The sequence below is a fragment of the Burkholderia sp. b14 genome (assembly GCF_900156195.1).
Classification (GTDB): domain Bacteria; phylum Pseudomonadota; class Gammaproteobacteria; order Burkholderiales; family Burkholderiaceae; genus Mycetohabitans.
In genome coordinates this window covers 461372-576714 of the sequence record NZ_FTPJ01000002.1, presented here as the reverse complement: position 1 = coordinate 576714, position 115343 = coordinate 461372, and the positions used below count along the sequence as shown (strand labels likewise).

General features: G+C 60.8%; 89 protein-coding genes, 9 pseudogenes and 1 riboswitch (2 of these 99 running past the window's edge). Of the genes and pseudogenes, 60 read left to right on the top strand and 38 right to left on the bottom strand.

Translation table 11 applies throughout. The annotated features are described in order from the left end of the window. Positions 1–338 carry the 3' portion of an MIP/aquaporin family protein gene (locus B0B13_RS03735; RefSeq protein ID WP_076794610.1) on the top strand. The gene continues 373 nt to the left of window position 1, outside the view, so only the last 338 of its 711 coding nucleotides appear in the window; the start codon falls outside the window, past its left edge; its stop codon occupies positions 336–338. Positions 339–553: 215 nt separating this feature from the next. Here B0B13_RS03735 and B0B13_RS03730 read toward each other — a convergent pair whose 3' ends face one another. The 4 genes from B0B13_RS03730 to B0B13_RS03715 form a co-directional block, all read right to left on the bottom strand. Continuing rightward, the gene (locus B0B13_RS03730) at positions 554–754 is read right to left on the bottom strand and encodes a hypothetical protein (protein ID WP_076788266.1); all 201 of its coding nucleotides are present in this window, start codon (positions 752–754) and stop codon (positions 554–556) included. Between the two features lie 397 nt (positions 755–1151). Then, positions 1152–1562 (bottom strand): DUF779 domain-containing protein, encoded by a 411-nt coding sequence (locus tag B0B13_RS03725; RefSeq protein ID WP_076794387.1) that lies wholly within the window; start codon positions 1560–1562, stop codon positions 1152–1154. Positions 1563–1564: 2 nt separating this feature from the next. Next, positions 1565–3085, bottom strand: a complete 1521-nt coding sequence (adh, locus tag B0B13_RS03720) for an aldehyde dehydrogenase (protein WP_076794386.1) — start codon at positions 3083–3085, stop codon at positions 1565–1567. A 424-nt stretch (positions 3086–3509) separates the two neighbouring features. Then, a complete protein-coding gene (locus B0B13_RS03715; RefSeq protein ID WP_076794385.1) occupies positions 3510–4730 on the bottom strand; it encodes a metallophosphoesterase in 1221 nt (406 codons plus the stop codon). A gap of 250 nt (positions 4731–4980) precedes the next feature. On the opposite strand from B0B13_RS03715, the pseudogene B0B13_RS03710 reads away from it, so the two are divergent. The 3 genes and pseudogenes from B0B13_RS03710 to B0B13_RS03695 form a co-directional block, all read left to right on the top strand. Then, positions 4981–5297: pseudogene (locus tag B0B13_RS03710) on the top strand (GNAT family N-acetyltransferase); the annotation flags it as partial. An 85-nt stretch (positions 5298–5382) separates the two neighbouring features. Further along, positions 5383–6444, top strand: a complete 1062-nt coding sequence (gene waaC / locus B0B13_RS03705) for a lipopolysaccharide heptosyltransferase I (protein WP_076794384.1) — start codon at positions 5383–5385, stop codon at positions 6442–6444. Between the two features lie 1004 nt (positions 6445–7448). Further along, a complete protein-coding gene (locus B0B13_RS03695) occupies positions 7449–8678 on the top strand; it encodes an F-box domain-containing protein (protein ID WP_212667345.1) in 1230 nt (409 codons plus the stop codon). 105 nt (positions 8679–8783) lie between these two features. On the opposite strand, the gene B0B13_RS18230 is transcribed toward B0B13_RS03695, so the two are convergent. After that, positions 8784–8948, bottom strand: a complete 165-nt coding sequence (locus B0B13_RS18230; protein WP_170872350.1) for a hypothetical protein — start codon at positions 8946–8948, stop codon at positions 8784–8786. 195 nt (positions 8949–9143) lie between these two features. Continuing rightward, positions 9144–9449, bottom strand: a pseudogene (locus B0B13_RS03685) (integrase core domain-containing protein); the annotation flags it as partial. A 425-nt stretch (positions 9450–9874) separates the two neighbouring features. Between B0B13_RS03685 and vapB the strand changes: the two are divergent. The 7 genes from vapB to B0B13_RS03650 all read left to right on the top strand — a co-directional run bounded on the left by vapB (position 9875) and on the right by B0B13_RS03650 (position 16333). Continuing rightward, positions 9875–10111, top strand: coding sequence for a type II toxin-antitoxin system VapB family antitoxin (gene vapB, locus B0B13_RS03680; protein WP_076788259.1), 237 nt, complete (start codon positions 9875–9877; stop codon positions 10109–10111). After that, on the top strand, positions 10111–10512 hold the full coding sequence (locus B0B13_RS03675) for a type II toxin-antitoxin system VapC family toxin (protein ID WP_076794381.1): 402 nt from the start codon (positions 10111–10113) through the stop codon (positions 10510–10512). The genes vapB and B0B13_RS03675 overlap by 1 nt, the downstream gene beginning before the upstream one ends. Positions 10513–10740: 228 nt before the next feature. Beyond that, complete coding sequence (locus tag B0B13_RS19945; RefSeq protein WP_502686586.1) at positions 10741–11520, top strand: hypothetical protein; 780 nt, start codon at positions 10741–10743, stop codon at positions 11518–11520. A 170-nt stretch (positions 11521–11690) separates the two neighbouring features. Further along, positions 11691–12917 carry a bacteriohopanetetrol glucosamine biosynthesis glycosyltransferase HpnI gene (hpnI, locus tag B0B13_RS03665; RefSeq protein ID WP_076788244.1) on the top strand — a complete coding sequence of 409 codons (1227 nt, stop codon included), beginning with the start codon at positions 11691–11693 and terminating at the stop codon, positions 12915–12917. 82 nt (positions 12918–12999) lie between these two features. Beyond that, positions 13000–14421 (top strand): hopanoid biosynthesis associated radical SAM protein HpnJ, encoded by a 1422-nt coding sequence (hpnJ, locus tag B0B13_RS03660; RefSeq protein WP_076794380.1) that lies wholly within the window; start codon positions 13000–13002, stop codon positions 14419–14421. Further along, positions 14418–15275: a hopanoid biosynthesis-associated protein HpnK gene (gene hpnK / locus B0B13_RS03655; RefSeq protein ID WP_076794379.1), complete on the top strand. Its 858-nt coding sequence runs from the start codon at positions 14418–14420 to the stop codon at positions 15273–15275. The genes hpnJ and hpnK overlap by 4 nt, the downstream gene beginning before the upstream one ends. Then, a complete protein-coding gene (locus tag B0B13_RS03650; protein ID WP_076794378.1) occupies positions 15272–16333 on the top strand; it encodes a lysylphosphatidylglycerol synthase domain-containing protein in 1062 nt (353 codons plus the stop codon). Before hpnK ends, B0B13_RS03650 begins: the two co-directional genes overlap by 4 nt. A 10-nt stretch (positions 16334–16343) precedes the next feature. Here the strand turns inward: B0B13_RS03650 and B0B13_RS03645 are convergent, their stop codons facing one another. From B0B13_RS03645 to B0B13_RS03635, 3 genes and pseudogenes are all read right to left on the bottom strand, one after another. Continuing rightward, positions 16344–16703, bottom strand: a complete 360-nt coding sequence (locus B0B13_RS03645) for a DUF3564 family protein (protein ID WP_076794608.1) — start codon at positions 16701–16703, stop codon at positions 16344–16346. Between the two features lie 89 nt (positions 16704–16792). After that, positions 16793–17101 (bottom strand): DUF1488 family protein, encoded by a 309-nt coding sequence (locus B0B13_RS03640; protein WP_076794377.1) that lies wholly within the window; start codon positions 17099–17101, stop codon positions 16793–16795. A gap of 129 nt (positions 17102–17230) precedes the next feature. Further along, positions 17231–17465, bottom strand: a pseudogene (locus tag B0B13_RS03635) (YXWGXW repeat-containing protein). A 314-nt stretch (positions 17466–17779) separates the two neighbouring features. Here B0B13_RS03635 and B0B13_RS03630 point away from each other — a divergent pair. Then, positions 17780–18331, top strand: a complete 552-nt coding sequence (locus B0B13_RS03630) for an NADPH-dependent FMN reductase (RefSeq protein WP_076794376.1) — start codon at positions 17780–17782, stop codon at positions 18329–18331. Between the two features lie 1028 nt (positions 18332–19359). Then, complete coding sequence (locus B0B13_RS03625) at positions 19360–19965, top strand: hypothetical protein (RefSeq protein WP_237574049.1); 606 nt, start codon at positions 19360–19362, stop codon at positions 19963–19965. A 206-nt stretch (positions 19966–20171) separates the two neighbouring features. On the opposite strand, the gene ahpF is transcribed toward B0B13_RS03625, so the two are convergent. From ahpF to B0B13_RS19725, 4 genes are all read right to left on the bottom strand, one after another. Continuing rightward, positions 20172–21767: an alkyl hydroperoxide reductase subunit F gene (gene ahpF / locus B0B13_RS03620; protein WP_076794375.1), complete on the bottom strand. Its 1596-nt coding sequence runs from the start codon at positions 21765–21767 to the stop codon at positions 20172–20174. 77 nt (positions 21768–21844) lie between these two features. Continuing rightward, positions 21845–22408: an alkyl hydroperoxide reductase subunit C gene (ahpC, locus tag B0B13_RS03615; RefSeq protein WP_076794374.1), complete on the bottom strand. Its 564-nt coding sequence runs from the start codon at positions 22406–22408 to the stop codon at positions 21845–21847. A 638-nt stretch (positions 22409–23046) separates the two neighbouring features. Then, a complete protein-coding gene (locus B0B13_RS03610; protein ID WP_076794373.1) occupies positions 23047–23829 on the bottom strand; it encodes a putative hydro-lyase in 783 nt (260 codons plus the stop codon). Between the two features lie 128 nt (positions 23830–23957). Next, positions 23958–24143 carry a carbonic anhydrase gene (locus B0B13_RS19725; RefSeq protein ID WP_353615409.1) on the bottom strand — a complete coding sequence of 62 codons (186 nt, stop codon included), beginning with the start codon at positions 24141–24143 and terminating at the stop codon, positions 23958–23960. A gap of 228 nt (positions 24144–24371) precedes the next feature. Between B0B13_RS19725 and B0B13_RS17045 the strand changes: the two genes are divergently transcribed. After that, positions 24372–24938, top strand: coding sequence for a class I SAM-dependent methyltransferase (locus B0B13_RS17045; RefSeq protein ID WP_083703633.1), 567 nt, complete (start codon positions 24372–24374; stop codon positions 24936–24938). Positions 24939–24949: 11 nt separating this feature from the next. On the opposite strand, the pseudogene B0B13_RS19720 reads toward B0B13_RS17045, so the two are convergent. Both B0B13_RS19720 and B0B13_RS17675 read right to left on the bottom strand, forming a co-directional pair. Continuing rightward, positions 24950–25300 (bottom strand): annotated as a pseudogene (locus B0B13_RS19720) (alpha/beta fold hydrolase); the annotation flags it as partial. 331 nt (positions 25301–25631) lie between these two features. Beyond that, entirely contained in the window at positions 25632–25991 is a 360-nt protein-coding gene (locus B0B13_RS17675) for a hypothetical protein (RefSeq protein ID WP_139337293.1), read from the bottom strand. Between the two features lie 46 nt (positions 25992–26037). On the opposite strand from B0B13_RS17675, the gene B0B13_RS03600 reads away from it, so the two are divergent. After that, entirely contained in the window at positions 26038–26661 is a 624-nt protein-coding gene (locus B0B13_RS03600; RefSeq protein ID WP_076794371.1) for a GNAT family N-acetyltransferase, read from the top strand. 54 nt (positions 26662–26715) lie between these two features. On the opposite strand, the gene B0B13_RS03595 is transcribed toward B0B13_RS03600, so the two are convergent. Beyond that, the gene (locus B0B13_RS03595; protein ID WP_076788657.1) at positions 26716–26940 is read right to left on the bottom strand and encodes a hypothetical protein; all 225 of its coding nucleotides are present in this window, start codon (positions 26938–26940) and stop codon (positions 26716–26718) included. 542 nt (positions 26941–27482) lie between these two features. On the opposite strand from B0B13_RS03595, the gene uvrA reads away from it, so the two are divergent. The 9 genes from uvrA (at position 27483) to B0B13_RS17670 (ending at position 43758) form a co-directional block, all read left to right on the top strand. Beyond that, positions 27483–33410 (top strand): excinuclease ABC subunit UvrA, encoded by a 5928-nt coding sequence (uvrA, locus tag B0B13_RS03590; RefSeq protein ID WP_076794370.1) that lies wholly within the window; start codon positions 27483–27485, stop codon positions 33408–33410. Positions 33411–34096: 686 nt separating this feature from the next. Then, positions 34097–34873, top strand: coding sequence for an SDR family NAD(P)-dependent oxidoreductase (locus B0B13_RS03580; RefSeq protein WP_076788225.1), 777 nt, complete (start codon positions 34097–34099; stop codon positions 34871–34873). A 301-nt stretch (positions 34874–35174) separates the two neighbouring features. Then, positions 35175–36074 carry a LysR family transcriptional regulator gene (locus B0B13_RS03575; protein WP_076794368.1) on the top strand — a complete coding sequence of 300 codons (900 nt, stop codon included), beginning with the start codon at positions 35175–35177 and terminating at the stop codon, positions 36072–36074. A 271-nt stretch (positions 36075–36345) separates the two neighbouring features. Next, positions 36346–36618, top strand: a complete 273-nt coding sequence (locus tag B0B13_RS03570; RefSeq protein WP_076794606.1) for a hypothetical protein — start codon at positions 36346–36348, stop codon at positions 36616–36618. Positions 36619–36964: 346 nt separating this feature from the next. Beyond that, entirely contained in the window at positions 36965–38425 is a 1461-nt protein-coding gene (locus B0B13_RS03565; protein ID WP_076794367.1) for a DegQ family serine endoprotease, read from the top strand. A 279-nt stretch (positions 38426–38704) separates the two neighbouring features. Then, positions 38705–39304, top strand: coding sequence for a TetR/AcrR family transcriptional regulator (locus B0B13_RS03560; RefSeq protein WP_076788220.1), 600 nt, complete (start codon positions 38705–38707; stop codon positions 39302–39304). Between the two features lie 131 nt (positions 39305–39435). Then, positions 39436–40545, top strand: a complete 1110-nt coding sequence (locus tag B0B13_RS03555) for an NADH:flavin oxidoreductase/NADH oxidase (protein WP_076794366.1) — start codon at positions 39436–39438, stop codon at positions 40543–40545. A 179-nt stretch (positions 40546–40724) separates the two neighbouring features. Further along, a complete protein-coding gene (locus B0B13_RS03550; RefSeq protein WP_076794365.1) occupies positions 40725–41459 on the top strand; it encodes a ProQ/FinO family protein in 735 nt (244 codons plus the stop codon). A gap of 715 nt (positions 41460–42174) precedes the next feature. Next, positions 42175–43758 carry a hypothetical protein gene (locus tag B0B13_RS17670; protein ID WP_139337292.1) on the top strand — a complete coding sequence of 528 codons (1584 nt, stop codon included), beginning with the start codon at positions 42175–42177 and terminating at the stop codon, positions 43756–43758. Between the two features lie 151 nt (positions 43759–43909). Here the strand turns inward: B0B13_RS17670 and B0B13_RS18670 are convergent, their stop codons facing one another. Continuing rightward, positions 43910–45343 (bottom strand): hypothetical protein, encoded by a 1434-nt coding sequence (locus B0B13_RS18670; RefSeq protein WP_076794363.1) that lies wholly within the window; start codon positions 45341–45343, stop codon positions 43910–43912. A gap of 509 nt (positions 45344–45852) precedes the next feature. Between B0B13_RS18670 and argG the strand changes: the two genes are divergently transcribed. Both argG and B0B13_RS03530 read left to right on the top strand, forming a co-directional pair. After that, the gene (gene argG / locus B0B13_RS03535) at positions 45853–47211 is read left to right on the top strand and encodes an argininosuccinate synthase (RefSeq protein WP_076794362.1); all 1359 of its coding nucleotides are present in this window, start codon (positions 45853–45855) and stop codon (positions 47209–47211) included. Between the two features lie 67 nt (positions 47212–47278). Continuing rightward, on the top strand, positions 47279–48724 hold the full coding sequence (locus B0B13_RS03530) for an NAD-dependent succinate-semialdehyde dehydrogenase (protein WP_076794361.1): 1446 nt from the start codon (positions 47279–47281) through the stop codon (positions 48722–48724). Positions 48725–48810: 86 nt separating this feature from the next. Here the strand turns inward: B0B13_RS03530 and B0B13_RS19040 are convergent. Further along, positions 48811–48924: pseudogene (locus B0B13_RS19040) on the bottom strand (aspartyl/asparaginyl beta-hydroxylase domain-containing protein); the annotation flags it as partial. A gap of 30 nt (positions 48925–48954) precedes the next feature. Here B0B13_RS19040 and B0B13_RS19035 point away from each other — a divergent pair. From B0B13_RS19035 to B0B13_RS03490, 8 genes and pseudogenes are all read left to right on the top strand, one after another. Further along, positions 48955–49299, top strand: a pseudogene (locus tag B0B13_RS19035) (transposase family protein); the annotation flags it as partial. Between the two features lie 435 nt (positions 49300–49734). Then, entirely contained in the window at positions 49735–50976 is a 1242-nt protein-coding gene (locus B0B13_RS03515) for an F-box domain-containing protein (protein WP_170872348.1), read from the top strand. Next, on the top strand, positions 50939–51064 hold the full coding sequence (locus B0B13_RS19030; protein ID WP_255785503.1) for a hypothetical protein: 126 nt from the start codon (positions 50939–50941) through the stop codon (positions 51062–51064). Before B0B13_RS03515 ends, B0B13_RS19030 begins: the two co-directional genes overlap by 38 nt. Positions 51065–51169: 105 nt before the next feature. Next, entirely contained in the window at positions 51170–52030 is an 861-nt protein-coding gene (locus B0B13_RS03510) for an IS5 family transposase (RefSeq protein WP_076794359.1), read from the top strand. A 113-nt stretch (positions 52031–52143) separates the two neighbouring features. Further along, positions 52144–52350, top strand: coding sequence for a helix-turn-helix domain-containing protein (locus tag B0B13_RS03505; RefSeq protein ID WP_076794358.1), 207 nt, complete (start codon positions 52144–52146; stop codon positions 52348–52350). 125 nt (positions 52351–52475) lie between these two features. Beyond that, complete coding sequence (locus tag B0B13_RS03500) at positions 52476–55127, top strand: hybrid sensor histidine kinase/response regulator (RefSeq protein ID WP_076794357.1); 2652 nt, start codon at positions 52476–52478, stop codon at positions 55125–55127. A gap of 122 nt (positions 55128–55249) precedes the next feature. Continuing rightward, positions 55250–56494 carry a phosphatidylserine decarboxylase family protein gene (locus B0B13_RS03495; protein WP_076794356.1) on the top strand — a complete coding sequence of 415 codons (1245 nt, stop codon included), beginning with the start codon at positions 55250–55252 and terminating at the stop codon, positions 56492–56494. Between the two features lie 321 nt (positions 56495–56815). Further along, a complete protein-coding gene (locus B0B13_RS03490; protein ID WP_076794355.1) occupies positions 56816–57736 on the top strand; it encodes a LysR family transcriptional regulator in 921 nt (306 codons plus the stop codon). A 361-nt stretch (positions 57737–58097) separates the two neighbouring features. On the opposite strand, the gene B0B13_RS03485 is transcribed toward B0B13_RS03490, so the two are convergent. Beyond that, the gene (locus B0B13_RS03485) at positions 58098–59027 is read right to left on the bottom strand and encodes a DMT family transporter (RefSeq protein WP_076794354.1); all 930 of its coding nucleotides are present in this window, start codon (positions 59025–59027) and stop codon (positions 58098–58100) included. A gap of 637 nt (positions 59028–59664) precedes the next feature. Further along, on the bottom strand, positions 59665–60018 hold the full coding sequence (locus B0B13_RS17025; protein WP_083703602.1) for a hypothetical protein: 354 nt from the start codon (positions 60016–60018) through the stop codon (positions 59665–59667). A 419-nt stretch (positions 60019–60437) separates the two neighbouring features. On the opposite strand from B0B13_RS17025, the gene B0B13_RS03470 reads away from it, so the two are divergent. From B0B13_RS03470 to B0B13_RS03455, 5 genes are all read left to right on the top strand, one after another. Beyond that, positions 60438–61271 (top strand): sulfite exporter TauE/SafE family protein, encoded by an 834-nt coding sequence (locus tag B0B13_RS03470; protein WP_076794351.1) that lies wholly within the window; start codon positions 60438–60440, stop codon positions 61269–61271. Between the two features lie 240 nt (positions 61272–61511). Next, a complete protein-coding gene (locus B0B13_RS03465) occupies positions 61512–62483 on the top strand; it encodes a Rieske 2Fe-2S domain-containing protein (RefSeq protein WP_076794350.1) in 972 nt (323 codons plus the stop codon). Between the two features lie 759 nt (positions 62484–63242). Then, on the top strand, positions 63243–63389 hold the full coding sequence (locus tag B0B13_RS18220; protein WP_170872321.1) for a hypothetical protein: 147 nt from the start codon (positions 63243–63245) through the stop codon (positions 63387–63389). A gap of 422 nt (positions 63390–63811) precedes the next feature. Continuing rightward, positions 63812–64294 carry a glycoside hydrolase family 108 protein gene (locus B0B13_RS03460; RefSeq protein ID WP_076794349.1) on the top strand — a complete coding sequence of 161 codons (483 nt, stop codon included), beginning with the start codon at positions 63812–63814 and terminating at the stop codon, positions 64292–64294. A gap of 2 nt (positions 64295–64296) precedes the next feature. Next, a complete protein-coding gene (locus B0B13_RS03455; RefSeq protein ID WP_076794348.1) occupies positions 64297–64947 on the top strand; it encodes a hypothetical protein in 651 nt (216 codons plus the stop codon). A gap of 623 nt (positions 64948–65570) precedes the next feature. Here B0B13_RS03455 and aceB read toward each other — a convergent pair. From aceB to B0B13_RS03435, 4 genes are all read right to left on the bottom strand, one after another. Continuing rightward, the gene (gene aceB, locus B0B13_RS03450) at positions 65571–67166 is read right to left on the bottom strand and encodes a malate synthase A (protein WP_076794347.1); all 1596 of its coding nucleotides are present in this window, start codon (positions 67164–67166) and stop codon (positions 65571–65573) included. A gap of 215 nt (positions 67167–67381) precedes the next feature. Then, positions 67382–68689, bottom strand: a complete 1308-nt coding sequence (aceA, locus tag B0B13_RS03445; RefSeq protein WP_076794346.1) for an isocitrate lyase — start codon at positions 68687–68689, stop codon at positions 67382–67384. A gap of 398 nt (positions 68690–69087) precedes the next feature. Next, complete coding sequence (locus tag B0B13_RS03440) at positions 69088–70695, bottom strand: DEAD/DEAH box helicase (RefSeq protein ID WP_083703631.1); 1608 nt, start codon at positions 70693–70695, stop codon at positions 69088–69090. 583 nt (positions 70696–71278) lie between these two features. Then, positions 71279–71548 (bottom strand): acyl-CoA-binding protein, encoded by a 270-nt coding sequence (locus tag B0B13_RS03435; RefSeq protein ID WP_076788187.1) that lies wholly within the window; start codon positions 71546–71548, stop codon positions 71279–71281. Between the two features lie 125 nt (positions 71549–71673). Here B0B13_RS03435 and tsaB point away from each other — a divergent pair, with 125 nt between their 5' ends. From tsaB to B0B13_RS03415, 4 genes are read left to right on the top strand one after another with little or no spacing between them, the layout of a single operon-like run. After that, on the top strand, positions 71674–72426 hold the full coding sequence (tsaB, locus tag B0B13_RS03430; protein WP_076794345.1) for a tRNA (adenosine(37)-N6)-threonylcarbamoyltransferase complex dimerization subunit type 1 TsaB: 753 nt from the start codon (positions 71674–71676) through the stop codon (positions 72424–72426). Next, the gene (rimI, locus tag B0B13_RS03425) at positions 72423–72968 is read left to right on the top strand and encodes a ribosomal protein S18-alanine N-acetyltransferase (RefSeq protein ID WP_076788183.1); all 546 of its coding nucleotides are present in this window, start codon (positions 72423–72425) and stop codon (positions 72966–72968) included. Before tsaB ends, rimI begins: the two co-directional genes overlap by 4 nt. Continuing rightward, a complete protein-coding gene (locus B0B13_RS03420; RefSeq protein WP_076794344.1) occupies positions 72955–73932 on the top strand; it encodes a uracil-DNA glycosylase in 978 nt (325 codons plus the stop codon). Before rimI ends, B0B13_RS03420 begins: the two co-directional genes overlap by 14 nt. Beyond that, the gene (locus B0B13_RS03415) at positions 73887–75074 is read left to right on the top strand and encodes a DUF1853 family protein (protein WP_237574087.1); all 1188 of its coding nucleotides are present in this window, start codon (positions 73887–73889) and stop codon (positions 75072–75074) included. The genes B0B13_RS03420 and B0B13_RS03415 overlap by 46 nt, the downstream gene beginning before the upstream one ends. 141 nt (positions 75075–75215) lie before the next feature. On the opposite strand, the gene thiD is transcribed toward B0B13_RS03415, so the two are convergent. Together thiD and lplT are read right to left on the bottom strand one after the other, a co-directional pair. Then, positions 75216–76022, bottom strand: a complete 807-nt coding sequence (thiD, locus tag B0B13_RS03410) for a bifunctional hydroxymethylpyrimidine kinase/phosphomethylpyrimidine kinase (RefSeq protein WP_076794597.1) — start codon at positions 76020–76022, stop codon at positions 75216–75218. A gap of 66 nt (positions 76023–76088) precedes the next feature. Beyond that, entirely contained in the window at positions 76089–77393 is a 1305-nt protein-coding gene (gene lplT / locus B0B13_RS03405) for a lysophospholipid transporter LplT (RefSeq protein ID WP_076794343.1), read from the bottom strand. Positions 77394–77594: 201 nt separating this feature from the next. On the opposite strand from lplT, the gene alr reads away from it, so the two are divergent. The 4 genes and pseudogenes from alr to B0B13_RS03385 all read left to right on the top strand — a co-directional run. Beyond that, on the top strand, positions 77595–78665 hold the full coding sequence (gene alr, locus B0B13_RS03400) for an alanine racemase (RefSeq protein WP_076794342.1): 1071 nt from the start codon (positions 77595–77597) through the stop codon (positions 78663–78665). Between the two features lie 15 nt (positions 78666–78680). Continuing rightward, on the top strand, positions 78681–80066 hold the full coding sequence (gene radA / locus B0B13_RS03395; protein ID WP_076794341.1) for a DNA repair protein RadA: 1386 nt from the start codon (positions 78681–78683) through the stop codon (positions 80064–80066). Between the two features lie 189 nt (positions 80067–80255). Then, positions 80256–81635, top strand: a complete 1380-nt coding sequence (locus tag B0B13_RS03390) for a hypothetical protein (protein ID WP_076794340.1) — start codon at positions 80256–80258, stop codon at positions 81633–81635. Positions 81636–81724: 89 nt separating this feature from the next. Next, positions 81725–81975, top strand: a pseudogene (locus B0B13_RS03385) (IS481 family transposase); the annotation flags it as partial. Positions 81976–82006: 31 nt separating this feature from the next. Here B0B13_RS03385 and B0B13_RS03380 read toward each other — a convergent pair. From B0B13_RS03380 to argA, 3 genes are all read right to left on the bottom strand, one after another. Beyond that, entirely contained in the window at positions 82007–83173 is a 1167-nt protein-coding gene (locus B0B13_RS03380) for a hypothetical protein (protein ID WP_139337291.1), read from the bottom strand. A gap of 336 nt (positions 83174–83509) precedes the next feature. Beyond that, the gene (locus B0B13_RS03375) at positions 83510–83785 is read right to left on the bottom strand and encodes an oxidative damage protection protein (protein WP_013428666.1); all 276 of its coding nucleotides are present in this window, start codon (positions 83783–83785) and stop codon (positions 83510–83512) included. Between the two features lie 62 nt (positions 83786–83847). Further along, a complete protein-coding gene (gene argA, locus B0B13_RS03370; RefSeq protein WP_235090864.1) occupies positions 83848–85257 on the bottom strand; it encodes an amino-acid N-acetyltransferase in 1410 nt (469 codons plus the stop codon). Between the two features lie 22 nt (positions 85258–85279). Here argA and hrpA point away from each other — a divergent pair, with 22 nt between their 5' ends. The 7 genes and pseudogenes from hrpA to B0B13_RS03335 all read left to right on the top strand — a co-directional run bounded on the left by hrpA (position 85280) and on the right by B0B13_RS03335 (position 96084). Next, positions 85280–89461, top strand: a complete 4182-nt coding sequence (gene hrpA / locus B0B13_RS03365; protein ID WP_076794337.1) for an ATP-dependent RNA helicase HrpA — start codon at positions 85280–85282, stop codon at positions 89459–89461. A gap of 96 nt (positions 89462–89557) precedes the next feature. Beyond that, positions 89558–89992 (top strand): annotated as a pseudogene (locus B0B13_RS03360) (YncE family protein); the annotation flags it as partial. A gap of 62 nt (positions 89993–90054) precedes the next feature. Further along, on the top strand, positions 90055–90900 hold the full coding sequence (locus B0B13_RS03355; protein ID WP_076788166.1) for an EI24 domain-containing protein: 846 nt from the start codon (positions 90055–90057) through the stop codon (positions 90898–90900). Positions 90901–90934: 34 nt separating this feature from the next. Then, positions 90935–91735: a competence/damage-inducible protein A gene (locus tag B0B13_RS03350; protein WP_076794336.1), complete on the top strand. Its 801-nt coding sequence runs from the start codon at positions 90935–90937 to the stop codon at positions 91733–91735. Positions 91736–91968: 233 nt separating this feature from the next. Next, entirely contained in the window at positions 91969–93720 is a 1752-nt protein-coding gene (locus B0B13_RS03345; RefSeq protein ID WP_076788163.1) for a sensor histidine kinase, read from the top strand. Continuing rightward, positions 93717–95774: a hybrid sensor histidine kinase/response regulator gene (locus tag B0B13_RS03340; protein ID WP_076788161.1), complete on the top strand. Its 2058-nt coding sequence runs from the start codon at positions 93717–93719 to the stop codon at positions 95772–95774. The genes B0B13_RS03345 and B0B13_RS03340 overlap by 4 nt, the downstream gene beginning before the upstream one ends. A 76-nt stretch (positions 95775–95850) precedes the next feature. Further along, the gene (locus B0B13_RS03335) at positions 95851–96084 is read left to right on the top strand and encodes a hypothetical protein (RefSeq protein ID WP_139337196.1); all 234 of its coding nucleotides are present in this window, start codon (positions 95851–95853) and stop codon (positions 96082–96084) included. Positions 96085–96096: 12 nt separating this feature from the next. Here B0B13_RS03335 and B0B13_RS03330 read toward each other — a convergent pair whose 3' ends face one another. Next, positions 96097–98517, bottom strand: a complete 2421-nt coding sequence (locus B0B13_RS03330) for an FUSC family protein (RefSeq protein ID WP_076794335.1) — start codon at positions 98515–98517, stop codon at positions 96097–96099. A 274-nt stretch (positions 98518–98791) separates the two neighbouring features. Here B0B13_RS03330 and recC point away from each other — a divergent pair, with 274 nt between their 5' ends. Genes recC through B0B13_RS03315 form a run of 3 tightly spaced genes read left to right on the top strand, consistent with a single transcriptional unit; the run spans position 98792 to position 108083 of the window. After that, complete coding sequence (gene recC, locus B0B13_RS03325) at positions 98792–102190, top strand: exodeoxyribonuclease V subunit gamma (protein WP_076794594.1); 3399 nt, start codon at positions 98792–98794, stop codon at positions 102188–102190. Continuing rightward, positions 102190–105930, top strand: coding sequence for an exodeoxyribonuclease V subunit beta (recB, locus tag B0B13_RS03320; protein WP_076794334.1), 3741 nt, complete (start codon positions 102190–102192; stop codon positions 105928–105930). Before recC ends, recB begins: the two co-directional genes overlap by 1 nt. 44 nt (positions 105931–105974) lie before the next feature. Further along, the gene (locus tag B0B13_RS03315; protein ID WP_237574088.1) at positions 105975–108083 is read left to right on the top strand and encodes an AAA family ATPase; all 2109 of its coding nucleotides are present in this window, start codon (positions 105975–105977) and stop codon (positions 108081–108083) included. A gap of 21 nt (positions 108084–108104) precedes the next feature. Here the strand turns inward: B0B13_RS03315 and arfB are convergent, their stop codons facing one another. Then, entirely contained in the window at positions 108105–108506 is a 402-nt protein-coding gene (arfB, locus tag B0B13_RS03310; RefSeq protein WP_076794332.1) for an alternative ribosome rescue aminoacyl-tRNA hydrolase ArfB, read from the bottom strand. Between the two features lie 280 nt (positions 108507–108786). On the opposite strand from arfB, the gene B0B13_RS03300 reads away from it, so the two are divergent. Beyond that, the gene (locus B0B13_RS03300; RefSeq protein ID WP_076794330.1) at positions 108787–109110 is read left to right on the top strand and encodes an AsnC family transcriptional regulator; all 324 of its coding nucleotides are present in this window, start codon (positions 108787–108789) and stop codon (positions 109108–109110) included. Here the strand turns inward: B0B13_RS03300 and B0B13_RS03295 are convergent. The 3 genes and pseudogenes from B0B13_RS03295 to thiC form a co-directional block, all read right to left on the bottom strand. Beyond that, positions 109082–109480 (bottom strand): annotated as a pseudogene (locus tag B0B13_RS03295) (DMT family transporter); the annotation flags it as partial. The gene B0B13_RS03300 and the pseudogene B0B13_RS03295 sit on opposite strands and share 29 nt — an antisense overlap. 170 nt (positions 109481–109650) lie before the next feature. Next, the gene (locus B0B13_RS03290) at positions 109651–109863 is read right to left on the bottom strand and encodes a YMGG-like glycine zipper-containing protein (RefSeq protein WP_076794329.1); all 213 of its coding nucleotides are present in this window, start codon (positions 109861–109863) and stop codon (positions 109651–109653) included. A gap of 115 nt (positions 109864–109978) precedes the next feature. Beyond that, on the bottom strand, positions 109979–111910 hold the full coding sequence (thiC, locus tag B0B13_RS03285) for a phosphomethylpyrimidine synthase ThiC (RefSeq protein ID WP_076794328.1): 1932 nt from the start codon (positions 111908–111910) through the stop codon (positions 109979–109981). A gap of 81 nt (positions 111911–111991) precedes the next feature. Further along, a riboswitch (TPP riboswitch) is annotated at positions 111992–112098 on the bottom strand. A 415-nt stretch (positions 112099–112513) separates the two neighbouring features. On the opposite strand from thiC, the gene B0B13_RS03280 reads away from it, so the two are divergent. Together B0B13_RS03280 and B0B13_RS03270 are read left to right on the top strand one after the other, a co-directional pair. Continuing rightward, entirely contained in the window at positions 112514–112687 is a 174-nt protein-coding gene (locus B0B13_RS03280; RefSeq protein WP_076794591.1) for a DUF1328 family protein, read from the top strand. 237 nt (positions 112688–112924) lie between these two features. Beyond that, positions 112925–113458, top strand: coding sequence for a ferritin-like domain-containing protein (locus B0B13_RS03270; protein ID WP_233203373.1), 534 nt, complete (start codon positions 112925–112927; stop codon positions 113456–113458). A gap of 366 nt (positions 113459–113824) precedes the next feature. On the opposite strand, the gene B0B13_RS18665 is transcribed toward B0B13_RS03270, so the two are convergent. The 4 genes from B0B13_RS18665 to B0B13_RS03250 form a co-directional block, all read right to left on the bottom strand. After that, a complete protein-coding gene (locus B0B13_RS18665; RefSeq protein ID WP_076794325.1) occupies positions 113825–114016 on the bottom strand; it encodes a hypothetical protein in 192 nt (63 codons plus the stop codon). A 154-nt stretch (positions 114017–114170) separates the two neighbouring features. Then, complete coding sequence (locus tag B0B13_RS03260) at positions 114171–114317, bottom strand: DUF2474 domain-containing protein (protein ID WP_076794323.1); 147 nt, start codon at positions 114315–114317, stop codon at positions 114171–114173. Beyond that, positions 114317–115324, bottom strand: coding sequence for a cytochrome d ubiquinol oxidase subunit II (cydB, locus tag B0B13_RS03255; RefSeq protein ID WP_076794321.1), 1008 nt, complete (start codon positions 115322–115324; stop codon positions 114317–114319). Before cydB ends, B0B13_RS03260 begins: the two co-directional genes overlap by 1 nt. Before the next feature lie 5 nt (positions 115325–115329). Continuing rightward, a protein-coding gene (locus tag B0B13_RS03250) for a cytochrome ubiquinol oxidase subunit I (protein ID WP_076794319.1) crosses the window boundary here: on the bottom strand, positions 115330–115343 show its end. The gene runs 1423 nt beyond the window's last position; the window shows 14 of its 1437 coding nt (coding positions 1424–1437); the start codon falls outside the window, past its right edge — the gene reads right to left on this strand; its stop codon occupies positions 115330–115332.

Sequence of the window (115343 nt, the reverse complement as noted above, 5' to 3'; positions counted from 1 at the left end):
GCCCGGCGATTCGCAATACGCTGGGCAACCTCACGTCAGAGATCGTCGCCACCTTCGTGCTCGTGTACGCGGTGCTGCACATGGCCGCGCCGTCTGTGGGCCTGGGCGCGATCAATGCGCTGCCGGTCGCATTGGTGGTGCTGGGCATCGGTGTGTCGCTTGGCGGCACAACCGGCTATGCGATGAACCCGGCGCGGGACCTGAGTCCGCGGATTATGCATGCACTGCTGCCCATACCGGGCAAACGCGATAGCGACTGGGGCTACGCGTGGGTGCCGGTCGCTGGCTCGTTGATCGGCGGGGTACTGGCGGCGGTGGTTTCTGTGCAACAGGGATAGAGGGGAGCCGCCTTTCGCGCGGCTGAGCACGCTGGAGTGCCAGCGCGCTATCAATATAAAGATAAAGGGAACCCTGCGCCGGTGCCCGCCGGCGCCGCCGTGCTTGATGACCCGACGCACACGTGTTGCGCGGTAGGCCAGGCCGCCCGCCCCGAGACATCTGTGCGTGCCGGTCTCCATGTTCCGTGCCCGCGCTCGGGCTGTCGCGCGCCGTGTCACCCGGTTTGGCGTGTCCCCCGTTGGGGCGTCGCCGCGCATTTTCCGTGCCGCTCATGATCCGCTTCAGTGCGCACCGCTTCCGCGAAGCGTTGTAGGGCGGTGACCGAGCCGTGCACGCTTTGATATTGCTCACGCCCAATCTTACCGTCTAGCGTCACGAAAAAGCCGGATTGCTTTGCCAGTTCGAGGATGTCCATCCTGCTACAAGCCTCCATCTAAATACTGCCGTTTTCGGTCGCTGTCACGCATGCGACCCGCGTGTGTCCACGCCACCCCATACTTCCATGCTACACGCTTACTGGCGCAGCGATGGAACGATCGGTGCGTTGCCTTGCCAGCAACGATCTAGATGTGCCGCGTGCCCGAGTGCGTCGAATGGCCTGCGGCAAAAATGGTTGTTGCGGGAATCGTGCCTGCTCGCCTAATAAATGCGACCGCGGTGACGGCAGGCGTGCTGCGGCGCGCGTGACCCGGGTCGGGTACCCGGCCGGGCGCAGCAGGGGACGGATCATCCGTCAGTCGTTTTGAGGGCGGCCCTGCGGGGCCGTTTTTCCATCTCGGGATGACGGCACGTCGGACCGCGGTTTGCCACCGCTACCAGGTACATGGCGCGCGCTGGACCGGATGCCGTTCCAACCACGCGTTCTCCTCGTCAGTATAGAGCCTGGAGCGCGTCAGAAAGCGCAGGCCGGTCGGTCTTTCGACGGAGAACATGCCGCCGTTGCCCGGCACTACGTCGATCGTGAGCTGCGTATGCTGCCAATACTCGAACTGTGCGGCGCTCATGTAGAACGGCGCGCCGCCGATCTCGCCGAGCCGCACGTCCGAGTCGCCGATCAGGAACTCGCCGGCAGGAAAGCACATGGGCGCGCTGCCGTCGCAGCAGCCCCCGGACTGATGGAAGATCAGCGCGCCGTGCTCCTGGCGCAGCGACTCAATCACTGCGAGTGCCGCCGGCGTCGCGACGACGCGCGGCACTGGCTCGCAGCGAGAATCGGATGTCATCGTCAGAACAAGCCCAGCGGCTTGTCGCTATAGCTGACGAGCAGGTTTTTTGTCTGCTGATAGTGATCAAGCATCATCTTATGCGTTTCGCGGCCGATGCCTGATTGCTTGTACCCGCCGAACGCCGCGTGTGCGGGGTACGCATGATAGCAATTGGTCCAGACGCGTCCGGCCTGGATCTGGCGGCCGAAGCGGTACGCGCGTGTGCCATCGCGAGTCCAAACGCCGGCGCCCAGTCCGTACAAAGTATCGTTGGCGATGTCCAGTGCCTCGTCTTCGGTCTTGAACGTCGTGACGGAGACGACCGGCCCGAAGATCTCCTCCTGGAAGATGCGCATCTTATTGTGGCCGCGGAACACGGTCGGCTTCACGTAGTAGCCGTTGGCAAGTTCGCCGGTTTGGGCATTGCGCTCGCCGCCAATCAGACATTGCGCGCCTTCCTGCTTGCCCAGGTCGATGTAGGATAGGATTTTCTCGAGTTGCTCGCGCGAGGCCTGCGCACCGACCATCGTTTTCGGATCCAGCGGATGCCCCTGCGTGATCGCAGCGACGCGCTTGAGCGCGCGTTCAATAAACCGGTCATAAATCTTCTCGTCGATTAGCACGCGCGACGGGCAAGTGCAGACCTCGCCCTGGTTGAGCGCAAACATGGTGAAGCCTTCGAGCGCCTTGTCGAAGTAGCTGTCGTCGCGATCCATCACGTCGGCAAAGAAGATGTTCGGACTTTTGCCGCCCAGTTCCAGCGTCACCGGGATGATGTTCTGGCTCGCATACTGCATGATCAGCCGGCCGGTGGTGGTCTCGCCGGTGAATGCGATCTTGGCGATTCGCTTATTCGACGCCAGGGGCTTGCCTGCTTCGAGACCGAAACCGTTGACAATGTTCAGCACGCCCGGCGGCAGCAGGTCTTGGATTAGCTCCATCACGACCAGGATGGACGCGGGTGTTTGCTCCGCCGGCTTGAGCACGACACAATTGCCGGCGGCCAGTGCCGGCGCGACCTTCCACACGGCCATCAGGATCGGGAAATTCCATGGAATGATCTGGCCGACCACGCCCAGGGGCTCATGAAAATGATACGCGACGGTATCGTGGTCAATTTCGCACACCGAGCCTTCCTGTGCGCGCAGACAGCCGGCGAAGTAGCGAAAGTGATCGATCGCCAGCGGGATGTCGGCAGCCATCGTCTCACGCAGCGGTTTGCCGTTGTCGATCGTCTCAGCGACGGCTATGCGCGTCAGGTTGGCTTCCAGGCGATCAGCGATGCGGTTCAGGATGTTCGCTCGCTCGGTTGGCGAAGTGTTGCCCCATGCGGTCTTGGCACGATGCGCGGCGTCCAGCGCGAGTTCGATATCGGCCTCGCGTGAGCGGGGCACCGCGGTGAACGGCTCGCCGGTCACCGGCGAAATGTTGTCGAAGTACTCGCCGCCGACTGGCGCCACCCATTCACCGCCGATGAAGTTGGCGTATTGCTTCTTGTACGGGAATTCCGTGGTTAGGAACTGCATTTCAGCGTGATTCATCTCGGGTGCGCTCCTCACATATCCATAGACTGGCTTTGGCTCGGTGCCGTGCTTCGACGCGCGCGGCACCGAGCCAAAGCCAGAAGCGTGCCAACGGTGCGCGTTGGCGGGAGGAGGTAGCGGTGGGTAGCGGTGGTTGACCCGGATCGCCGATGAGAGGAATGTCTCGCCATCGCGCTGATGCGCTAATTGCTCTGTTTTGCAACAATTGTCCCGAATTGGAGCAGTGCGCCGCATCGATTGCTGTCCGCTGACTGGCCCCCCAGGCATCATCGTTGCGACAGATCGCCGTGAACTGCTCGAGGCGACTGATCCACTGCCGAGGCGACTGATTCACTGCCGCTGAGCGTGTCGCCGCTTCGCCGTGGCACACGCGGTGATGCCGGCCAGCCAGCAAGTTGACGCGCAAGTCCCCGCGGTGGTGTCAGCAGCGTAGTGCGCACTGGCGAGCGACGCTTGAGCCGGGTGGGGCGGGAACGCGTAAGCCGGCGCGTGCCGGGACCAGCCGCACCAGCGTAATCTCTGACGGTGCGCCAATGCGCTTCGGTGGCCCCCAATACCCGGTGCCGCGACTCGTGTAGACCCATAGCTGCGACAGCCGGTGCAGGCCGGCGGTGAACGGCTGTTGCAGCCGCACAAAAAAATTCCATGGGAAGAATTGGCCGCCATGGGTGTGTCCGGACAACTGCAGCGTGTAGCCGGCTGGCACGGCTGCCGATGCGGTACGCGGCTGGTGGGCCAGCAGGATCCTCACGGCGGCGTGCGGCGGCGCACCGCGCAGTGCGCCGGCCGGATCGCTGGCATGCGTGGCGTCGAAGTGACCCGCCGAATAATCCGTGACGCCGGCCACCACGACGCACGCCGTACCGTGGTCAATCACCACGTGCCGGTTCATCAGCACGGTTAGGCCCAGCCGCTCGAACTCGTCGATCCACGCATGCACACCGGAGTAGTATTCGTGATTACCGGTGACCAGGAATACGCCGTGCCGCGCCTGTAGCCGCTCCAGCGGCCGGGTGTGGGGCGCCAGTTGCTCGACGCGGCCATCAACGATATCCCCGGTGATCGCGATCAAGTCCGGCCTCAGTGCATTGACCGCCTCGACGATCGTCTCGACATAGCCGCGCTTGATTGTCGGCCCGACATGAATGTCGCTGAGCTGCGCGATTGTGAAGCCGTCTAATGCGTCCGGCAGCCCGTCGATTGGGACTTCGACAGTGACCACGCCTGCGCGCCGGCGCGCATTGACGAAGCCCGCGAACGAGGCCAGCAGCGCAAGTGCGGGCACGGCGGGTGCCGAATCGCGCTGCCATTGCTCAAGCGGCCAGTGCGCCGCGAGCGCGGCATCGAGCCCATGCACGAAGAGCAGTGCCACGTCGCGCGCGAACGTGAGCACAAGCAATGACGAGAAGAATCCCATCGCCAGCATGCCTGCCCACGCAAGCCAGTCGGAAAGCGGTTGCCGTTCGACTGCCTGCGCCAGCATTCCGAACGGGATTAATATGACGGATAGGCCCAGGCATGCGACTGCCGCGTCGCGCACGGCGGGGCCGCCTGGCAGTGCCGGCACCAAGCGCACGCCGACGTAAAGATGCATCAAAATACCGATCGTGATGATCCGAATTAGAAAATTATAGCGTCGCATGACATCCTTTCGCGGTAGGCCGCCTGCGCGGTGGCTGGGCGGGGGCAGGGCCATTTTAGCGGTAGACTCACATACGGCGCTCGACCGCGGCTCAAGAGAATCGCAACGGAACCCTGGATTCAGCCCGTGACGTTAAGTGGACAGGCAATCGTGCCCGAGTTGTTCAGCCTCGACCATGTCGACGCATTGGAGGAGACCATCACCGACCGCCGGCTATGGGTGTTGTGGGCGTCGAGACGCTGCACTGTCGCTTGAAATCGGTGCAACGTGGTATGCGCCGTGGTATCAGCGTACCGCGGTGAATACGCAGGCGAAGCTGCTGTTGCTCGCCCATGCGCTCGAGCGGTTGATGCGATGGCGGTCGAATTCCGCACCCGTTATATGAACACCGCGGTGCGGTCGGCGATCCTACAATTGGGTGTAAAGCAGGACGGCAGCTTGTGCAATCACCTAGTCGCGGCTGACGGCAGCTATCGTGACACGGCGGTGCTCTCGATTTTGGAGTCCGAATGGCCGGTGGTGTGCAACAATTTGTGTTTTTGGCTGCAGCGCGATCCGGCATGGTGAGCCCGCGACGGGTCTGTCGCCGCTGTTTCCAGTCACGCAGTAAAATGCTTTGCAGCAACAACAAGGGCCTCGCTCGCAATAACCCATGAAACGTATTCTCGTGGTCAAAGTCACGTCGCTTGGCGACATTGTGCAGGCGCAGCCCGTTGTGTGGGACCTGCGGCGCGCTTTTCCTGACGCCCGGATCGATTGGGCGGCGGACGAGGCGTTTGCCGAGGTGGTTCAATGGAATCCGGGCGTCGACCGCGTGTTGTGCGCGCCGCTGCGACGCTTTAAGAAAGCGTGCAACCTGGACGACCTGCGCGCCATCATCGCGTCGATTCGCACATTGCGCAGCGAGCGCTATGATCTGGTGCTCGATATTCACGGCGTCTACAAAAGCGCAATCATTGCCTTCATCGCTCGGTCGCGACGACGTTATGGCTACTGCCGCGAGAACCTCGGCGAGGCAGGTGCGGCATTCGCGTATACCGACCGGTTTGATCGGCAGGGGTTGTCGAACGCGTGGTATGCCATGCGTCGCAGTGTCGGCGATGCGCTCGGCTATTCGGTCGAGGGACGCCCGCATTTCGGCCTGAAGCTGCCGCCAGCGTTGCCGCTGTCGGCGATCGGCGGCTCGGGGCGGCGTGCCATGCTGTTCCACGCGACATCGACCGATGTAAAGAAGTGGCCGGCTGGGCATTGGATCGATGTGGCTCGGGCCTTGACTGCGCGAGGCCTGCAGGTCCTATTGCCCTGGGGCTCGAAACGGGAGCACGACGAAGCATGCCGGATCGCCGCGGGTGTGCCACAGGCTCAGGTATTGCCCAAGCTCACGGTGACAGAGTGTGCGCAGTTCATCGACGCATCGGAACTCGTGGTCGGCGTGGACACCGGATTCGTGCATCTTGCCTATGCACTTGGCAAGCCGACCGTGATGATCTTTACCGCGACTTCGCGTTTGCATTTCGGTATCGACATACCGGGTCGCGCCACCTCAGTGGGGGACGAAGGGCGCCCGCCCGCCGCGCGCGATGTGCTGGCTGCAATTGACTCGGTGTACCCGTGTGGGGTTGCAAGCCCCGTTTCCGCTGGGCCCCGTGTCGAACCGGTCGTGGCCATGAAGTCGCGTCCGACGATAGTCCCATTCCGGCATGAGGCAGCTTGACTGCGCTGACGCCGCACGGTGGGTGCCCGTGCCGACGCGCGGCCCTCGTCGATACGCCGGGCAACAGAATTGTCACGGGTGAATTGATTTAGTATTTAGAAGCGCGGCCTCACGACGTAGTCCACGCGTTGAGTGCGCAGGCGCGTCATGCGTGGACGTAGTCCGTGGTGGCTGGGCTTGCACTGGCATAGCCTGCGATGACGTGGCAGGCGATGGTAATTGCCACAGCGGAGACGGCAGCGTGCGCCCGGGGCCGGTCATCGTCTGATCGATGACGTTTTCCACGCCGGCCGTCTCGCGTAGCCCCGATAGAAAGCGTGTACGCTCGAAGTCCGGTGCGACGCAGCCTTGAATGTAGATGAAGCGCCGTTGTAACACCTGCCACAATGCCGTGTGCGTTGGTCAAGCGGTGAATGGCGCCATGCTGGCTAAGCGCCGCTGCACGCTGAATGCGATTTCGGCGTCGTAGGCATAGCGGTTGGGCAACCGGCAGCGTTCTTCGGTCCAGCAGGTATTGCCTCTCTCATGCGAAAGTGCGTGTCTCCCAACCATTCCCGCTATCAAACGCACGATTGCGCCTCGCGTGGCTGATGCGCACCCAGTGAAAGAATATGAACTGGCGCAGCTGCTCGATAAACCGACGACTGTACGCCGTTATGGCTTGACCCGAGGCGCTAGCCGACAACGCATTATCCGCCAAAAATCCAGCGATTGCGGCGCATGATTATGTTTATTCGCCCGCTTTCATCTACCTTACGGCGCAGCATCGCTTTGCGCTGCGTATATCTGACTTCTTGCTGAGCTTGTGAATGGACTTTGATCTGAATACCAATTTAAACAACTATCCAGCCTACATCTGCACGGTTGAGGCATGCTCGCAACCCGCCGCGTTAACGCCGCCGCCATTGAAGCCGCCAAGCAGCGCTTTGGCTAACACGTTGGCCAGCCGGCCCACGACATACCAGGATCTGCCAGCCGAAATTCTCCAACAAGTGGCCGATTACATGCCGCCCGACGATATCGGTGATCTGTCAGCTGTGAACAGCCAGACCTATCATGCGCTGCAAGAAAGGCGATTGAGCTGGCTTTGTCGCCAACGCATTTCCCATGCCGGTGCGCTGGATCGCACGTCGGTACAACAGTTGTTGACCAAAATTGAGCGTATTGACACTGGCTCCCTGCGCGCTGAATTGCTTCAGACGCTGTGGCAACGAGCAAGAAGACAGTACATATTGAAACCCGAGGTATTCATAGCGATCTTCCAAGCTGCAGGCCGTGTGCCAAAGCAAGGCTTGCAGGTACAAAAAGACATGATCGGGACCATACGTGGGATTCCAATCCAGTATCAGCGCAATCTGTATAGGTTCGTGTATGCAGATGCCGAAAGACGTTCTCCTGAACAGGGCAGCACTTGGGGCGCCGTTGCATCGGTGCTGCCAATCTACGGCCGGATACCAATAGAAAACTTGTGGTTTGATGCACCACAGATTGAAAGCGAGTATCGGGCTCTTTTAAGCCGACTACCTGCGTTGGACACGTCTGGACAGGCCGAACTGATAACAGCATTAGCCGAAGTGCTAGGCGCATTCTCATTATCTTCCCCGTCCCCCAAATATTATGCTTATCGTTATGATGTTGCGAGCGCGACGATCATTGAATTGTATGAAACACTGTTTCAATGGATGCAACGCCTACCAGCGTCGCATCGGGGCGCGCCGATCGGCGCACTAGCCGATCGAGTATCGATGCTACCAGAGGCACAAAGGCCAATGTACCTCGCTCATCTGCGGCATTTGACGCTGTCACTACCGGATCATCAATTAGGCAGTGCGTTACGCTACCTGCCGGGCGCGTTAATAATGCTGCTACCGCCAGATCAACATGCGCATGAGCTTGCGCTGCTCGAACCCGCCCTTGAGCGCGTGCTGCCCGCGCAGCGCGGATTAGCAGCGCTCGGGCTGCTCGATGAAACATCGTGGTTGAACGATGCACTGTTAAAGCAGGTATGGCAGCGTGCAATGCGTTTGCTCGACGGCAGCAATGGACTCAGCATAGCGGAAGTATTCTACGATATCCACTTACGGATTGGACTGAAACTCAATAACCAGCAATGGGAGGCCGCAAGAACTGAAATTAAGGCCTTCTTCGGGCGCAACCAGTTCGATCAAGCCACTCGCAATGAGATGCTGAACTCCCTGAATTATTGTTGGTTCCGTATGTATCAAACACCGTAAACTAGGCCGTGGCCGCGATGCTTGGTAGCGGTTAAGGGCGCGTGATTTCGACCCGGCGTCGCTCGCGGCACAACATCCAAACATCGTCGCGCCGGCGTGCGGCGTCTACCACGGCGGCGCGGCGAGTACACGCGACTGACAATCACCGCTCGGATCGACTTGGTCGCGGTACACGATGCCGGCGATGGTGCGATGCAAGAACAGTGAACTGGCCACGTCACTGACTGCTGCCCGCGCCGTATGGGCCGCGTGGGACACGCCGGCCGACATGATCGCCAAATATCAAAACGCGCACCGTGATGAATAAGCCCGCAAGCCTGAGTTGGCGTTCGTGGCCATGCTGTCGAGTGTGCCACGGTTATCCTCGCATTCCCAGCGCTCCGGTTGCTGATCGCTTTCCTATGGAAGCCCCGATCACCTTTCCGTGGATAGATGGTGGTTTCATATGGTGAGGCCACCTCCCAATCAGGGTCGTTTTAAAGTGAAAATTTCCGGCTCTTCCGGATGGGTCGAATCGGCCTGGAACCTGCACTGGCGGGCGAATTCGGCGAGCGTTATCCACTTCAGCGCCCAGTGGGGACACGCCTCATTATAGTACTCGCGCCAGGCCTCGATTTTGTGCTTGGCGTCCTCCTCGAGTGATAAGAACCCATGCGCGTTGAGGCATTCCTCACTCAAGCGCCCGTTGAACGACTCGTTCTTTGCGTTATCAGTTGGCTTGCCGGGACGTGAGAAATCGATCTCTACGCCTCTCTCATACGCCCACTTGTCGGGCACCAGCAGTTCGGGAACGCCGCCTTAGAACTCCATCGCGAACCGTTCGCCGTAGCGGGTCTGTGGTAGCGCTACGAGACGTCCGACGGGTGCGTGATCGGCGTCACGATGCTGACCGTCACCGCCGACGGCCACGCCGTCATGGGCCGGATGCGTCGGCCAGGTGACGAGAAGCGCGGTCGTGATCCTGCGGCGCCGACTTTTCCGAGGAAAGCCGACAATTCCGGGCTCGCGGGACAGCTTTTGCGCTCGTGGAGGCAAACATCCTCGTAACAGTAGCCAAGGCGCGCTCGTTACGAGGCATGACTACGCACGATCCGCTCAAGGCATGGAGTGCAGTTGCCGCCCATGTACATACACGTATTTACATAGAGCGGTGGATAGTCTATAGTACATCCAAAGTACACACATCAGGAACCACTATGCATACCACCCGCGTTTTCAAGAATGGCAACTCGCAAGCCGTTCGCATTCCCGCCGACCTTGCTTACGACCGGAGCGATATCGAAATCGAAATTGAGCGCGTAGGCGATGAGATCCGTATCCGTCCGATGCGTCGTCCGCTGACTGGCGTGCTCAAGAAGTTTGCGAAATTCGGGCCGGATTTCATGGCTGAAGGCCGCGGCGAGCAGGAGCAGGCTGAGCGCGAGGGATTGTAATGCCGCGCTTTATGTTCGACACGAACATGTGCATCTACCTGATGAAGAATCAGCCTGAAGAAGTCGCGAAGCGATTTGCGCAGTGCTACGTTGGGGATGTGGTTATGTCCGCAGTCACCTACGCTGAACTTGAATACGGCGTCGTAGTGTCTGCGAACCGAACTCGCGAGCGCCGCAATCTCGCCGCCCTAATCGAAGATATTCCTGTGGCCCCGTTCGACGCTGCCGCAGCAACGGCCTACGGGCCTGTGCGCAAAGCGACGAGCGAGCGCAAGAAGGATGCTCTTGACAAGCTGATCGCCGCACACGCGATTGCCCTGGACGTTATTCTCGTTACCAACAACGAGCGCGACTTTGCCGACTATCCCGGTATCAGGCTCGAAAACTGGCTCAACAAGTAAAAAACTCCAATATGTTTATTAATCTCGAAATTTGGAAAGAAGAGCCTCGCCACGACAAAGGGAGTGAACAAGGTACGCGTAAATTCCTATCATAAGTTTTGAAGTTATGAAATTCGCTTAACTTATGTTCGAATTGCCATAAGCGTCTCGCCGCCTAAATGCCAGAGCACTGTTGCATGCCAGTGCTGCCTCATCAAGGGCCTGGCTCAAGGCAGGTGTTGACGTCCATTGACTGATTTGTACGGTAAAGCGGGTCGCGGCATCGACAACTTTCGCAGTGCCCTACCTGTTGTTGCGGCCCAGTTTGGAGGCCATGAAGACTTCAAACAGCGAGCTACCGCGCTGCTTGATTTGATTGACATTGAGACGGCCCTGCGCATCAAGATCGGATACTTGCCGCTGTCGGGGGACCAGGCTCTGCGCGCCCGACGTGAATGGTTCCAATATATGATAGGATACCTAAGGAACAAGCGCCTCGATCGCCATGTTCATCTTACGGCGCCGGCGTTTGCGAGGTTTTACGCAAGCGCTCGTTTGGCTGCGAGGCACATCCAGACGCGCTACAAAGGCGGCATAAGCTTCTGTGAAAGCCGTCATGATGGTTTGGTCAAGCCGCGCCTCTTGCGCCGCTGCCCGTGCCGCTTCCAACACAAAATCCGTGCGATTTTTCCCTCGAACCCTCGCAGCCTGGTCAATCAAGCTTCGCTCCTCGGATTTGATGCGCAGATTCAATGTCTCGCGCTTGGTAAATTAAGCGTCGACCCGTCGCAGGTGCCAACACCCGGCGCCTGCGCAGGCCCACAGGATGACGAAGGGCTCACCAGGATGACGAAGGGCCTTTGTGTGATTGGGTGCAAGGTTGTGATTTTCGTCAAGACGCGGTTGCTGCCATCACATCGAGTCGTTATCATCCTGGACTCGCTTTTGAGCCCGGCGCGCCAACGGACTTGCGTGGGGTGCAACGGGGGGCTGCGGCAGAGGCTGGAAAACGCGGCATCCGGTCGGTAGTATGGGTGAACGGGCACGTCATCAGAATACTGCGTACACTTGATGTAGCAGAAAATAGCCTTTCATGTTGCTTTGGTTGATTACTTTAACGTTGTCCCGGTCCGGCTTGGGCTGGCAAGAATGAATGAAAACGACGCATGTCGCCAAGGTGGCATGCGTCATACTGTGTGATGGCAGTCATCGCAAATCTCGCGTCCTGGTTAATCGTGACCGTCGCCGCCATGGCGGTGTTGTACGCCGTGATCGCCGCAGCGGCGTCGCTGCGCGGGCGTCGACCCTCGCATCAGGCACGGTTGAATGCGCTAGGCGCGCCGCTTGCGTCGGTCAGCGTGCTCAAGCCGCTATGTGGGCTAGAGCCGCGGCTGTTCGAGAATCTCGCGACGTTCTGCGAGCAGGATCATCCGTGCTTCGAATTGCTTTGTGGCGTTCACTCCTCGAACGATCCGGCAATCGCGGTCGTCGAACGGCTGCAAGCGGCTTATCCGGCATGCGACATCCGACTGTGTGTCGATCCGCACGTGCATGGCAGCAATCTGAAGGTCAGCAATTTGATCAACCTGGCTGCACACGCCCGCTACGATACGATTGTCCTTGCCGACAGCGATATCGCGGTGGAGCCGCATTATCTGGCCTCGGTGTGCGCGCCGCTGGCCGATCCGGCTGTGGGCGTGGTCACGTGCCTGTACCGGGCACACGGCGTCGGTCCGTGGTGGACGCGGCTCGGCGCGATGTTTGTCAACGACTGGTTCGCGCCATCGGTGCGGGTCGCGCATGCTGGCGGATCGACCCGCTTCGGTTTCGGCTCGACGCTGGCGCTGCGGCGGCAGACCCTTGATACAATTGGCGGTTTCCAGCGGTTGAAGAACTGCCTTGCGGACGATTATTGGTTGGCCGAGCACGCACGCGAAATTGGGCTCGCGACGGTGTTGTCCGACATCACCGTGTCCACCGACGTCGCGGAGTCGCATTTCAGTGCGCTGTGGCGGCGTGAAACGCGTTGGTTGCGCACGATCCGCTCGATCAATCCGCTCGGTTTCGGTTTCCTGTTCGTCACGTTCACATCGCCGTGGTTGACCGTGGCTGCCGCACTCGCGCTGGCCCGGCCCGCGTCCCAGACGCTGTTGAGCGGCGTTGCCGCGGTGCTGGCCGGCATCGGTTTGCTCGCGCGGCTAGTGCTGCACTGGCGTGGCATCTACATCACCGGCGAGGTGGTTCGGGACCACGGCGCGCGCACCGTGCGCGCCTTCCTGCGCGATGTGCCGCTGGTGCCGTTGCGCGACATGTTGTTGTTGGGCCAATGGTTGAGCGCTGCGGTCGGCTCGCACGTATACTGGCGCGGCTCGCGCGTGCCGCTGGTCGGCACGCCATTACCGTCGCGCAAACGTGAGTCGCTGTAGTGGCGCGCGGTCCGACGGATCAAGGTCATGGTTTTGGGGAACGGGTGCGGCGTTCATCGCACATTGCGGAGCATTTGACTAAATGAAGACGCTTTTCTTGCAGGCTCCGTCGTTTGACGGTTTTGACGGCGGCGCCGGATCACGCTATCAGGCCAAGCGCGAAATACGCTCGTTCTGGTACCCGACGTGGCTCGCGCAGCCCGCTGCGATGGTGCCGGGCAGCCGCGTGCTCGATGCGCCGGCTGACGGCCTATCGGTCGGGGCGACGCTTGATATCGCGCAAGGCTATGACCTGGTCGTTATCCACACGAGCACGCCGTCGTTCCCAACCGACGCGTTGTTTGCGCAGAAGCTCAAGGAGCGCAAGCCGTCGGTGATGATTGGCATGGTTGGCGCGAAAGTGGCGGTCGATCCGCATGGCTCGCTCAGCGCGAGTGCGGCGATCGACTGGGTCGGCCGCGAGGAGTTCGACTATACGTGCAAGGAAGTCGCCGAAGGCCGGCCGTTGAAGGACGTCACCGGCCTGTCGTACCGGCTGGCCGATGGCTCGATCGAGCACAATCCACCGCGACCGATGATCGAGAACATGGACGAGTTGCCGTTCGTGGCGCCTATCTACAAGCGCGACCTGAAGATCGACAACTATTTCATCGGCTACCTGAAGCATCCGTACGTGTCGATCTATACCGGCCGTGGCTGCCGCTCGCGCTGCACGTTCTGCCTGTGGCCACAAACGGTCGGTGGGCATCGCTATCGGGTACGCTTGGTCGAGAATGTGCTGGAGGAAGTGAAGTGGATTCGCGACAACATGCCTGAAGTCAAGGAGATCATGTTCGACGACGACACGTTCACCGACTTCAAGCCGCGCGTGGAGGCAATCGCGCGCGGGCTCGGCAAGCTCGGTGTCACGTGGTCGTGCAATGCCAAGGCGAACGTGCCGTATTCGACGCTGAAGATTATGAAGGAGAACGGTCTGCGGCTGTTGCTGGTCGGCTACGAGTCTGGCGACGATCAGATCTTGCTGAACATCAAGAAGGGATTGCGCACCGATATCGCACGCCGTTTCAGTGAGGACTGCCGCAAGCTGGGCATCAAGATTCACGGCACGTTCATCCTCGGTCTGCCCGGGGAAACGCGCGAGACGATTCAAAAAACCATTGCGTATGCGAAGGAGATCAACCCGCATACGATCCAGGTGTCGCTGGCTGCGCCGTACCCCGGAACGACACTGTACAAGCAGGCCGTCGAGAACGGTTGGCTGGAGGAAAACAAGGTTATCAACCTGGTCAGCCACGAGGGCGTGCAGTTGGCGGCGATCGGTTACCCGCATCTGTCGCGCGAGGACATCTATCACGGCCTCGAGGAGTTCTATAAGCGGTTCTATTTCCGGCCGTCAAAAATATGGGAGATCGTGCGGGAGATGCTAACGAGCTGGGAAATGATGAAGCGCCGGCTGCGCGAGGGGGTCGAGTTCTTCCGTTTCCTACGAGCACGCGAGGCGTGACACAGTCGCCGGCCCGCGCATTGATCGTTACCGCCGACGACTTCGGGCTGCATCCGCGCGTGAACGAGGCGGTCGAGCGCGCGCATCGCGATGGCATCTTGAATGCGGCAAGCCTAATGGTGGCCGCGCCAGCCGCGCGCGATGCGCTCGAGCGTGCGCGTCGGATGCCGTCGCTGCGTGTCGGCTTGCATCTGGTGCTGGCCGACGGCAATGCGATGCTGCCGCGTGAGCGCATCGCGTCCCTGGTCGACGCCCACGGCCGGTTTGGCAATACGATGGCGCGCGATGGGGCCCGGTTCTTTTTCCTGCCGCATGTGCGCCGGCAACTGGCCCGCGAGATCCGCGCGCAGTTCGACGCGTTCGCGGCGACTGGCTTGACGCTGGACCACGTCAATACGCACAAGCATTTCCACCTGCACCCGACCGTCTTGTCGCTGATTGTCAAAATCGGCCGCGATTACGGCATGCACGCGATGCGGCTGCCGCGAGAGGCTGACGCGCCGCTGCTGCTGCGGCCGTGGATCGCGCTGGTCCAGTCGCGGCTGCGGCGTGCCGGGATCGCGTACAACGACTACGTAGTGGGCATTGCCCGCAGTGGTCAGATGGACGAGGCCGCGCTGCTCGCGGCTATCGCGCATCTGCCGCCCGGGGTCGGCGAGATCTATCTGCATCCGGCCGTGCCGGGCGAGGAGGCCATCACGCCGTCGATGCGCGATTACCGCCATGCGGATGAACTCGACGCGCTGCTGTCGCCGCGTGTTGCCGCGGCGCTGGCAGCGGCGAACGTGCGGTGCGGCGGTTTCCGCGATGTGCTGCCAGCCCGGGCCGGCACGAATCGCGAGGCACTCGCATGAAGTTGCTGCGCGCACTGAGTTGGCCTCTGGGCATCGCGATCTTCGTCGCGTTGCTGTGGCATGAGGGCGTGCATGACGTGAGCCAGCCGCTGTCGCAGGCGGGCTTTGCGTTGTTATGGCTGGTGCCGTTTCACATCGTGCCGCTTGCATTCGATGCGCAAGCATGGCGAATCCTGCTAGAGCGGCGTGCGTCGCTGTTGTTCCTGACCTGGGCAGCGACCGTGCGCGAAGCCGTGTCTCGGATGCTGCCGTCCGCGGGCATCGGCGGTGAACTGGTCGGTATCCGGCTGGCCGCGTGGCGCGTCAACGATGCGAGCCTGGTGGCCGCGTCGGTGGTTGTCGAGGTGCTGACCACGATCGCGGTCCAGTACGTGTTCTCGGTGCTGGGCATCGTGCTGATCTTTTTGCAGGCTTCGCACCACGGTTCGCTGACCCCGATTGTCGTCGGCCTCGTATTGTCGTTGCCGATACCGATCGTGTGCGTGGTGTTGTTGCGACGCGGCGGCTTGTTCGATAAGCTCGACCGTTTCGCGAAACGATTGTTTGGGGCTGGTCACCGGTTGCTGGCCGGCGTCGATGGCGCCGCATTGGATTGCCGCATCGACGCGGTGCTTACGCGTGCGGCGACGTTGGCGTCAGCGTTCGCATGGCAATTGGCCGGCTACGTGATCGGCGCACTGGAAACGTATTGGGCATTGGCGCTGCTGGGTCATCCCGTATCGATCGGCGCGGCGCTGGCTATCGAGGCGCTGACCCAGGCGGTACGCCACGCCGCGTTCATCGTGCCGGCCGGTCTTGGGGTGCAAGAGGCGGCGGTGCTCGTGCTGGCGCAGATGCTGGGGATCGATGCGGCGACCGCGATGTCGCTGGCGGTGACCAAGCGCATGCGCGAGGTCGTGTTCAGCGGCCTGGCGCTCGCATCATGGCAGCTCGTGGAGTCCTGGCGTGCACATCGGACCATCGGTGAGCCATTGCGCCGTCGTTGGCGGGTGCAGCGACGGCTGCGACGGCGGGCGCGCCGTGCTGCCGCAGTTTCTGTGCCGTTGGTGCGTCGCTGACGCCACGCCGTTAGTGGCGCAATTCGCTGGGCTCGGTCGGTTCGACTTCGCAGTTGACCGTCTGCAGGTGCCAGCGGCCGTCCACGGGCTCACCGCTGCGGAGGCTGACCCAGGCGGCGGCGCCATGCTCGATCGCGGCGCGCACGCCACGCCCGAAGCGCAAGCCGTGCAGCGTGCACAGTGGGGCGTTTTCCTCGGGGCCGCACAGCAGCATCGTGTCGTCCTCATCGCGCAGCCGTCCCCATGACGGCAGATCGATGCCACTGTGCGATTCCCGTGACCAGACGCGTTCGTCAATATCGGGCCACAACACCGCGAGGTCGTCGCGAGTCTGCGGGTCGCTACCGTTAACTAGGATTGTCAAGCGCATCGTGTGCTCCTTCGCGGTTGCGCACAGACACCGTTTGACCTCGACCGTGACCGGTGATCCGGCGTAACCAACGTGATAGAGGCGCGGCGTCAGCCACACTGTGTCGCGCGTGCCGCTTCGCGGCATTGCTGGAAGCGCAGGTAGCCGCTACGCAACAAGATCTCGTTGAAACCCGAACCTTGAAGCACGTTAAATGCGGCATGCTCGATCGCCGCGCGGTGCCGGTCGAACGCCGCCAACAGGTCGCCCGGATCGGTTGACTCCGCGCCGAAATGGTCCTCGAGCGCTTCTGCCGAGATCGAGCAATCGACTTGTCGGTCATCGACCTTCGCGGTGAACCCCACGGCCAGATTCCAGTCGCGGAATTCCGGCGGTGTATTGACGAAAATGATCTCCATGATAGGCTCCCCGCGTGGCGCGGACGGGGGCGGTGCGCACGGCCGCGCCACGGCGCATCATCCAGGGCTGGGCGGGCTGCCAGCCCTAATTGAATGATCGTAGCCACTAACACGCGAAAAGCAAGAAGATTAATCATTGGGCGCCCAGTGTCCGCGCACCCATTTCCAGTGATCGTAGTCCCACACGATAGTGGCCCTTAGTCCAATGGTATCCCGGCATGGGACCGCCCGGTACCATCTCCACGACGGGGGCCGGTTGCGGCGGGCGTGCGGGCTCCACCACGCACGCGGCAAGCGCGGCGGGTACGGCTGCGGTGAGCACGAGCGCGCGCAGGCGCTGAATCGTCGGGATGGCATATTCCATGCGAATTCTCCTGTGAATTAGTCGGGGCACCGGCGTAAAGACGGCGCCTTTCCGTAGAACAATGGCTCAGGACGGCCATGCGCGTACATCACGGTTGTATGCAAACGCCTGAAGGTGTAACGGGTGATTGCGCCGATGCAGCATGCTGACGCGCGCAGCGCGTGTGAGCCTGGGCAATGTTGGCCGATGTTGTCCGAATGTATCGGACGCGCTGCTCGATACTTTTATTCAGCGCCGCTATAGTGAGGAGAAGTCGCGCGCGATGGTCAGTATGGGCGTGCATTGTTCTATCCACCCGTTCGAAGGAGGGCGTGATGGCCTACAAAGTTGCGGTAATAGTCGGAAGTATCCGCGTGGATTCGTGGAACAAGAAGCTCGCGCATGCGCTCGCGCGGCTGGCGGGCGACCGGCTCGAGTGCCGGTTCATCGATATTGCCACGTTGCCATTGTTTAGTGAGGATCTGGAAGTGCAGATGCCGGAGCCGGTCAGCCGGCTAAAGCTTGACATCGAGGCGGCGCAGGCGTTGTGGTTCTTCACCCCCGAGTACAACCGCGGCCTGCCCGGCGTGTTGAAAAACGCGATCGACTGGGCCTCCCGTCCGTATGGCAAGAGCTCGTTTGCTGGCAAGCCGGCTGCGGTGGCAGGCGCTTCAATTGGCACGATCGGTACGGCGATCGCCCAGCAGCAGCTGCGCAACGTACTGGCGTACCTAGATGTGCCCACGCTCGGTCAACCCGAGGTCTTCCTGCACGTCAAGGACGATACGTTCAATGCCGATGGCGACATTGCGAACGCCAGAACGAAGCAGTTCTTGCAAGGTTTCGCCGATCGCTACGTCGAATGGCTGGACAAGTTGCTGAAGTGAGTGCTGACTGCGCGCATCGGCCACGGCGGTGACCAAGGCGCCGCGTAGTCGCGCCTCGGTTTTTACGCCTTCCGCGACGAGGATGCCACGCAGCATCGCCCAGCCAGGGCAGTGGCCGGGCAGCATGCTTTCCAATGCCGCGCTGTCAGCAATGATGTTCCAACCCGCTGGTCGGTCGTGGCGGCTCGGCGAGCGCTCGCCGAGGGTACAACGTAGTCGCTGACCACGCGATGGCCGACGTTCTGCAAGTCGAAGAATTGGCGCGGGCCATTTGAGATCCGAACGAACCCTACCAGGCGAGCGTGATGCAGATAGGCGGCCCGACATCCCGAAGGTGAGAGCATTCGGGACAGGGGCGTGGGATGCCGGTGCGACGCAGCAGCGGGCGCCGCAAAGGTGAGGTTATTCGGGAGCCCTTGAGCGCCGATGCCGTAAATCAGGCCCACGTACGGGCCTGTCGCATGGCGCGCGATGAATCGCACCGAGCGGGCGCTTTGCTACCGTGACACGACATCAACATCGGGTATGCCGCGCATGCTGTATCCTGCATGGATGAAGCCGGTTATCAATCCATTGGTAGCGGAGCAACGTTAAACGCGGATGGCACACTGGTCGAAAGGATGTTATGCGGATTCACCGCAAAGGTCGCCGTTGTGCATGATTATGCGATCACGTATATGGACCATCGTTCAGCGGTCTCTAACCTATCCCGCGAAGAAGTATAGAGCATACGCTGTCGCCATACTGTGACGCAGCGCCGCAGGGGTGACGCGGTGCCGCAGAACTGTCAGCCGAATCTGAGGTATCGTTGTTTTCAAGGCGGTGCAGCATTTTTTAATTAGAAATGCTAGTCAATAATCATGAGATCGTCGAGACTTCGCTAAAAAGTATTTTATATCGCTATCCTGAATATTGGTTATGTGAGAAAACCTAATCTGATTGAGCATGAATGACATTGTTGAGACATTACATGTTGCATTTCCGTCAAGTCAGATGCCTTTGTTTGACAGTTTAGTAGTGAGGCCCCCATGCAAGTTAATACGATTAATCCAGGCTCGTCGCAGGTGGATTCCTTGTCGTTTCACAATGAGCTGAATACACGTAGTGAAGTCGCGGGACAGGGGCTAGCACGTGCCGGTTCAAAGCCAGATGGAATGTTGGCTGAACTGCCCGCGCTCGCGTGCCGCAAGTCGATGGCAAGACGCAGAAACGTGACGAGCCAGGCCGCCGTCTTTGCCCAGCATCCTGAAGCCAAGTATTACCCTCCCGCGGTGCGACAGATCAGTGGCCTATTGGAGAAACAGAACATTGGCATATCAGATCACGCGCATGACGAGGTCATTGCGAATATGAAAGGGTTGTGCTCCGGTACGCAAACCTATACGGGGGCGCATCTGGTCGAAAGCAGGGTATTCGGACGCGATGCTATTGAACATCTCAGGTCGGGTGAGATGTATCTTGCTTCGGTAAATTGCTTCGGTTCGGTAATTAATGGTGTGGCATCGATGACAGTTGGACCGGCGCATGATTTCGATGATGCCAGACGGTCGTCGGACCCTCAAAGGGCCGCACGTGCGTATGCCAGTATCGGTTGGGACTTCGAGACACTGCCGTCGCCGACACCGCGCGGTTGACATGGGCTATCGCGGGTGCCGTTTGTGGCCAATATGTTCGGCTACGTTCCCCGGGCGCCGCCCGCTGCCGGTTGGCCATGTTCCGGAGGCGATTCGCCGAACATCGCGGCAAGCGAGGGCGTTCCCCCACCTTCACTATCGGGTCATTCTTCAGCGTTCACCGTCATGGATGCCGGGGCGGCCACCCCCGCCCCGGCACTCTGTCGTCACGCCGCCTGCAATTTACTGGCGGGCAACGGCTCGATCACCACCGGGTCGGCATGACGGATTAGGTGTTCGAACGCGCCGAGCGACGCTTTCGCTCCTTCGCCAATGGCGATCACGATCTGCTTGAACGGCACCGTGGTCACGTCGCCGGCAGCGAATACCCCAGGTACCGACGTTGCCCCCTTGGCATCGACGACGATTTCGCCGTGCGTCGACAACTCGACTGTGCCCTTCAGCCACTCCGTATTGGGTACCAGGCCGATTTGCACGAACACGCCCGCCAGTTCGATGTGTTGCGATTCACCTGTGCGAAGATCCCGGTACGTCAGCCCGTCCACCTTGCTACCGTTGCCCATGATCTGGGTAGTCTGTGCTTGTGTGATCACCGTGACGTTGGATAGGCTGTGCAGCTTGCGCTGCAACACCGCGTCGGCGCGTAACTGGGGGCCGTATTCGAGCAGCGTGACATGACTGACGATGCCCGCCAAGTCGATGGCCGCCTCGACGCCCGAATTGCCGCCTCCCACGACGGCGACACGCTTGCCTTTGAAGAGGGGCCCATCGCAGTGCGGACAATAGGCGACGCCGCGGTTGCGATATTCTCGCTCGCCTGGCACGTCGATCTCGCGCCAACGCGCGCCGGTGGCGAGTACAATGGTTTTCGCCTTCAGCACCGCGCCGCTGGCGAGCCGCACCTGATGCACGGGGCCGGGAATCAGTGCGTCGGCGCGTTGCGTATCCATGATGTCGACGTCGTACTGTGTTACGTGCTGTTCGAGCGCCGTGGCGAACTTGGGTCCTTCTGTTTCCTGCACCGACACAAAGTTCTCGATGGCTAGCGTATCGAGCACCTGCCCGCCGAAGCGTTCGGCCACCATCCCCGTGGCGATACCCTTGCGTGCGGCGTAGATGGCCGCAGCCGCGCCCGCCGGTCCGCCACCGACGATCAGTACGTCGAACACTGGCTTGTTCTGTAGCGACTGCGCCGTGCGCTCACTTGCGCTGCTGTCCAGCTTGGCGAGGATATCCTTGATGCCGCTGCGGCCCTGACCGAACAGCTCGCCGTTTAAGAACATCATGGGCACCGCCATGATTTGCCGGGCTTGGACCTCATCCTGAAACAGCGCACCATCGATCGCGACATGCCGGATGCGTGGGTTGATCAATGTCATCAGGTTGAGCGCTTGCACGACTTCCGGGCAGTTTTGGCAGGATAGCGGAAAATACGTTTCGAACTGGTAGTCTCCGTCCAGTTCACGGATCTGCTGAATTAGCGCATCGTCGAGCTTCAATGGGTGTCCGCCGGTTTGCAGCAGCGCAAGCACCAGCGACGTGAACTCGTGGCCGAGCGGGATGCCCGCAAAACGGATGCCGCTGGGCTTGCCCGGCTCACCAATCGAGAACGACGGCTTGCGCGGTTCGTCGTCACGCCGCACGTTGACACGGATGTGGCCGGACAGCGACGCAATATCGTCGAGCAGCGCGAGCAGTTCGCGCGACTTGTCGCTGTCGTCGACCGATGCGACGATTTCGATTGGTCGGTTGACCTTTTCCAGGTACGTTTTGAGTTGACTCTTCAGGGTTGCGTCGAGCATGTCAGTTCTAATTGGTAGATATTGGGGCACGCGGCGCCTTCGTGGTAACGGCGCCGCGCGTCATGCGGTGTCTTGCGTCATATCTTTCCGATCAGGCCCAGCGACGGCTTGAGCGTTTGCGCGCCGGGAGACCATTTCGCAGGGCAGACTTCGCCCGGATGCGCAGCGACATACTGGGCCGCTTGCACCTTGCGTAACAATTCACCGGCGTCGCGGCCGATGCCGTTGTCATGGATTTCGCATAACTTGATTTCGCCTTCTGGGTTGACGACGAACGTGCCCCGTAGCGCCATGCCTTCCTCTTCGACGAGCACCTCGAAGTTGCGCGAGATCGCCTGCGTCGGGTCGCCGATCATGGGATAGGCGATTTTGCCGATCGTGTCCGACGTGTCGTGCCACGCTTTATGTGTGAAATGCGTGTCGGTTGATACGCTGTAGATCTCGACACCGAGATGCTGAAACTCAGCGTATCGGTCAGCCAGATCACCGAGTTCGGTCGGGCAGACGAAGGTGAAATCGGCCGGATAGAAGACGATCATCGACCACTTACCCTTGAGTGTCTGGTCGCTGACCGGCACGAATTGACCGTTGTGATAGGCGGTTGCGTTGAACGGCTTGATCCGGCTGTTGATGATCGACATTCGGTCCTCCTGTTTGTAGGGTTTCGATCCAGGACTCCAGTATGTCGGCGGCAGGATGTTAGGTAAATTTGATTAGTTTTATAAATGCAATTTATATATTCTATTAAGTGACGCCGACGTCTGAACCGCCTCATGCCGCCGGCAGCGCAGGATAGGGCAGCAGGGCAGCAGGGCAGCAGGGCAGCAGGGCAGCGGCGCGGTGAAGGCGTCGATCAGACGCTGCCCGAGCTACACATGCGCTGGGCTAGACACGCCTTAACAGGTATGTCCAGCCGAATTCGAGGTTCAATGGAATCCATCGTCGATGGTGCTCTATATCGTGGCATAACGCTACGATGTTGCTGAGCCTGCGGGCATTGACCGGACCGACCGTTGCCAACGAAAACCCGATTCAGCAAATTTTGTCCACATGTAGCCTGTAGTTTTCTGTGTTCAAGCTGACATCTTCTGATGCGGTCTGCGTTACCTCGACGAATGACTTCGATCCTACGTCCAACAAAGCACTGTTAGCGGCCACCGAAGCCTAGTAAAACTGCATGAAACGCTCCGCAGCTTTGATGATAGGCGGATGACTCCGTCGCCGAGTCTGAGAGTCGGCAATGAAGTGTCTTCGTGGAGTCGATAGCGTCTGCAACCTGTCAGGATAAAAGCGTTTCAATTGAGATGTCCGTAATCAACATGTGCCCCGCAGCATGACCGATAGCAAACGGAAGCTCAGCTGCCATCACGGCGACTTGCGGGGTAAGCCCGCAAGCCCAAAAGACAGGAATTTCACCGGTTCGCACGGCCGGCAGCCCGGGGAAATCAGGCTGGCCAACATCTGTGATTCCGATTTCCAAAGGATTGCCAAAGTGAACCGGCGCACCGTGTACCTGCGGATAACGACTTGTGATTTCGATAGCTTGAATGGTTTGCGCCACGCTGAACGGGCGCATCGAAACAGCGAGTTTTCCGCCAAAGGGGCCGCTTCGATGATTATCGATGTTCGAAACGAACACAGGAGCGCTTCCGCCTAACTCAATGTGTCGCACGGGTAAACCGTTTTTCAAAAGCAGATGATCGAATGAAAACGAGCATCCGAGTGCAAAAACGACGAGGTCACCTCTCCACACCTTATTGAGGTCGGTCAGTGAATTAGAGGGCTTGCCGTTTCGATACACGGTGTATCGCGGTAGGTCAGTTCGAATGTCAATGTCCTCGCCTAACGTTGGCAAGTTCCAGCTGCCAACTTCTCCGACGGCAAGCAATGGACACGCGCGCGGATTTAGTGCGCAAAACCTCGCGAAATCAGCGGCATATTCGTGTGGAAGAATCATCAGTTTCGCTTGCACATAGCCTTCACAGTATCCGGCAGTTGGCTGATCATACAGACCAGCCCGTGCAGCGCGCCGAAACTCGTATGGGTGAGTGTGCTTGTCCATGCCTCTCTCCGGTTAACAGATATTGATTTCAGCGATTTCCCCAATGCGCGTAAGTACAGCCGAATAGAGGGTGTTCAGCGAGTCTGAATCGCCCCTATTGAAATTTCGGCGTTGCAGTAACCCATCCACTAGCGAATACACCATGGTAGTTCACCAGCTACGTCGGCACATCTAGTTGCGTCGTGGCCGCCCAGAAGGAGGGAATGACGGTGGAGGATGTCGCGAACGTGAAATATCCAGTGGTTTGCAAGACCCATCCGAGTACCGGCCAATGCGGCATGGACGTCGTCGCAATCAAGGTGCCTGGCCACCATGACATGCTTCGCTTTAAGCACGTCAACCGCAGCCAGCGTTACGCGTTCTGACGGCAATAGGAGCACTGAGCTGCCTGGCAACGCCGCCTATGGCGGCTGCTTTGCCGACAAGCTACGTCGGCAGTGCTTCGATCGGTTCGCGTTCGGTTTTGTCGGCACAGGTCGGCGTCCTTACGATTCCGGCGTGGAAGAGTCACTTGGCATGCCGAATCTTGAAGAGGAAGCGATATGGAAGCGCAACTGTTGTCGACGGATCATCGGACCGGTGATCTGAGCCGCCAGTACGATTGCTTCCCTGACAGTTATGCGCAGGATGCGCAAGACCAGAACCAAGACAGTTCACGCCTATTCCACGGCCTGGTGCCCGGCGACCTGACTGGGTTGACCGTGCTGGACATCGGCTGCGGCGCGGGCGACGATTTGCACGCACTCGGTGCGCGAGGCGCGACGTTGTTCGGCGTGGAGCCGGCGGCGCAGTTATGCGAGCTTGCGCGACGCCGCAATCCGGGCGCGACTATCGTGCAGGCAAGTGGCGAGTCGTTGCCATTCGACGACCAGGTATTCGACGTGATCGTATCGAAATGGGCGCTCCAAACCTCACCCGATCTTGCCGCGATCCTCGCCGAGATCGAGCGCACCATGGTGCCTGGCGGATCGCTGGTCGTGCTGACCAAACACCCGTTGCGACAGTACTTGGAGAGATCGATACATTTGGTCATGGCATCGACTATTTCGTTCAGCAAGTCGTCGCATCGCGAATTTTCGATGGCCAGATCACGCTTGCGCGCCAGGTAGACGCCGCGCAACAGAAATCCGCTACAGCGTTGCGGATGCGTGCTGCCATAGGCGAGTGCGAGCGTCGTGCCCCATGAGCCGCCGAACACGGCCCAGCGCTCGATCCGCAAGTGTTCGCGCAGTTTTTCGATATCGCCCACTAGATCCACGATGCCGTTGTGCTCTAGTTCGCCGAACGGCGTGGAGCGACCGCAGCCGCGCTGGTCGAAGAAGACGATCCGCCAGCGCGTCGCATCGAGATGGTCGGCCCAGCCCAAGCTCGTCGCGCCGCCGGGACCGCCGTGCAGCACGACGATTGGCTGCGCCTGCGGATTGCCTAATTCGCGCCAGTAGATCGAATGGCCGTTGCCGACGTCAAGCATGCCTTCGGCATCGCTTGTTTTCTGCACCGTCTTGCTGGGGTTGCCCATGTATGGTTCGCCAGGGTTTGCCAATGTATCTGAAAGCATAACCGGCTTGACGAATTTTGTATTAGGTACTGCGTTGCCGGCGCGCCGCATGCGAAGTCGTTTCGGCACGGTAGCGCGATGCCGCGCTACCGTGCCACGTCCTGCATAGGCCATGCAATGGAGAATGTCGTGCACAAGAAACGAGCGATGCTGTTGGCCGCGATGGCCCTTGCGTACGCGCTTCGATGCGTGGCCGTGGAGCCTGGCACCATGCAGCACGGAAACGACGATTGGCGCATGCGCATCAGCGACAGCACGAGCGAGCGGGCACGTCTTGATCAGCAGCGGTACTGGCGGCAATATAACGATCGACAACGATACTGGCGCCAATATAACGATCAGCAACGGTATTGGCGGCAATACAACGACCGGCAACGATACTGGCGCCAATATAACGATCAGCAACGATACTGGCGGCAATATAACGATCAACAATGACATTGACGGCAATACAACGATCAATATCGCTACTGGCGCGAATATAACGAGCGCAGCACGATCGGCATCTGCGCGGCCCGTGGTAGCCACGCGGCCTGACGGCGCGGCGCGCGTCGCGGCGACGGTCGCCGCTATTTTTACGGTATTTTTTCTTGCGACGCCACAAAACCGGGCTCTAGACTTCGTACAACTGATTCAATGTGGGAGGTCGCATGTCATTGCAGCGCGCGTATGTCGATGATAGCAAGGCGTGGACAGTCGGACGAGGCATCACACTCAGACGGTTCGACCCACGCGTGGATTCCTATGCGTCGTTGACTGCCATGCTGCATCGTGCATTCGCTCGCCTTGGGGCCATGGAGCTAAACTGCGCCTGCGTCGGCCAGTCGGTCACCTCGACGATGCAGCGTGCGCAGGCCGGCGATTGCTTCGTCGTAGCATACGGCCCTACGCCAATTGGCACAATGACGTTGTACGCACGCGATGCCGAGTCCGCATGCGCTTACTATCGGCTGCGTGATGTTGCGACGCTGCGTCAGTTTGGCATCGATCCGGCATGGCAGGGACGCGGGCTCGGCACGATGCTGCTGGCGTTCGCCGAGCATTGGGCGGCCACCCGCGGCTACGCGGCGCTTGCGCTCGATACCCCGTATCCGGCATCGCACCTGATCGCGTTCTATCGTTCACAGGGATTTCGCTTCGTAGACGTGATGCGATTTGCTGACAAGTGCTATGACAGCGCCATCCTGAGCAAACCACCGGTTGCGGCACGGATGCTCGGTCAGTGGGATCGGCGACTGATGCTGGCGCGGCGCACGTTGGCCGGGGCCGCATAAGCGTGGCAGCGCCTATCCAGCGCATGGTTCGCCTTCGATCGCGTTGCTGGCGCATTATGTCCCATGGAATACAAGGGGCAGTGTTGAAGCGAGATAGAGGCCCAGTCCGAGCGTCGGATGGCCTGTGCCGATCGTTGCCGTTGCGATGACGACGCCGGTCAGCGCCAGCGCGTCCAGCCATCGGCGCACGCGCAGGCGGCGGTGAAGTGTTTGCTGCCTTTCGCGGCCTTTTTCGCTGCTATGGCGGATCGAATATTTCAAGACGGACAGATCAGACATGGCGTTCTCCAAGTGGGAATCTGCATTGTCCACTCGCCAAAAAACGGTGTGTAAATGTTCGGCTGGCTGCCGTAAAAACGACATCTATAGCCGGATGTCGGCCGGCTGCAGCAGCGGGCCAGCGCCGGGGCACGGTTGAGTGTCGGGCGCGCGCCCCCTCTTGGCGTTTTTTATATGCACGCGCCGGAGTTTTCTGACATAGGGGGTTGGCGTGCTGCAATGGCAGCATGGACTCAATGGGCACTCGCATAACGTCAGCACAAACACGGGCATCCGACGTGTCGATTAGAATGCGCACGTGGTATCTGTGGATCGTGCGAGACGATATCGTGGCGCCGGGCGCAGGCGGCCGCCTGTCTCATCAATGTCACGTGTGACGGGGGTAGCGGTTGCGTGGCGCGTCGGTCGTGGTGCGGCGTAGGCGGATGCGACGATCTGTCGCCTAGTGCGGCCCGTCATGCTAGTCGCTGATACGATCCTAGAAGACAAAAATACTGTATGCGTGTACAGTATCGGGGAATACCCTAAAATGGTCGGATAAATTGTCTTCCTCGAACTCAATCCGTATCCGTGGCGCACGCCAGCATAACCTGAAGAACCTCGATCTTGACTTGTACCCGGGCGAGATGACAGTGGTGACCGGACCGTCGGGCTCCGGCAAGTCGAGTCTCGTTTTTGACACGCTATATGCGGAAGGGCAACGGCGCTATGTCGAGACTTTCAGCGCGTATGCGCGTCAGTTCCTAGACCGCATGGACCGGCCACAAGTGGACCGGGTCGATGGCGTGCCGCCGGCCATCGCGATCGACCAGACGAATCCGGTGCGCAGCTCACGTTCGACCGTCGGCACGATGACCGAGTTGAACGACCATCTGAAATTGCTCTATGCGCGTGCTGCGGAACTGTTTGACCGGCAGACCGCGCAGCGGGTGCGCCACGATACGCCCGAGACGATCTACGCGGAGCTTGTTGAACGCACGCGCGAACGTAATCCACGGGTGATCATAACATTCTCGGTTGAACTGCCGGACACCGCAACGGAGGCGGAAGTCGAACAGTGGCTGTCGGCAAGCGGTTATACGCGCGTGCATGCGCAGCGCGTGGTTGCCACCGCGTCCGGTTCCCGTAAGCTGCTGGACGTCGTGGCGGACCGTTTCCGCGTGCACGACGCTGACAAGGCGCGAGTCGTGGAAGCGATCGAGACGGCGCTCAAGCGCGGCGGCGGACGCGTTGACGTGCAGGTGCCTGAGCACAGTGACGTGCCCGCGCAGACCTGGCGCTTCTCAACCGGCCTGCATTGCCCGGATAGTGATTTGCGCTACGCGGAGCCGCAGTCGGCATTGTTCTCGTTCAATTCGGCCTATGGCGCGTGCGACAAGTGTCGCGGTTTTGGCCGCGTGATCGGCATCGACCTTGGACTGGTGATCCCAGACGAGCGCAAGTCGCTGCGTGATGGCGCGATCAAGCCGATGCAGACCCCCGCGTGGAAGGAGTGCCAGGACGACCTGATACGTTACGCGGCGCGCGCGGGCATCCCGCGTGACACGCCGTGGGCGCAGTTGTCCGCGCAGCACCGCGATTGGGTGATCAACGGCTCGCCGGATTGGGACGGCGATTGGCAGCAGCAGTGGTATGGCGTACGGCGTTTCTTCGATTATCTGGAATCGAAGTCGTACAAGATGCATATCCGCGTGCTGCTGTCGAAGTATCGCAGCTATACGCCGTGCGATACGTGCGGCGGCGCACGGCTCAAGACCGACGCGCTGCTGTGGCGGCTCGGCACACAAGCCAACGCGGACATGGTGTTACCGCGCGAGCAGCGGTTCATGCCGCGCGGCGTTGACTGGACGCGTGCGCAGCTCGAAGCGTTGCCCGGCTTGACGATCCATGATCTGATGCTGATGCCGATCGAGCGCATCCGCCGTTTTTTCGACGAGCTAACGCTGCCGAGTCTGTTGCTCGACGATGCACTGAAGCTGTTGTTGGCCGAAGTGCGGACCCGCTTGCGCTACTTGTGCGACGTCGGTCTGGGCTACCTGACGCTGGACAGGCAGAGTCGCACGCTGTCCGGCGGCGAGGTGCAGCGGATCAACCTGACGACCGCGCTGGGCACGTCGCTGGTCAATACGTTGTTCGTGTTGGACGAGCCCAGCATCGGCTTGCACCCGCGCGACCTCGGCCGGATCGTGGAGGCGATGCAGCGATTGCGCGATGCCGGCAACACACTGGTGGTCGTCGAGCATGATCCGCTCGTGATGCTTGCGGCCGACCGCCTGATCGACATGGGCCCCGGTCCGGGCGAGCGCGGCGGTACGATCGTCTACGATGGCACGCCGGCTGACGTACGCGACGCGTCAACGTTGACCGGCGCGTATCTGGGCGGCCGCAAGCGTGTCGCCGATGCGTCCGAGTGGCTGCGTCGACCCGTCGATGCGCAGACGCGAAGACTAGTGCTCGAAGGGGCGACTGAGCACAACTTGCGTGACGTCACTGTCGAGATTCCGCTGCAGAGGCTGGTGTGTGTGACAGGTGTGTCCGGCTCCGGCAAATCAACGCTGCTGCAGGATGTGCTGCACCCGGCCCTGGCGCGCCACTTTGGCAAGCCGACTGACGCGCCGGGCGCTTATCGTGCGCTGCGCGGCGCCGACGCACTGGGCGACGTCGTGTTCGTGGACCAGTCACCGATCGGCAAGACGGCGCGGTCGAACCCGGCCAGCTATGTGGGCGCGTTTGACGAAATCCGCAAGCTGTTTGCCAAGGCGCCGCTCGCGCTGCAGCGCGGCTACACGGCCGGCACATTCAGTTTCAATGCCGGAGACGGGCGCTGTCCGACATGTGGCGGCTCGGGTTTCGAGCATGTCGAGATGCAGTTCCTCAGCGACGTGTACCTGCGCTGCCCGGATTGCGACGGCAAGCGTTATCGCGCGGAAGTCTTGGATGTGAAGATCGAGCGCACGGCGCCAGGCAGCGCGTCGCGCCACCTGTCGATCACCGACGTACTGGGGCTGACGGTCAGCGAGGCGGTGGCGCTGTTCGCCAGCGATACGGAAGTGCTGCGCGTGTTGCAGCCGATCATCGACGTCGGGCTCGAATATGTGAAACTCGGGCAGCCCGTGCCGACGCTGTCCGGCGGCGAAGCGCAGCGGCTCAAGCTTGCCGGTTTTCTCGCCGAGACCGCGCCGAGCCGGGGGGCGGGCGCCGTGCCGGCACGGTTATTCATGTTCGACGAGCCGACCACCGGCTTGCACTTTGACGACATCGCGAAGCTAATGCGTGCGTTCGGTAAGCTACTCGAGCGTGGTCATTCACTGATTGTGATCGAGCACAACCTTGATGTAATCCGTGCGGCGGATTGGCTGATCGATCTCGGTCCCGGTGGCGGTGATGCGGGTGGCAAGCTCGTGTGCAGTGGCACGCCAGAAGAGGTGAAGCGCTGCGCGCAGTCGCACACGGGTCAGGCGCTGCTGCAATACGATCGGGCATTGCAGGCAGGCGGCGACAGTGCGGCGTTGTCCGGTCCGCATGGCGTGAACGAGTCGTCGGTGCCGTACCTGGCCGGCGAGGCCGCTGCCGCCGGCGTCGCGCTGCAAACGGCATTGGCAGCGGCGCGGGTGCGACGCGCGAGCACTGAACAGGCGGTGCGGATCGTTAACGCGCGCGAGCACAATCTGAAGTCACTCGATGTTGATATCCCCCACGGTAAGTTCAACGTGGTCACTGGGGTGTCGGGCTCAGGCAAGTCGACGCTCGCGTTCGACATTTTGTTCCATGAGGGGCAGCGCCGCTATCTCGAGTCGCTGAACGCGTATGCCCGCTCGATCGTGCAGCCCGCGGGCCGGCCGGAAGTCGACGCGGTGTATGGTATTCCACCGACCGTCGCAATCGAGCAACGGTTGTCGCGCGGCGGCCGCAAGAGCACGGTCGCGACGACATCCGAAGTGTGGCACTTCCTGCGTCTGCTGTATGTGAAGCTGGGCGTGCAGCATTGTGTGCATGACGGCACGCCGGTTGCGTCGCAGAGCATCGAGTCGATCGCCGCACAGTTGCTGCGTGACTACAAGGGACAGCATATCGGCTTGCTCGCCCCACTCGTCGTGAACCGCAAGGGCGTCTATACAGACCTGGCCAAGTGGGCGAAGGCACGGGGTAATACGCACCTGCGTGTTGATGGTGCGTTTGTCAGTGTCGATCCGTGGCCGAAGCTGGACCGCTTCCGCGAGCATACGATCGAACTGCCGGTCGCCGATCTGGTCGTGTCGGCGGATCACGAAGGTGAGTTGCGGCGCCTGCTCGCGGACACGCTCGAGGTGGGCAAGGGAGTGATGCACGTGCTTGCGCCGCTGGATGGCCTGCTCGACGGCATGACACGCGGCAGCTCGGGCGCTGATATTGGCGCGATCAAGGTGTTCTCAACCAAGCGCGCATGCCCGGTGTGTGGCACCAGCTATCCTGAGTTGGATCCGCGTATGTTCTCGTATAACAGCAAGCATGGCTGGTGCACGACATGCGTGGGTACCGGTTTAAAACTGACACGCGAGCAACGCGCCGCGTTCGATGACACGGTCGTTGGCGGTGATGATCGTGGTCGTGAGCAAACGCTGCCTTCGGAGGAGCAAGAGCCCGAAGGCGTCGGCGATAAACCTTGCCCGGATTGTGGCGGCACGCGGCTGAACGACGTGTCACGGGCGATCACGTTTGCCGGTCAGCCCATCGTTGCCGTCGCGCAGTGGACGGTATCGGATACACGGCACTGGATCAGTCAATTGCGGATGGGTGGGCGCGATGCGGAGATTGCGCGCGATGTCGTCAGCGAGATACAAAGTCGGCTCGAATTTCTCGAAGAGGTCGGGCTGGGCTACCTGAGCCTGGATCGCGCGGCACCAAGCCTGTCCGGTGGCGAAGCTCAACGCATCCGCCTTGCCGCGCAGCTTGGCAGCAACCTACAGGGGGTGTGCTATGTGCTGGACGAACCGACGATCGGACTGCATCCGCGTGACAACCGAATCTTGCTGGATGCGCTGCGCAAGCTCGGCGAGAAGGGCAACACGCTGGTCGTCGTCGAGCACGACGAGGACACGATCCGGCGCGCGGACCATATCATCGACATCGGGCCCGGCGCCGGCAAGCGCGGCGGTACGCTCGTCGCATCCGGCCGTGTCGCCGACATCGCGGCGGACCCGCGGTCATTGACGGGCCGCTATCTCGCGCAACCGATCGTGCACCCGTTGCAGCCGAGACGCGCTGTCGAGGCGGCCGGCCGCACGGCGCCGTCACGTTGGCTAAGCGTGCAACGCGCGTCGCTGCACAACCTGCGCGATGTGACGGTCGAGATTCCGCTGGCACGGCTGGTCGCGATCACGGGCGTATCGGGTTCCGGCAAGTCAACGCTCGCTCGCGATGTTCTGATGGCGAACCTGCTCGATGCAGTCGGGCGCTCGGTGCTGTCATCGCCAGCGGAGCGTCGCGCGCGCAAAGCGGCGCAGGGTGACGCCGACAACGTGTCGGCGCGCGCCCGACGCGCGAGCGTGCTAGCACGCACCGACGCCCGTCCGCGTATCAGTGTCCGTCATCTGTGGCGCGGTTGTGAGTCGATTACCGGCTGGGACAGCATCGATCGGGTGCTGGAAGTGGACCAGACGCCGATCGGCAAGACGCCGCGCTCCTGTCCGGCCACGTACATTGGCGTCTGGGATGCGATCCGCAAGCTGTTTGCGCAGACGTTGGAGGCGCGGGCGCGCGGCTACCAGGCATCGCGCTTTTCGTACAACACTGGCGACGGCCGTTGTCCAGCGTGCGAAGGACAGGGCGTGCGCACGATCGGCATGAGCTTCCTGCCGGACGTCAAGGTGCCGTGTGATGTTTGTCACGGGCAACGGTTCAATCCGGAGACGCTGGCTGTCACGTGGCACGGCCGCAGCATCGGTGACGTGCTGACCATGGAGATTGACGAGGCAGTCGAGTTTTTTGGCGCGATTTCATCGATTGCCCATCCGTTGCAGTTGATGAAGGACGTGGGTCTGGGCTACTTGACGTTGGGACAGCCGTCGCCGACGTTGTCCGGGGGCGAGGCGCAACGCATCAAACTCGTCACCGAGTTGAGCAAGGTCCGTGATGACGTCGCGCGACGCGGCCAGCGCGTCCCGCATACGCTATACGTGCTTGATGAGCCGACGGTCGGCCTGCACATGGCCGATGTCGCGAAGCTGATCCACGTGCTGCACCGGCTCGTCGATGCCGGGCACAGCGTCGTCGTGATCGAGCACGACCTTGATGTGATCGCCGAGGCGGACTGGATCATCGACCTGGGCCCGGAAGGCGGCGCCGGCGGCGGGACGGTGGTGGCCGCCGCGGCGCCCGAGGCGCTTGCAAAGGTCCGGCACAGCCATACCGGCGCGGCGCTCGCACCGGTGCTCGCACGCCAGCGGGCGCTACAGCACGACGTCTCGTGCGGCGATCGCCGCACGGGTTGACCGGATGGGCGGCAGGCCGCGCTGTGCGGCCTGCTCATGACCGTTGCGCAACCAATCGACACAGAGGTGACATGCGGCAGCCATTCACCCAGCAATCGGATCGCGGCGTCGGTTTCCATCGATTGCAGTAGCGCGATCGTTTGCAGCAGCGATGCCTCGTCGTGAGCTAAATCGTTTACGCAGCGACAGCGCATATTCAATGGACAACATGATGCGCGGAACAACGTGCGCATCAGAATATCGAACTGTCTGATGCCGTCGTGGCGCACGCCGCGGCACGAAGCGTGGCACGAAGCGCGGCGATACGATTGAGATGCTCATCTCATTCATATGAGACGTCCCATGATTATGACTCGGCTCTCTCAACGCCATGCTGGACAAGGTCCGCGTTGCATCGGCCGCTTTTCGCGTGCGAGGTTGGCGCGTCAATACGTTCCGCTTCCAACACCGAGAGGTGTCTTCTGGCGTTCGGAAGCATTTATTTCATATGCGCCAATGTCCGTGATGCCACGCTCTTCGCGCGTAGACAATGATCTGAGATGCGCTGGCATACGTCTTGCCATATCATCGCGGGCCGAACGGGCGTGAATGGGTGGCCCATCCGCTGATGGCTGACGCGCTTTGCACGCCGCGCGGATGGCTCTAGGCGGTCCGGGACAGACAGGACACTTTGAAGGAGGCGTGAGATGAGTGAACCGTTGCAGGGTCAGGTCGCTGTGGTTACAGGAGGGGCGCGCGGAATTGGACGCGGTATTGCATTGGAGCTTGCGCGAGCTGGCGCCGACGTGATGGTGGCCGATTTGCTCGACGCACCCATGGCGGAGACGATAGCCGCCTTACGGGCTCTGGGGCGTCGTGCGACATCAAGAAAGGTGGATGTCACGCAGTCTGCCATGGTTAATGCCATGATCGCGCAAGCAATCGACGAACTCGGCGGACTCGACATCGTTGTGAATTGCGCCGGCGTGCTCAATATTCATCCCGTCTCCGAGTTGAGCGAAAAGGACTGGGACTTCGTGATGGATGTCAACGCGAAGGGGACATTCCTTGGTTGTAAGGCGGCACTACCTTACATGAAGTCGAAGCAGCGTGGACGTATCATCAATGTCGCATCGATTGCGGGCAAGGAAGGTTTTCCGAATCTTGCCCACTACAGTGCTTCGAAATTCGCGGTCGTTGGGTTGACCAATGCGCTGGCAAAGGAGGTCGCCCGCGAGGGTATTACAGTCAACGCGATATGCCCAGGCATCGTGCGGACCGACATGTGGGACCGGCTTTCCGACGAATGGAAAAACGACGGAGAGTCGGTGGAGGAATCATGGTCGCGTCATCAATTGACGCTGATTCCGCAAGGCCGTGCACAGACACCGGAGGACATGGGCAGGCTCGCCGTATTCTTTGCGACCATGGAGAACGTCACAGGCCAGTCGGTTAATGTGGACGGAGGGTTTACTTTCCACTGACAAACCATTCGCTATAACGCGCGAGGGCTGATCATTCAGGCGGCGCTTCGGCGTGATCCGGTGTGCGTTGTAGGCCTGCCGGGGCGGCATCATTGCATGTCGCCCAGTAGATGGCTGCCTGAACCTGATAATCAAAGCTACGCTTTATACCATTCTATGTGGCCTCGGCGAGGGCCAGGTGGGACCGTTCAGCACATCGTGACGGTGATTGCGTGGCGTGTGTCCATTCGGTTAGCCGGCGACGGCGCTGCGCCGAACCCGCTATCATCTGCGCGTCGGTCTTATCAACAGGAAGGGCAGCGTGGACAGATTCACCAGCATCCGGGTGTTTCGTGAAGTCGCTGAAGCGGGCAGCTTCGTGAAGGCGGCCGAGCGCTTGAATATCTCGACTGCGATGACGAGCAAGCATATCGCCAGCCTCGAGCGTGAACTCCATGTCCGGTTGTTGAACCGCACTACGCGTCACATGAGCCTAACCGAGGCAGGCAGCGTATATTACGAACAATGCTGCGAGGCCCTGGACATTCTGCAGGCCGCTGAAGCGGCGCTTGGCGCACAGAGCAGCCAGCCGCAGGGTGTGCTGAAAGTCTCGGCGCCGGGCTGGTTCGCGACGCGGCGATTCGCGGACTTGGTCGCGGCTTACCAGCACAGGTTTCCCCATGTGTTGATCGACCTGCGACTGGAGAATCGCTTTGTCGACCTAACGCAGGAAGGCTATGACATGGCATTGCGCGCCACCTCCGAGCCGTCGCCGTCGTTGATCGTGCGGCCATTGTGCGAAGTGCCGTTCCTGCTAGTGGGCACACCCGATTATCTGGCTCGGCATCGCATGCCTCGCGAGCCGCTCGACATCGAGGCGCACCGGATCGTGCTGCCGAACTATACGAACCTGGACAGGGTTGAGCTGTCAGGGCCGCGTGGGCGGTTCACCATTAGAAACCGCGCGGTGCTCAAGACCAACGACACGTCGATGGCGCTGCAATGTGTCAAGGCGGGGCTGGGTTTGGCGTACCTGCCGGAGTGGATCGTCGTGACTGAGTTGCGCGACGGCGCACTGCTCAGGCTGCTGCCAGACTATGCGCTGTTCTCGCCGCGCGTGTACGCGGTCTACACGAGCCGCAAGTACATGACGTCGAAGGTGCGCACCTTCATCGATTTTTTGTCCGAGGCACTGGGCTCGGACGGGGCCGTGCCTCGATGACCGCGCGCACCGCGTGCCGCGTCCCAGGGCTTACCCATAGACGACCACGGCGAAACAGATCCGCCCAAACATCACGACGAGCGAAAAAGCAATTTGCTCGAACCCCCTGAACGCTGACGCATTGCCGTATTTTGTGTATCGAGCCAATATGATATCGTGAATAAGCGTTATGATCTAAGCGTCAGGCCGGAGTCCCGACGTCGCGCCAATGTCTTTCCAAGAGGGGACGATAGGCGGGATGGATAATCGGATCCTTGAACAGGAGAACGGAATGCGGGAAGAATCGAGCCCCGGTGGGCAGTCGTCGTCAGGCGCGCGTGGCGAGCGGCCGGATGTCGACCATTTGGATGCCGCGCTCAATCACGTGAACACACAGCTTTCGTCGGGCCATATCGCAGCCGGCGCAGCCAAGGGCATCCTGTACAGCTTAATTGAGACACTGGGGGCGCTGGTCGGTGATCCGGACCTGCCGGATCACGCGCGTTCGGGTTACGAGGGATTGCTGGAAACGGCGCGGGCGTTGCGCGCGCGGCTTGGCAAGTAACGCCGGCTGCGTGACTCACGGCCAACGCCGCCTGTCATCCCTTTCGTTTCCGCAAAAGGCTTGTCAACCAGTCGGCGCCTGGCCATCGCGCGTCTGCACGCGCACGCTGCCATGGCGGAGGCGAGCGGCTCTGCCGCGACCAATAGCCCGTACGCTTTCAAGTCGTCTCGAAAACGCACCACGCCGCTCATACACCTCGCGTTCCGCCTCGAGGCTGTGCTCGCTTTGCTGAAGGATACACGGCATTGCACAGCGATCCTGACGATCTCGATTTTAAGACAGATTTAAGCGGCCGCTCCTATTCTGGCAGGCATCATAGCAGTCATTCCGACAAGGAGCGCAATCGATGAAAACCAAAGTCCTGTCGCGTAGCGCCGTTGCCGTCGCGGTGGCGGCCGCGTTATCAGCCGGGTACTTCGCTGGACGCAAGGACATTGAGCCTGTGCAGTCGGCCCATGCCGTTCCGATGATGCCGGCCGAAGCCGCCGCAAAGACCGGCGTACCCGATTTCTCCGGGTTGGTTGAAACGTACGGCCCGGCGGTCGTCAACATCAGCGCAAAGCATATCGTGCGGCAGGCCGCGCAGCGCGGCTTGCCGTTGCCAATCGACCCGAGTGATCCGTTCTTCCAGTTTTTCCGCCGCTTCTACGGGTTCGGCGGCAACCTCGGCCCGCAGCAGGAGGTGCCGAGCAGCAGCCTGGGTTCGGGCTTCATCGTCAGCAAGGACGGATATATCCTGACAAACGCGCACGTGATCGACGGTGCGAACGTGGTGACCGTGCGACTGACCGACAAGCGCGAGTTCCGCGCGAAGGTGGTGGGCAGCGATAAGCAGTCCGATGTGGCGGTGCTCAAGATCGACGCGAGCAACCTGCCGGTGGTGAAGATCGGTGATCCAAAGCAAAGCAAAGTTGGTCAGTGGGTTGTTGCGATCGGCTCGCCGTATGGTTTTGACAACACCGTGACGTCGGGCATCATCAGCGCGAAGTCACGTGCGCTGCCGGACGAAAACTATACGCAGTTTATCCAAACCGATGTGCCGGTGAATCCAGGCAATTCAGGTGGGCCGTTGTTCAATCTGCAGGGTGATGTGATTGGGATCAATTCGATGATTTACTCTCAGACCGGTGGCTTCCAGGGCCTGTCATTCGCGATCCCGATTGATGAGGCGATCCGTGTGAAAGACCAGCTAGTGAAGACCGGTCACGTCAGTCGTGGGCGGTTGGGTGTGTCGGTGCAGGGTGTGAACCAGGCGCTGGCAAACTCGTTTGGCCTAAAGCAGCCGCAGGGTGCGCTGATCAGTTCGGTCGAACCCGGTGGACCGGCTGCGAAGGCCGGGCTGAAGGCAGGCGACGTGATCTTGCAGGTCAATGGCGCGCCGGTGCTAAGCTCATCGGGACTGCCCGCGCAGATCGCCGCGATGCAACCGGGCACGACTGCAAAACTGCAGGTGTGGCGGGACAGGAGCACGAAGGATGTCAATGTGACACTGGGCGCGTTCGCAAACGACAAGGTCGGGTCCAACGATGCGCAAGGCGCGACGCAGGGACGGCTCGGTGTTGCGGTGCGCGTATTGACGCCGCAGGAGCAACGCGCAGTGCAAGCTCACGGCCTACTGGTGCAGGATGTGGCGGGCCCGGCAGCAGCTGCCGGCGTGCAGCCTGGCGACGTCATCCTGGCGGTGAACGGCCAGCCGGTCACGACGCCCGCCCAACTCGCATCAAGCCTCTCGCGGGCCGGTAGCAGCGTTGCGTTGCTGGTGCAGCGCGACAACGCACAAATCTTTATACCGGTTGACCTCGGCTGAGCCATGATGCGCCGTGGCTGCAGGGCCGGCCGCGGTGCGAATTGGAAATGCAACCGCCTGGCCATGCTCGTTGCCGCCGATGCGCCGTGCACGGCGGAGCCAGGACAGCAACGTGAGCACGTCCAATCTCTTGGCACCGCTATTAAGCCAGCGTTTTGGCACGCGAGTTGCCAGATTACTGAAAGGGCCGTCTTACACGCCAGACAAGGCTCCGATGCAAGTATGGAGCCAAGTAACCTTTTCTAGACGACTGGTCTACTAAACGCTACGATTACGTTTATGAGTGCAAATACCGCTGCCGACGTGCGGCAACATATCCTCGACACGGCCAAGCCCATTATGCTTCGTAAGGGCTTTTCGGGCGTGGGTCTGAACGAGATTCTAGCGGCTGCTGGCGTGCCAAAAGGTTCGTTTTACCACTATTTTGATTCAAAAGAGGCATTTGGCGAGGCGTTACTGGATGCTTATTTCATTCACTATATCGACCGCGTTGATAATCTTTTTGAACGCACGTTGGGAACGGCTGCCGAGCGGTTGATGCGCTACTGGGCCGATTGGCAGGCGATGCAAGTGAGTGATGACCCGTATGGCAGGTGTCTTGCAGTCAAGCTTGGCGCCGAAGTCTGCGACTTATCCGAGGCGATGCGTGACGCACTCAGGCGAGGTACCGACCAGATCGTGCAGCGGCTCGCAGCTTGCATTGCGGCGGGCATTGATGATGGCTCGTTAAAGGTGGAGCTTGATCCGCAGCCAACTGCTGCGACATTGTACGAGTTGTGGCTCGGCGCGACGCTGCTGGAAAAGATTCGGCGCGATGGCACTGCGTTGGACGTGGCGATGACAATGACACGTCGCATGCTGCAGTTGCCGGCAGAGTGACAGCGCCGGGCGTGGCGACACGTGCTGGACATTGCTTTTTTGAGTGAGTTTGTAGACGACCAGTCTAATCGGGCTGGTTTTATCGTATACCGTACCTGGTGCGGCACTTCTAACGTAATCAAGGAGTTTTCATGTCCGCGTTATTCGAACCGTTCAAGCTGAAAGACGTCACCTTGCGCAACCGCATTGCAGTACCGCCGATGTGCCAGTATATGGCCAACGAAGGAGTCGTGAACGACTGGCACCATGTGCATCTAGCAGGTATCGCTCGGGGTGGCGCGAGCTTGGTGATTGCGGAAGCGACCGCGGTGTCTCCCGAAGGGCGTATTACGCCAGGTTGCGCGGGTCTGTGGTCCGATGCGCAGGCCGCGGCATTCGAGCCGTCGGTGGCGGCGATCAAGGCAGCCGGCGCGATCCCGGGTATCCAACTCGCGCATGCTGGCCGCAAGGCAAGCGCGAATCGCCCATGGGAGGGCGATGATCACATCGCAAACGATGATCCGCGTGGCTGGCAGACGATTGCGCCATCGGCTGTGCCATTCGGTGCACATCTGCCGAAGGTGCCGCGCGCGATGACGCTGGACGAGATTGAGCGTGTGAAATACGCCTATGCTGCAGCGGCGAAGCGTGCGCTCGACGCGGGTTTTGAGTGGCTCGAGTTGCACTTTGCGCACGGTTATTTGGCGCAGAGCTTTTTCTCGGTGCATTCCAACCAGCGTGATGATGCGTATGGAGGCAGTGCCGAAAACCGCGGCCGTTTCCTGGTAGAGACGCTGGCAGCGGTGCGTGCTGTATGGCCGGAGCGATTACCGCTTACCGCGCGCTTTGGCGTAATCGAGTACGACGGCCGCGATGAGCAAACCCTTGCCGAGTCGATTGAACTGGCGAAGCGCTTTAAGCAAGAAGGGCTCGATTTGTTGAGCGTGACAATCGGTTTTTCGACGCCGCAAGCGCGTATTCCATGGGGACCTGCGTTTCTAGCACCGATTGCGGAGCGGGTACGCCGCGAAGCGCGATTGCCGGTGGCGTCGGCTTGGGGCATCGATACGCCAGAGCTTGCTCAACGGGTGGTTGCCAATGATCAACTCGATCTCGTGATGGTCGGTCGCGCGCACCTGGCTGATCCGCATTGGCCCTATTACGCCGCTCGTCAACTGGGTGTTGAGCGGCCAGCGTGGACGCTGCCCGCACCCTACGCACACTGGCTTGAGCGCTACAAGGCGTCGGAGAAGGCCGCGTAAAACCTGCATGCTTGTGCCGCGATAGCGTGCTACGGTGATTAAGCGTAGCGAGGGTTTATTTGTTAGCGTCAATTCGGGTACGCTGTAGCCGCCGCACGCGGCTTCATGACCGACGACAGTCTCTTGCGTCTAGAGACGAGCTGCTACAATGGGCGGACTCCTTTTAAATAACAAGCAACATGGGTTTTGAGCAACTTGCCGCGCTGAAGCAGCAACTCGCTGCACAGGCTAAACAGCAACGTGCTGAGCAGGCGAAGCAGCGTACGGAACGAGGTGGGCCGCAGCATGCCGAACAAGGCAAGCAGCAGAGCAAGCAACAATCTGCGGCTTATCATGCAAAGCTGGCACGAACCGGGCAGGGCGGCCAGCAGCGGCCCGTTGCACAGAGCAATAAACCGGTCGATCCGGTAGTGGAAGCGATCTGGCGCTTGCAGAAGCATTTTCCCAAGTCTTTTCCTAAAAAACCCGAACCGAAGCTGCCGCTCAAACTCGGTATTCATATCGATGCGATGCAGCATGCGAAAAAGCTTGGCCTGACCGAAGCGCAGATCAAGGATGCGATCGCGACGTGGTGTCAGGGTAATCGTTACTGGAGTTGCCTTGTTGAACATGCTGCGCGTGTCGATTTGCAAGGTAATCCTGTCGGTGAGGTTTCAGCGCCGCAGGCAGCGCGCGCGCGCTGGCTGGCATCGCGGCGCTCGCATCCGCATGGCGGCGCCAAACGACAACGCGCGAAGGCGAAGACCGACCCGGCATGCTTATCAAACGAAGCGCGGATAGCCAAGACGTCGTCGCAGCCGGCGCAGCCGCCATCGGCGCACGCGTCGGTGGGCGCGCAGCAGATGAAATGTCCGGACGCCCAGTCGGTCGAAGCGCATGAAACAACCCAAGACCGGAAGACAAATTTGGAGTGAGGCCGGGCAGATTCCAGCTGCTGCGCCAGTGCAGCAGCGATGCGCATAATGACGTGCACGAGCGCTTGGCGTTGACCACGCCACGAGCCCTGCTGTTTAGTTGCCGTGTCCGAACACACCTGCATCGTGATATGTAACGGCGTAGTCAGCATGTTTAACTTGTAAAGGTAAACATGCAAGGTATGTGTAAGCTTGCTGCCAATATATAGGCATCCATATTATTATATGAATGCCTATATGATTTGCATGACTAGATTATTTTGTTGAGGGCGGTAACACTAGATAGTGCGTTAGACATGAACCCGTTTCGTAGTAACATGTACTCGTAAAGGCGTTGTTTAGCAAAATATGCTCTGGTTTGTCCACCGGAGAACGCAGCCGCAACGCTGTTTGCTTTTTAATGAATCCCTTCAACGTTTTTTCTCACGCTCATTCTTCCAACGCTGCGAATTTTCAACAACCGGACGGTGTAACGCAAACAGGCGCTGACGCCATATCGCGTCAAGGACAGCCACGCGTTCATTCGTCACCTCGGGCTCTTCAGGGGGCGATCATGACCTGGTCGTCGGATCCGACAATAAGGACCCTGGCAAATTCCTCCAGTACTAGAAATTTTCAACAATCGGACGGCTGAACGCAAACAGGTGCCGACGCCACATCGCGTCAAGGACAGCCACGCGTCCGTTCGTCACGTCGGGCTCGTCAGAAGGCCGTCATGACTTGGTCGTCGGATCCGGCAAGGACGATCCCGGCAAATAGTAGCCAGCTTCGGCGGGGTAGGCGTCAGCAATTCTCTATAACTGAGTCGGTCAACTTTGCGCAATTAGATGATGCGTTGGATGACGACATTCGGCATTCGTTCAATTTTGAAGACCATACCCGTTCGGATAATACGAGTGTATGGACACGGGTGCGAACTCGCAGCGGCTCACCCATTCGAGATCAATCAAGACCAACACGACGTGATGAACCGGCTACGGTTGAAGACCAGTGCTTACAGCGTCCACCCGTCAATATTTCGTCGCTTAGCAACATGTTCCGGCGTCTTCGATCACCTTCAGCTTCCAATCAGCAGCAACCGCTAATAGCCGAGCATGCCGAAACCAGCGTAGTTTCTAATGCTGCGACAATCCAGCAATATCTTGCTGGTTTTAACGCGGCTGCAGGTGTTGCTGGTGTAGCGAATTCTCGTTTCGTGCCAGAAATGAATTTTATTTTGACACGAGAGGACGAGTTGATCCTGTCCGACTTAGAAGACCGCTTTGCCTCTTTAGGGGAAGCTTGCCCGGAATTTAGGCATAAACCATTCGAGGATGGACGGTTATCGGGCATTTTGCGTTATTTTTCTCATTGGCTAAATGTGAAGCATGGAGGCAGTTTGTCTGATTATTTGAGGAGTCAGCCGGTTACAGATCGAACAAATATTTACAATCCTACTACTTCGTTTGATTTGTTTAAAAACGATGCTGATTTAAAAATAAATTATAAATATAGATCTAAGCTTGATAGGGCTATTGGCAAATTTAAGTATTTGCTTGAGTGGGAGAGGGGGAAGCGGTTTTCGCAAATGACGGGCTATGATGGTTTGAATTTGGAAAATTCTTCGGCGCCCACTCTGGCTAGTGACGCGCGTAATATCATTAGTCTCCGCTTGCAAATGTCGTCGCCTAAAGAAAAAGATGCCGATATCCTTAATGAATTTCGGGATTCTCTGGTATATCGTGGTACGTTGTCAAAAATAAAGGATTTTATAAAAAGGGAATTTGGATTTGACGAGTCGTTGAGTATTGTAAGGTCGGAGGGTGATAGGGAGTTTAATAATGCGCTGGAGGTTCTTTTTAAGGCTGATCAAAGTATATCAAAAAACTTTAAAAGCGACTTTATAAGGTCGATTAATGCTTTGCGCGGAAAAGAAAGGGCTCTTTTGATGGGGAGCTACGGTAAATTGTTGTGTCCACGAGACAAAATCACTTCCGATATTATTTTTAATTGTTGTAGGGATAATGGGGTTAGTCTTGGGAATAATGATATCAATATCAAGTCATTAAAAGTTTTTTCTTATTGGTTGGACGCTAAGGGTTTTGATATTGATTTGGCGAATATTTTGATTGGGAGCCATTGCAGAAGGGAAGTCGATGAGCTGATGGGTCAATATGTTTTGGATAAAGGGGTTGAGCTAAGGTTTAGAAGTGATATAAAAATATTTGTTGAAAAACTTAGAGGTATAGAAAATATAAGGAGTATATTAAACGGTGGCGCTGGTGTGCATAACAGCTTTAACGTTGAAGTTTTTGGATGATTGGGTGTTGCATGAAATGCAAAGGGGCGCCTAACTGTGGCTAGTTCGTGGTTTAAGTTTTTCCATAATAAGAACTGATGAAACCGATGGTCGCATTCGTGCGTATGCTAGGCACTGGTGACGGTCGTCGGAAAAATAGTATAAGACAACGCTAATCGGCAATGTATCTAAGCAGAGAGGTGTGGGTATTTTGAGTAAGCTTGTTACGCTTGATAAAATCCATGATTTCAATTTTAAAATCTCTTTTTTGCTCGGGGGATAATCTTAGCATCAAACACATATCTTTCACTACTTCAAGCACGTCCACGACGTCCGTTTCATCGCCGCCGTCAAGTAGGCGTAGTGCGATTTGCCATATGTGTTTCAATGGTAGGGTGTCTTTTAGCATCACTGCACTTAATATTAACCCAAACGCCGCCATACTACGCTGCGAAGGCTCCACGCGTTGAATGGTGGTTTCGAGCAGCGAAAATTCATACGCATGTAAAGCGGACGGTAGATACTTTAGCGCACATGGCAGGTTGCGCAACGCGCTACCCAATTGGTGATTCGGCAATGACAACGTCATGCGACGCATATTGGAGAAGTACCCCGGTCTTTGAGAATCTGGAACGACCCATATTGTCTCGGCCAATGCGCCAATCGGCGCACCTTGGTGCGACGGCGGCAAGCGCTGTGCCCATTGTTGGAGTATTCCATAATATTCGGCAGCTTTCGTCTCATTGACATTCCAGTGCAAACGCAGCAGGAGCCCCGCCAGTTTTGTAATCAAATCGGCTTGCTCGGTCATGCCTAAATTAGGAAGCCGGTTTAGGAAAACCCGATATTCGCTTTCAAACTGCGAGGGGTCAATTGGCAGGCATTCTAGCAGCGATGCCAGCTCGGCCCAGGTATTGTCCTGTTCTCTGCCTCGTCGTTCTGCCATTGCATACGCAAAATTATACATTTTGAGTCGCTGCGGGGCCGGACAATCGCTTATAAGCTTGATCATCGCTTTTTGTAGCTGCAAGCGTTGCTTTTGGGGCATGCGGTCTGCAGCCTCAAAAATAAGTGAGAATGCCGTTGGCTTTTGCGCATCGGGCAAGTCTAATATTAGCCACCCCAGCGCCCTGAGTGGCTCAGCGCGCAACGCAGGGTTTACGCGGATGCGTTCAATCTCGGCTAACAACTGAAGCACTGATGTTAAATCAAAAGTTCTTTCTCCTAGGCGCATGGCGCGTGCATAGCAAAGATAGCGTAGCCGCTGTTCTCGCAGCATGTGGTATGTGCGCCTGTCCACGGTCGATAAATCGCCGATAAGATAAAAGGGTAGGTAGTCAGCCACCTGCTGGATGATTTCGGGCGGCAGATCTCGGTAGGTTGTCGGACGGTTTTTACTAACTATTGTTGAACCATTGGCTGGTTCTTTGGCTTGATTTTCCGCTGTACAGATCAGCGGTTCTTTCAACGTACATGTGTTCTCGGGTGCCACCTGACGTAATGAGCCAGGTGGTGCGGCTGTAGCAGCATGATGGTTTTGCTGGCTCTGCATTGCGCACATAGCCACCTGAGCGCTGATAGAGGCAAGGTTCGGATCAAAATCCATGGTTAATTTTATTAAGTTTAAGTTTGAATAGGCATGCGGATGGCGTCATTGGTACAGACACTTACCGTTGCACTGTGAATGCATTGCGGCGCCTGGACGGTCATTGCACTAGCCGCGCGATTTGCCACAATGGGTAAAATTAAAAGCACCTAGGTGCAAAATGAAGGCTAATGGAAAAACGTTACCAAGTACATAGCTTAAGCAGTATTAAGTAATTTTTGGTCTGATTCATAATGTTCGATGTGTTTTTAAGCAGCATCATGGCGGGTTATCAAAAGTTGACGCGCTGGCGTGAGACATTTACCGCGCGCGACGCGATACTTGAGAGCGTGCGGTAAGTACCTGTATGGCGCGCGGGCTCCGCATGGCGTCGTGTAAACTATTGGCAAGAGATGGGGTGTTTGGCCCGGACGCCGTCTGCATTGCGTCTTTTGGTAATACAATTGATGTTCTGTGGGGGCAATGCCCTGTCTGCAAGCGTTTTCATCCGACATTTCCGCAAATCAGCTATGGCAACTATCCTGCAACAACTTCCGCGCGGCCAAAAGGTCGGCATCGCGTTCTCCGGCGGCCTAGACACCAGCGCGGCGCTGCACTGGATGCGCGTCAAGGGGGCGGTCCCGTATGCGTACACGGCTAACCTGGGGCAGCCGGACGAGGCCGACTATGATGACATCCCGCGTCGCGCGAAGCAGTATGGGGCCGAAAACGCAAGGTTGATTGATTGCCGCGCGCAGCTCGTCGCAGAGGGCTTTGCCGCGCTGCAGTGCGGCGCATTCCATATCAGTACCGCCGGCGTTACCTACTTCAACACGACGCCGTTGGGCCGCGCGGTGACCGGCACGATGCTGGTGGCGGCGATGAAGGAGGATGGTGTCAACATCTGGGGCGATGGCAGCACGTTCAAAGGTAATGACATCGAGCGCTTTTACCGTTATGGGCTGCTCGTCAATCCGGGCCTGCGCATCTACAAGCCATGGCTGGACCAGGCGTTCATCGACGAGCTTGGTGGCCGGGCCGAGATGTCCGAATTCATGCGCCAGGCAGGCTTCGATTATCGGATGTCGGCTGATAAAGCCTATTCGACCGATTCGAACATTCTCGGCGCCACGCACGAGGCGAAGGATCTGGAGCAGTTGGATAGCAGCGTGCGGATCGTTGCGCCGATCATGGGCGTCGCGTCATGGCGCGACGACGTGCAGATTGCCCGCGAGGACGTGACCGTGCGGTTCGAGCAGGGTCTTCCAGTGGCGATCAACGGCGTCGAATTTGATAGCGGTGTCGAACTGCTGCTCGAGGCGAACCGCATCGGCGGACGGCATGGACTGGGTGTGAGCGACCAAATCGAGAACCGGATCATCGAGGCGAAGAGCCGCGGCATCTATGAAGCGCCAGGACTGGCGTTGCTGTATATCGCCTATGAGCGTCTGGTCACGGGTATCCACAATGAGGATACGATCGACCAGTATCGTGACAACGGCCGCCGTCTTGGACGACTGTTGTACCAGGGTCGCTGGTTTGATCCGCAGGCAATCATGCTGCGCGAGGCGTCACAGCGCTGGGTTGCGCGCGCGATTACCGGCGAGGTGACGATCGAGTTGCGTCGCGGCAACGATTATTCAATCGTCAACACCCAGTCGCCGCACTTAACCTACCAGCCAGAGCGGCTAACAATGGAAAAGGGTGAATCGACGTTCTCGCCGCTGGACCGCATCGGCCAGTTGACGATGCGCAATCTCGATATCGCCGATACCCGCGACAAGCTGCAGATCTACGCGAAGACCGGCGTGCTCGGCGCCAAAGGCGAGATCTCGCTGCCGCAGCTGGAGCAAGCCGAAGGCCAACGCGACGCCGCCGCGGGCAAGTAACGCCCCGCTGCGTCGCATCGCAAGGCAAGCAGCATGACCGTACTCTAACTTTCAGGGATGAGGCAGCATGGTTACGTCGAGCTATACGGACACCCGACTTCTCATTGACGGCCAGTGGTGCGATGCGGCGAGCGGCAAGACGCTCGGCGTGGTCAATCCGGCGACCGGCCAGGTCATTGGCCGCGTCGCGCACGCCGGCATCGCGGATTTGGACCGCGCGTTGGCGGCTGCGCAGCGCGGCTTCGACACTTGGCGCAAAGTACCGGCCTACGAGCGCGCGGCGACGATGCGCAAGGCCGCGGCGCTGGTGCGCGAGCGCGCCGAAGGGATCGCGCGGCTGATGACACAGGAGCAGGGCAAGCCGTTTGCAGAAGCGCGGATTGAGGTGCTGTCGGCAGCCGATATCATCGAATGGTTCGCGGATGAAGGGCGGCGCGTATATGGCCGCATCGTGCCGTCGCGCAATTTTGCAGTGCAGCAGTCGGTGCTGAAGGAGCCGATCGGGCCAGTCGCCGCCTTTACGCCTTGGAATTTTCCGGTCAACCAGATAGTGCGCAAGCTCAGCGCGGCGCTCGCATGCGGGTGCTCGGTCCTCGTGAAGGCGCCGGAGGAAACGCCGGCGTCGCCGGCGGGGCTGCTGCAGGCGTTCGTTGACGCCGGCGTGCCGGCCGGCACCGTCGGACTCGTGTTCGGCGATCCCGCGGAAATCTCGAGCTACCTGATTCCGCACCCGGTGATCCGCAAGGTGACGTTTACCGGATCGACGCCGGTCGGCAAGCAACTCGCGGCGTTGGCCGGCGCGCACATGAAGCGTGCGACGATGGAGTTGGGTGGCCATGCGCCGGTGATCGTTGCCGAGGACGCCGACATCGCGTTGGCGATCAAGGCAGCCGGTGGGGCGAAGTTCCGGAATGCGGGGCAGGTGTGTATTTCGCCGACGCGTTTCCTGGTACACAACAGCATCCGAGGGGCATTCGAGGCGGCACTGGTCAAGCACGCACAGGGTTTGAAACTTGGTGACGGGTTTGCAGAAGGCACCACGCTCGGCCCGTTGGCGAACGCGCGTCGTCTTGCGGCGATGATGCGGATCGTCGAGAATGCGCGCGCCACCGGCGCGACGGTGGCCACCGGCGGCGAGCGGGTGGGCTCCACAGGCAATTTCTTTGCGCCGACGGTATTGACGAACGTATCCCGGGAGGCGGACGTGTTCAATCATGAGCCATTTGGGCCTGTTGCCGCGGTCCGCGGCTTCGACCGGCTCGAGGACGCGATCGCCGAAGCGAATCGGTTGCCGTATGGCCTTGCTGGCTATGCGTTCACGCATTCCGTGCGCAACGTGCATTTGCTGTCTCAGCAGCTCGAGGTCGGCATGCTTTGGATTAATCAGCCTGCGACGCCGTGGCCTGAAATGCCGTTTGGCGGCGTCAAGGATTCAGGGTATGGGTCCGAGGGCGGGCCGGAGGCGATGGATGCCTATCTGGTCACCAAGGCGGTGTCCGTGACGGCGGTTTGATTTCGCTGTGACGCGGCCGCCGCGGTATTCGGGCGCTCGGCGGGGCTGGCCGGGCCCGAACAGGGCTTATCGTGCTAGCGTTTTGGGTCGGCCGGCGTGATGAGTCCCAGGTGATATCGGATTGAGCCGGCATAGGGGGCGCGATGGCGCACGAGGCTTATGCCAGGAGGTAGTTGTGCGAACATTGCCGCCTTGATCGTCAGAACCTGCTGCAGGAGTTGCGTGGCTACCGGCATGATTCGATGGCGTTCGAACGTACCCTCCCAGCCGTGCCGGGCTTGAACGGTTCGCCGTGCAAACGCCCGGGCACACTGCATGCGAACAAGGATTACGACTTTGCCCGTTGCCGACGCTATCTGAAGCAACGCGCAATCACTGCATCCATCGCCCATCGCGGCGTAGAAAAGCGCGAGCGGCTCGGACGGCATTGCTGGGTAGTCGAGCACACGCACGCCTGGCTTGCCGGTTTTGGTAAGCTGCACATCCGCTCCGAGCGGCGCCTGGACATTTATATCGCCTTGCTTTGCTTGGCCGCTGCCGTTATCTGTTCGCGCTTCGTGGACGACTTGTGTTAGCGACTCTTAACGGTTGTCGCGGCCCAGCGCTCGTCGGCAATGCATGATCCGCCGAAAACCCAGTGGCCGCTGCTCACCGATATATCGATACATGCGTTTTCGATTAGACTACGCGTACCTAGCACCGCTTCGCGCGGCGTCTTTCCTCATTTCTTGCCAAGTTTGCCGATGGACTTTGACTTAAACACCGCTTTAAATAACACGCAGCCCGCTATATATGCAGTGCAGAGCCAGCAAGCCGGTCATCCTGACACAACTGTGCCGCCGCATACTCTGACAGTGCCTGCGAACATACCGGAGCCGCAGGGCTCGACGACAGGTTCACTGACCGGTGCGGCGCACAGTCCGGTAAGCGGTTTGGCGACGACCCAAACAAGCTTCCCAACAACGTACCACAAACTGCCGCCCGAGATCCTCCGGCAGGTGTCTGCCCACATGCCATTTGACGATATCAGCAACCTGTCGACCGTGAACAAGGGGACATACCACGCCCTGCAAGAAAGGCGGCTGAGCTGGCTTTGCTATCAGCGAGCTGCTAACGCCAAAGCGTTGGATCTCGCGTTGGTGCAACAGTTGCTGACCGAAATCGAGCGGATCCGCGAACCGATGTTGCGCGCTAAGCCATTTGAGGCTCTATGGCCAAGGCTATCGAGTTTGCCGGAAGAGCAGCAGACAGCGGCATTCCGACAGGTTTTCGAGGCTGCCGGCTGCGTGCCCAAGTACGGCCTGCCAATACAAAAAGATATGATCCGATCCATACGAGACTTTCAGGAGCTCCAACAGCTCGATTTGTATCATCTCGCTTATGCAGACGCCGAACGGCGAAGCGTTGAACAGGGCAGCACTTGGGCCGCTGTTGCGTCGATCTTGATAGCTTTGCCAGAACAAACCATAAGCTTAATAGATTATCAGCATTTTTTTGACCGTATTCCGACTTTGGCCGCGGCTGATCGAGCCGATCTGATTACGGAACTGGTAGTATCGTATATAGACTATATAACATTCGCTTCTTTGCTTGGTCAGGGGCAGGAGCATGTGCCTGTAGACGAGTGTGAGCGTCGCCGTCGCCAAACATACCGAATATGCTGGGAATGGGTGCAACGTTTGCCGAAGTCGTACCAAGGTGCGCCGATCGGCGCGTTAGCTAGCGTAGCATGGGTGATGCCACGCGAAGAACTGCCCGCTCACTATGCCGAACTGCGTCGCTTGATACAATCACTGCCGGATCACCAATTGGGCAGCGCACTACGCTACCTGCCGATCGCGCTGCGAGGCCTGCCGGACGATCAACTGGCGCACGAGCTTTCATTACTTGAACCCTTGATTCAGCGCGTGCCGCTCGCGCAGCATACGCTGGTAGCTGCTGGTCTGCTCCAAGCCACACGCGGAATGGACGACGCGATATCGGCGCAGGTATGGCAGCGCGCACTGCGCTTGCTCGATGTAGTCAATGAGGCAGACGTGCTAAATGTACTTCTTGGGCTGGAAAAGACGGATTATCTTCCAACCGTGCGACAGGCGCTACAGTTGCGAGATTATGCAAGGACCGAAATCATAGCGCTCATTGAACGCAACCACTTCAGCCAGCAAACCCGCAGCAAGGTACTCGACTTTATTTTAAGGAACCGCGACAATCGCGATGTCACTCCGCATCGCGACGATCCAGCGCACGATTGAGCACGTGCGATACTTAGCGGAAGCAGCGGCGTCGTTCGCTGACCCTGAACTATCGGTGCTGGTCGACACGACGGTGCAGGTGCAGTAGGCTTGCGGGCAGAAACGACAGCCGATGTCAAATGCAAATACAGCTGCAGGCCGTCGACCAACCCTGGTCGATGCGTATCGGCGCACCTAGCGCCTAGAGCGTGTTATGCACTTTCAGCGAGTCTCAGAGTCGAATCGAGATGGAGAACGCAGACCCTATCCGAGCGACGTGACGGACGAAGAATGGCGCTTCGCTGCTGCGTATTTGACGTTGATGGAGCCAGACGCACCGCAAAGACGGTATGAATTGCGCGAGTTGTTCAACGCGCTGCGTTGGCTAGCTCGTGCAGGCGCTGCGTGGCGTATGCTGCCGACGAACTTTCCGCCATGGGAGGCGGTGTATCAGCAAACTCAACGCTGGCTGCGAGCGGGCTGCGTCGAAGCGATGTTTCAGGATTTGCGTTCGGTGCTGCGTGTTGCGCAGGGTCGCCAAGTTCAGCCTAGTGCGGTGGTTCTGGACGGGCGTATGTTGCAGTCGAGCTGCGAGAGCGGCCCACGCGCAGGCTACGACGGCGACAAGCGCAAACGGGGGAGCAAGGTGCATAGGGCCGTCGATACGCTCGGGCATTGGCTGGCGGCCCATGTCACGCCGGCCAATGAGCAAGAGCACGCACAGGTTCAGGTGTTGGCACAAGAGGTGCAACATGTGAGCGGGCAGAGCGTGAAGCTTGCCTTTGCTGACCAAGGTTATACAGGAGAAGAGCCTACACAAGCCGCGCAAAACGAAGGCATCGAATTGCAGGTTATCAAACGGTCAGAGGCAAAGAAGGGCTTTATCCTGCTGCCACGCCGATGGGTCGTCGAGCGCAGTTTCGGATGGCTCAATCGCTTTCGAAGGCTCGCTCGTGACGATGAGCGTTTGCCTGAAACGCTCATCGGTTTGCATTTCGTTGTCTTTGCCATGCTCATTCATCTTGCAAAGTGCATAACACGCTCTAGTGTTTCATCACAGACAAAAAGTGCCTAACATGCTCTAAATAGGCTACGATAGCCGATTTGACAGCTATGTCGATGAAAAACAGCGTCCCCTAGAAAGCGCGGCATACGATCAAGCCCGCAGACGTGCGACGCGAGGAACGGATGGATGCCGGTGCCAAGCGGTTTGTGCTGAACGGCATCGACAAGACGACGATCGACGACATCGTCATCGAGGCAGCCAATTCGAAGGGCATGTTCTATCATTATTTCAAGTCGAAGGATGAACCTGTTGACGCATTGCGAGGCGATTTTCAAGGCCTGGTGATGTTGTTTGCGAGGCTGCAGACAGCCGGTGCGCAGGGCGCTTGAAGTGTCGCGTGGTTTGCGTTTAGATTAGCGTTCGCTATGTTCACCGGTCTGCGTGATGGTTGCGGGCCGTCGCGGCGGCATTGGCCGGGTAAAGGAATTTCCGCGCGATATTTGCAGGGGGAGCCATGTCCGTGCTCGACGAATCTCGGCGCCATGTGGGTGGCGACGGTGAAATGGCGCAGCGGATTCGGGCGTTCGACTGGTCCATGACCGAATTGGGCCCGATCGAGCGTTGGCCGCAGAGCCTGGTGTCGGTGATGCAAGTGGTGCTGGCTTCTCCAGTGCCGATGGTGGTGCTGTGGGGTGCCGATGGCTATATGCTATACAACGATGCGTATGCGGTATTTGCCGGCGGTCGGCATCCGTACTTGCTCGGCTGCCCGGTCGAGCAAGGCTGGCCGGAAGTGGCCGCGTTCAACCGCCGCGTGCTGGAGACTTGCCTTGCCGGCGGCACGCTGACGTATCGCGACAAGGAGCTTGTGCTGCTGCGCGACGGCAAGCCAGAGGACGTCTGGATGGACTTGTATTACAGTCCAGTCGCTGGCGACGATGACGTGCCTGCGGGCGTTATCGCGGTAGTCGTGGAGACAACCGAGCGCGTGTTGACGGAACAGTCGCGGCAACGCGCGGAGGTCGCGCTGAGGTTAGCCAACGAACGGCTGCAACTCGCGCTTAATACCGGCGCGGTACTTGGCACGTGGGTCTGGGACGTTGGCTCTGGCACGGTTAGCGGCGACGAACGCTTTACCCGCACCTTCGGCGATGTTTCGCAGCGGAAAGTCCGTGGCATCGGCGATTTATTGTCCATTCAGCAGGTTGATCCTGACGACGTCGCGCAAGTGCAGGCGCAGATGTTTGCGTCGCTGCGTGCGCAAACGCCGTTTCGCGCCGAATACCGGATCACGCGCGCGAACGGCGAATTCCTTTGGGTGCAGTCGAGCGGACAGTGGGAGTTGGACGCGCATGGGGGGCCACACCGGTTACCCGGCGTGCTGATCGACATTCATGAGCGCAAGGTCGCGGAAGCGGCATTAGTGCAGTTGACGGCCACCCTGGAGCAGCGGGTCAAGGACGCAGTTTCCGCGCGGGCGGCGGTGGAGGCGCAGCTGCGGCAGGCGCAAAAAATGGAGGCGCTGGGCAGTCTCACCGGCGGTGTTGCCCACGACTTCAATAATGTCTTGCAAGTGATCAACGGCAACTTGCAAATGTTGTCGGCGGAACTGGCGAACCACCCGGTCGCGCAACGCCGGATTGCAACCGCGGCAGAGGCGGTGCGGCGCGGTGCCCGGCTGGCGTCGCACCTACTCGCGTTCGCGCGACGCCAGCCTTTGTCGCCGTCGGTGGTCTGTCCGCGGCAGTTGCTCGAAGGCATGGACGAGATGATCCATCGTTCGCTTGGCGAGACGGTCAATATTGATACGATTGTGCCGGACGATTTGTGGAATGTGCTAGTCGACCGCAATCAGTTGGAGAACGCGCTGCTGAATTTGGCCATCAACGCTCGTGACGCGATGCGCGGCGAGGGCACGTTAACGATCGCTGCACGCAACGTGATGCTGGACGGCAAGCCGGACAATGGTCACGGCGGTGGTGGCGACACTGAAGTCAGGCCGGGCGAGTACGTCTGCTTTTCGGTCTCGGATACCGGTGTGGGCATGTCCGCCGAGGTGCTCGAGCATGCTTTCGAGCCATTCTACACGACCAAGCCCGAAGGCCATGGAACCGGGCTGGGCTTGAGCATGGTATTCGGCTTTGTCAAGCAAAGCGGTGGTCACATGGAGATTGATAGCGTGGTCGGGCGCGGCACGACGGTCGAGTTGTATTTTCCGCGCTCGCTCGAGACGCCATGCACGGACTCGCCCACGACGTTGGGCGGCGTGCCGCGTGGTAACGAGACGGTGCTCATCGTCGAAGACGATGCGGACGTGCGTCTGACCGCCGTCGACATGATTGCGCAGCTTGGCTACCAGGTGTTGACTGCGTCGACCGGCGATGAGGCCAAGGCGATACTGCTCGGTGACGCGCGCATCGACCTGCTGTTCACCGATGTCGTGATGCCGGGGGACGTGAAGAGCCCCGAACTTGCCCGTCTTGCCGCGCAACGGGTGCCGTCGGTGCCCGTGGTGTTCACATCGGGCTACACGCGCGACGAGATTTTCCATCATGGCCGGCTCGATCCGGGCGTGACGTTGCTGGCCAAGCCGTATCGGCGTGATGAGTTGGCGCATAAGCTGCGCAGCGCGCTCGAAGGGCAGTCTGGGGGACGGGCGATGCCTCTTCAGTCGGCACTGTCGAGTTGCAATGACGAGTCGCCATCGCCGTCTATCCCACCGGCCGAATCGGTATCGCCCTCCCCATTGCCATCACTTGTGGCGGCACAGTCTGCTGCACCCGGGCCGTGCGACGAAGAAGGGCAGCTGCCATGTCATGTGCTTCTGGTGGAAGACGACGCACCCTCGCGTGAGGCGATGCGCGACCTGATCGAAGTGATGGGGCTGCGGTGCTGTGCGGCCGGCAGCGCGGAGGAAGCGCTGAAGCGAGCCGCGGCGCAACGCTATGATGTCCTGCTGAGTGATCTCACGTTGCCCGGCATGGCTGGCGACCAGCTTGCATTAGCGCTGCGGCGTACCCAGCCGCATGTTCATGTGTTCCTGATGTCGGGGTACGGGCAATGCGCGGATGTTGACCCATTGCTCGACGATGTTCCCGTGCTGCAAAAGCCGCTGGACGCGCTGGCGCTTGGCCGCCGACTTGCGGCGTGCCGCAAATCGGCGTAGCGGCGCCGCCTGTTGGCTGCCAGCGCAGTCGCAGCGCGATATGACGATATTCTCGGGCAAGTAACTTGCTGAAGTCGGTGTGTTCACGCTATTCCTTACCCTATCGACAGACGGAGAGAGCAATGGCATCTGAAATGGGCGCACGCACACGCGAAAAGCGGCGGCTCGGTGGCTGGCTTCCCAACCGGGAAGACGCGCTGGCGCAGTATCGGCTGGAATTGGCGGCGCGCGCAAAAGCACGCCCCGACTTGCGTACCAGCGTGGTCCAGGAACTGGCTGCGTTGGTGAGCAATGATGCCGTATTACGCATGAACCTCGAACGGGCCATCGATGATGCGCGTGGCGCGGGTTACCAACTGGGTTACGCGACGATCGACGAGCTGATGTCCTTGATCGACTATCTGATGACGTATGCACCGCCCTTTAGTGAGTCGAGCCTGATCATCTGCCCTCTCAATGCGTTGCTCGACTGGCCGATGTGTATGCCGTCCGGCTATGCATTTTTTCGTGACCCGGCGCTCAACGCGCAACTCAAGCGGGTATTGAATCATTGGTGCGGGTTCCTGAGCGGTCCGTACTCCAGAACGCACTTGAGCACCCAAGCGCCGGATGGCTGGTTCTGCGACGAAGCGCTCAAAAAAATTGGCATGATGGAATTCATTTGCGATCCTAATCAACCGTATTGGGGCTTCGCATCCTGGAATAGTTTCTTTACACGCCAGTTTAAGCCCGGCGCGCGGCCTGTCGACGCGCCGCACAACTCCAAGGTCATCGTCAGTGCCTGCGAGGCGTCGCCATACAACATCCGCTCGGACGTCCAGCTTCATGATCGCTTCTGGATCAAAGAGCAGCCCTATTCGTTGCAGGAAATTCTAACGACGGGCGAGCGCGAATTGGCCAAGCGGTTCGTCGGCGGATCCGTGTACCAGGCATACTTGAGTGCATACAACTATCATCGTTGGCATGCGCCGGTCAATGGTACGGTATCGAAGGCGTACTGGGTCGATGGCAGCTATTACTCCGATCTCGAGGCCGAGGGCGTCAACCCGAGCGGGCTGAATGCCTCGCAGGGCTACACCACCGCGATCGCCGCGCGGGCGGTGATCGTGATCGATTGCGATGATTGTGCGCTCGGGCAGGTCGCGTGCGTGTTCGTCGGAATGGCCGAGGTCTCATCATGCAATATCGTGGCGTTGCCTGGGCAACATGTGGACAAGGGCGACGAGATCGGCTATTTCCAGTACGGCGGCTCCACGTACTGCCTGATATTCGAGCCTGGTGTGATCGAGCAGTTCGAGCCGCAGCCGCCATTCGACGACAATGCCACGCCAATCAAGGTCAATGCGCGGCTGGCTACGGCGCGATAGGCCCCGCGCCGCAGTGTCCTGCGCTATACGGGTGCGACTGTCCAACCGTCGGCCATCGCGGCGCTCATGTAGCCCGCGGTGAGCGGCGTCAGGCCGTGAATGACTTATAGAAAACACGGCACGAAGCTCTCCGTCGTCATGCCGGCAACCAGCAAGCAAGCTCATGCATAGCGTCGGGGCTGACGCCATAACCCAGCGATGATTTCGGTGTTCGCGATGGCTACGCGCGGCGTAACGCGCTTTTCATGGACGCGGCAGCACAGTTCGACCCACTCCATTTGTTGCAAGCAACGCACGTCTGCGTAGAATTGCGTTGATCAAATGTCAACGCCGAGGCCAATGGTGAGTCTGAGCGAGCGGCGGCTCCACTACCTTCATGCGGCGCTCATGGCCGGTTCGATGCGTGCCGCCGCTGAACGGCTGGGCGTGGAAGCATCGGTCATCAGCCGGCAAATCCAATTGCTTGAGAAAGAGCTGAATGTCACGCTGATCGAGCGGCGTGGGCGCGGCGTCGCGCCGACCGATGCGGGGCGCTTGGTGTTGCAGGCATACGAGGAGCGGCGCCTGGTGGAGGAAACACTGCGGCTGCGCCTGGACGAGCTACACGAATTGGAGCGGGGCGAGCTGACGATCGTAACCGGCGAGGGCTTTGTGCGCGAATTAATGTCCAAGGTGATGGTGGCATTCTGCGCCCGGTATCCAGGCGTCAACGTGCAGATGCAGACGGTCGGGGCGGAAGAGGCGGTTGCCCACGTGGTCGAGGACCGGGCGCATCTTGGCTGGACGCTGTGTTCGCCCGCCCATCCGGCGGTGCGCATCGTGCACGAACGGCCGCAGCCGCTTTGCGCGATCATGGCGGCGACGCATCCTTTGGCGGGGCCGGCTGCCCGGGTGTCGTTGGATGCTGTAGCCCAATACCCGCTGGCGCTCGCCCCGGCGGGCACCGGCCTGCGCGCGCTGACGCGCCAAGCCGAGGTGGCGGAGGGAATCCGGTTCAATGCCGTATTTTCGGCAAACTCGATCGATGCACTGACGCACTACGTTGGCGTGGGGCTGGGCGTGACATTCTTGTCAGTCTATCCGGTGGAGCACGAATTGGCCGCTGGTGTGCTCGTTGCACGGCGCACGACCAACGTCGTGCTCGAGCGTGCCAAGGCTCAGCTATTCGTGCGGCGCGGCCGTCGCTATTCGGCCGCCGTGCAAGCTTTTCTCGCGCAAATGCGACAGTCCGGCCTGTTCTAGCGCGCAAGCTGTCCGGCAAGAACGCGGCTGGCCGGCGCGTCCGCCCGCCGTCGACGATCGCCCCTCGTCAATCCCACTGCCGGGTCGCGCTGCCTCGCGCGTCCATGGCCGTGAGAATACGCTACGCTACGATGACGCGCTGCTCGCTTGAGCGTTCTTATATTTGCGTCGTTGCTCATTCTTGACAAGCAGGCGCTTAGGCGGGGAAAAGATTCCCATCGCCACGCTGGTGGCGGGATCGACCGCTTCAGCGGCAAAAGCATGGAGTGCCGTCACGCTTTACGGCCTGATGGATGCCGGCCTGATTAGCGCGCTCTGCGCCGGCCGAATAAGCCGTGTGGCCACAACGCGTTACACGTCGCTATGATGGCTGCGAGCGCAGTCGCTCGATTAAGCCCGTGGCGAAGACGGTACCGACCAGCACAATGGCGCAGCCTTCCATCATCTTTATTGATATGGATAACGAAAGGAATAGCGAATCCCAAAGGATGCCGAACACCGGAATCACGAATGTGGCGGTCATCGCGTGAGTCGGTCCACCGGCGGTGAGCAGGCGAAAGTACAGCACATAGGCAACGCCGGTGCACGCCACGCCGAGCGCCAGCGCCGCGAGCCACGCCTGCATCGAAATCGGTGTCGCTGGCCATGCCCATGCGGCGAGCGGTAGTAGTACGATCGATGCGCCGACGAGGCTGCCGGCCGCGATCACCAATGGGTCGATGTCGGACAAATAGCGCTTCGTATAGCTGGCCGCGATACCCAGCAGCGCTGTGGCAGTGAGTCCCGCGGCGGCGGCCAGTGCAGTGGCCTGCGCGCACGACGCTGCGCCTGCGATGCCGCTCGTTGCACTGATCTGATTTCCGACCAGCAGCATCACGCCGGCGAAACAGAGCGCGATGCCTGAAACTCGCATGATGCTGGGCCGGTCCCCGAGCCACAGGAATGCTACCAGCGTGCCCCACAGCGGTGCAGTCGCGTTGATCACGGAGGCCAGGCTCACCGACAGGGCAGGCACGGCATACGCAAACAGGCAAAACGGCATTGCAGCGTTCAGTACGCCGAGCATGAACAACGGCCACAGCTTGCGTTGCGAATCACGCCATTTTCCCTCCACGCCTTTTCGCGTGATCAACAGCGCGATTAAGAAAGTGGCGCCGATCGACACACGCAACGCTACCATTGGCACGACGCCGAAATCCGCAACGCCGATGCGCACAAAAAGAAACGACGTACTCCAAAGTGCTGCGAGCGCCAGCAAGTTGGCCACGTTGAACACCGATCGGGAGATCATGCATAACCTTCGCAGGGTGACCGGTATTGCACGTTGCACGCATCGGCAAGTCCGGATGAGACAAGGACAACTAGGCAGGCACCACTATGTAACAGCCTATTCGAAAGCGCGAGCAGTATCGGTGGGGTCAGCGGAGGCGGTTATATTTTTGGCGGATAACGTATGGTAAGCGCAGCCGCCGCTGGCTGCTGTGAAGGGCAGCCTATGAGTGGATTCGCCACTTATTATGGTAGTTTTTCATTCATGATAGCGTCACGGCCTTGTGCGGGAAACGTGCCACATACCCCGTAAGCCGAATGGTAGAGAATTGAATTGGTCTCTGTGCATAGCCTGAAACGGTCCATTACCGCGCCTGTTAAGCGGGCAAAACGTCCGTGATCCGACAAAACGCTGTCGGAGTTCGCCGACGCGCAGCGCCGCCTCGTGCATTGTCTATTACATAGTATCAGCTTACCCGACTACTGCGTCAGTGCGTCACGCTGCATTCCGGCTTCGCGTACGATTGTTGGCTCGATGCCAATGGGGCTCGTGCTTGGCTACGATCACCTGGCGGTTCAATGCTATCGACGTGGTCGATGCATCGGCGGGCGGCGCAGGCCACAGCAGCATTACACTGCCGAGTGGCGGCATGCCGAGATTAATAGAAAGGCTCCGAATGACGCCATCGCTTTTTGCGAATAAAGCTGGTTACAGGAGACAAACCGGCGTAGTACTTGAGCGCTTGGTCGTTGCTTCCATAGCAATATCCCAGCACGACATGGTTTTGCGAACGAGTGGCGCACGTGTCCCGGGTACTGGCAGGATGCGCCAAACGTTCGGCCAGCACGTCAATGCCAAAGCTGGATATGGCCATCGGTCGTATCGGGCGCTCGGCGGTCCTTTGAGTTGCAACGCCAACACGATCGCCACGAGCTTGTCGGTCGATGCGTCGATCTCGGACGCACGAGGCGACCGCCACGGTGGCGGCTGTCCTGACCACATCGGTTGCCATTGGCGCTGGCACGTGCAATGGCGCTCCGCTGCGTCCCTGAGCAACGGCTCGTGCTGGATTGTGCGCCAGGCGCGCTGGGCCATGTATTGGCGTTCCGTCTGCCGGGCGCTGGTGCGCGTGTTAGCCGTGTTTTGGCAAAAAGCCGCATCCTGGACGACGCGGTGCGACGCGCTGGGGGTGCATTACCGGATGCGCAACGCATCGAAAGCGAACGCCGATGCTGGTGCTTCACTTCGATCATACGGTTACGCAAACTCGAGCAGGGTGGCGCTTGGCCAGGACGCGCCGCGCCGTTTGTCTCGAGGCTGCGCAATGGTGGTATCCGTGGGCGTTAATGGGTGGCGTGGTATTCCGGCTCGCGCCGCGTGTTGGGTCGTGCGGCTCGGCGACATCCCAGCGACAATCAGGAGCGCGTAAAAATGATCGAAAGTACTGCGATCCTTGGCGTTGCGGTTGGCCTGGTGTTGGCATTGACCGGTGCAGGCGGTGCGATCCTTGCGGTACCGCTGCTGTTATTTGCGCTGGATCTGAGCGTTGCGCGGGCTGGGCCGATAGCACTGCTTGCGGTGGGCATGTCGGCAGCGGTCGGCGCGGCAATTGGCTTGCGCAGTGGGATTGTCCGCTACCGGGCGGCCGCGCTGATGGCGGTAAGCGGCATGGTTGGGTCGCCGCTCGGCCTGTGGGCCGCGCGCTGGCTACCGAACGGGCCGTTGGCACTCGTCTTCGCGTGTGTGTTGGCGTGGGTATCGTGGCGCATGCTTCTGCAGGGTCATGCGTGTGCCAGCCATTCGGATCGATGCGCGCCGCGCATGAGCATGTCACCGCCTCGTCAACTGGACTACGCGAGCGGGCACTTCGTTTGGACCGCCTCCTGCGCGCGTGCGTTGATCGCGTTGGGTGCCGGTGCCGGATTTCTGTCCGGTTTGCTTGGAGTAGGGGGCGGCTTCGTGATCGTGCCGGCGCTCAGGCGAGCGACGAACGCGCCAATGCAGGCGATCGTCGCAACGTCGTTGGCGGTGGTCGCGTTGGTCTCGACAGCTGGCGTCGCCGTCAGTGCACTGGCTGGACGGATGGACTGGCCAGTGGGCTTGCCGTTCGCCGTCGGTGCTGTCGCCGGCATGCTCGGTGGATGCCGAATCGCCGCGCGGTTGAGTGGACCCCGCCTGCAACAGGTTTTTGCGGTGGTGGCTGGGTTGGTTGCGCTTGGCATGATGGTCAAGGTGCTGTTCGCTTCGCCCGGTTGGTCGGCATGAGCTACGGTGCGCGTGGCGATCCAGTGGGTTTCGCTTGCCGGGTGGAGAAGTCCTGCAATCGTGCTTGCGACGTGTCGAGTTGCAACGGTAGCAGGCGACCACACCGGGCGTCGCGACAGAGGAGCGCCAAGGCGGGATTTCGGCCGGACTTCGCGTAGACTGCGCCAGATCCGCCCGTTCGCCGGCTAGGCGGCTGTGGCGGCGACTGTCGAAGTGCCTTTACGTAAGGAGGCGTCACGCATGCATGCATTGCCTTTGTCGGACAGTAGCGCCATTGACCTACCCGCCAGCGCCTCGGCGTGCGATCTGCGCCGTGTGCCGATTCACCCGGACCACTGGTATCCGTTGGCCTGGTCCCACGAGGTCAAGCGGGGCAAGGCGCTCGGCGTGCAGTTTGCCGGCGATCCGATCGTGCTAGTGCGCACCGAATCCGGCAAACTATTCGCACTGGAGGACCGCTGTGCGCATCGGCAAGTGCCGCTGCATGCAGGCGTGGTCGAAGGCGAGTCCATCCGCTGCGGCTATCATGGCTGGGCCTACGATTGCGGTGGCCACTGCATCGACGTGCCGTATCTTGGGCGGGAGCGCTTGCCCAACGGAGTGCGCGCCTATCCATGTTGCGAAGTGCACGGCCTGATCTTAGTCCTCCCGGGCGAGCCAGCGCTGGCCGACGCGCGGCCGCTGCCGGTACTGCGCTGCGTGGGCCGAAGTCTCGGCGACGACTGGTTGGAAGTGAACTACACGTTTGCGCGCATGGCGGGCAGCCAACCCATGGGCGAGGCGCTGGTGTTTGGCGCTAGCCAAAATGCGGGCAACCAGGCCAATAAGAGCATGATGACGGTGCGCACCTGCTATCCGTACCAAACTTTGCAGATCCGGTCAGGGGACGGCGTGCTGGTCATGGATCTGTGGATCGTATACGTGCCGCTAGATGCGGCGCAGCGTACGAACCGCACGTTCGGCCTGCTTTCCATCCGTAAGCCCAAAATGCCGTTCGCGCTGGACCTAGCCTGGCCGCTGCTGATCTGGTTCACCGAGCGCATCTTCAAGGAGGACCGCTGGATCGTGGAGCAGGAGCAAGAGGCCCAAGATAGGCAGGGCGCGGATTGGAACCGCGAGGTGTTTCCGGTTATCAATGAGTTGCGCGACTTGCTGCGCCACTGTGGCGGCCGCACGGTGATCCCAATTCGCGAGACGGGCAACAGGGTGTAACGTCCCACGGGTCCCCATTATTTTAATCGAGTCCATTTCGTTCTCGACACCGCCCGCGGACGTCGATCTGCGGGTTCCGGACAGCCGTCAATTTTGATTAGCCGATAGATCATTATTGATTTCGTCTGGGTTTGTTTAACTCGTATTTTATGGTCTTTGTTCAGATTGGACTTCTTCATCGAGTGGCCGCGTCATCCTGCGTTATGTTTGCCTTGAGCGGTTTGAGATCATCGGCAAGGGCAAGCAGTGCGACCAATGCATTGATGCACTGCATACGCATTGGCGCGATCGTGGTCGGCACGTGAAAAACCTTGGCCGACTGTGGCGCGATCAAGATCGTGGCATCAGGGCAAGTTTGGATGAGATGTGACGCGGGTCTTGCCGGTGCGGGAAGAATTCAACATTAGGCTATCTGTCGTCCGCTACCTTCGAAATTGACGCAGACACAAACTATCTAACTGCTCAATATTATTGGGCCATGACATGGTGCTTGGGGGCGGTACAGTGGTGTGCAGCGACAGCGGCTGATGAACACGCTTTACCCAAAAATCCAGCAGCAGAGTGCGTTACATGTGTGCGAGACGCTGGTGCAGATGCGCTGCCCCCGTAAGGGCAAGACCCGCAGGGTGTACCTTCGAAGTTATACTTCGACATGGTTCATCGGAATGTGCTCAATTATTTAGAACTGCGTTTTAAAGCAGACTTGGATTCATCGAAAATCCGCGGACGGATGAACCATTCGGATTGTGAGTTGCTGAGATGCTCGAGCGGCCATCACGTTTGCGCTATGCACCGGTCAAGCCGGTGATGCATCGGCGGTGCGAGTTGTTCGAGAGCCTGGAGGCGGTCAATCGTGCGCTGCACTTGGACGACGTAAGTGGGCGTGCCAATAGCGTGATGACATGACGAGACAAATGCCGCAGCCCAAAAAACTTGAACTTTTGTTGAACTTGTGAGAAATTTCATTTCGTCCGAACGAGGGGCATGCAGCGAAATGAGGCATGATGGTTCGCTGAGGCAAGTGCAGTACTGTGGTCTTCGATCCATGCAAGCGATGTTTGGGGCATGATAATGAAAGAGAATACTGGCTTGACTCAACGACACTTTCCTCAGGTGCGCAGTACACACTCAGCCTCTTTTCCCTACTGTCAGTTTTACGAGCACGGCGGTAACGCCGCGTGATAACTGATCAAGCATATTCATTTTTCTGCTCATTGTTTAATGAGATCATGCTGACGTGTGTCGGCGCGATGCGGTGCTTTAATCCAGCTGGTGCACGAATCGCTTTGCGTGCGAAGCGAAAGTGTTCCTTTTTTTGGTAGAAAGGTATGAGCGTTTTCGACGACGCATTCGATAAGCTTATCGGCAACGAAGGCGGTTATTCCAATAACCCTCATGATCCGGGGGGCGAGACGATGTGGGGCGTGACCCAGCGCGTCGCGCGCGCATGGGGCTACACCGGACCGATGCGGGAGTTACCGCGTGAGACAGCGAAACAGATCGCCAAGGCCCTGTACTGGGATCCATTGCACTGTGACCGCTATGACGCACGGGTCGCGTTTCAAATTTTTGATGCCAACTACAACGGTGGTCACGTTGTTATCTGGATGCAGCAGGCCAGTGGCGCATTCGCCGACGGCAAACTCGGGCCCAAGACAATCGCTGCGGTGCAGGCAGTCGATCCTGAGCTTTTCATTATGCGTTTTATTGCCGCGCGCTTGACTTACTTGGCCGCACTGCAAACTTGGCCAAGCTTTGGCCGCGGCTGGGCGCGGCGCATCGCGACTAACTTAAGAGTGGCTGGAGGTTGACCATGTTACCGATTGTTCTTGCACTCGCACAATTCGCGCCACAGATCGCGCATTGGATTGGCGGCAGTCAAGCCGAGCAAGTGGCCGAAAAAGTAGTCAATATCGCCCAAACTGTCACGGGCACGAACACCCCGGAACAGGCACTGGCTGCGATCCAGGCAAACCCAGACCTTGCCTACCGGTTTCAGGAGTCGATCGTTGAAAGCCAGGTCGACTTGCAGCGCATTGCCGCGGATGTGGAAAAGACGCGCATTACGGCTAATGTGGAAACCGCGAAGACGAATGCGGCCGATCGCGTCAATGCTCGGCAAATGGCTTTAACTGAACACGATCACACTCCGCGTAACTTGGCCTATCTGTATACAGTTGGCCTATTTTTAGTGATTGGTGCGCATTTTTGGTTACTGTTCTCTCGCATACCTGTTAATCCGGTCGCTTTTGGCGTGCTCGGCAATATTGAGGGGGTGCTGATCGCGATGGTACTGGGTGCAAAAGAATTCTTTTTTGGCTCATCATCGACGGCAACCAAGCAGGCGGCGGTAATTACCAGCTTCGCGACAGATCCGGACACGCATGTGACGACCCAAACGATGAATGGTACACTAACGTCTGCTCAGGCAACGTTGCCCACTATAGCAAACGGCAAATCATAAATATTAATTAAATGCTGCAAGCGAGTGCAGCAGTTTAGGCGTTACCGAGAACGGTGCCAGTGCGAAGTGAAAAAGTGCATCTCATACGAATTGACGTGCCAGCAACCGCTTGCTCCGAGCGCGGATAAGTCTGCTCGGGCAGATCGCGGAGTGCTAGCCGTCCATTTCTGCGCGCTTACAAAAATTCTTACCCGCCGTGCGGCACTGAATCGGCGCCGTTGGCTCGAAATGTTGCATGAATGCGACGCGGCCACCGCGTCGCTTGACACCGCGATGAGAATTGATAAGCGACGGCACGCAGCAAAGCGCATCATAGGATGTTGGCATCATGAGTGCGAGTCGTGTTCATGTGCTGCAATTGTCTACGCGCGCGCAGTTGGACGGTTCAGTGGGCTAATTGTGCCGAGCTTGCAGGCTGGCGGGCTACGCTGGCCGGTCACGGCCACCATCGCGCCGCGATGCGCCGCATGACGGCAAGGCCGACGTGATCACGCCTGCGGCACTACGCGCGTCGCGACCTCCGGAAAGATCCGGTTGACCAGCGTAATCGGGATCGCTGTCCAGAACCGCGTCGAACCGGTTACGATTGGTTCGGCATCACGGATCGCGCAGCAACCCGATCGTCAGATCGATTCATACAGCGGCAGCGTCAGGAAGTCGGTGAACGTGCCCGACGTCGACATCTGCTCGAAAATCTGCGCGGCCCGATCATACGGCGCAGTGTCACCACTGACAACGGCCTTGACCTTGGCAAGTTCCTCGACGCTCAGCGCGTGCACGAGTTCCGCGGACACCTTGCGGCCGTCATCGAGCTTGCCCTTCGGCGAGCGGATCCACTGCCACACTTGAGAACGCGAGATCTCGGCGGTCGCCGCGTCTTCCATCAGATTGTGGATCGGCACGCAGCCGTTGCCCGCCAGCCATGAGCCAAGGTAATGGATGCCCACGTTGATGTTGTTGCGCAAGCCGGCTTCGGTGATCGGCGCTTGCGGACGGAAGTCGAGCAGATCCTTGGCGGTGACTTGCACGTCGTCGCGTTGCTTGCTGATCTGGTTGGCGTTGTCGCCGAGCACCTTGACGAACGCTTCCATTGCGATCGGCACCAGGCCGGGGTGGGCGACCCAGCCGCCATCGTAGCCATCGCCTGCATCACGCGCCTTGTCTGAGCGCACGCCGGCCAGCGCCTTGTCGTTGGCAGCCGGATCGTTCTTGATCGGGATCAGCGCGCTCATGCCGCCGATCGCCGGCGCATTGCGCCGGTGACAGGTCTTGACCAGCAGTAACGCATACGCCCGCATGAACGGCGCAGTCATCGTCACCTGGGCACGATCGGCGAGGCAGAAGTCGTTGTCGGTCTTAAATTTCTTGATCGCTGAAAAGATATAGTCCCAGCGCCCTGCGTTCAGCCCGGCACTATGTTCACGCAGCTCGTACAGGATCTCGTCCATCTCGAACGCGGCGAGGATGGTCTCGACCAGCACGGTCGCGCGGATCGTGCCGCGTGGGATGCCGAGTGCTTGTTGCGCGGCGACGAACACATCATTCCACAGCCGCGCTTCCAGGTGGCTTTCCATCTTCGGCAGGTAGAAATACGGACCAGTGCCGCGCGACAGTTGCTCCTTGGCGTTGTGGAAGAGGAACAACGCGAAGTCGAACAGCGCGCCGGACACGCGTTGGCCATCGATCGTCACATGCTTCTCGTCAAGGTGCCAGCCACGGGGGCGTACCAGCAGCGTCGCGATCTTGTCGTTGAGCCGGTATGACTTGCCGTTCTGCTCTAATGAGATTGTGTGCCGCACCGCGTCCTTCAGGTTGATCTGGCCTTGGATCTGGTTGTCCCAGTTCGGCGCGTTCGAATCCTCGAAGTCGGTCATGTACGAGTCCGCACCGGAGTTTAGCGCGTTGATGATCATTTTGCGCTCGACCGGCCCGGTGATCTCGACACGACGGCATTGCAGGTCGGCAGGCAGCGGCGCGATAGTCCAGCTACCATCTCGAATGGCTTGAGTCTGAGGCAGAAAGTCGGGCCGTTCGCCGGCATCCAACCGCTTTGCACGCGCCACGCGCGCAGCCAGCAGGGTTTGGCGGCGCGCTTCGAATTGGCGGTGAAGCTGAGCAACTAGCGCGAGTGCGTCATGCGTGAGGATTGCTTCGAAGCCGGGCTTGAGCAGAGCATGAATCTGCACGCCTTCGGGTAGCGAGAGAGGCGAGTGTGCCATGATTTCTCCTTGGTCGGTCAAGCTTATTCAGTGATGCGAATAAGATAGGTGAGACGCGCGTTCGATGAACGCAATCATGTCCTGCATGCCGGATCCGGTACCGGCATCGGGGGCGGACCTTCCTTTCCTTCTTGATTCCGCCGCGCATGCACCACTGCATCGGCGACACGTCGCATGCAGACGCCCTTTTTGTCGGGGCGATCAGCTGACGCGGTTTACGCGACCTTCTTGCTGTCGAAGAACTGTTCGTTTTCGGTGGAGCCATGCAGTGCGGTCGTCGACGCTTCGCGCTCGACCGTCTGCGTGACCGCGTCGAAGTAGCCGGTGCCGACTTCACGTTGGTGTTTGACCGCGGTAAAACCCTTTTCGGCTGCGGCGAATTCGGCCTGCTGCAATTCAACGAAGGCGCTCATCTGGTTGCGCGCGTAGCCGTACGCGAGATTGAACATCGAGTAGTTCAAGCTGTGGAAGCCGGCCAGCGTGATGAACTGAAACTTGTAGCCCATCGCGCCGAGTTCCTTTTGGAACTTTGCGATCGTTGCATCGTCCAGGTTCTTTTTCCAGTTGAACGACGGCGAACAGTTGTACGATAGCAGTTTGCCCGGGAATGCCTTGTGGATTGCTTCGGCAAACTTCTTTGCGTATTCCAGGTCCGGCTTGCCGGTCTCGCACCAGATTAGGTCGGCATACGGCGCGTACGCCAGGCCGCGCGAGATCGCTTGCTCCAGGCCCGGACGGGTCCGGAAGAAGCCTTCGACCGTGCGCTCACCAGTGAGGAATGGCTTGTCGTTGTCGTCGATATCGGAGGTGATCAGGTCGGCGGCTTCCGCGTCGGTGCGGGCCACCAATACCGTTGGCGTACCGCTGACATCGGCCGCGAGTCGCGCCGAGATGAGCTTGGCCACCGCTTCGCGGGTCGATACCAGCACTTTGCCGCCCATGTGGCCGCACTTCTTCACGGCGGCGAGCTGATCTTCAAAGTGCACACCGGCCGCACCCGCTTCGATCATCGCTTTCATCAACTCGTATGCGTTCAGCACACCACCAAAGCCGGCTTCGGCGTCCGCAACAATCGGCGCGAAGAAGTCGATGTAGCCTTCGTCACCCGGATTCTTGCCTTCAGACCATTGGATCTGATCAGCGCGGGTTAGCGTGTTGTTGATGCGCTTGACGACCAGCGGCACCGAGTTGGCCGGGTACAGCGATTGGTCCGGATACATTTCGCCAGCGACGTTGGCATCGCCCGCGACTTGCCAGCCGGACAAATAGATTGCCTTCAACCCGGCCTTGACCTGTTGCATCGCCTGGTTGCCAGTCAATGCGCCAAGCGCGTTGACGAACGGCTCTTCGTTGATCAGTGTCCACAGCTTCTCGGCGCCGCGCTGAGCAAGCGTGTGCTCGACCGGTACCGAGCCACGCAAGCGAATCACGTCTTCTGCGGTGTAGCCGCGCTTGATTCCCTTCCAGCGTGGATTGGTTTCCCACTGGGCCTGTAGTTTTTGGGCTTCCTGTTGGCGAGACATAGCGTTCTCCTTGCTCGAATGACGTATGGGGTAGCCTGGATGACTTCGGTTTTGCATCGCCGAGATTAGCGCTGCGTGTGAAGTCTTATATAAGAGATTAGGCAAACCAAGTCGAGCGGAACAGAGGCGAAAAGCGTTTGGCGGAATATATTTAAATTTTAAAAATCAAATATTTAAAAATATAATTTCATTATATGAAATGAAATTTTCTATCTTGCAACAGAATTTTTGTGCCATGCACCACACATTTTTATGACACAAAAGATGATTTCATATAATGAAATTTTGGATTCGAATGCCAGCCGTACGGTGCAATAAATACGGCGCAAAAAAATGGCGCCGCAGGGCGCCATCTCTCGGAACGTCGGGCCGTCGCCGGCCCGCTCGCGTCAGAACGGTCAGTCGTCGTAGCGTGACGTACGGCGATCGTCATCCCGACGACGCGCCGGCCCGCGCGAATCCGCAAAACCGCCTCGGCCACGGTCATTACCGGCGCGGGTGTCACTGAACCCGCCGCGATAGCCGGCCTCGCGGCCGCCGCCTTCGCGGCTACCACCACCGGCACCGTGCCGAGCGTTGCCGTAACCATTGCTTGTTCCTCGCCCTTGATAGCTGCCGCCGGCGCCCCGCCCGTGGCCGCGCGGCGGCGCGCCCCGACGTGCCGGTGCACGCGTGGACGGTGCTCGCTTGGGCTCGAATCCGGCGATCACGTTGACAGGCAGCGGCGTGCGCACGAATCGCTCGATCCGCTTCAGGGCGCCGACTTCAGCATGGTGCACAAGGCTGACAGCGATGCCGCTGCGCCCCGCACGTCCGGTCCGGCCGATCCGGTGCACGTAGTCTTCTGCGAATTTGGGCAAATCGTAATTGAACACGTGCGTGATGCCGGGTATGTCGATGCCACGCGCGGCGACATCTGTCGCGACCAATACGCGCACGCGGCGTTCACGCAATGCGCGGATTGTCCGGTTGCGCGCGCCTTGCGGCAGATCGCCATGCAACGCGGCGGAGGCGAAGCCGTCTTCGGCCAGCCTGGCAGCGATCACGTCCGCGTCGTTCTTTGTCGCGGTGAACACAATCGCCTGATCAAGCGCGCCGTCAGCCAGCAGATGCGTCAGCAGCCGATCCTTATGGGCGCGGTCGTCGACGTAGTGGATGGACTGCGCAATGTTCGCGCGCGACTCCGGCTCACGACGGATTTCGATCCGTTCGGCGTCGCTGAGAAAGCGTTGCGCCAGCGATCCTACCTTGCCGTCGAGCGTTGCCGAGAACAGTAGCGTTTGCCGTGTGGCCGGGGTGCGGTCGATGATGGTCTCGATATCTTCGATGAACCCCATGTCGAGCATCCGGTCGGCTTCGTCGAGCACCAGCATCTGTAACTGGGACAGGTCGATACGGCCGCGCTCGAGATGATCGATCAGCCGGCCGGGGGTGGCAACCAGGATTTCGGGGTTCTTCGCCAGCAGCATCAATTGCTGGCCATAGGCGACCCCGCCCAGAATGCTGACCGTGCGCAGTCGCCGCAGGTGCTTGCCATAGGTGGCCGCCGCAGTGGTCACCTGCATCGCGAGTTCGCGTGTCGGTGTAAGCACCAGCAGCGCCGGTTTGGCGACAGGTTGCTCGCGGCGATGACGGCGCTCGCCCCGATCACCACGCTGCGCCTGATGCGCGGGCTGGCTCGCGCGCGGGCTAAGCGTGCCGGCTTTTTGCATCTGTGCAAAGCGCTCGATCGCGGGCAGCATGAATGCCGCGGTCTTGCCCGAGCCGGTCGGGCTCGAGACCAGCAGATCGTGGCCGGCAAGTGCAGCCGGTATTGCGCGCTGCTGGACCGGCGTTGGCGCGTGATAGCCGGCGGCGGTCAGCGCGGAGACGATCTCCGGCGACAGACCGAGCGCTATAAAGCCGTCGCCGCGGGGAGTATCGTTGTTCGCCGTGTCGGTGGCCTGTGCAGCGCCGATGGCCGCGCTTGCTGCGGCGTCGGGCTGCGCGGCCATTGACGGAGCCATTGCATCGGATGCCGGCGTGGCGGCGGCTGCGTGCATCGCTGTGGCAGGGGCGGCTTCAGCAGCTGGCGTGGGCACCACCGGCGCGTCGCCGTGCGACGAGGGGGCATCGTTGCCGAAAAGTTCACGCGCCAGCGTGCCGAGTGACGAGGAGGAATTCGAGGTCATGACGATCCTATGAGTTTCGCGCCTGCACGGCGCGAACCGGTCCGGAAAAATGCGAGAGGCGCCAATCGGCAGCCACGATCGTCGGATGCGATGAACGATAGCCGTTCACCAGATCGAAAAACGGGCATGGCTCGTGAAATGCGAGCCGATGTTAGAACCTGTAACGGTGCGAACCGCCCAACGCGGAAACGCGAACCTTGCTTGGTCTACAACCGCACCCAAAAGCGGGCAAAGGTGGGAGGGGACAGTTTCTAAACGGGGATTGGAGCAAAACGCTGCAAAAACGCGCGACCCAGCCAAACAATATAGTAGTTCACCGGCGCGCGAAGCCTCGATTCTATCCGAATTTGCTGCGCTGCGCTACCTGCTGCGAGCAAGATCGCGCTGTGCCCGCCGGCGCGGGCGCGGGCGCGCAGTATCACGACGCGGTGCCGTTCTTCAACGATTCGACCAACTCGACGTATTGGTGCTTGGCGGTGTCCTGCGACGTGCCTTTCAGCGCGGCCCAGGCGTCGTACTTATACTTGCCGACGATATCGGCTAAGCCGGGCTTGTCGCCGTACACGTCACCTTCCGTGGCTTGCTTGAACAGCGCATATAAGCGCAGCAACGTTAGATTGCTGGGGCGCTCCGGCAATTGTCTAACTTCGTTCTGCGCCTGCGCGAACCGCGCATCGATCTCACTCATCGTGACCCTCCTTGGCCCTGTCCATCCATCCTGAACGGCCGAGTGTAGTCGGAACGTGCCGCCCTGTGCTGGAGCAAGTCCTCCAAATAATAGAGTTGACGCGGGCCGGCATTACAATAGCGGTTATGACGCCTCATGCCTTGCTTGCTCTCGATACGTCGACCGAATTCTGCTCGGTCGCGGTGTTCCATCTGCCGCCTGCCGCCGGTTCGCCGCGCGTGATCAGCCGCCATGAGCACACTGGCCCGGTTTCCAGCGCACGCGTGCTGCCCGCGGTACGGGAAGTGCTGGAGGAAGCGACACTCACACTGACTGATTGCGCCGCGGTGGCGTTCGGCGCGGGGCCCGGCTCGTTCACCGGCCTGCGCACGGCGGCTGGCGTGGCGCAGGGTCTGGCATTCGGGCTGGGTGTGCCGGTGGTGCCGGTTGGCACGTTGCTTGTCTGCGCGGAACGCGCGCGCGCATCGGATCCAGATGCAGGACGCGTGCTTGTCGCGCTCGACGCCCGGATGGGCGAGGTCTATTGGGCGGACTTTGCGTGGGACGACACGCTCGCCGACTGGCGGGTATGCCATCCTGCCGCGCTCGCCGCGCCCGATCGCGTGCCGGCTCCGGACGAGCCGTTTACGCTAGCCGGCAATGCATCGTCTGTGTTCGGCGACGCGCTGTGTGCCGCGACGCGGGCGCGCGTGATCGACCCTTGCGCGATGCCGCACGCCCACGCGCTGGCGCTAGCCGGCTGGCGTGCGTTGATGGCGGGCCGCGCGTTGCCAGCGCACCTGGCCACGCCCGAGTACGTGCGCGACAAAGTCGCGCAGACCACTGACGAGCGCGCGGCGGCCCGTGTGCTCAAAGATTCGGCGAAGGAGGCCCGATGAGCGGCGTGTTGATGACCCAGCGCTATCTGACGCCGATGACCGACAGCGATCTCGATGAGGTCGCGGCGGTCGAGCGCGACGCGTACGAGTTTCCCTGGACGCGAGGCAACTTCGAGGACTCACTGCGCAATGGCTACTTCGGTGTTTGCCTGAGGCACGTCACTGGCGTGTTGGTCGGCTATTGCGTGCTGATGCCGGTCGTGGACGAGATGCACTTATTGAATCTGTGCGTGGCGCCCACCGCGCAAGGCCACGGCGCTGGCTTGACGTTGTTGCGCGAAGCGGTGCGCATCACGCGTGCGCGCCAGCTCGGCAGCGTGCTGCTCGAGGTGCGTCCGTCCAATCAGCGTGCCATGCGGCTGTACGAGCGCTTTGGCTTCATCGTGATCGGCCGGCGCAAGAGTTATTATCCCGCGCGGCACCACGCGCGCGAGGACGCAATCGTGATGCGTTACGGCTTGCACGCTGAGGTGATGCCCGGCGCGCGGCGCGCGGGCACCCCGCTGGAAGCGGAACGGGAGCAGGCCGATGGCGCAGCTTGACGCGATTCTGGAAGAGCTTGGCATTGCGCCGTTGTGGGTCCGCCGCGGCGCGGGGCATGTTCATCGTCCTGGTGACGCTGAGGGCGATGCGCTGTCCCCGGCTCGGGACGTTATGCGCGAGGCCGGCATCGCGCTGCCGTCGCAGCCGCTCCAAGCGACGGATGTGACTGTGCAGGCTTGCGACGCGCAAGAGAGTGCAGCGCATGCGCCCTCTCAAGCAAGCCACACGTCGGTTGAGGCCGCGCAGTCGCGAGTTGAAGCGACTAGGGCAGAGGACAGTGCAACTGGACCAGCGGGTGGAGTCGGCAAGGCATTAGAAGGAGTCGAGGCGGCTGAGGGAGTCAAGACGACTGCCGCATCAGCGTCCGGGGCCGCGGCAGACGCGCAACCGGTGCCGATGTTGGATTGGGCAGCGTTGAAGGCGCGCGTCGCGGGCTGTACGCTGTGCCGGCTGTGCGAACGACGCACGAACACGGTGTTCGGCGTCGGCGACGAGATGGCCGACTGGATGCTGGTCGGCGAAGCACCAGGCGAGAACGAGGACAAGCAAGGCGAGCCGTTCGTTGGCCAGGCCGGCAAGCTGCTGGACAACATGTTGCGTGCATTGCAGCTGCGGCGCGGCGACAACGTCTATATCGCGAATGTGCTGAAATGCCGGCCGCCGGGCAATCGCAATCCGGAGCCGGACGAAGTGGTGCGCTGCGAGCCCTACTTGAAACGGCAAGTGGCGCTGGTCAAGCCGAGCGTGATTGTCGCGCTCGGACGGTTCGCCGCGCAGAGCTTGCTGAAGACCGACGCGAGCATTGCTTCGTTGCGGGGGCGTGTGCACGAGTATGAAGGCGTGCCGGTGATCGTCACGTATCATCCGGCGTACCTGTTACGCAGCCTGCACGACAAGCACAAGGCCTGGAGTGACCTATGTCTGGCTCGTGCGATTCATCGCAAGCGCACCGTCGCGCATTGAGCCGCCAGGATCGCGACGCCGGCGTGGCTGCCGACGAGGGCGGCAGCGTGCGTCAGTCGGATGGCCTGGCTGCATTCGCGGCTGCCGCGCGCGGGTGCGTGGATCTCCGGATGCCTGCACATGCCAGCAGGCTCTGCGTTGATCTGCTCCATGCGTATCGCGACGTTGCGGTGCGTGATCTGGCGTGGCTGCTATTGTCGCCCTCGTTGCTTGACGCGCGGTATTTCGGCCCGCGATTGGCACACGTGCTGGCGCAGCCGCGGCAGCGGCAGCAAGCGCTCGCATGGCTGGCACGGCTCGACGCCGATCCGCGTGCGTTGCATGCGGCTCTGGATGCCCGGCCGCAGTCGCGTCTCGGCTTATATGCGGAGCAGTTGCTCGGCTTCTTCTTACAATATGGCCCCGCAACGCGGTTGATCGCTGCAAACCGGCCCGTGCGGGTCGATGGCCACACACTGGGGGAGTGCGACTTTCTGTTCGTAGATGACGACGCAAGGGCGTGGCATTGGGAACTGACGGTCAAGTGCTATCTCGACGTGGGTGGTCCGCCCGGTTCACTGGCGCGCTATGTGGGGCCGAATTTGGCCGACCGCTTTGACCGTAAGCTGACCCGGTTGCTGACCCACCAGCTGACGCTGAGCCAGCATCCACAAATCGCGGCGTTGGCCGCCGATGGTCGTTGGCAGGCGGCCATGGTCGTGTGCGGCTGGCTGTTCCGTCGCTGGGATTCGAGCGGCGTTGGCGATTCGGACAACGTCAGCGTGAACTGCGCGCCGCGCAGCGATGCCGCGCCGGAATCTGTCGCGCCGGATCACTTATGGGGTTGGTGGACATGTGCCGCGCAGTGGCCCGTATTCGACGCGCCTGCCTGGACGATCGTGCCACGTTTGCGCTGGATGGCGCCGCTGCGGCTGTCCGCCGACGACCCGCGCGTGTATCGTGATTCGACCGCTGTGCTGGTGCACTGCATCGACTATTGGCGCGACCGGCCGAATCAGCCATTGATGGTGGCGGCGTTAGCCGACGTGCGCGTCAACCAGGACGTCGGCAACCCGGCCGGCGAGTGGTGTGAGTTGGCGCGCGGGTTCATCGTGCCGGATGACTGGCCCAAACGTGCGGCCGCGTATACGACGGTTCCGTGACCTCGCGGCTGTCTCTGCGCGACGTCCCTGTACGATGTCCTTCTATGTCGTCTTCGTATGGCGTCCCCGGCGCGCCGACCCCGCTCGCGGCGTGGAGTCTGCCTCGCGCAGGTCGCCACGTCTGCTGCCGCTTGAGAACAGCTACCACCATGCGTGACAGTGGTGCAGTGGCCCGGTGCCTTGCCCGACTGAAAGCCGCGTGCTGTGGATCAATGCCTGGGTCAGATAGGTCTTTGCATCGCTGACGGCGTTGGCCAAGTCCAGTCGTTGCGGGCGCAGCGCGGCAATCGCGGCGGACAATGTGCAGCCGGTGCCGTGCGTGCTGGTCACATTCACGCGAGCGCCGGCCAGCCGGGTATGGCGGCTTGCTTCGATCAGCCAGTCTGGACTGAAGTCGCCTGGCAAGTGCCCTCCCTTGATCAGCACTGCGTGGGCGCCTAGCGCGTGTAGCGCATCGCCTTGGCGTGCCATCTGCGCTTCGTCGGCGGCGACGGGTTGGTCAAGCAGCGCCGCCGCTTCATGCAAGTTCGGCGTGATGATGCTGGCCAGTGGCAGCAATCGCTCGCGCAGCGCATCAAGTGCATCGGGCTCGAGCAACGAGTGGCCGCTGGACGACAAGATCACGGTATCAAGTACCACGTGCGCGGGCTGGTACCGCTCTAGTACGGCAGCCACCGCGCGAACGATCGCCGCGTTCGCCAGCATGCCGATCTTGACTGCGTCAACGCGCAGATCGCTGAATACTGCGTCCAGTTGCGCAGTCACGACGTCGGCAGGTACCGGATGCACCGCGGTGACGCCCCGCGTGTTTTGCGCGGTCAACGCGGTAATCGCCGCGGCGCCGTATGCGCCTAGCGCGGAAAAGGTCTTGAGATCAGCCTGGATGCCGGCGCCGCCGCTTGGATCGGACCCGGCAATTGTCAGCACATTCGGAATCATAGGCTCCATGGAAAAAGTGCGCGAAAAGCCACTCAAATAGTCATCCATGCCGCGCTGCGGCCATCGCCGCACGCGTCAATGCCCCTGCTCGCCGATCAACGCGACTGAATCGAACGCGCGCTGATTCGCTGCGTGCCGGCGCATCACGCACCACATGGTCAGGCACACAAGGGTGCCGAATAGCACGATCACCAGCTGGATCGGCACGTTGAACCAGATGAGCACGGCGTACAAGCACAGCATCACGAGCACCGACAGATTCTCGTTGAAGTTCTGTACCGCGATTGAATGGCCGGCGGACAGGAGCACATGTCCGCGGTGCTGCAGTAGCGCATTCATCGGAACGACGAAAAAGCCCGACATGCCGCCGACCACCATGAGGAAAGCATACGCGCATATCAGGTAGGCGGGTACCCGGATGTGGCCAATGTGCCATGCCCAGTCGGATGGAAAGAGCTCCGGGGTATAGAATGACATCGTCATGACCAGCAGACCCATCACGATACCGACGGGCAGTACCGTCAGCGAGCGCTTGAGCGGCACGCACGTGGCCGCGAGCATTGCGCCGCCTGCCACACCGACCGCGACCACGGCCTGCAGCACGGCACCTTCGGACAGCGTCATGCCGAGCGATACCTCGGCCCATTTAAGCACGATGAACTGCAACGTAGCGCCGGCGCCCCAGAACAAGGTGGTGACCGCCAGCGAGATCTGGCCGAGCTTGTCGCGCCACAGTGCGCCAAAGCACTCGGCAAAGTCACGGATCAGCCGGATCGGCCGGTGTTGCTGCTGTGGGTAGCGTGCGCCGGTGTCCGGTATCCACAGATTGAACACCGCAGCCAGTGCGTACACGGACATGATCACCACAATCGCCGATTCTGCCGCGGTGTGGGCGAACGACAAGTGCCGCAGCAGCGGTTGTGCGATGTGCGGACTGATCAGCGCGCCACCCATCACGGTGCCCAGGATGATCGACGCGACGGTCGTTCCCTCGATCCAGCCGTTGGCCACTACTAGGCGCTCTGGCGGCAGTAATTCGGTCAAGATGCCGTACTTAGCCGGCGAGTACGCGGCCGCGCCGAATCCGACGATACCATAGGCCAGTAGCGGATGGGCATCAGTCAACATCGTCACGCAGCCTACCATCTTGATCGTATTGGTGACGAACATGACGCGGCCTTTCGGCTGCGAGTCTGCAAATGCGCCCACAAAGGCGGCAAGTACAACATAAGACAGCACGAAAAACAGCTTCAGCAGCGGCGTCATCCAATTCGGCGCGTGAAGGTCTTTCAGAAGGGCTATCGCAGCGATCAGAAGCGCACTGTCGGCGAGCGAAGAAAAGAACTGCGCCGCCATAATGGTGTAAAAACCTTTCTTCATCTGATGCTGAGCTTGATTCCTCTGTCGGCAGCCGCTGTCGGGCTAACCCGTAGCATGAACTGCTCGAAATGGGTTGTGTGCACGGCTTTATAACACGAAAATACGAACGTTCAGAGTTAGCGCTCGCTTCAGCGACGCAGATCGCGCCGGCGATCGTGCACTTAAATCGTTGATTTGCAGCGACATTAAACTATCCAATCTATGCCTCGCCCGCTCCTTGCCACGATTCACACCGCAGCGCTTGCTAATAATCTCGCCGTTGCCCGCCGCCGTGCCCCGAAGTCCAAGCTCTGGGCCGTTGTCAAGGCCAATGCCTACGGACATGGCTTGGCGCGCGCATTCCCCGGCCTGCGTTCGACTGACGGCTTCGGATTGCTTGACCTCGAAGAAGCAGTCAAGTTGCGCGAATTGGGCTGGGCCGGGCCCATTTTGCTGTTAGAGGGGGTTTTTCGTCCGACCGACATTGATGTGATTGACCGCTACAGCCTGACGACCACCGTGCATTGCGACGAACAATTGCGGATGCTGGAAATGGCGCGTCTGTCCAAGCCGGTCAACATCCAGTTGAAAATGAACAGCGGCATGAACCGGCTTGGCTATGCAGCCGGCAAGTATCGCGCCGCATGGGAACGCGCGCGCGCGTGTCCTAGCATTGGCCAGATCACGCTGATGACCCATTTTTCGGATGCCGAGGGCGAAAGCGGCATCCGACACCAATTAGAAGTGTTCGAACATGGCGCCGAAGGCATTGTAGGTGCGCGCAGCCTGTCGAACTCGGCTGCGACGCTATGGCATCCGCATGCGCATTTCGACTGGGTGCGCCCCGGCATCATGCTGTATGGCGCGTCGCCGTCCGGCGTCTCGGCCGCGATCGAGGGCCTCGGCCTGCAGCCGGCGATGACGCTCAGCTCGGAACTGATCGCGGTGCAGACGGTCGAGCCAGGGGACAGCATCGGCTACGGCTCGACTTTCAAGGCGCGCGAGCGCATGCGTATTGGCGTTGTGGCGTGCGGTTACGCGGACGGCTATCCCCGTTGCGCGCCCGAGGGCACGCCGGTCCAGGTGGGCGGGGTTCGCACGCGGGTTGTCGGTCGAGTGTCGATGGATATGTTGACCGTGGATCTATCCTCGTGTCCGAGCGCGGCGATCGGCAGCCCAGTAGAGTTGTGGGGGGGCGACGTGCCAATCGACGATGTCGCGGCAGCGTGCGGCACGGTCGGCTACGAATTGATGTGCGCGATCACGCAGCGCGTGTCGGTGCGTGCAGAATAACGCGGAGCAGGACGCGTGGCAAAAACAAAGACCGTTTTCGTCTGCAATGACTGCGGTGCGCAGTCGCCGAAGTGGCAGGGCCAGTGCCCATCGTGCCACAGCTGGAACACCTTGGTCGAGTCGGCTGAGTCGATCGCCGCGCCGAACCATCGTTACCAGGCACTTGCCAAGAGCCAGCCGGTGCGCAAGCTCGCCGAAATCGAAGCGTCGGACGTGCCGCGCTACTCGACTGGCATCGGTGAGTTCGATCGTGTGCTCGGTGGCGGTCTGGTCGCAGGTGGCGTCGTGCTGATCGGCGGCGATCCCGGTATCGGCAAGTCGACGTTGCTGCTGCAGGCGCTCGCCGAGATCGCGCACAAGCGGCGTGCGCTGTATATCAGCGGCGAGGAATCCGGCGCGCAGATCGCGTTGCGCGCACAGCGGCTCGGCTTGCTCGATGCGCCCGCCAGCCGGGTCGGCGACTTGCAACTGCTGGCAGAGATCCAACTCGAGAAGCTGCAAGCCACGATTGATGCTGTCAAGCCGAATATTGCCGTCGTCGATTCGATCCAGACCATTTACTCGGATGCGCTGAGTTCAGCGCCTGGCTCCGTGGCACAAGTGCGTGAGTGCGCGGCGCAACTGACGCGGATTGCCAAGCAATCCGGCGTGACGATTATCATGGTTGGCCACGTGACGAAGGAGGGCGCGCTTGCTGGGCCCAGGGTGCTCGAGCACATCGTCGATACGGTGCTGTATTTCGAAGGCGACACTCATTCATCGTTCCGGCTGGTGCGGGCGTTCAAGAACCGCTTCGGCGCGGTCAACGAACTCGGCGTGTTCGCGATGACCGAGCGCGGGCTGCGCGGCGTGGCTAATCCGTCGGCGTTGTTCTTGTCGCAGCACGAGCATACGGTTCCTGGTTCGTGCGTGCTAGTCACGCAAGAAGGGTCGCGGCCGCTGCTGGTGGAGGTGCAGGCGCTGGTCGATACGGCGCACGTGCCGAACCCGCGCCGGCTGACCGTCGGCCTGGAACAAAACCGGCTTGCGATGCTGCTCGCGGTGCTGCACCGGCACGCAGGCATCGCATGCTTCGATCAGGACGTTTTCCTGAACGCGGTCGGCGGTGTGAAGATCGCCGAGCCAGCCGCGGACCTGGCCGTGCTGCTCGCGATTCATTCGTCGATGCGCAACAAGCCGTTGCCTAAGGGGCTGATCGTGTTCGGCGAAGTCGGGTTGGCCGGTGAGATCCGGCCATGCCCGCGGGGCCAGGAGCGCCTGAAGGAGGCCGCCAAGCTCGGCTTCTCGATTGCATTGATTCCGAAGGCCAATGCGCCGAAGCAGCCAATCGACGGCTTGCAGGTGATCGCCGTCGAGCGCATCGAACAGGCGATTGACCGTATTCGGACGCTGCAGCAATAGGGGGACGCAATCGCTACTCTCGGCCGCACCGCCTATCCGTGCTTCAGGCGTGGGATCGGATGTTAACGTTCAACAAGGCGCTCATCGAACGCGCGATGGGTGCGAAAATGAATTTGCATTTGGGGACTGCGGTTAAGCACGTGCGCGTTGGCCGCAAAGTTATCTTTTCATCGATTACTGAGTTTGCCAATGGACTTCGATTTGAATGCCGCTTTAAACCCTCACTCCAGCTACGTGTGCGCAGGGCAGGCGGGCCAACAGCCTGCCGCGTCAGCGCCGCCACGACTGTCTTCCAACGACGCGTTGACTCGCCCCTTGCCCACCCGACCGACGACGTATGATGACCTGCCGTCCGAACTGATTGCCCGGATCGGTGACTATGTACCCATTCAAGACGTGATGCCGTTCGCCACAGTCGATCGCCGCACGTATCATACGATGCAGACCCGGCGCCTCGTCCACCGCTATTGGCAGCGGGCAAACCAGGCCGTCAGCTTGGCGTCAGTCAACCAGCTGCTGAATGAAATGGGGGGCGCGTTGAGCAATCCAGCGCAGTATGTCGAACCCATTGATGCGCTAAGTCAGCGTCTGCGAGCGTTGCCAAAAGCCGAGCGAGTCGAGGCATTCAAGCGCGTGTTTGCGGCCGCAGAGCGTATCCCGCAGGACGGCGTGCGAATACAAAAAGCGCTATTACGCGCTTTTTTTATTTTTCCTCCGAGCCGGCGTGATGAGCTATTCGACTTCGCTTATGCGATGGCGGAACGACGCGCGCCCGGGCAAGACAATATTTGGGCGGAGCTGGCTGACAGTTTGCGGTTTCTTTCGTTCCATTCGCCTTTTGTCGAGCAGCGTTATCAGGCGCTTTTAGATCGGCTTGCGTCGTTAAGAATATCCGAACAAGCGAAGCTCATCCCGGTATTATCCAATTTGCTTCTTTACTTTAATAAAACAGACCCACGCGTCCTTGAACGCTATGCGCTCTTACGCGGACACGCGTTACAACTGCCGCCCTCTCATCAAGGCGCATCGGTCGGCATATTAGCGAGTTGCGTACGGATTTTGCCGCAAGCGCAGCAGTTTGCCCAATACACGCGGATGCGTGATTGGGCGCTGTCGCTGCCTGATGAGCAGTGGGGGGTTGCTTTGCAGTATTTGCCCGAAGGGCTTGAAGAGCTGTCGTATGAACAACGTGCGCAGGAGCTGACGTTGCTTGAGGGTCATTTAGCGCGCGTGCCTATGTCACAGCGTGTTTCGGCAGCGTTTGGACTACTCAAATGCCACTTGTTTTTGGACGATGTACAAATGAAGCGGGCCTGGCGGCAAGGTTTGAACCTACTGAATGATGCGGGCGAAGCCGCTTTATGGGATTTGCTTCGCCAACTTCGGGCCGCTTGGGTGTTATCTGAGTTCAGCAATTTCAGATGGGAAATGGCGGTGGAGGAGATTACGCGCTTTATGGAGGCCAGCCAGTTCTCCGAGCCGGCGCGGGCGCGATTCCGGGCCAATGTAGATTGGCTCAGAAGTGAGCCAATAATATTTATTGAAACTGAACCCAGTATGCTTCGTTGATTCAACGCCGGAACAGATACCGACGTGCCATCGGCGCGCTGGCAAGGGTTCGTCGTTGTCGTCATGCCGCGCGATTACGTTGGGTGCACATGTATTACGAGGCCGGCAACGCCGGCCTCGTGTGCGCGGTGCGGCATCTTTCGACCGACACTTCGCAAATGGCTACGCCGCTATCAGGAAGCCGGCAAAGCAGGCCTGCCATCCCAAAGCCGCCGTCTACACCGACCGAATTCCAAGCCAGAAGGTTATCGAGGCAGATCGAGCAACGATCCTCCGACTGCGTGCTGAGCACAAAGGCGCGCGGCAGATCCAGAATGAACCTCGATTGCACGAGTCAAGGAGCAAATTGCACGCCATCGGCAGCGCACGGTTCACTCCTTCGGTGTCTTTTCCGCGGGCTGGGCAGAAATGATATTGGCGACAGGCCGGATGTCGGCTTGTCCGCTTCTGGCAAGTTCTCTCACCTTATCCTTATCGCGGATACCAAGATATACAGAACCACCACCATCTAAGTTGAGCGTGGAAACGCCAATCCCATTGGCAGCGTTTTTATATTTCCCTGCTGGATCAGCACCAGTTGCCGTGATATCTTGCCATGAAACCATTTCCACACCCAGGCCTCGTTTGCCGCCTGTTGTTGTCAAAGTATGCATGACTAAGTCATCTGGTTCGCCAGACACTCCGGGGCGCACACTCACCGCGGCCCGCTCATTGCGCTCGCTAGCATGAGTCAGCGCGCCGGCAAATTTGTTTAATGGGTTTTCCTCCTCGGCGTTGCGATATTGGAATCGGTCATCGTTGCTGTCCAACTTCGTCTTCTGTCCATTCAATGCGAGCACTGGACCGCTCGTGACGCCGACTTTACCGTCCGCTTGTAGTTGACCGTAGTCATTCCGCCAAGGCGGAGCGACGTCGACATGGTCGCCTCGAGTTGCGGTTGGGCCCACCGGCCTGCCAACGTCATTTTCTTTTGCTGACTTTTCATCGTTTCCTTGAACAATCTTAAGTCTGGTTTTGTGCACGAAGTACCCGCCGTTAATAAAGGCGGACCCTTCCGGCGCTGCCGCTGCAAGGTCTGAGGGGAACTCCGGCTCCTCCCCTTCCTTTGTCCCGATCACTTTACCAGACTCCGCTCCACCTTTTACAACAACCATATTGTAAGTCGCGATATTCCCATCTTTATCGCTCGGAAGCCTATCTCGGATCCTTTTAAGCGGCGTGTCTGGAGGACTCGCGCCGACAGAGCCACCTTTGATCGTAATCTGGATGACTCCCGTACCGTGGCTTTGTACCTTGACGATCTTCTCCCGCACGAAATGCCCTTTGGCTCGAGCGGCGAAACGAGAAAGTGCCTTGGCGGCGCTGGGATTGTCTTTAAGCTTATTTCGTATCGCCTCGAACTCGTCAGTGTTAGATAATGGGCTGGTCGGTGCAGAGGATGCGCTCTTAGACGGTGACGGCGCACGGGGCGGCGAAGTTTGCGTATTCGTATTCTGCGCTTCGAATTCGGTCTGGTGAGAAGTAATGGTCAGTTTCAATTTAGGACCCCTATTTGGTTCCACGGCAGTTATGTCGACAAGCTATTATTCAAGATAAAGCGATGTTGCCTCTGCCGTGAGTGAAAACGACGTGCTTCAGTTACGTTATAGGCGTGCTGTTTTGACTGTGATAGCGCAGCACGAAGTCCAGACGTCAAAAACGAAGCGTCTTCCAGCGGGTGGAAATTGGCTGAATAGAAGGACAAGTGACGGCCGACGCTGCATCATGCTGCGTCCAGCCTCTTGACGATGTGCGGGTCGTCGTCGCCGACCACCAGCGTGCGGCAATGGTGGCCGGCATGCACCGCCGGCCGATGTCCGGCACGGCCACACCGCTTAGCCGTTGGCGGGCGGCACGTAGCCCGACGCGACGTCCGCGCCTTCGCCAAAGAAAAATTTTTCAGTTTGTTTTAACAGATATTGGCGCGCGCGCGGATCGGCCATGTTCAGACGGTTTTCGTTGATCAACATCGTCTGCTGCTTGAGCCACGCCTGCCATGCTTCCTTCGAGATGCTTTCGAAGATGCGTTTGCCAAGCTCGCCCGGCAACGGCGGAAAGTCCAATCCTTCCGCCTCTTTGCCAAGTTTTGCGCAGTGAACCATTCGAGCCATCAGACTTCTCCTTTGATATGGGGGTGGGGCGGGGTGCCGACGTGCGGATTCCCCGCGCGTGCTCAGAGCTGCTTGATCAGCACGAGCGACTTGCGCTGCCAGTTGTACAGGCGGCGCCGGTCCTCGGGCAGGTCGTTGACCGTCGCCTTGACGAAACCGCGTTTGAGGAACCAATGCTCAGTGCGGGTCGTCAGCACGAAAATCCGCGTCAGGCCGCGCGCCCGGGCGCGTTGCTCGATGCGCTTGAGCAGACGCTCGCCGTCGCCGGTGCCCTGCGCCTCCGGTGCCACGGTCAGGCACGCCATCTCGCCGATCCGCTCCTGCGGGTATGGGTACAGCGCCGCGCAACCGAACAGCACGCCATCGTGCTCAATGACTGAGAAGTGATCGATGTCACGCTCGATCTGGTGGCGGTCGCGCCGCACCAGCGTGCCGTCCGTCTCGAGTGGCTCGATCAGTTGCAGGATGCTGCCGACATCGTCCGGCACTGCCTCACGCAGGCTTTCTAGATTCTCGTACGAGATCATTGTGCCGACCCCGTCGTGCAGGAACAGCTCCAGCAGGATACTGCCGTCCAGCGCATAGGGGATGATGTGCGAGCGCGGCACGCCACCGCGGCACGCGCGGATCGCATGCTTTAGGTAAAAGTCCGCATCTGCGCGGTCCAACTCGCCCGTATGAGCTTCGTAGATTCTCTGTGCGTCATCCAGCGACAGCTCACGGGTCAGTTCACCGTCGCCGTCGATCACGCCGGGCGTCTCGGTGATGAAGATCAGCTTGTCGGCACGTAGCGCGATGGCCGCGGACGACGCGACATCCTCCATCGACAGATTGAACGCCTCGCCGGTCGGCGAGAATCCGAGCGGCGACAGTAACACGATCTTGTTGCTCTCCAGCGAATGCCGAATCGATTCGGCATCGATCTTGCGCACCACGCCGGTATGTTGGAAATCGACGCCATCGAGTATCCCGACCGGCCTCGCGGTGACAAAATTGCCGGATACGACGCTGATATGCGCGTGCGCCATCGGCGTATTGGGTAAACCTTGGCTGATTGCCGCTTCGATGTCTAGCCGCACTTCGCCGGACGCTTCTTTGGCCGCTTCTAGCGCGCGTGCATCGGTGATCCGCATGCCGCCCGCGAACAACGACTCGACCTGGTGCAGGTTTAACTGTTCCTCGACCTGCGGGCGGGAACCGTGCACCAGTACGATCTGAATGCCCATCGCATGCAATAATGCGACATCCTGCACCAGCGCATTGAGCGCGCCCGCTTGCATCAATTCGCCGCCGAACGCGACGACGAACATCCGGTTGCGGAACGCATGGATGTACGGTGCAACCGATCGCAGCCATTCGACGAATTGAGCGTGATTCGCGGTGTATTCGATGGCGGCGCTCGTCTGGCCGCCGGCCACGGCGAGGCCGCTGGCCCTCGTGTCGCGGCGGGCGAGATCGTTTTGTGCAGTCATGGCCGGATTATAATGCGCCCCCATGTCCAATGTAGCCAAAAACCGCGCGGCAGATGCATCGCCGACTGATCTCGCTGACCCTGCGCGCCACGGCAGGCCGCCTGCTGCACGTCGCGCCGAGGCCCGACGCGCGTCCTCGGCGCACAACCCTGCGCCCAATCCGGTGCCTCCCGTCACGTTCCCGCAGGCGCTGCCCGTTAGCGGTCGGCGCGACGAGATCGCTGCCGCGATCGCGCACCACCAAGTCGTGATCGTCAGCGGCGAAACCGGATCAGGCAAGACCACGCAACTGCCCAAGATCTGCTTGGCGCTCGGACGCGGGCTGGGCGCGGGCGGCACCGGCCTGATCGGCCATACGCAACCGCGACGTATCGCGGCATCGGCGACGGCGCGACGCATTGCCGAGGAACTGGGTACGCCGTTCGGCGAAGTGGTGGGCTACAAGGTCCGTTTCACCGACAACCTGTCGCCGGGTGCATCGGTCAAGTTGATGACCGACGGCATCCTGCTCGCGGAGACGCAGACCGATCCGCTGCTGCGCGCCTACGATACGATCATCATCGACGAGGCGCACGAGCGCAGCCTGAATATCGATTTCCTGCTTGGCTATCTGAAGCAGATCCTGCCGCGGCGTGCTGACCTGAAGCTGATCGTCACGTCGGCTACGATCGATGCGCAGCGCTTTGCGCGCCACTTTGGCAGCGACGAGCGACCCGCGCCCGTCATCGAGGTCAGCGGACGATTGTATCCGGTCGAGATCCGCTATCGGCCGGTCGTCGGCGACGATGGGCGCGCCACGCCCGCACGGCGCGGCGCGGCGCCAGGGGCCGGTCCACTTGGCTCACCGGGCTTTGCGCCGGGCGCCACGGGCAGTATCACTGCCGCGCGTCAGGCCGAGCGCGACTTGCATGACGCGATCGTCGACGCGGTGGATGAACTGTGTCGCGAAGGCCCGGGCGATGTTCTGGTTTTCCTGCCGGGCGAACGGGAGATCCGCGACGCCGCTGAGGCGCTGCGCAAGCACCATCCGCCGCATACCGAGATCCTGCCGCTGTTCGCCCGGCTATCGGCCGCCGAGCAGGAGCGGGTGTTCCGGCCCGGCAATGCGCGCCGCATCGTGCTCGCCACCAACGTCGCGGAGACATCGCTGACGGTGCCCGGCATCCGCTATGTTGTCGACACCGGCCTGGCGCGGGTCAAGCGCTATTCGTACCGGAACAAGGTCGAACAATTGCAGATTGAGCCGGTGTCGCAAGCCGCCGCCAATCAGCGGGCTGGCCGGTGCGGCCGGGTGGCCGACGGCGTCTGCATTCGGCTCTATGATGAGCGTGACTTCCAGGCTCGCCCGCGCTTCACGGATCCGGAGATCCTACGCGCGTCACTGGCGTCGGTGATCCTGCGGATGAAGTCGTTGCACCTGGCCGAAATCGACGCGTTTCCGTTCGTCGAGCCACCGCCGGGCCGGGCCATTGCCGATGGTTACCAATTGCTCGCCGAGCTTGGCGCGGTTGACGACGACAATGCGTTGACGCCGGTCGGTCGCGAGCTGGCGCGCCTGCCGCTGGATCCGCGCGTGGCCCGGATGATTGTCGCGGCGCGCGAGCAACACGCGTTGCGCGAAATGCTGATCATTGCCAGCGCGCTGTCCGTGCAGGATCCGCGCGAGCGTCCGCTGGACGCGCAGGAGCAGGCTGACCAGGCGCATCGCCGCTTTGCCGACGAGCGCTCGGAGTTCATCACGTGGCTGAAGATTTGGGCGTGGTTCGAGGAAGCCGTTGCACACAAGAAATCGAACCGGCAACTGGCCGAAGCGTGCCGCGCGCAATTCCTCTCGCATCTGCGGCTGCGCGAGTGGCGCGACGTGCATTCGCAGTTGTTGACCGTGGTGCGCGAGCACGGCTGGCGGTTAAATGAGTCCGAGGCGACGTTCGAGCAGATCCATCAGGCGCTGTTGGCGGGATTGCTCGGAAATATCGGTCTGAAGGCCGACAACGATCCGCATTACCTGGGGGCACGGGGCATTCGTTTCTTCGTATGGCCGGGATCGACGCTTGCAAAAAAGGCCGGCCGCTGGGTGATGGCCGCGGAGTTGGTCGAGACCACCCGACTTTACGCGCGCACCGTCGCCCGCATCGAGCCGGAATGGATCGAGCGTGTCGGCGGCCACCTGATCAAACGCTCGGTCGCCGAGCCGCATTGGGAAAAGAAGGCCGCGCAGGTGGTGGCGTTCGAGCGCGGCACATTGTATGGGCTGCCCGTCTATCAGCGCCGGCGCATCGCGTTCGGCGCACAGGATCCGGCACGTGCGCGGGAATTGTTCATTCGCAGCGCGCTGGTCGATGGCGAATTCGACACTCGTCTGCCATTCTTTGCGCACAATCGGCGGCTGGTCGCGCAAATTGAGCAACTCGAGCACAAGTCACGTCGTCAGGACGTGCTGGTTGACGATGAGTTGATCTACGCGTACTACGATGCGGCGGTGCCCGCGCAAATCTATACCGGCGCGGCGTTCGAGCGCTGGTATCGCGACGAGGCGCGGCGGCGAGGTAGCGACGGCGACAAGCTGCTGTTTCTGTCGCGCGAGGACCTGATGCGGCATGAAGCGGCCGGCGTGACGACGGATCTGTTTCCGAAACGGCTGGCGATGGCCGGCGTTGACATGGCGCTGAGCTACCATTTCGAGCCGGGCGCGGCGCGTGATGGCGTCACGCTGACCGTGCCGTTGTACGCGCTGAACCAAGTCGACGCGCGTCGCACCGAATGGTTGGTGCCTGGCATGTTGAAGGACAAGGTGCAGTCGCTGCTCAAATCGCTACCGCAAAAGCTGCGCCGACATTGTGTGCCGCTGCCCGAGTATGCGGCCGGTTTCGTCGAGCGCGTGTATTTTGCCGGGCAGTCGTTGATTGACGCGCTGATCGCCGATCTGCGCGAGCACAAGCAAGTGATGGTCAAGTCGACCGACTTTAAGATCGAGACGCTGCCGGCTCACCTGTTCATGAACTTCAAGGTGGTCGATGAGCACGGGCGCCAGCTCGCCATGGCGCGCAATCTCGCGCAACTGCGCGGCGAGTTTGGCGCGCAGGCGCAGCAACAGTTCCAGCGCATCGCGTCGGGTGCGGCCAGCGCGGCATTGGCCGATGGGCGGCAACCATTCCAGCATACGCAGGCGGCTGCGGCAAGCGCTGGTTCGCCGGGCCGCACGTCCAGCCGCACGTCGGGCGATGGACCGGCACCGGGTGCGTCGCGCGTGGCCGGACAGCCGTCAACCGGCCCGGCGCGAAACAAATTGGCGAACGCCGGCGGGCCGGCGCACGCCGAAGCATCGGATACGGCGCGGCCGGCCTGTACCGCGCTGTATGAGAACCTGACGACGTGGAATTTTGGCACGCTACCCGAGTTGCTCGAGATCCAGCGTGGCGGCCAGACGCTGTTCGGCTATCCGGCCCTGGTCGATCGTGGTGGGCACTGCGACGTCGAAGTCTTTGATTCGCCTGCGCAGGCCGAGCATATCCATCGCGCCGGTCTGCGCCGGCTGTTCGCACTGCAGTTGCGCGAGCCGATCCGCTATCTGGCGAAAAACTTGCCAGGACTACGCGAAATGTCAATGCAGTACATGGCACTCGGCACGCAGGAGGAACTGCGCGACCAATTGATCGAGGCCGCGCTGGACCGTGCCTGCCTGCAGTCGCCGTGGCCGCACGACGATGCTAGCTTCGCGGCCCGGCGCGATGAGGGCCGGGCTAGACTGTCGCTGCTCGCCCAGGAACTCGCACGGCTGACCGGCCAAATCCTCGCCGAGTACGCAGCGCTCGTGAAGAAGCTCGCGCAAGCCAAAGGCTTTGGCGCAGCCCACGCGGACATGCAGCAGCAGTTGGCCGCGCTGATGACCCGCCGCTTTGTGATCGATACGCCTTACGCCCAGCTTGCGCATTTCCCGCGTTATTTAAAGGGCATGTCGTTGCGCATTGACAAGCTCAAGGTGGACCCGGCGCGTGACCAGCGGCTCGCGGCCGAGTGTGCGCAGCTCATGCAGCCATACCAGCGTGCGTTGTCGCAGCGCGGAGGCGCAGCCGATGCACGGCTCGTAGAGTTCCGCTGGCTCCTCGAGGAGTTGCGCATCTCGCTGTTCGCGCAGGAACTGCGTACGCCGATGCCGGTGTCTGTCAAGCGGCTGCATAAGGTATGGGAATCGATGCAGCGATGACGCGCGACATGCCGGCACGTTTGCCCCGATGCGCGATTCGTTCCGGGCCCTCGGCAAAGTCCGTACAATAGACGCAGTTTTCCTGTCTGGGTGTCCATGCTCAATTCCAACCGCTGTGTACAGGCCCGCCGCGTGGCCGGCTCGCTTGCCGCCGCGCTCGTGTGTGTCGCGCTGGCTCCGCTGGCTGTCGCCAACAACGTCATCGTCCTGAACTCGAGTAAAGCCACGCTGTCACTAATCGACCAGGCGTCGCGGCAAGTCGTCGGCACTGTGCCGACGGATAAGGAGCCGCATCGCTTGATGCCGACTCTGGATAATATGTCGCTGATCGTCGCAAACTCGGTGTTCAACAACCTGATGTTCGTTGATCCGAAGTCCGGCAAGGTGCAGCGCTGGGTCGAGGGCATCGAGGATCCGTACCAGATCGATTTCTCGCCGGATCGAAAAGGGTTCGTATCGACCGGCCTGCGGCTGGACCGGCTGGACGACAGTCGTACCGCGTCCGTGACGCTGCAGGTGTCGGGCCGCCTCATGAGCCCGACGTCGCATACCGCGCGCATCGCACCACCGTGGCCGACACCACGTCTTTGCCAATGAACGAGTTGCTCGGTTCGTTCGGTCGTGCGCTGCTGGGCATGCTTCATCCACGAATGCTGTGGTTGACCGTGTTGCCGTTTTTGCTGACCGCGCTGGGCTGGGGAGCGGTGCTGTGGTTTGGCTGGGAAGGATGGGTCGGTGCGGCGCACGGTTGGCTGTCACACTGGGGCTGGACTGCATCGATCAATTCGCTGCTCATGGGGATCGGCTTCGGCCACGTACAAATGGTGCTCGCGCCGCTCGTCGTTGTCGCGATCGCTGTGCCATTGATCGTGTTGACCGTATTGCTGATGATTGCCGCGATATCGATGCCGGCGGTGATCCGCCATCTCGGTGCGCGCCAATTCGCCGATCTGGAGCCCTTGCGCGGCGGCACGCTGCTCGGCAGTCTGCTCCACTCGATCGCGGCCACGTGCATCTGCGTGCTGCTGCTGGTCGTCACGGTTCCGCTGTGGCTCGTGCCGCCGCTGTTCGCCGTGATCCCGCCGCTGCTGTGGGGCTGGCTCACCTATCGCGTGATGACCTATGATGCGCTGGCATGGCATGCAAGCTTGGATGAGCGGCGCATGATTTTTCGCACGCACCGCGTGCCGCTGCTCGCGATCGGCGTGATGTGCGGGATGCTCGGCGCGGTCCCAACGCTGCTGTGGGCATCCTCCGTGTTGATGATCGTGCTGTTCCCATTCGTCGCGATCGTGTCGATCTGGCTGTACGTGTGTATCTTCGTGTTTTCCGCGCTGTGGTTCGCTCATTATTGCCTGAGCGTGCTGCGGCGATTGCGTGCGCGACACCATGGGACTGACCGGCAACCAACGCAAGCGCGCCCGCCAGGATCGGCGTAAGCTGCGTGCCGTCTGAAACGATCAAGGGGATCCCATGGGGTTCGGCATTATCATCATTGGCGACGAAATCCTGTCCGGACGGCGTGTTGACAAGCATTTGCCGAAGGCCATCGAGTTGCTTCGCGCGCGGGGGCTGGCGCTTGCGTGGGCCGAGTACATTGGTGACGAGCGCAGACGAATCACTGCCACGCTCAAGCGCACCTTCGACTCCGATGACATCGTCTTCGTGACTGGGGGCATCGGCGCGACGCCGGACGATCATACGCGGCAGTGTGCGGCGGCCGCGCTCGGCGTGCCGCTGGAACTGCACCCACAGGCCCGGCAACTGATCGCTGAGCGGATTATTGAAACCGCACCGACCGGCCAGGCGGACCTGGATGCGCCGGATAACCGGCATCGCTTCAACATGGGCGTGTTCCCGCAGGGCGCCAGCATCATTCCAAACAGCTATAACAAGATTCCCGGCTTTTCGGTGCGCAATCATTATTTTATGCCGGGGTTCCCTGTCATGGCATGGCCCATGATGGAATGGGTGCTCGATACCCATTATGCCCATTTGCATCACGGCACGCCGCATGACGAGCGCTCATTTCTGGTATTCGAGTTGCCTGAGTCCGCGCTCACGCCGCTGATGGAGCGTATCGAACGCGATTTTGTCGGCGTACGTGTCTTCAGCTTGCCCAGCGTCGGCGATGTCGAGCACGGTGGGATCTATGCGCGACGGCATATCGATTTGGGCGTGAAAGGTGACCCGGAGGCCGTCGCCGCCGCGTATAGGCTGCTACGTGAAGGCGTACATATGCTTGGAGGAGAAATTTTCGAGCCGGAAAGCTGATTATTGAGCGCAATATTGAAATTATCATGTGCAATGTTGTGGCCCTTATATCTGAATCGATGAAGGTCATTTGTCACAACATGGGTTTTTGTCATTTAGGCTAAACGACGCGATAATGGCTCCGCGGCCGATCCGGCGACACGCCGCGCCGCCGCGTGCTTGTCATGCCGTTTCGCGCGTGCGCCGAATCGGGCATTGCTGTGCGCATTGTTTCGCCAACGCCAGAACGCTGTATGAGACTGATCACCAAAGGGCTGCTGCTGATCGCGATTCCGAGCCTCGTTGAGCTTGGCTTATTGGTCGGCGTGATGCGTACCCAGGCTGAGGCCCTGGAAGCGGAGCAGTGGGCAGTGCGGAGCAAGGAAGTGCTGAGTCAGGCCACTGCCGTGCTCGACCCAGTGCTCGTCGATGCCGTGCGCATGCGCGGCGCCGTGATTGACGGATATGGACAGGTATGGACGCCGCCCAGCCAATGGGGCGAGATCGACCGTCGCATTGACCGATTGATCGAACTGGTTGCCGACAATCCGTTGCAGGTCGAACGCGCGGTGCAGATCCGGCAAAGCGCACAGGCATACCGGCAGTGGAGTGAGCGTTCGCAGGAACTGCTTCGGCACGGTCATCAAGCGGGGCTTGTAGCCCGCTTTCGCGAGATCAATGGCCACGATATCGTCGATTACTTCCGTGCGCAGGTCGCCGCGTTGCAACAAGAGGAAATGCGGCTGGACAGCGTGCGTACCGAACGTGTCGCCGAGGCGCGCCGCATGCAGCAGGTGCTGCTCGTGTCGGCCGTGGTCGCGTCGATCATTACCGGCGCCATCGCGGTCTACGTGTTCACGTCGAGCGTGCGACGGCGGCTGCGCACGCTTGCGGACAACACTAAGCAGCTCGCGAACAATGCGCCGCTCGCACCGATGCTCGGGGGCGACGATGAAATCGCCGAGTTGGACCTCGCGCTGCACCAGACGAGCCGACGCCTGCTTGAAGCGGAGCGCATCGAGTCGCGCTATCGGTCTGACCTCGCGCATCAGGCCGAGGAACTCGGCACGATGAACGAGCATTTGCGCGAGCGTACGCAAGAAAACGAAATGTTCATCTACAGCGTGTCGCATGACTTGCGCGCGCCGCTGGTCAACCTGCAAGGATTTTCGCAGGAACTGAGCTTGGCGTGCGACTCACTGCGCCAGATACTGGCGCGCAGCACGCTGACCGACACACAACGGCGCCGGCTGTTGCGGATTGTCGACGACGATATTGCCGAGGCGTTGCGCTTTCTGCAAACAGCGGTGATGCGCTCGGCCAGTATCATCGACGCGTTGCTGCGGCTCTCGCGCGCGGGCCGGGTCGAGTACCGACCGCAACAAGTCGATGTGCAGGCGGTGGTGTCCCGCGTGGTGGATGCCATGCGCGACTCGATCAAGAGCCGGGGCGTGACTGTGAAGACGCATTCGTTGCCGTCCGCATGGGGCGATCCGACCGCGGTCGAGCAAGTCTTCGCGAACTTGATTTCCAATGCGGTCAATTATCTTGATCCGAGCCGCGCTGGCGAGATCGAAATCGGTACGCGTCCGAACCCGGTCGGCGTGCACTCGTTACGCATTTACTACGTGCGCGACAACGGATATGGCATTCCCGCGTCGGCACTGCCCAAATTGTTCACCGCGTTCCAGCGCTTGCACGGTGGCGCAGCCAAGGGCGAGGGTATTGGACTGGCGCTCGTGCGCCGTGTTGTCGAGCGACACGGTGGCAACGTGTGGGCCGAGTCCAGTGAAGGATTCGGCTCGACGTTCTACTTGTCGCTGCCCGAATCTAGCAGTGCACATGAAGCGTTGCGTGCGGCAGCACTGAACACGCTGGCCCGCGTCAACGCGGGAGCCAGGGCCGCGCGCGTCGGTCGCTTGCGCCCAGGTAGCGGGCTGGAGCCCGGCGCCAGCGCTTTGGCTCCGGACCGTCCGTTGCCTACTCACTCGACGTTCCCCGTATGACGCCTGCTTCTCATCGAGTCGATTCGTCACCCGGAGTATTGGGTGCGGATGGCCAGCCGGCTGCCTGTGCACTGATTATCGATGACGACGAGGGTCTGCTTAGCCTGGCCCGCCGCGCGCTTACCCGCGCCGGATTCGACGTGGTGACGTTGACGGGCACGCAGGCCGCGCGCGCGTGGCTGGACAGCCGGGGCCAGGAGCGGTGGCCTGACGTGCTGGTCGTAGACTATGTGCTCGGTACTGCCGAGACGGGGCTTGACTTCCTGCGCTCGTTACGCATGCAGGGCACGATGCTGCCCGCCATCCTGTGCACCGGCTTTGCCGACGAGACGCGGGTGATCGAGGCACTGCGCTCGGGCGTCGCGGACGTGGTGCCCAAGACCTCCGATTACCTTGATTACTTGCCACAGGCAATCGAGCGCGTGTTGGCGCAGAAGCGCGCGCAGCGGGAAATTGCCGAGGCGGAGCTGGTTCGTGCAAGGGAGTTGCACTACCGGACGCTGGCGGAGGCGATCCCGCAACTGGTCTGGACTGCGTTGCCCGACGGACGGATCGATTTCGCGTCCAAGCAGTTGCTGTCCTACACGGGTATGGACGCGCCGTTACTACTTGGCCACGTGTGGCCGGACGTGCTGGTTCATCCTGAGGATCGCGAGCATACTGTACAGCGTTGGTCCGACGCTTTGCGCGACAGTAGCGATTACGATGTCGAACATCGGCTGCGGGCTGCCGACGGCGCATGGCGCTGGTTCAAGACCCGGGCCGCGCCGCTGCTGGACGGCGCCGGCCGGGTTAGCAAGTGGTTTGGCACGTCGACCGACATCGACGACCAGAAGCTGGCTGCGCAGGAGCGTGAGCATTTGCTCGCGAATGAGCGGCAGGCTCGCTCGGAAGCGGAGCGAGCATCCAGGCTCAAAGACGAGTTCGTCGCCACGCTGTCGCACGAACTGCGCACGCCGCTGAATGCCATCGTCGGATGGGCCCAGTTGCTGCTGCGTGACGCGTCCGATCCGGCTCGCGTCGAGAAGGGCCTGCAGGTGATCCACCGCAATGCACGGCTGCAATCGCAGATGATCGATGATCTGCTGGACATGTCGCGCATCATGGCGGGCAAGGTGGGGCTCAACGTGCAGCGCGTCGAACTGGTCGATGTGATCACCGACGTGATCGCGACCGTACAGCTAGCAGCCGACGCGAAGGAGCTTCGCGTCATGCCAGTGCTCGGCGCGCCGGCAGTGGTCAATGGTGATCCCGCTCGGCTGCAGCAGATTATTTGGAATTTGCTGACCAACGCAATCAAGTTTACGCCCCGGCGTGGACGCGTGGCGGTCACGCTAACCAGCGGCGACGGCGAGGCGCGACTAGTCGTCAGCGATACGGGCTGTGGTATCCGCGAGGCGTTCCTGCCGCACGTATTTGAGCGTTTCCGACAGGAGGACGCGAGTACCACACGCCAGTTTGGCGGCCTAGGGCTGGGGTTGTCGATCGTCAAGGAACTGGTCGAGATGCATGGAGGCCATATCACCGCGGCCAGCGAGGGTGAACAGCGTGGCGCGACATTTACGGTGACGCTGCCCACGGTGACGACCGGCGCCGACACGCGCCGCGGCGCAGTGGCACCGATCAGCGCGCAGCCGAATACGGCGCTACCGCGTCTGGATGGCGTTCACGTGCTGGTGATCGAAGATGAAGCCGATGCGCGTGAACTCGTGCAGCGCGTGCTCGAGGAGCGCGGCGCACAGGTGAGCGCGGTGGCATCCGTGCGGGACGCGTTGCAGGCCTTTGACGACGGCACGCCCGATGTCGTCATCAGCGATCTGGGCATGCCGGAGGAAGACGGTTTCGCATTCATCGCACAGTTGCGCGAGCGCGAGGCGGCGCGAGGTGGAATGACGCCGGCCGCGGCATTGTCCGGCCGGGTCCACGGCGAGGATCGCCGGCGCGCACTGATGGCCGGCTTCCAAACGCACTTAGCCAAGCCCGTCGACCCGGCCGATCTACTGCTGGCGATCGCATCGCTGGTCGGTCGCGCGCCACCAGCGGTTAGCGCTTAGCTGACGTATTAACCCACGCCAGCCCGCTCCCGAGACTGGTCGCCGCCGACATCTCGATCCCGCAGCGTGGGTCGGCGTGATGATCGTCGGCATCGTTGCCGGGGTGCTTGCGACCGTGCTGTTCAATGCACTGTCGGGCAAGCGGGAGTACGATGCCGAGCATCATCAAGCCGCTGCGGATGTCGCACGCGCGGTGTCTGCCACGCTCGGCGCATCGGCTGCGGTATCCGCGTCGCCCGCGCGCGTCGGCGTGCAGGGTGCCCCGGTGGCCGGTGCGTCGGCTGCCACGCCGGTGCCTGGGAGCCGTTAACGGCGTCGAGTCCTATGTCGGCAGCTTGATGACGCTTGCATCCTTGCGGATGAGAAACGATGCGCCCACCATCTGCTTACACTGGTATGCCAACCCCTTGAGCTCTTGCGCTACGTCGGACGATTCGCTGCGCGTGCGTTCCGCGTCGACGACCATTTGGTCCAGCTCATGATTCAATTGCTTGACGATGCTCGTTTGCTCGGGGGGCGGTGCGACGCCCGCTTCGGCCTGTACCAAATTGTCATGGACGATGCCCAGCGCCTTGCGCAGTGGCGCAAGCGCTTGTGCATCGACGACCGGTACGGGCTGGGTGCCCCATCCAGTGGCGCCCACGATCCCGGCCGTACGGGCCGGTGACTGTGACAGCGTCATCATCAGCGGCGCGGACGCCGTGATCTGTGCCGTCAACGCGTGCACGCGCACCAACAGGTCGTTCAACTCAGCGACATAGCGTTGCGCGGACTTCGGTTCGAGCAACATGCGCTGCAACGCCTGCCCGACGTTGGCGAATGCAATATGCACATTCTTACGCGCGAGCCGGTATCGAATGTCGCTGTCAATCGCCGACGCGGCGGCGCTGGCCGCCGGCGTTGGTTGTGCGGTTGCGCTGGAAACCAGCGCGCTGGCCTTCTTGCCCGTACCCTTCTTGTCCGCCGGCGCGGTCGGATCCGGAGTGGGCGGCTTGGCCTGGTCTGTTACGCTGCTGGCCGCGGTCCCCGATTTGCCCGCATACCAGCAGATTTCCAGATATTGCCGGGTTGCGCTGAGCAAGCCGTTGACGAGTTTGCCCATCAGCCGATACTCCCAGTAGGGAAACAGGTGGCTTGCGGCGATCGCAATCGCGCAGCCTAGCACTGTATCAATCGCACGTTCGCCGATGATGCGCAGACTACCGGGTGCCAGCATGTGGAACATCAACAGGACATATGACGACGTGAATACGACGCTGGCCGTGTAGTTGAACAGCAACAGGCTGTAGCTCATCACCATGCTGGCGAACATGACGGCCAACAGCAGCGGCGGTTCCTTCACGAACAGAATCAGCGCGATGCTCGCCGCACAGCCAATCGTGGTACCGATGATCCGTTGCGTATTGCGTTGTTTGGTGAGCGAGTAACCAGGCTTCAGGATGATGATGGTCGTCATCACAATCCAGTACGCGTTCGTGAGCGGCAGCAGGCGGCCAAGCCACAAGCCGATCGCCACCGCAACGGTGACGCGCAACGCGTGCCGAAAGCTGGGCGAGGACATGGTTAGATTCGAGAAGATCTGCAGCCACGGCACGCGCCGGCTCGATAGGAAGCGCGACAGCGCCTGATCGATCCGCATCTCCGTGTCTTGCGTGCTGATATCCACGCGCGTGTTGCGGTGCATGCGCTCGATTAGCCGCTGTGCGCTCCAGACGCGCCGGAATGCCGACACAATCGTCGAGTACGCCTCCGGATTGGTGGTTGGCAATGCCTTTTTGCGCATCAGCTCGATCTCGTACTCGATCGCGCGCAGTTCCGCCTTCGCGTTGATTCGCTGTGCCGACGGGCGATCCTGTAGCACGGCTAGCCCAATGTCTTCCAGGTCGGACGCGGCCTTCTTGATCAGATCGCAAAAAAATACCATCAAGTCTGAGCCGCCGAAGGTTGCGCGGATCATCGCGTGATCGACGTGTGCACCGACGAACAGCTCGTGCAGGTCGACCGTATTGATGAACAAGTTGAACAACATCGTGCGGCGTGCATCGAGTTGCCCGCTGCGCAGCTTCGGCAGGTTACGCAGTACGATGTCGCGCGCCGCCTCTTGTCGGTCTACGGCCAGCACCTGCTTGTCGACTAGTTGCCTATTGCACTCATCCAGATCATGCGCCGGACCATAGAAACGAGCGCGCGCGCGCAGGTAGTCGGCGCATGCGAACACACTTTCGGCGATCGCCTGTTGCTCGATCCGGTGGGTCTGCCAGCGTGACACGAACGTCGACCAGTACGTGTACCAGATTCCGCCGGCCAGGATCCAGCCGGCATTGGCCAGTGCCTGGAGCGGCGTGAAGCGCTCCTCCAGCGTCACCACCATCATGAATAGCGTCGCGAAGCTGATCTGCGGCCACTTGTTCCCGTAGACGACGATCAAGGACAGCACGAAAGTCAACGGTACGACCGTTAGCCACAGCGATAGCGGGTGAGCGGTCGCGATGCCGGTGGCCAGCGCCGAAAAGAACCCGATCACGCTGCACGCGAGCATCTCGTTGTGTTTGTATTTCAGGGGCCCGGGCATGTCGACCACACATGCGCCCAGTGCGCCGGTCGAAATCGTGAAGCCTAGCTCCCGATTGTGAAAGACGACGAGCAATACCACGGCCGGCAACGAGATGCCGGTCGCGATCCGAAGCCCACCGTAGAAATACTGACTGTAGAGAAATTTCTTGATTTCGATCGAATATCGCATCGACACTTGGGCGGGCACACAATGCTGCGAGTCTAGCGCACTTCGCCGATGTTTTTTGCGGCCGCCTGAAGTCATGCTCGTGCGTGCCGGCGGCTAGGCTTCCGGCCCACAGCCCGTTAACGTACCGGGACAGCGTAACGCCACGGGTCCGTCACGCACAATAGGCCGAACGGCCGGGTTCGCGGGCGGCCGGCGCTTTGTTATGCTTGGGTCTTTCACTGGCGACGGGGCGTCCATGTGGCCGTCGCGCGTCGCGATTTTCATCCGCCGCTTCATGCTTGAACTGTTTTATTCAAACCGCTACGAGACGCTTGCCGCGGCGCTGTTGGACGACCTCGAGCGCATCGGCGGCGACCTGTGGCGGCCGCAGCCGATCATCGTGCCGAATGTCGCGGTACGCCGACGGCTCGAATTGGACTACGCCGACCGGTTCGGCCTGTGCGCGAATGTCGAATTCTGCTATCTCGCGCAGTGGTTATGGGCACAGATCGCGCGCGTCGAAGCAATCGACGTGCCGTGCGAATCGCCGTTCGCGCCGGAGCGGCTCGTATGGCGGCTTTACCGGATGCTCGCGCAGCGCGGCACGGTGTGCGATGGCGACGGCCAGACGCCCTTGACGCGACTGGACGCCTACCTGGCGGCGGCGGATCCTGCGATGATGTTCGATCTGGCGCGTCGCATTGCCTGCGTTTTCGATCATTATCTAACGTATCGTCCACATTGGCTTGCCCAATGGCTGGCAGGCGAGTCGATCTTCGCGCCGCGCCACCAGCCGGACGGCGCGCAACGGCTTGCCGGCGTGACGCCGATACAGCGTGCCGACGAGGCTTGGCAAGCACAATTGTGGCGCGACGTGCTAAACGAACTAGCCGGCGGACGCGATGCCGGTGCGCTCGAACGGATGTCGCCGCCCGCATACCGGTTTCTGTCGATCGCATCGCAATTGGATCTGGACGATGTCGCGCGCGCGGACTGGCCGGCGCAGGTCAGCGTGTTCGCGTTGCCGACGATGCCACCACTGCATGTGCAATTGCTGCGCGAGTTGTCGCGCTGGATCGATGTACGGATCTATGCACTTAATCCATGCCGTGAGTACTGGTTCGACATCGTCACGCAACGGCGCGCCGACGCGTTGGATGCGGCGGGGCAACTCGACTACCAGACGGTCGGGCACCCACTGCTGGCTGAGTGGGGGCGGCAGACGCAAGCGCAACTCGCGTTGCTTCATGAGCATACCGAGGGTGCGGTGGCGGGCGAGAGCAGCGAATTCGTCGAGGCCCCGGCGTGCAGCTGGCTCGCCGTCGTACAGAATGCAATCCTGTCGCTCGAGCATCCGGTGTCGCCATCGCCACCGCCTGCGCGCGATGGCATCGAAGTTCACGTCTGTCACAGCCTGACGCGGCAGTTCGAGGTACTCCATGACCGGCTGCTGGCCGAATTCGATGCGGATCCGAGTTTGACGCCGGCCGACGTACTGATCGCGGTGCCCGACCTGATTGCCGCCGCGCCGATCGTGGACGCGGTGTTCGGCGCGGTGCCGCCGGGCGACCCGCGCCGCATCCCATATCGCGTCACCGGCTTGCCGCCGTCTCAAGCCAATCCGCTCGCGCGCACGCTGCTGGACTGGCTGGCCCTGGCGGAGCGCGACGTCAACGCGTCCGCGCTAGTCGAATGGCTGCGCGTGGACGCGATTGCGGCGCGCTATGACATCGACCCGGTGGCGCTGGACACCGTGCAACGGTGGTTGGCGCACGCCGGCGCGCGCCGTTCGTTCGCGCCGCGTGAGCAGCGGGATCTTGACGCGCCCCGCGCTCGCCATACGTTTGCTGACGCCTTGACGCGGTTGTTTCTTGGCTACGCGATGCCGGATGACGCTCTGCCTGTCGGCGATTGGTTGCCGGTGGCGGCATCCACCGGCGCCGACGCCATGCTGCTTGGGCGGCTCGCGCAATTCGTCGACGAGCTCGATGCATTCGCGCTCGCGTGCGCGACACCGCATACGGTTGCGCAGTGGCGTCATGTGTTGCTCGCCGTGCTCGACCAGTTCTTTGATGCCCGCGGCCCGGATGCTGATTCATTGAGCGGGCTGCGCGACGCGCTCGATGCGCTCTTCGTGCAAATCGAAGCAGGCGCGCCACATACACCGTTGCCCGCGGCGGTGTTGCGTACGGCTTTATTGTCCGTGCTCGACGATCCTGCGCGCGGCGGGGTCCCGTCTGGCGCGGTGACCGTATCGCCGCTATCCAGCCTGCGTGGTGTGCCGTTCCGTGTCGTCTGCGTGGCTGGCATCGACGATGGCGTGTTGCCCACGCTCTCGCGCGCGGATGAGTTCGACCTGATGGCCTCGTTTGCGCAATCCGGCGACCGGCAACGTCGCGATGACGAGCGCAACCTGTTCCTAGACCTCATGTTGGCGGCGCGCGATACCGTGCTGCTCAGCTATACCGGCCGCAATATCTGCGACAACGCCGAGTTGCCGCCATCGGCGCTGGTGACCGAGTTGCTTGATCACCTTGCGTCGTTGAAGGCGGGCGAAGGGGCAAGTCTTGACGAAATTGCACTGGCGCGGCGCAGTTTTGTCACGGAACATCCGTTGCAGCCGTTCGCGCTGTCGTATTTTTCGATGCAGGGGCCTTTGTTGACCTACGATGCAGATCGCGCGCAAGTGGCCGCAGCGCTTGCCGATCCGACACAGCGGATGGAGGCGGACGCCATGCAGCCGTTTTTTGGCGACGCGCTGCCCCCCGATATGCGCGAGACGATCGGGTTGGACGAATTGGTGCGATTCTGGCGCCACCCGCAACGCGCGCTGCTGCGCGAACGACTGGGCATCGTGCTGCATCGCGCGCAGGCCCCATTGCCCGACACCGAGCCGTACGAGTTCGATTATGCGGGACGCGATGCGCTTGCCGGGCGCCTGTTGCCGTTGCTAGTGGAGTCATCGGCGTACGCCGAGCGGGCCCATGAAATCGCGCGTGCGATTCCCGAATTGCCGGGAGGTGCGACCGGACGCGCGATACACGAGCGTGAGGTGGTGGCGTTGAGCAAGCTGGCCGAGCACATCCGGGGGCAGGTCGGCACTAAACTCGAACCTGCCGAATTTTCGATCCACGTTGCCCCGCGCTGGCCTGAACGGCTCGGGTCCGTATCGACGTTGCTGGACCGGGTGCCGGCGTGGCGCGAGACGGTGTTGTTGCCGACGGTGTTGACTGGCGTGCTGGACAGTGTGACACGTAACGAATTGGTACTCTACCGCTATGCTAGGCCGACCGCTCGTGATTACCTTGATGCGTGGTTGCGCCATCTGTGCTGGTGTGCCGCAAGTCCGCAAGCATCACGTCAGACGCTGTGGATCGGCGACGACGAGCGCTTCGTGCTCACGACGCCACGGGACCCGCACGCGTACCTGGGCGAGTTGCTTGCGCTGTATCGTGCCGGGTTACGCGCGCCGTTGCGTTTCTTTCCAAAAAGCGCCTGGTTACTCGTGTCGCAAAGCGACTCCGCCGCCCGCAACGCGTGGTCGAACGAACGTACGGGTGGCGAGCTCGACGATCCGGCGATCCAGCTCGTGTTGCGCGGCACGCCGATGACACTGGATGACACGTTTGTCGCCATTGCCAAGACGGTGTTCGAACCACTGCTCGCGCACCTACAGCCGGCGGAGGACGCCTGATGACTTCCGACGTGCTTGAACTCGACGTCTTCGCGTGCGCGCTTGATGGTGTGACGCAGATCGAGGCCTCCGCCGGCACCGGCAAGACTTGGAACATCTGCGCGCTCTATCTCCGCCTGTTGCTCGAAAAGGACTTACAAGCGGACCAGATCCTGGTCGTGACCTTTACGAAAGCGGCCACCGCGGAGCTGCACGCGCGAATCCGAGCGCGCCTGATGCAACTCGAGCAGGCGCTCGCGCATGGCGCCGCGCTGGACGACCCGTTCGTGACCGGGCTAATCGGGCGGATTATTGATGGCGACGCGCCGGAAACGGCCACACAGCGCGCGCTGAAGCGGATCCGGCGCGCGTTGCATGGTTTTGATCAGGCCGCGATCCATACGATTCATGCGTTTTGTCAACGTGCGCTGCAAGAAGCGCCGTTTGCGGCTGCAATGCCGTTCGCGCTCGAGACCGAAGCCGACGACGCCGCGCTGCGCTTCGATGTCGCCGCGCAGTTCTGGCGCGAGCGCGTTGAACCGGAAGCGGCGCGCACGCCGGGATTCGCACACTGGCTCGTTTCGCAAGGCGCCGGGCCCGCGGTGCTGCAGGCGCTGCTCGCGCAACGTCTAAAAAAGCCGTTGGCCGAACTCGTATGGACCGATCCGGCGTGTGATGCGACGGTTGACACGACGATCGATCATTTTGACCGCGCCGGCAACCTATGGCGTGAAGAGCGAGAGCAGATCGCGCAGCGGCTTGCCGACTGTGCCCTCCAGTTGGACCGGCGCACGCACAAGCCGTCTCAGGTGCAAGCCGCGCTGGCGGCGTGGGAGCGCTTTTTTGTGCGCGGTGACCGTTATGCGCCGATTTCGAAGGACGCGCTGAAGTTGACTTCGTCCTCACTGGCCGCTGCCACCAAGGCCAAATGCCAGCCGCCGGCACACCCGTTCTTCGACTGCGCGGACGCGTTGGTTGCCGCGTTCCGTGCAGAGCAGGCGATGCATCTGCGTCGTTGGTTTGCGTTGGTGCGCGAGTGGCTGCATATTGGGCCGCCGAGCGTTGCCGAACGCAAGCGCATTGCGCGGGTCATGTCGTTTGATGACCTGCTAGCCAATTTGTATCGTGCGCTGCATACGCACCGTTGGCTCGCCGATGCGTTGCGTGAGCGCTATCCCGCAGCGCTGATCGATGAATTCCAGGACACAGACCCGCTGCAGTTTGCCATTTTTAACCAGATTTTTGCGCCGAAGGGCCCCTTGTTTCTCGTTGGCGACCCGAAGCAGGCGATTTACAGTTTTCGTGCTGCCGATTTGCATACGTACCTGGACGCGCGTGCTTATGCCAGCGCCCGCTACACGTTGGCCGTCAATCAACGGTCCGATCCCGCGCTGATCGCTGCGTGCAACCGCTTGTTCGGTGCCAACCCGCGCGCTTTTGTGCTAGGCGGACTCTACTATCACCCAGTGCGCGCCGGCATGAGGACGCGACCGACATTTGCCGACCGGCACGATCCGCTCGGCGCAACCGATGGCAGTGGGGCGGCCCTAAGAGTATGGTGGCTGCCAGACCACGCGCCGCTGAGCAAGCGGGATGCCGAGCGTGCAGCCGCCGAGGCGTGTGCGGCAGAGGTCGCACGGCTAATGCGCGACGCGCGAGCAGGGGATGCGACGATCGGCACCGAGCCGCTCGCCCCGGCCAATATCGCCGTGCTCGTGCAGACGCATCGGCAGGGTATGTTGATGAAACGGGTATTGCGCGGATGGGGCATCGGCAGCGTGGAGCTTGCCCAAGCCTCGGTTTTCGCGTCGATCGACGCGGAGCAATTCGAACGCGTCTTGCTGGCAATCGACACGCCAGGTGACTTGCGACGCTTGCGGGCGGCATTGGCCACGGACTGGATCGGTTTGGACGCGGCGGCATTGTGGGCCATCGAGCAAGGTGAACCAGCCGCTGCCGTGGCTGGCCGATGTGAGCCGGTGCCATCGGACCTGGATTCGGCATCGTGGGTGGAGCGGTTTGCGGGCTATCGGTTGCTTTGGCACGAGCGTGGCTTTGCGCCGATGTGGCGCATCGTGATGCGCGAACTGCGCATTGCGCAGCGCCTGGCCAGAGCAGACGACGGTGAACGCCGGCTGACCGACGTGAATCACCTGGCCGAACTGATTCAGGCTCGTGACAGCGAACACCCCGGTATCGCGCCAACCCTGTGCTGGCTGAGTGCGCAACGCGCGGATCCCGGCATCGGCGACGAGACGCAATTGCGGCTCGAATCAGACCGAGACCTGGTCCAGATTGTGACGGTCCACAAGTCCAAGGGGCTCGAATACCCCGTGGTGTTTTGCCCGTTCCTGACCAACGGTGCATTACGTGTAGGGCCCTCGTCCACTGCATTGCCGGTGGCGCGCGAGTACCATCGTGATGATGGACTTGCCGTGCTGCACTTTGGCTGCGACGGCGATGACGCGCAGCGCATCGATCGAGGCGTGATGCGTGAACAGGCGGCCGAGCGTGCGCGCCTGATCTATGTCGCGCTCACGCGTGCGGTGTATCGGTGCTATCTCGTTGCGGGGATCTACGCGAGCGGCGCCCATGCATCGACGAAGGAGGCGCGCCAAAGTGTGCTGAACTGGCTCGTTGCGGGTGGATCGTCGCATTTCGACGCATGGTTGGATGCACCACCTGAAGCTGCCGCGTTGGCGGCATGCTGGCGCGCGTTACCGGGTGACGAGGATAGCATTGTCGTTGTGCCGCTGCCGATCGTGGCCCGGCGTGATCCGTTGCCTCCACCTGATGCATCGCATGTAGACGTGCGCCCACGCGTGCCGGCGCGCCATCTCTTCGATGCCTGGCGGACCGCGAGTTTTAGCTCGCTCGCCTCGGCGCGGCAGCGGCCGTTACCGGGTATCGACGATGTGTTGCACGCGCGACCCGATCACGACGACGATGATGATGTCGATCAGTTTGATGCGCAGGCGATTGCAGCAGAACCTGAACCGATGCTGGACAGCGCGTTGACTGGGCTACATGACGACGACATCCTGCGTTTCCCCCGGGGGCCAGCCGCGGGCGACTGTCTGCATCGGCTGATGGAGCTTGCCGATCTGCGCGATCCTTCCAGCTGGCCAACTGCCATCGTGCGGGCGCTGACCGAGCAGCCGGTGCATTCGCGCGAGTTGAGCACGGAACGGCTCAGTGCCATGATGATGCGCCTGTTGCGGGATCTTGCGCATACTCCGCTCGAAGCGGACTTCATGCTTGGCGAGCTGGATCCGTCGCGTCGGTTGACCGAGCTTGAATTTGTCTTCCCGGTTGCGTCGCTCAACATGCGCCGGCTTGCGACAATGCTTGAGGAGCACGGCATCGCCGGCGTGGCTCTCGACGATGGCGTATTGCACGGCTATCTGAAGGGGTTCATCGATGCTGTGGTCGAGTTCCGCGGCCGATTCTGGATTATCGACTGGAAATCGAACCATCTCGGCAACTCGCCGCACGCGTATCGCGCGCACGCGCTATCGGCCGCGATGGACACCCATGCATACCGGCTGCAGGCGTTGATCTACACGATTGCGTTACACCGATATTTGAAGGTGCGACTGCCGGATTACGACTATGACACCCATTTTGGTGCAAGCCTGTACCTATTTTTACGAGGCGTGCGTCCGGATTGGCCTGGTGCCGGCATCGAACGATTCAGGCCGACGCGCGCCGTCGTCGAGGCGTTCGACGCACTGTTTTCAGCGGGGGGTAGCCATGCTTGATTTCAGGAGGTACGGACCATGCCCGGCTTCGGTGGAGAGCAGTGATGACTGACATCATGCTGGCCCAGGGGTTCTCGCGCCGGATCGGCGCGCTTGCGCAGCGCTTGGGAGCAGCCGCCGGCGATGCACGCGTCGCTGCGGCCGCCGCCGCGATGGTCAGCGCGGCGACTGCGAACGGACATGTCTGCATCGAGTTGGCAGCGCTCGCGCGGCAACTCGGGCAGCCGCCCGACACAGTCCGCGCGTTACTGCTCGCAAGCGGCGTTGCCGCGTGCATCGACGATGACGAGCCGGCGCCCCGTTTGCCGCTGGTGATCGATACCGATGACCGACTCTATCTCGCACGCTATTACGAATTCGAGCGTGGATTGGCCAATGCACTGAGCGCACGTGCGCAAGCGGAATTTGATGATGCGTCGTCCGATGACGCGCAGCGGTGGCGTAACGTGTTGTCCCGCTATTTCGGCGAGGCGAGCGGCAGCGGCCTCGACTGGCAGCGCGTCGCGGCGGCTGTCGCCTTGTCCGGGAAACTGACGATTGTGAGTGGTGGGCCAGGCACGGGTAAGACGACCACGGTCGTCGGCGTGCTGGCCTGTTTGCTCGATGCCAAACCGGACCTGCGCATCGCGCTGGCGGCGCCCACCGGCAAGGCGGCACAGCGCATGCTGGAGGCATTGGCGTCCCGCACAGACCGGTTGGCCCACCATATCGCCGCCAAGCTGCCAACCGCATCATATACGCTGCATCGGTTGCTGGGCAGCACACCGGACAGGGGCTTTCGCCACCATCGGCGCAATCCTTTGCCGTACGATGTTATCGTCGTTGACGAGGCTTCGATGATCGACGTCGCGCTGGCAAGCCGGTTGGTGGACGCCGTTGCACCGCGTGCTCGGTTGATTCTACTGGGCGACAAGGACCAATTGGCCGCGGTCGACGCGGGAGCGGTGTTCGCCGAACTGAGTGCCCATCCGTGCTATGTCGGCCAGCGCGCCGAGCGCATCGCGCAGGCGCTTGGCTGCACGACCAACACATTGCGCAACGCGCTTGCCTGGCATGTTCGCGGTGGCCTGCCCCAACGCGAACACACTGATCTGCTACCGGATGGGGATGTGCTCCCGGAGCGGGCGGATTATCGCGCGTTGTTCGATACGCTTGGCGTGTTGGCCGCGCCGCCTGACACGCCGACGACGCCCTCGGCGCCTGCACAGCGCGATCTGTTCGCCGACGACAATCCGGCGGATGGGGCGGGTACCATCGATCCGGTGCCGAACGACACGGCGAGCGCGGCCGACAGTGCACAGCCCGCCGCGCTCGCCAATTGCGTCGTGTGGTTGCAGACCAACTATCGATTCGGTCTTGATTCTCCGATTGGACAGCTGTCCAGTGCAATCCGCGACGGTTCGCCGGCGGACGCGCTCGGCGTGCTCGAGGCGGCAGACGATTGCGCGCCTGCCTACTTCATCGATGACGGCGGACCGGCACTCGGACACGCGGCACGCGAATATATCGCGCGGGGTTTCGCACGCTATGCCGATCTGCTGGCTGGGATGTTGCAGCGGCGCGAGCCGCAGGCCGGTGTGCTGTTCGACGCGCTTAACGCATTCCGTGTGCTGTGCGCGGTTCGCGCCGGTCCACACGGTGTCGATGCATTGAATGAGTGGATCAGTGCTGAACTGCGTCGGGTCGCCCGCTTGCCATTTGCGCCGGCCGCCCGGTGGTTTGCTGGCCGTCCGGTCATCGTCACGCGCAACGACTATGCGCTCGGCCTGTTCAATGGCGACATCGGCATCGCGCTGCCGGCTGGCGACGGCGCGCTGCGGGTGGTCTTCGAACAGGGGGCTGGACAGCGCCGGAGTGTGTCGCCCGCAATGCTGCCGTCGCACGATACGGCATTCGCGCTCACGGTCCACAAGTCACAGGGTTCGGAATTAGAACGGGCTGCGCTGGTGTTGCCGCCTACGTTCAGCCGGGCTTTGTCGCGGGAGTTGATTTACACGGCTGTGACCCGTGCACGGGCTCAAATCGCGATTATTGGCACGCGTGCGGTGCTGGCACAGGCCATTGGCACGCCGACCCGCCGCGATACCGGACTGTCGGCGCGGTTACGATACGCGGCGGCGCGTACACAGCGCGAAACCGCCTCGTCACGATAAAGTCGTGAGCGCCTGTGGAGCTTAGTCGGTCACCGGCCGTCTGCCGGCCTTGATTTGGCCATGGCGCGCCTTCTTGTCGAGCCTGCGCATCCGCGACGCCAGCGTCGGCCGGGTTGCCCGGCGGGGTCGACGGGAGAGACTGGCGCGTTCGATCAGCTCGTGCAGGCGTGCGAGCGCCTCGGTACGATTCGACTCCTGTGTCCGGTAGGACTGCGCCTTGATCACGATGACCCCATCGCGCGTAATACGGTTATCGTTCAGCGCGAGCAAGCGCATCTTGACAACCTCGGGCAGCGACGAAGACCGAATCGAAAACCGTAAGTGGATCGCACTGGATACCTTATTGACGTTTTGCCCACCTGCGCCTTGCGCTCGCACTGCCGTCATGGTGATTTCGTGGTCGGGAACGACGAGCTTGTGCATGGTTCAGTGTCTGCCCCTACTGGCCAGTTCAGCCGATATAGCATCATGGAAGCTGGTCCGGATTGCCCGCGCCAGCAACGCGTCCCGGGTGATTTCGTCGGCGCTGACGTTGCAGCGCACCAGGGCCTCATAGCCGATGATACCTTCTATGCATGCCATGCCGCTACGTCGCATCATGTTCCTCGGCACCTTGCCATGTTGGACGCTTCGCTCGCGCGTACCTTGCACGTAATGCTTGCTGGCCGGCGGACGGTCAGCATTTCTTTTGAGTCGTAGCATCATGAATGTCAAGCTCGATCAGTATGATTTTCGGATTCTTGAACTGCTGCAGCAAGACGCCCGCATTTCGCATGCCGAGGTCGGACGGCGCGTCCATCTGAGCCAGCCGGCTGTATCCGAGCGGATCCGCAGGCTCGAGGCCAGTGGCGTGATTGCCGGATATCGCACGCAAGTGGATCCGGTTAAGCTTGGCTATGCGATCTGCGCGATGATACGGATGCGCGCCCGGCACCACGGCGAACATGGCGCGCAACCGCAACAGGATCCGTCGCGGATTGGCAAGCCAGCGCCAGGCGCTACGATTCCTGCGTGCGTAACCGCTTGATGAGGCCGGCGGCGAGCGCGGTACCGATCAGCACGACCCCGCATCCCTCGATCATCCGCATCGACACGGATTCCGCGAGGAACAGCGCGCCCCACAGAATACCGAACACCGGTATCACGAACGTTACCGTCATCGCGCGGGCCGGGCCGGCCGTGGCCAGCAAATGGAAGTAGAGCCTGTACGCGATACCCGTGCACGCGACACCGAGCGCCAGTACCGCGAGCCACGCATGCGTCGAGACCGGGGCAGCAGGCCAGCCCCACGCGGCCAGCGGCAACAAGGCGATGGACGCGCCGACCATGCTGCCGCACGCCACGGTCAACGAGTCCACCCCGGACAGATATTGTTTGGTGTAGTTCGCCGCCACGCCTTATAAGCGTGACGGGCGTGACGGAGCCCGCGTGCGCCCCGATGGGCGACTGAGGGACGGCCAGGGGTGGCTAGCGGCGCGGTGGTAGAAGTGCCGCCGGCGGAAGCGCCGCCTGCCGGCTCGTTCCGCAGCGGCTCACGCGAGCCGCGTCCCTGTCGCGCGACGAAGCCTTACTTGCCAACCCGGTTGCCGATGATGCCGCCGACAGCTGCGCCGCCCAGCGTCGACAGTGCGTTGCCGCCGATTGCCGCGCCGGCGACGCCGCCCACGCCCGCGCCGATCGCGGTGTTGCGCTGGCGTGTGGTCATCCCGTCGCACGCCACCAAGCTCGTCAGCAGCGCGGCGACGAGCGCCGCGGCGCCAATACGCTTAACCGAATTCATGATGGTGACTCCTCATTGTATTGATTGTCGGCCTGATTCGATAGTACGCGACCGATACGTTTCAAGACGTTACGGCTTTGTAGGCGATTCGTCGCTTTTGTAAGCAAATGTTACTTTACTGTTTCTGGTAGATCTCGGCGCCCGACTGCTTGAACTCGATTGCCTTGACTTCCATGCCCTTGCGCAGCGCCTCCACTTCGCCAACACCTTGCTTCTCGGCAAACTCGCGCACGTCCTGCGTGATCTTCATCGAACAGAAATGTGGGCCACACATCGAGCAGAAGTGGGCAACCTTTGCGGAATCCTTCGGCAGTGTCTCGTCGTGGAATTCGCGCGCCTTGTCCGGATCGAGTCCGAGATTGAACTGATCCTCCCAACGGAACTCGAAGCGGGCCTTCGACAACGCGTTGTCACGCATCTGCGCGCCGGGATGCCCCTTCGCAAGGTCGGCGGCGTGCGCGGCAAGCTTGTACGTGATGATGCCTTCCTTGACATCGTCTTTGTTCGGTAACCCCAGGTGTTCCTTCGGCGTTACGTAGCACAGCATCGCGGTGCCAAACCAGCCGATCATCGCCGCGCCGATACCCGAGGTGATATGGTCGTATCCCGGCGCGATGTCGGTGGTCAGCGGTCCGAGCGTATAGAACGGCGCTTCGTTGCACCACTCCAGCTGCAAATCCATGTTTTCCTTGATCAACTGCATCGGCACGTGCCCCGGACCTTCGATCATCGTCTGCACATCGTGCTTCCATGCAATCTGCGTCAACTCGCCCAGCGTCTTGAGTTCGGCGAGCTGCGCCTCGTCGTTTGCATCGTAGACCGAGCCCGGCCGTAACCCGTCGCCCAGCGAGAAGCTCACGTCGTATGCCTTCATGATCTCGCAGATGTCTTCGAAATGTTCGTACAGGAAGCTCTCGCGGTGATGGGCAAGACACCACTTGGCCATGATCGAACCGCCGCGCGAGACAATCCCCGTCATGCGGCTCGCAGTCATCGGTACATAGCGCAGCAGCACGCCGGCATGAATCGTAAAGTAGTCGACGCCTTGTTCGGCCTGCTCAATCAGCGTGTCGCGGAAGATTTCCCAGGTCAGTTCTTCCGCCTTGCCGTGAACTTTCTCCAGCGCCTGATAGATTGGCACGGTACCGATCGGCACCGGGCTGTTGCGGATAATCCACTCGCGCGTCTCGTGGATGTTCTTGCCGGTGGACAAGTCCATCACGGTATCGCCGCCCCAGCGGATCGCCCATGTCATCTTGTCGACTTCCTCACCGATCGATGACGTGACAGCGGAGTTGCCGATGTTTGCGTTGATCTTCACCAGGAAGTTGCGGCCGATGATCATCGGCTCGGATTCGGGATGATTGATGTTGGCCGGAATGATCGCGCGACCGCGCGCGACTTCGTCACGCACGAATTCGGGGGTGATTTCGCGGGCCTGAGTGCCACTGAATGCCGTCGCGCCGAATGCGTTGCCACGGTGCTGCCGGCCGATCAGCTCGGCCAGCTTGGCGCCCTGTGGCCCGCTGGCGCGCAGACTCTCCAGATACTCATGACGACGCTGGTTTTCGCGGATCGCAATGAACTCCATTTCCGGCGTGATGATGCCGCGGCGCGCGTAGTGCATCTGGGTCACGTTGGCGCCGGCTTTGGCTCGCCGCGGCGCGCGATGTAGCCCTGGAAAGCGTAGTTGCGCGGTGTCCGGGTCGGCCGCGCGGGCCTGGCCGTACTGGCTCGAGAGCCTTTTCAGCCGCTCGGTGTCGCCGCGCTCCTCGATCCAGGCCTCACGCATCGCGGGCAGGCCGGCACGGATGTCGATCCTGGCGTCGGGATCAGTATACGGGCCGGACGTGTCATAGACCGTGATCGGCGGGTTTTTCTCACCACCGAAGCCGGTCGGTGTGTCGGCCTGGCTGATTTCGCGCATCGGAACCCGCAGGTCGGGCCGGGAGCCGGTCACATAGATTTTGCGGGAATTCGGCAGCGGCGTGACCGCGGCATCGTCCACGCGTGCGGACTCGGACAGAAACTTTGGGTTGGCAACCATCGCATGTCTCCTGTGGGCAAGGGCAACGGAACACGGGAGACCAGAGAAGCGGTGGAGCGGGGCGGATGCGGCGACCATCGTTGATCGACCCCGGACGCTTCCCTGCGCTGGCATTACCCAGATCAGGTTCAAAGGGTGTTTCTCACCCGCTTGACAATGGTGCGCAAGCAGGACCCCCGCGTAGCAGGTTCACGATACACTGGTTCAGGGGCGTTTGGCAACCGCCGTCCGTAATGTTGACGCCGCTGTCCGTGACGTTTGCCGTCCATAACGTGGGATGGGATCTAGGGTCGCGTGATTTTTTTGAGGTCGCACCACCCATCTCCAGCGGTTTCAGTCTCAGTAAATTAGGGTAGAGCTTACGCTAAATGGAGTAAGGCTTACTTATTGTATGAAACAAAGTGGCGGCCTCTACTTGTCTGGGTAACCTACAACCAGTGCGTCGTGCCACCGTTCGGTAAACGGCTCTAAACCCTTGATTTCGAGAGGACAATGTGTTGTCAGCCAGTGCGTTGCCGGGGTAGCGAGCAACAATTCTGGCATTGCCTTTGCTTTACTTGCGCTCGTTGCCGAATCCCGGCACTTGCTATGGAGGTCGCGATCATGTTGAAGTGGGCATTATTTTTTGCGATTGTCGCCATCATCGCGGGATTGCTTGGATTCAGCGGCATTGCCACGGGCGCGGCCGCGATTGCGAAATTCCTGTTTTTCGTCTTCGTCGTGCTGTGCGTGGTGTGCCTGCTGATCGGCATTTTTGTCGCGAAGAAGATCACCTAGCCGCCACACGCAAACGGCGGGCGCGTCATGCGGGGCCTAAAGGTGCCGCGATGCTGCACGCCACAGCACGGTTGCTTCTTATTGCAGTCGTGATGGCCGGCGCATCGGAATTGACCGACTTGGCTACGCGTGGCGCGCAGACCGCGCAAAAATCTTGTTTTGTGTTTCGCTGTCGTGTTTGTCGTCAGGTTGCTGATCGGCGTGACAAGGACATGACAGTTATTTATGGAGGTTGCAATGACAGACACTTTTAGACTCGACTTAGAGACAATCCGTGAGCGCGCTCGCCAGCATATGGACGAGGGTCCCGTGACGTCGACCTACAGCGCGGATCGCGACACGATCCTAAAGCTGCTCAATGACGCGCTGGCCACGGAACTGGTCTGCACGCTGCGCTATAAGCGGCATTATTTCATGGCAAAAGGGATCAACTCGGAAGCGGTGGCCGACGAGTTTGCACAGCATGCGGCCGAGGAGCAGCAGCATGCGGATCAGCTTGCGCAGCGCATCGTGCAGTTAGGCGGGTCGCCCGATTTTGCGCCAGCCGGGCTGGCCAGCCGCGCGCACTCCGAATATGTGGAAGGCGAGACGCTGACCGAGATGATTCGAGAAAACCTGGTTGCGGAGCGCATCGCGATTGATACCTACCGCGAGATCGTCAAGTACATTGGCGACAAGGACCCGACCACGCGCCGCATCTTCGAGGAAATCCTGGCGGTTGAGGAAGAGCATGCCGACGACATGGCCGACTTGCTCGAGGAGCGCGCCTAACGCGCAGGCCGCTTCACGCGGCCTGCGCGCGTCGCTGTCCGCCGCGCCAATGGACTACGCCGGCTAGCGCGGCGGCGGCCAGCCCGAACATTGTGGTCCCGCACCTGGCACGGGCCGCTGTTGCGCAGGTCCAGGTAGCTCAGGAGGTTCATCAGCGTTGGCGTGCAGCACGCCTACCTCGTAGCAGCCGCCCTGGCCTCGGCTGTCAGTGCCATCAAGGGCATTGCGGTAGCGTCATGCGTCACGAGCGTCGTCGAGCAGAATGGCGACCTGCGCCGTCATATCCACCTATTGTGTGCGGTCCGGATTCAGCACGTCGAACAGCGTGTAGAAGAATACCGCGTTGTTGATTTTCTCTGGCGGGGGCTAGATCCAGCTCACATCGGCCTCTGCGGCCTGGGCTTTGACTGTCATCGTCGACAGGTCGGCCAGCTTCACCAGCCTGGGGACTTGGAACGATGCGACGATTGCCTGGTCCTCCAGCGTGCACACGAGTGTAACGACAGCAGCGATCGGGGTGGGCCGATCCTCTAACACGTATAGCGGGCATTGCGTCATGAGCAGTTTGATGCGTTGACAGGGCAGGCGCGATTCAAGGTTGCCAGATGGCGACCGCACGAGCCGTGTTGTGCTGTCAACCACTACACATGTCTGTCGGTATTTCGTTTGCAACTATGCACACAGGTGACGGCGTGTGCGGATGTTGGCCAGCTCAGGAGGACAACCCAGCTGCGTGCATCGCGATGCGCAATGCACCAGCGACGACGGCCAACGCGGTGACGCCGGTCGTCCATAGTGCGATCAACCAAGCCAATCGCTTAATCCAAGCCGGCATGCGGTTTTGACGGGATGTTGGCATCAATGGTAGTGCTCGCCAGGATGTACCTTGCCCCGGAACACATAGTACGACCACGTCGTGTAGCCGAGGATGAACGGGATGATGAACAGGGTGCCGAGCAGTGTAAAGCCCTGGCTCTGCAACGGACCGGCCACGTCCCAGATCGATAGCGACGGTGGCACGATGTTCGGCCAGATGCTGATTGCCAGCCCGGTGTAGCCTAAGAACATCAGCGCCAGCGCGCACAGGAACGGACCGGCGTGCGGCGTGTGGCTCAACGAGCGTCGGAGAACATAAACGGAAAGCAGCACCAGCAATGGGACGGGGCAAAACCAAAGCAGGTTAGGCAGCGTAAACCAGCGCTGTGCGATGTGGGGATGGGCGATTGGCGTCCAGATGCTGACAATCGCGATCGCGGCGAGCACGAGCCATGCGAGCCGCCGCGCTATGCCGATCATCGTGCGTTGCAACGTATGTTCGGTTTTCATGATCAGCCATGTCGCGCCCAGCAGTGCATAGATCGCGACCACGCCAAGTCCGCAAAAGAGTGCAAACGGCTTGACCCAATCGAGGGCGCCGCCAGCGAACGCATCGCCGTTGACCTTCACGCCGTCGATATACGCGCCCAGCGCTACGCCCTGGAAGAATGACGCGAGCAACGAGCCAACCACGAATGCGATGTCCCAGATGGGGCGCTCGCGGTCGTTGGCCTTGAAACGGAACTCGAACGCCACGCCGCGAAAGATCAGGCCGAGTAGCATGAAAATCAGCGGCAGATACAACGCGCTCAGCAAAATCGCATAGGCTCGTGGAAACGCGGCCAGCAGCCCGGCACCGCCCAGCACCAGCCAGGTTTCATTGCCGTCCCAAACCGGCGCGACGCTGTTCATCATTAAGTCACGCTCCGTGCGGTTCGGCACGAAAGGAAAGAGCAGGCCGATACCGAGATCGAAGCCGTCAGTTACGACATACATCATCACGCCGGCAAAGATGATCACGGCCCAGACCAGAGAAATGTCGAAACCCATTGTTTTTATCTCCCGACGT

What these genes read in the sequence shown, in the direction of transcription:
- alr (WP_076794342.1), top strand. Translation starts at nt 77,595, where the DNA reads ATGCCTCGCCCGCTCCTTGCCACGATTCACACCGCAGCGCTTGCTAAT.
- B0B13_RS03630 (WP_076794376.1), top strand. Translation starts at nt 17,780, where the DNA reads ATGGCCTACAAAGTTGCGGTAATAGTCGGAAGTATCCGCGTGGATTCG.
- B0B13_RS03510 (WP_076794359.1), top strand. Translation starts at nt 51,170, where the DNA reads ATGCACTTTCAGCGAGTCTCAGAGTCGAATCGAGATGGAGAACGCAGA.
- B0B13_RS19030 (WP_255785503.1), top strand. Translation starts at nt 50,939, where the DNA reads ATGTCACTCCGCATCGCGACGATCCAGCGCACGATTGAGCACGTGCGA.
- thiD (WP_076794597.1), bottom strand. Translation starts at nt 76,022, where the DNA reads ATGGAGCCTATGATTCCGAATGTGCTGACAATTGCCGGGTCCGATCCA.
- B0B13_RS03625 (WP_237574049.1), top strand. Translation starts at nt 19,360, where the DNA reads ATGCAAGTTAATACGATTAATCCAGGCTCGTCGCAGGTGGATTCCTTG.
- B0B13_RS03455 (WP_076794348.1), top strand. Translation starts at nt 64,297, where the DNA reads ATGTTACCGATTGTTCTTGCACTCGCACAATTCGCGCCACAGATCGCG.
- B0B13_RS17025 (WP_083703602.1), bottom strand. Translation starts at nt 60,018, where the DNA reads ATGGCAACCGATGTGGTCAGGACAGCCGCCACCGTGGCGGTCGCCTCG.
- B0B13_RS03290 (WP_076794329.1), bottom strand. Translation starts at nt 109,863, where the DNA reads ATGAATTCGGTTAAGCGTATTGGCGCCGCGGCGCTCGTCGCCGCGCTG.
- B0B13_RS03485 (WP_076794354.1), bottom strand. Translation starts at nt 59,027, where the DNA reads ATGATCTCCCGATCGGTGTTCAACGTGGCCAACTTGCTGGCGCTCGCA.
- B0B13_RS18230 (WP_170872350.1), bottom strand. Translation starts at nt 8,948, where the DNA reads ATGTCGGCCGGCGTGTCCCACGCGGCCCATACGGCGCGGGCAGCAGTC.
- B0B13_RS03725 (WP_076794387.1), bottom strand. Translation starts at nt 1,562, where the DNA reads ATGACATCCGATTCTCGCTGCGAGCCAGTGCCGCGCGTCGTCGCGACG.
- ahpF (WP_076794375.1), bottom strand. Translation starts at nt 21,767, where the DNA reads ATGCTCGACGCAACCCTGAAGAGTCAACTCAAAACGTACCTGGAAAAG.
- hrpA (WP_076794337.1), top strand. Translation starts at nt 85,280, where the DNA reads ATGTCCAATGTAGCCAAAAACCGCGCGGCAGATGCATCGCCGACTGAT.
- B0B13_RS03500 (WP_076794357.1), top strand. Translation starts at nt 52,476, where the DNA reads ATGTCCGTGCTCGACGAATCTCGGCGCCATGTGGGTGGCGACGGTGAA.
- B0B13_RS03260 (WP_076794323.1), bottom strand. Translation starts at nt 114,317, where the DNA reads ATGCCAACATCCCGTCAAAACCGCATGCCGGCTTGGATTAAGCGATTG.
- argA (WP_235090864.1), bottom strand. Translation starts at nt 85,257, where the DNA reads ATGACTGCACAAAACGATCTCGCCCGCCGCGACACGAGGGCCAGCGGC.
- B0B13_RS03375 (WP_013428666.1), bottom strand. Translation starts at nt 83,785, where the DNA reads ATGGCTCGAATGGTTCACTGCGCAAAACTTGGCAAAGAGGCGGAAGGA.
- B0B13_RS03695 (WP_212667345.1), top strand. Translation starts at nt 7,449, where the DNA reads ATGCCGCCCGACGATATCGGTGATCTGTCAGCTGTGAACAGCCAGACC.
- recB (WP_076794334.1), top strand. Translation starts at nt 102,190, where the DNA reads ATGACTTCCGACGTGCTTGAACTCGACGTCTTCGCGTGCGCGCTTGAT.
- B0B13_RS03440 (WP_083703631.1), bottom strand. Translation starts at nt 70,695, where the DNA reads ATGGCTCCGTCAATGGCCGCGCAGCCCGACGCCGCAGCAAGCGCGGCC.
- B0B13_RS03515 (WP_170872348.1), top strand. Translation starts at nt 49,735, where the DNA reads ATGCCATTTGACGATATCAGCAACCTGTCGACCGTGAACAAGGGGACA.
- B0B13_RS03565 (WP_076794367.1), top strand. Translation starts at nt 36,965, where the DNA reads ATGAAAACCAAAGTCCTGTCGCGTAGCGCCGTTGCCGTCGCGGTGGCG.
- B0B13_RS03505 (WP_076794358.1), top strand. Translation starts at nt 52,144, where the DNA reads ATGGATGCCGGTGCCAAGCGGTTTGTGCTGAACGGCATCGACAAGACG.
- argG (WP_076794362.1), top strand. Translation starts at nt 45,853, where the DNA reads ATGGCAACTATCCTGCAACAACTTCCGCGCGGCCAAAAGGTCGGCATC.
- adh (WP_076794386.1), bottom strand. Translation starts at nt 3,085, where the DNA reads ATGAATCACGCTGAAATGCAGTTCCTAACCACGGAATTCCCGTACAAG.
- B0B13_RS19725 (WP_353615409.1), bottom strand. Translation starts at nt 24,143, where the DNA reads ATGGTGGCCAGGCACCTTGATTGCGACGACGTCCATGCCGCATTGGCC.
- vapB (WP_076788259.1), top strand. Translation starts at nt 9,875, where the DNA reads ATGCATACCACCCGCGTTTTCAAGAATGGCAACTCGCAAGCCGTTCGC.
- B0B13_RS17670 (WP_139337292.1), top strand. Translation starts at nt 42,175, where the DNA reads ATGACTTGGTCGTCGGATCCGGCAAGGACGATCCCGGCAAATAGTAGC.
- B0B13_RS03495 (WP_076794356.1), top strand. Translation starts at nt 55,250, where the DNA reads ATGGCATCTGAAATGGGCGCACGCACACGCGAAAAGCGGCGGCTCGGT.
- B0B13_RS03640 (WP_076794377.1), bottom strand. Translation starts at nt 17,101, where the DNA reads ATGGAGATCATTTTCGTCAATACACCGCCGGAATTCCGCGACTGGAAT.
- hpnJ (WP_076794380.1), top strand. Translation starts at nt 13,000, where the DNA reads ATGAAGACGCTTTTCTTGCAGGCTCCGTCGTTTGACGGTTTTGACGGC.
- B0B13_RS03570 (WP_076794606.1), top strand. Translation starts at nt 36,346, where the DNA reads ATGCGGGAAGAATCGAGCCCCGGTGGGCAGTCGTCGTCAGGCGCGCGT.
- B0B13_RS18670 (WP_076794363.1), bottom strand. Translation starts at nt 45,343, where the DNA reads ATGGATTTTGATCCGAACCTTGCCTCTATCAGCGCTCAGGTGGCTATG.
- B0B13_RS03490 (WP_076794355.1), top strand. Translation starts at nt 56,816, where the DNA reads ATGTCAACGCCGAGGCCAATGGTGAGTCTGAGCGAGCGGCGGCTCCAC.
- B0B13_RS03675 (WP_076794381.1), top strand. Translation starts at nt 10,111, where the DNA reads ATGCCGCGCTTTATGTTCGACACGAACATGTGCATCTACCTGATGAAG.
- B0B13_RS03600 (WP_076794371.1), top strand. Translation starts at nt 26,038, where the DNA reads ATGTCATTGCAGCGCGCGTATGTCGATGATAGCAAGGCGTGGACAGTC.
- B0B13_RS03435 (WP_076788187.1), bottom strand. Translation starts at nt 71,548, where the DNA reads ATGAGTGAGATCGATGCGCGGTTCGCGCAGGCGCAGAACGAAGTTAGA.
- B0B13_RS03315 (WP_237574088.1), top strand. Translation starts at nt 105,975, where the DNA reads ATGACTGACATCATGCTGGCCCAGGGGTTCTCGCGCCGGATCGGCGCG.
- rimI (WP_076788183.1), top strand. Translation starts at nt 72,423, where the DNA reads ATGAGCGGCGTGTTGATGACCCAGCGCTATCTGACGCCGATGACCGAC.
- B0B13_RS03595 (WP_076788657.1), bottom strand. Translation starts at nt 26,940, where the DNA reads ATGTCTGATCTGTCCGTCTTGAAATATTCGATCCGCCATAGCAGCGAA.
- B0B13_RS03330 (WP_076794335.1), bottom strand. Translation starts at nt 98,517, where the DNA reads ATGCGATATTCGATCGAAATCAAGAAATTTCTCTACAGTCAGTATTTC.
- aceB (WP_076794347.1), bottom strand. Translation starts at nt 67,166, where the DNA reads ATGGCACACTCGCCTCTCTCGCTACCCGAAGGCGTGCAGATTCATGCT.
- B0B13_RS18220 (WP_170872321.1), top strand. Translation starts at nt 63,243, where the DNA reads ATGCTCGAGCGGCCATCACGTTTGCGCTATGCACCGGTCAAGCCGGTG.
- B0B13_RS03465 (WP_076794350.1), top strand. Translation starts at nt 61,512, where the DNA reads ATGCATGCATTGCCTTTGTCGGACAGTAGCGCCATTGACCTACCCGCC.
- B0B13_RS03645 (WP_076794608.1), bottom strand. Translation starts at nt 16,703, where the DNA reads ATGCGCTTGACAATCCTAGTTAACGGTAGCGACCCGCAGACTCGCGAC.
- B0B13_RS03550 (WP_076794365.1), top strand. Translation starts at nt 40,725, where the DNA reads ATGGGTTTTGAGCAACTTGCCGCGCTGAAGCAGCAACTCGCTGCACAG.
- B0B13_RS03270 (WP_233203373.1), top strand. Translation starts at nt 112,925, where the DNA reads ATGACAGACACTTTTAGACTCGACTTAGAGACAATCCGTGAGCGCGCT.
- recC (WP_076794594.1), top strand. Translation starts at nt 98,792, where the DNA reads ATGCTTGAACTGTTTTATTCAAACCGCTACGAGACGCTTGCCGCGGCG.
- ahpC (WP_076794374.1), bottom strand. Translation starts at nt 22,408, where the DNA reads ATGTCGATCATCAACAGCCGGATCAAGCCGTTCAACGCAACCGCCTAT.
- B0B13_RS03350 (WP_076794336.1), top strand. Translation starts at nt 90,935, where the DNA reads ATGGGGTTCGGCATTATCATCATTGGCGACGAAATCCTGTCCGGACGG.
- B0B13_RS03415 (WP_237574087.1), top strand. Translation starts at nt 73,887, where the DNA reads ATGTCTGGCTCGTGCGATTCATCGCAAGCGCACCGTCGCGCATTGAGC.
- B0B13_RS03715 (WP_076794385.1), bottom strand. Translation starts at nt 4,730, where the DNA reads ATGCGACGCTATAATTTTCTAATTCGGATCATCACGATCGGTATTTTG.
- B0B13_RS03530 (WP_076794361.1), top strand. Translation starts at nt 47,279, where the DNA reads ATGGTTACGTCGAGCTATACGGACACCCGACTTCTCATTGACGGCCAG.
- B0B13_RS03555 (WP_076794366.1), top strand. Translation starts at nt 39,436, where the DNA reads ATGTCCGCGTTATTCGAACCGTTCAAGCTGAAAGACGTCACCTTGCGC.
- B0B13_RS03300 (WP_076794330.1), top strand. Translation starts at nt 108,787, where the DNA reads ATGAATGTCAAGCTCGATCAGTATGATTTTCGGATTCTTGAACTGCTG.
- B0B13_RS03730 (WP_076788266.1), bottom strand. Translation starts at nt 754, where the DNA reads ATGGACATCCTCGAACTGGCAAAGCAATCCGGCTTTTTCGTGACGCTA.
- tsaB (WP_076794345.1), top strand. Translation starts at nt 71,674, where the DNA reads ATGACGCCTCATGCCTTGCTTGCTCTCGATACGTCGACCGAATTCTGC.
- aceA (WP_076794346.1), bottom strand. Translation starts at nt 68,689, where the DNA reads ATGTCTCGCCAACAGGAAGCCCAAAAACTACAGGCCCAGTGGGAAACC.
- B0B13_RS03340 (WP_076788161.1), top strand. Translation starts at nt 93,717, where the DNA reads ATGACGCCTGCTTCTCATCGAGTCGATTCGTCACCCGGAGTATTGGGT.
- B0B13_RS03560 (WP_076788220.1), top strand. Translation starts at nt 38,705, where the DNA reads ATGAGTGCAAATACCGCTGCCGACGTGCGGCAACATATCCTCGACACG.
- B0B13_RS17045 (WP_083703633.1), top strand. Translation starts at nt 24,372, where the DNA reads ATGGAAGCGCAACTGTTGTCGACGGATCATCGGACCGGTGATCTGAGC.
- B0B13_RS03650 (WP_076794378.1), top strand. Translation starts at nt 15,272, where the DNA reads ATGAAGTTGCTGCGCGCACTGAGTTGGCCTCTGGGCATCGCGATCTTC.
- B0B13_RS03610 (WP_076794373.1), bottom strand. Translation starts at nt 23,829, where the DNA reads ATGGACAAGCACACTCACCCATACGAGTTTCGGCGCGCTGCACGGGCT.
- B0B13_RS03580 (WP_076788225.1), top strand. Translation starts at nt 34,097, where the DNA reads ATGAGTGAACCGTTGCAGGGTCAGGTCGCTGTGGTTACAGGAGGGGCG.
- cydB (WP_076794321.1), bottom strand. Translation starts at nt 115,324, where the DNA reads ATGGGTTTCGACATTTCTCTGGTCTGGGCCGTGATCATCTTTGCCGGC.
- hpnI (WP_076788244.1), top strand. Translation starts at nt 11,691, where the DNA reads ATGGCAGTCATCGCAAATCTCGCGTCCTGGTTAATCGTGACCGTCGCC.
- B0B13_RS03355 (WP_076788166.1), top strand. Translation starts at nt 90,055, where the DNA reads ATGAACGAGTTGCTCGGTTCGTTCGGTCGTGCGCTGCTGGGCATGCTT.
- B0B13_RS03345 (WP_076788163.1), top strand. Translation starts at nt 91,969, where the DNA reads ATGAGACTGATCACCAAAGGGCTGCTGCTGATCGCGATTCCGAGCCTC.
- lplT (WP_076794343.1), bottom strand. Translation starts at nt 77,393, where the DNA reads ATGAAGAAAGGTTTTTACACCATTATGGCGGCGCAGTTCTTTTCTTCG.
- waaC (WP_076794384.1), top strand. Translation starts at nt 5,383, where the DNA reads ATGAAACGTATTCTCGTGGTCAAAGTCACGTCGCTTGGCGACATTGTG.
- thiC (WP_076794328.1), bottom strand. Translation starts at nt 111,910, where the DNA reads ATGGTTGCCAACCCAAAGTTTCTGTCCGAGTCCGCACGCGTGGACGAT.
- B0B13_RS03390 (WP_076794340.1), top strand. Translation starts at nt 80,256, where the DNA reads ATGGACTTCGATTTGAATGCCGCTTTAAACCCTCACTCCAGCTACGTG.
- B0B13_RS03420 (WP_076794344.1), top strand. Translation starts at nt 72,955, where the DNA reads ATGGCGCAGCTTGACGCGATTCTGGAAGAGCTTGGCATTGCGCCGTTG.
- B0B13_RS03280 (WP_076794591.1), top strand. Translation starts at nt 112,514, where the DNA reads ATGTTGAAGTGGGCATTATTTTTTGCGATTGTCGCCATCATCGCGGGA.
- B0B13_RS03460 (WP_076794349.1), top strand. Translation starts at nt 63,812, where the DNA reads ATGAGCGTTTTCGACGACGCATTCGATAAGCTTATCGGCAACGAAGGC.
- B0B13_RS18665 (WP_076794325.1), bottom strand. Translation starts at nt 114,016, where the DNA reads ATGACGCAATGCCCGCTATACGTGTTAGAGGATCGGCCCACCCCGATC.
- B0B13_RS03470 (WP_076794351.1), top strand. Translation starts at nt 60,438, where the DNA reads ATGATCGAAAGTACTGCGATCCTTGGCGTTGCGGTTGGCCTGGTGTTG.
- arfB (WP_076794332.1), bottom strand. Translation starts at nt 108,506, where the DNA reads ATGCACAAGCTCGTCGTTCCCGACCACGAAATCACCATGACGGCAGTG.